We start from the raw sequence: 111,605 nt of genomic DNA, 5'->3' as shown, positions 1-111,605 counted from the left end.
GGGGCAGGGCGCTGTGCTTCATTGGAATTTCAGGTTGACGATGGTGGCATTCTGGATCAGGACGTTTGCGCCGCTGTTCTGGATCACCACCGGTATGCCCGACATGTTGGCGAACGCCCCGGCATCGATCGTGTTCGACCCCGTGACGACGTTCACCGCGCTGTTGCCGGAGACGACCCCGCCGAGATTCGCGGTGTTGTTGGTGTTGAACGTGTCCGTCCCACCGCGCGAATGCTCCAGCTTGCCCAGGTCGGCCGCGGGGCCGAATCCGAGCGGGTCCGGCGCCTGCGCCGTCTTCCCGGCATCCGCGACCGGCCTGGCAGCCGGTGCGCTGTCGCGGGCAGGAACCGCGAGTTCCGGTCCTGCCCAGGCCGCGGATGCGCAGACCGCGAGCACAGCGAAGCTGCACACGCGGTTGCTGACGCTACTCTTGAGTGATGACTGCATTCTCTACCCCCGGTTGCATCGAAAAACCGCCGTACCCAAAGGCACGGCGGTCCTTGGCATTACTTGCCGACAGCCAGGTTGCTCTGGACGTTGACACTCTGCTGGATCAGCGAGGAGAAGCCGTTGTTCTGGCTGACCACCATCACGCCCGCAGCCGACTGGCCGACACCGCTCATGGTGTTGGACATGTCGAAGGTACCGGCATTGACGGTGTTCGATCCGCCGTTGCCGCCGGTGCCCGCACCGCCCAGGCCGCCCGTGCCCACGCCGGCCGTGATGTTGGCCAGTGCGCCGCCCGCGCCGCCGGTGTTGGTGCCGCCGTTGCCGCCATTGCCGCCGTTGCCCGCGGTCGAATCACCCACGGTGGCCGAGCCGGTCGTGGCTGCGCCGCTGGAGGCTGCGCCGCCCGTTGCCGCACCGCTCGTTGCCGCACCGCCGGCCGCACCTGCGCCGCCCGTGTTCGACGCCATGCCGCTGGCGGCACCCGCGCCGCCCGCTGCGCCGGCACCTGCCGCGCCCGAGCTTGCCGTGCCCGCCGCACCGGCACCGCCCGCGCCCGAGGTTGCCGTACCGGCCGCACCCGCGCCGCCGGCACCGCCTGCGCCGCCCGTATTCGCCGCGCCGTTGCCGGCCGTCGAGGTCAGGCCACCACCCGCGCCGCCTGCTGCGCCGGTCGCTGCGCCACCTGCTGCACCCGCACCGCCGGTATTCGATGCCATGGCGCCCGCTGCGCCCGCACCGCCAGCCGCACCGGCCGCACCGTTGCCGCCTGCACCGCCGGCCGCACCGGCCGCGCCTGCACCGCCCGCACCGCCAGCCGCGCCGGCCGCACCCGCGCCGCCTGCACCGCCGGTCCCGAGGCCCGCGGTCGAGGTCGAGCCGCCGCCCGTGGTCGTGCCGCTGGTGGCGGTCGACGTTCCGGTGGCGGCGCTGCCGCTGCCGTCGAGGCCGCCGGCCCCGGACGTGGCCGTATGGGCGCCATTGCGGGCAGCGCCACCGGTGGCCGCGTTGGATGCCGTCGAGCCTCCGCCGGTGCCTGCGCCGGCGAGGCCGCCCGCACCGCCAAAGCCGCCGGAACCGCCTGCTGCGCCGGCACCGCCCGCGCCGCCTGCTGCGCCCGCCGCACCGGCACCGCCTGCGCCGCCGGCAGCGCCCGAGCCACCCGCGCCGCCTGTGGCCGAGCCCGTGCCGCCGCCCATGCCGCCCATGCCTGCCGTGGTCGGGCCGCTGGCGCCGCCGTTACCGCCGGTGGTCGCGCCACCCGCGCCGCCGTTGCCGCCGGAAGCGAGGCCGCCCGCACCGCCGGCTGCGCCTGCGCCGCCCGCTGCCGATGCGCCGCCGCTCATGCCGCCTGCACCGCCGCCCGCACTTGCCGCGCCGGTGGAGCCGCCGAAGCCGCCGGCTGCACCCGAGCCGCCGGCGCCGGTCGTCGCACCTGAGGCAATGCCGCCGCTGCCGCCCGCGCCGGCGGTCGCGGCGCCGCTGCTAGCCGCGCCCGCGCCGGCGCTGCCGGTGGTGGCCGCACCAGCGCTGGCGCCGCCGTTGCTGGCCGTACCGCCCGCCGCGCCCGCTGCACCGTTCGCGTTGCCGGTGCCGCCGCCCGCGCCGGTGCTGGCCGTGATGCCGCCGCCGGTACCGGCCGCGCCGTTGCCTGCCGTCCCGGCGGCGCCGTTGGCGTTACCGGAGTTGGTGGCGACGTTGCCGATGTTCGAGATGTTGTTGCCCGAGACGCTGCCGCTCAGGTTCGCGGTGGCGTTGGCCGACGAGGTGTTGAAGCTGTTGGAGAAGTTCGACGTCGCGGTACCGCCGTTGTTCACGGCGACGGAGCCGGTTGCGGTTGCACGCGAGTCGCCCGAGCTGTTGTTGCTGTTGTCGGTGCTCGTCGTCGTGTTGGTGCTCTTGTTGTTGTTCTGATCAGAGTTAGTCGTAGTTGCCGTGTTGGTGCTGCGGTTGCTGCTGTCGGTGTTCGTGTTGATGCTCTTGTTGTTGTTCTGATCGGCGTTAGTCGTCGTTGCCGTGTTGGTGCTCTTGTTGTTGTTCTGATCAGAGTTCGCCGTTGTCGTGTTGGTGCTGTTATTGCTGCTGTCGGAGGTATTGGTGCTGTTGTTGCTGCTATCCGACGTATTGGTGCTGTTGTTGCTGCTGTCCGAGGTATTGGTGCTGTTGTTGGTGTTGTCCGTGCGGGTCGTGGTCTGCGTGGCCGTGCTGCCGCCGCGTGCGACGATCGAGTCCTGGGCTTGTGCGCTCAGCGAAAAAGCCAGCGTGATAGCAGTCACGAGCAAAGTCTTGTTCATTCGAGTTCCCCTCTGGGTTTGATGGTTGGTGATGGGTCGGCTGTAGCGCCGACCTCCATCCCTTTGCAGTTTCAGTGCCAGCCTTACTGTAGAGCTGGCTAACCCATTGTTTTTGTTGACTTTGTACGGATCTTCCTACACGGCTGTTAGGACAAATCCGGCACGATTTACCGAAAATATCGAAAAACTGTTTCACTTTCGGTACAACTCTGTCCATCTTCACGCTGCAACACACAAAAAAAAGTGGACACCTTGTCCACTTGTGCCACATTCGGAACATGGGTCACTCACGCATGCCGTGCTTGCTCAGCAAACGGTACATCGTCGTGCGCGATACACCCAGGTCGCGTGCCGCCCGGCTCACGTTGTGCCCGCTGCGGTCCAGGCATTCGCGCAGCGCGCGCCGCTCCGAGCGCATGCGCGTGTCGTCCAGCGCGGCGGGCGTCGGTGCCATGATCCCGCGCGTCAGTCCCAGGTCTTCCGGCATGATCAGGCGTCCATCCGACATGACCAGCGCCCGCCGTACCCGGTTGATCAGTTCGCGCACATTGCCCGGCCAGTCGTGGTCGAGGATCGCCTCGATCGCCCGGTTGGAGAAGCCCTTCAGGCGCGGCGATTTTTCGCTCGCATACATGTGGAAGAAGTGCTCGGCGAGCGTGATCAGGTCGTCGCGCCGTTCGCGCAGCGGAGGTACCGTCACGGGCAGCACGGCGAGGCGGTAGTACAGGTCCTCGCGGAACGCGCCGCTGGCGACGGCCTGCTGCAGGTGGACGTGCGACGCGGCGATGACGCGTACGTCCACCCGGATGTTGCGCGTGCTGCCCAGGCGGCAGATCGTCTTCTCCTGCAGGAAGCGCAGCAGGTTGGCCTGCAGGTCCTTCGGCAGGTCGCCGATCTCGTCGAGGAACAGCGTGCCCCCATCCGCCGATTCGATCAGGCCCGCCTTGCCTCGCGTGGCGCCCGTGAACGCCCCGCGTTCATAGCCGAACAGCTCCGAGTGGATCAGGCTGGGCGCGATGGCGCCGCAGTTGATGGGAACGAACGGCCCCGCGGACCGGTCCGATTGGGCGTGGATCGCCTGGGCCGTCAGCTCCTTGCCGCTCCCGCTCTCGCCCCAGATCAGCACGGGCGCCGCGACCTTGGCAACGCGCGACACCTGCGCGCGCAGGCGCGCGATCGCATCGCAGCCGCCGATCAGCGGCGACGCGGGATCGCTGGGCGCGTCGTCGTTGGCACTGGGCCGCCTTCGCAGCATCGCCCAGCCGTGCGCATGGCCGAGTGTATGGGCCAGGCGGACCGGATCGACGGGGCCGTGTGGTAATCGCACAGGTGCTCCACGACGAGGTCGCGGCAGGGCGCGGATTCGAGATCGCGCGGGCTGAACACGCCCACCCACTGCATATGACTGTGGCGGCGCAGGAAGGTGTCCACTTCGGCTGGACGGTGCTGCTCGCGGTCGTGCACGAGCAGGCCGACCAGGTAACGGTCGTTACGCAGTTCGCGCCCGGCATCGCCGAGATTGCTGACACTGCGGATCTCCCAGTCATGCATTGCTCCGTCGAGCAGGACGCGTGCACCCTTGTCGTCGGGGCAATGCACAGCAGGCGCTTTCGGGTCATCCATCCTCCATCGGGTAATCGGCCGGTCCTCGCAACGGCGGCAGACGAATGGGGCACCGGCATCGTTTCTTGACAAGTGTAACTGGATGTAACTCGGGCTGCTGTTCTGTAGCCCATTAGCAATTTCTTATTATCAGTTGATCTTTGTTTAACATTATGCCGCCTGTGAAAGATTCGTGGCGGACGATAGAATATCGACTGGCGGTTACAATTAGTCACAATCGTGTAACCGATCCTCGTAATGGTCAAGGAAATAACTGCCGTCGTGTGGCTTTTTGCCGATTGCGGAAGGGGAACCCCCCATCGCTGGGGGGAGTCGCGCACAGAGACGGCTCAGAAGCCGAACGGCATGCGGACGGTGAGGGTGACGTCGGGCGTGTCGCGCGTGAGGCCGGCGCCCACGGACACGTTGACGGTGCGGTGCGGGTCGAGCCGGTACGATGCGCCGACCAGCAGCGTGCCCAACTGGACGCGCACGGAGCCCGGGATCACCTGGCCGTTCTGGCGCGTGCGGTCCACGGTACTGTGGTCGTAACCGAAACTCAGCGACGCCTTGTCGTTGAGTGCAAGCCCCATGCCGAGATTGAATCCGAGCACGTCGCCCGCCTTGACGTCGCCCAGCGGTTCGCGCTGGCCTGCGAGGACCGTGCGGTAGACGGCACGGCGCTGGAAATTCCGGGTATAGCTGATGCTGCCGAAGAATACGGCCGGATCGGACGGCAGCAGCCACGTCAGGCTGGGCTGCAGCGACCGGAATCCGGAGCCGGTGGGCAGCGTCAACGGCAGCCCCGTCCCGGTGACGTTCTGGCCAACGCAGCGTGTCTGGCAATCCGTCACGACCTCGAACGGATCGCGGCCCGTGCGCGATTTGTAGCGCAGTCCCCCGATGACATAGGCGCGGTCGGGACCGCCCGCATTAAGCTGGACGCGTGCGGCCGCCTCGACGTCGCCGATGGCCTTGCCGCTCGTGTCGAACGCGCGCTCCGCCGCGGTACCCGTGAAGATTTCCCGGCTGACGGTCGAATCCGTGCGATAGACGTACGGGACCTTCGCCTCCACTTCGAAGCGGTTGCCGACGCCGTAGCGGAGGGTCACCGCCGCCGTCGTCGTGTTGCGCTTCACTTCGCGCACGTCCAGCAGCCCGATCAGCAGGGCCGGAATCACCGTGTAGCCCACCAGCGCCACCCGGTTGCTGGACGAGTACCCGTACTGGATCGACGGCTCGAACACGACGCGGCCGCGCGGCGTCAGGACGCCGGGGCTTTCGAAGATGGGCGCGACCTCGGGCGCCCGTGCGGCCGACTGCGGTGCGGGCCCCACCGCGCCCGGGGGCGGCGCCGCATCGGCTGAAGTGCCCTTGGCGCGCAGGTCGTCCAGCTGCGGGGATGGCGCCGCGCCGAGTTGCCGTTCGAGCGCGTCGATGCGGGCCCGCTGCTGGTCGAGTTGTTGCCGCATGGCCTTCAATTGTTCGATGAGCTGTGCCTGCTGGGCCGCCGCCGGCCCGCAAGCCATGATGAGGCCGAGGCCGATCGCGCCGGGTAGCGCGGGAAACATTCGCATGGTGATGGGCTCCACACTGATGCCGCTACCTGCCGGCAGCGGCCGCGTTGATGGCATTCGCCAGCGTCGACTGGAAGTGCATGGTCTGCAGGAGGCCCTGCGCGGCGACGCTGGCATGGATGATGGTGGCCGTGCCGATCGCACGATCGTTCAGGCTGTTCTGGACCACGGTGGTCAGGCTGTCTGCAACCGGCGCCGCCGGCACCGCCTGCCCGGAGACAAGCCGGCCGAGGTCGCCGAGGCGCATTTCGCTGCGCGCGACGACCTGGCCGTCGACCGTCACGATGCGTTCGATGCCGAGCGACACGGCGACGCCGGACGAGGTCGTGAAGCCGCCGCGGGCGCTGTCGAGCTCGGCCGGACCGACGGCCGTGGCCTCAGAGAACGGGTTCTGGAGCGGCGCGGCCCGTACGGGCGCGACGGTGAGCATCAGCACGAGGATGATGGGCATGCGCATGGGGTCTCCTTCAGAAATCGCCGGGTCCGAACTTGGGCAGGTCGACACCGCCCTGGCTTGTCCGCGCCACCGCGTCGGCCAGCGGCGCACGCGGCGCCGCGCGCCAGTCGTCGGCCGTGTTGAAGCGCGGTTCGCCGGGCGCCGTGTGGATCACGAACAGCAGCCGCGTCGGCCAGATCGCTTCGAAGCGGGCGCGCGACATCGACCGGGTGCCGCTGGATGGGTCGCCCAGCAGCACGCGTCCCGCGCCGAAGCCCTTGATGACGACGAAGTGGTTGTAGCCCTGTTCCGTGACGAGGACGATGGCCGGCAGCCCGGCCTCGATGAGCTTGTCGAGCGGCAGCCGGAAGCCATCCGCCTGGAAGCCGTTTGCCGCGAGATAGCGCTGCATGTCGAGCAGCGAAAACCCTTCGCGCCGGATCTTGTCCTGGTCGCCCTGGGCCCACATCGCCGCGAACACGGTGCGCTCGCTGACGGGGAAGCCGTAATGATGGGTCAGCAGCGTGGCGAGCGCGGCCGAGCCGCAGCTGAAGTCGTACTGCTGGTGCAGGGTCGTGGCGAAGCGCAGTGCTTGCATGCTGCGCACGGGCACGTGGAAGGCGCCGCCCGCGACGGGCAGCTCGGCCGCGTGCACGGTGCCCGCGGCCAGCAGGGGAACGAGCAGCCGTCTCATTTGAATTGCAGGTTGATGATGGTGGCGTTCTGGATCAGCACGTTCGCACCGCTGTTCTGGATGACCACGGGGATCCCGGCCATGTTCGCGAACGACCCGGCATCGATGCTGTTGGCGCCGGTGACGACGTTGACGGCCGTGTTTGCGGCGACCGCGCCGTCGATGCGCGCGTCGTTGCGGGTGTCGGTGCCGCCGCGCTGCCGCGCCAGGTTCGCGTCCTGCCTGTCTGCCTGCGCGGAGATTGCGTTCCCGGGCCGGAACAGCGCCCGGGCGGCGGCCCGGGTATCGACGTCCGCGCCGGGACCGGCCCAGGCCGCCGAGGTCAGTGACGCAAGGGGCGCGAGCACGGCGATGCCGCACGCGCGCGCGATGAAAATCTGGATAATCCGATGCATGCTCGACTCCGGTCATGAAAAAAACTGCCGTGCCGGCGGGCACGGCAGTTTGTACGGTGCGTCAGTGGCCCAGCGCCAGGTTGGCCTGGACGTTCACGCTCTGCTGGACGAGCGACGAGAGGCCGGAGTTCTGGCTGATCACGAGCACGCCCGCGGCCGACTGGCCAGTGCCGGACATCCTGTTCGACATGTCGAACGTGCCCGCATTCACGCCGTTCGTTCCGCCCGCACCGCCGGTGCCGCTGCCGCCCGCGCCGCCGACGCCGTAGCCGGCCGTGATCGACGCCAGCGAACCGCCGGCGCCGCCGGTGTTCGTGCCGCCGGCACCGCCGTTGCCGCCGTTGCCGCCGTAGGTGTCGCCCACGGTGGCCGGGCCGTTCGATGCCGCGCCGCCGGTGGCGTCGCCGCCATACGCGCCGGCACCGCCCGTGGTGGTGGCGTAGCCGCTGGCGCCGCCTGCGCCGCCCGCACCGCCATGACCGCCGGCACCCGCGGTGGCGCTGCCGCCGCCGGCCCCGCCGCCTGCACCGCCCGTGCCGCCCGTATTGGAGGCGCCATTGCCGGCAGTGCTGGTTAGCGCACCGCCATCGCCGCCGCGGCCGCTGGTGGCGGCGCCCCCGGCTGCTCCAGAGGCGGCGCCGGTGCCCGCGGCGCCGCCGTAGCCGCCGGCGCCGCCGTCGCCGATCAGGGCGCCGCTACCGCCGGCACCGCCGTTACCACCGATCGCCGCGCCGCTGGCAACCGGGCCGGATGCGCCGCCGGCCGCGCCGGCGCTGGGGCCGCCGTTCGCGCCCACCGGCAGGCTGGCGCCGCCGTTGCCACCCGCAGCTGCGCCGCCCGCGCCGCCCGTGCCGCCGACGCCGCCCCCAGCCAGGCTGCCGCTCGCGCCTCCCGCACCGCCGGCCGCACCCGCGCCACCCGCACCGCTCGCGGCGGCACCGGCCGCGCCACCGGCGCCGCCAGGGCCGGCCAAGGCCGTACCGCCGGTCGCGGGACCGTTGACGGCGGGGCCGTTGGCCGCCGCGCCGCCCGCCGCGCCGGCGGCCCCGTTGGCGCCCGTCGCGGTGCCGCCGAAGCCGCCCGTGGCGGCCACCGAGCCGCCCGTGCCGGCGGCACCGGCGCCGCCCGTACCGGCGGCGCCGTTGGCGCCACCGTTGTTGACGGCGGTATTGCCGATACCGCCGATGGTGTTGCCGCTCACGGTACCCGTCAACGTGCTGATCGCGTTGGCTGTCGAGGTGTTGGTGGTGGTGTTCGTGGTGGTGTTGGTGGTGGTGTTGGTGGTCGTATACGTGTTAACGCTGTTGTCGGTCTGGGTGACGTTCGTCGTCGAGTAATCGGACGTCGTGCTGGTATTCGTCGTGGTACCGGCATGGGCGCTCAGCGAATACGCCAGCGTCAGCGCGGTGACAAGCAAAGTCTTCTTCATTCGGTTTTCCTCTCTGATGTGAGTCCGTGACATGCCGGCGATCGCACCGGCTCTCATGCATTCGCAGGATCGGTGCCACGTCACGGCTGCGCGCGCCAACTCATTGATTTCCATCGGCCCGGTCGGACTCTTCTGAAAGGCTCGTGGGAATATCTGCAAGCTCCGCTGGCGTCGCTTGCCGACAGGCTGTCAACGCGGCGGTACAGGTGCGTCGCTCAGCCGTGGCCAACGCTCGCGTTCGTCTGGACAGTGCCGGACGCCACGACGGGCGCCGGCCGTCACGGCTGCATGCCGTGCTTGCTCAGGAGCCGGTACATCGTCGTGCGCGACACGCCCAGGTCGCGCGCGGCGCGGCTGACGTTCTGGCCGCTGCGCTGGAGGCATTCGCGCAGGGCGAGCCGCTCGGTACGCGCACGGATGTCGTCCAGCGCGGCCGTCAGCACGAGCGGTACATCCAGCCCGAGGTCCTGCGGCGTGACGAGGCGTCCGTCCGCCATCACGAGCGCACGGCGTACACGGTTGATGAGCTCGCGGACGTTGCCCGGCCAGTCGTGGTCCAGCAGCGCGGCGACGGCGCGGTTGGAAAAGCCCGTCAGCCGGGGCGCCCGCTCCTCGCCGTACAGGTCGAAAAAATGTTCGGCCAGCGTGACGACGTCGTCGCGCCGTTCGCGCAGGGCCGGCACCGCGACGGGCAGTACCGCGAGCCGGTAGTACAGGTCCTCGCGGAAGTCACCCGCGACGACGGCGCGCTGCAGCTGCACGTGCGACGCGGCGATCACGCGCACGTCCACGCGGAGCGCGCGCGTGCTGCCCAGGCGACAGATGGTCTTCTCCTGCAGGAAGCGCAGCAGGTTCGCCTGCAAGTCCTTCGGCAGGTCGCCGATCTCGTCGAGGAACAGGGTGCCGCCGTGGGCCGACTCGATCAATCCCGCCTTGGCGCGCGCGGCGCCGGTGAATGCCCCCGTTCGTAGCCGAACAGCTCGGACTGGATCAGGTTCGGCGGGATGGCGCCACAGTTGATCGGCACGAATGGCCCGCCCGCGCGCGCCGACTGCGCGTGGATGGATTGCGCCGTCAGCTCCTTGCCGCTGCCGCTCTCTCCCCAGATCAGCACGGGGGCGTCAACCCGGGCCACGCGCGCGACCTGCGCGCGCAGGCGGACCATCGCGTCGGCCCGGCCGACGAGCAGGCCGGCACCGCTTTCGAGCGTCTGCGGCGAGGGCGGGGGGCGCAGCACGGCCCACCCATGGGCATGGCCGAGGGTCCAGGCCAGCCGGACCGGATCGACGGGCTCCGTGTGGTAGTCGTGCAGGTGTTCCACGACGAGGTCGCGGCAGGCGCCGTGGTCCATGTCGCGCGGGCGGAACACGCCGACCCACTGCGTGTCGGGATGGCGGCGCAGGAAGGCGTCGAGGTCGAAGGACCGCAGCAAGGAGCGCGCCCGCAGCAGCAGCCCGACGGGATAGCCGTCCGCGCGCAGCACGCGGTCCGCATCGCCCAGGTTGTCCACGCAGCAGGTGTCCCAGTCATGGATGGGGCCGGTCATGAGCGCGGCGGTGTGGGCGTCGTCGGGAGCAATGCAGAGCAGGCGCTTGCGCATGGTCCATCTCCAGGAGCGTGAGCGGTCCCGCGCCATGGCTTACCACGGCTGGACGGCAGCGAGGTTGCGTGCGCACGGACGCCGTGCGACCTGTGTCTCCCGATTCGGCTTGTCGAAGCGCCGTTACCGCCATCTTAACGGGACAGCCCGGCGCACCGTAGACGGGCGCAGCCTGGAAGCGACAGGCTCGTGCGAAGGCACGAGCGCTCTGGACAAATGGCGATAGTGTCAGCGCACGCGCCGGACCTTGGGTGAGGCGTTGGTGCCGTCTATCTCGAGGAACATGGTGCCGAACATATTGCGCACGATCTTGACCGGGGGATTGGTCACGGGCGCGAGGTCGGCGGAACTGCCGTCGACCACTTTCCAAACCTGGCCGTTGGCGAGGGTGAACAGCGTGGCCGGCCCCAGCCGGAGAACTTGCCGGCGATGGTGCTCTCGATCGAGCGTGCGGGTTCCTCGGGCTGTTTCTGCTCGAGGCCGAATGATTGCACGGACGGCACGGACGCAGCCGCCGGACGCGCTCCGGCGGGAATCGCGTCATAGCAGGCCAGGCGCGCGGCGCCGTCGGTCAGGTTGCGGCATGCCAGGATGGCGGCATCGTCGGCGAGCACGGCGCCCGCCGTGCCCACCAGGGCCAGCAGTAGAGAAGTGCGCAGGATCATCAAGGGCCTCATGCGCGCGGACGCTGGCGGTGGAAGACGAGCGGGCTGTACGGAATGGCGGACGGCGGCGGGGAATTCAAAATGCCCGGCTTCATCGCGCCCATCACGTGCATCTCGCACGGCTTGCAATCGAATTTCAGCGTGTACGTTTCGTCGCCGGACACGAGGGTCATCGGCTCCGCGCGCACCTGGCCCTGCACGCCCTGCACACCCTTGGCCTGCTTGGGGCACAGGTTGAACGAGAAGCGCAGGCAGTGCTTGGTGATCATCAGCGACACCTCGCCCGGTTCCTCGTGCGATTCGTACGCGGCCGCGATCAGCTGCACGCCGTGCTTGTGGTAGAAGGCGCGCGCCTTCTCGTTGTAGACGTTGGCCAGGTAGCTCAGCTGCGTCTCCGGATAGGCGGCCGGCGGTTCGGCCGGCTGCGCGCGCTCCGGACGCTGCCAGGCCGCGAGGCGCGCCGCTTCCTGGGCGGCGATGGCGTCGCGGCGCAGGCCGTTGATGGCGCTCGCGGGCACGAACCACGGCTGCGACAGCGCGACGTCGATGGTGCCCGCTTCGAACATCGTGTTGCCCAGCTTGGACAGGCTGGCGCGCAGGCCCGCGAGTGCCTGCTCGGCCTGCTGGGCCGGCTGCAGCGCCAGCGCGGCGTCGGTCGTCGTCGTGATGCCGTCCTCGTCGGTGACGGTCAGGCGGAGCCCGCCGTCAACGTCTTCCAGGCGCAGATCGGCACGCACCTTGCGTTCCGACGATTTCTTGGTGAGGACCGCTTCCCACTGGTGGTCGCGGTTGCGGTGGATGACGGTGCCGACCTTCAGGCCCGGCAGCGTCGCCAGGCCTTCGTTCGGGAACACGCGCCAGCGCTGGCCTTCGTCGTCCTCGGACAGCTTTTGCACGGTGTTCGCCTGGATGCCGACCGTGTCGCGCTTGTGCATGTAGTTCAGGCCGTCGCCATTGGACATCGGCGCATTCGTGACGAGATCGAAATTGTCGCCGCCGATGCGCGCGACCGTGCCCAGTTCCACGCCCACGTACTTGGGCGAATCGAAGGCGCCGATGGTCTGCTGGCGGCCCTGGGCAAAATAATCCGTGTGGCCGCGGTGGAAGTTCTTGTCGACGTCCGGCGTGAACATGATCTGCGTATGGCCGCTCGACGCGCGCGCCAGCTCGGGGCGGCGCTCGAGGATCTCGTCCAGCAGCAGGCGATAGTGGGCCGTGATGTTCTTCACATAGCCCATGTCCTTGTAGCGGCCTTCGATCTTGAAGGAGCGGATGCCGGCGTCGACGAGCGCTTCCAGATTGCGGCTCTGGTCATTGTCCTTCATCGACAGCAGGTGTTTTTCGTAGGCGACGACGCGGCCCTGGCCATCGGACAGCGTGTACGGCAGGCGGCACGCCTGCGAGCAGTCGCCGCGGTTGGCGCTGCGGCCCGTGTCCGCGTGCGAGATGTAGCACTGGCCGGAGAACGCTACGCACAGCGCGCCGTGGATGAAGTACTCCAGCGGCGTGTCGACCTGGGCGCGGATTGCCTTGATCTGTTCGATGGTGAGCTCACGCGCCAGCACCAGCTGCGAAAAGCCGACCTGCGACAGGAACTTCGCCTTTTCGACGGTGCGGATGTCGCACTGCGTGCTGGCGTGCAGCTGGATGGGCGGCAGGTCCAGTTCGAACATCGCCATGTCCTGCACGATCAGCGCGTCGACGCCGGCGTCGTACAACTGGCGGATCTGCCGTTCGGCCGTTTCGAGTTCAGCGTCGTGCAGGATCGTGTTCATCGTCACGAAAATGCGCGCGCGGTAGCGGTGCGCGAATTCGACGAGGGCCGCGATGTCTTCCAGCGTATTGCTGGCGTTGTGGCGCGCGCCGAATGCCGGCCCGCCGATGTAGACCGCGTCCGCGCCGTGCAGGATGGCTTCGCGGCCGATCTCGGCGGTTTTGGCGGGGGACAGCAGTTCGAGCTGGTGGGCGAGCAGTGACATGGCGGGTGATCCTGGCTGACGAAGGCGGAAATTATAGCCAGATCAAGGGCTTATGTCACCGTTCGGCGTGAAGCTCCATATGCAGGACGTCTTCGATGGCCGCGCGCAACGCCTCGGGGGCCACGGGCTTCGACAGAACGGGGACGTCGGCCGGCAGGCCCATCGCCCGGATTGTCGCGGGTTCCAGTCCGCTGATGACGACGATGGCCATGTCGCGGTAAGCCTCGCTGGCACGCAGTGTGCGGATCATGCGCAGGCCGTCCACGCCCGGCATGCTGAGGTCGCCGATGAGCAGGTGCGGCCGCGCCTCGCCGATGCGGATCAACGCCTCGAAGCCGTTGCCGGCCAGGACAGCGTCCAGTGGCAGGTCGCCGCCGGCCGTCGCCGCCTGGTAGAGCGCCAGCGTCGAACCATCGTCGTCGACGAGCAGCACCTTGTAGCGGGCAGGCGCCGTCCGGTCCATCATCGCCTGGCGCCGGCGCTCGACGTGGCGTTCGATCGACGCGAGCGCGATGCGGCGGTGGCCCCCGGCCGTCTTCCACGCTTCCAGGGTGCCGCTTTCCACCCACAACTGGACCGTGCGGTGCGACACGCCCAGCATGGCGGCCGCCTGCCGGGTATTGCAATAGGCGGCCGGGTTGAAATCGGCTTCCGGCGAATGTGGGCGATGGGGCGATGTCATGGCTGCCAGATAGTGTTGTTGAATAGATTCCTTCTGATGCAATCAGGAATCTATCAAATAATCACAATCTATGACAGCAATATTTACGAATTGACAGCAAAAGGGCAACGGTCAATGCAGGGGCCGGCCCGTCCCATCCGTGCGGTCGACCCGGATCGCGATGGATTTCGCGGCCGGCACCTTGCTCTCTTTTGCGTAGTGCCAGAGGGGAATCAACGGATTGCACTCGGGGAAATAGCCTGCGACGCATCCGGCAGGGATGCTGTATTCCACGACGCGCAAGTCCTCGACCTTGCGCACGACGCCGTCGTCGACGGCCGTGGTGGCCGTGACAATGTCACCGTCGGCCAGGCCCAGCCGGGCCATGTCGGCGCCGGCCATGAACAGGACTTTGCGGTCCTGCACGCCCCGGAAGCGGTCTTCGAGGCTGTAGATCGTGGTGTTGAACTGGCCGTCGCTGCGCACCGTGAACAGGCGCAGGGCGTCCTCGGGCACGGGCATGTCGGGGTCGGCGGACAAGGTATCCGGCACGGTGAAATTCGCTTTGCCGGTCGGCGTGTTCCATTTGCGCTGGGCGGCCGCCACCGGTTTACGGAACCCGCCCGGCTGCCACATGCGCTCGTCGAAATCGTGGAAGATCTCCGGGTACGTGGCCGCGATGGCGTCGCGCACCTTCGCATAATCAGCCACCCACGCATCCCAGTCGACCTTCGGATTCGGATCCAGCGTCGCCTTCGCGAGGCCGGCCACGATGGCGGGTTCGGACAGCAGCGTGTCCGCCGCCGGCTCGGCGCGGCCGCGCGAACCGTGCATGCAGCCCGTGGAATCCTCCATCGACACGGATTGTTCGCCGCCGGCCTGGCGGTCGATCTCGATGCGGCCCAGGCACGGCAGTAGGTACGCCGTCCTGCCGTGCACGAGGTGGCTGCGGTTCAGTTTGGTCGCGATCTGCACCGTGAGCGGGATGGCGCGCCAGGCGGCGTCCATCTGGTCGTGGTCGGGCACGGCCCGTACGAGGTTGCCGCCGAGGCTGACCAGGCCCTGCAGCTTGCCGGCCTTGATCGACTCGCACATCTCGACCGTGTTCATGCCCTTGTCGCGCGGCGGTTCGAAACCGTACAGTTCCTTGAGCTTGTCCAGCGGCGCCAGTTCCGGCTTTTCCGTGATGCCGACCGTGCGCTGGCCCTGCACGTTGGAGTGGCCGCGCACCGGACAGATCCCGGCTCCCGGCTTGCCGATGTTCCCGCGCAGCAGGAGGAAATTGACGAGCATCTGCACGTTCAGCACGCCGTTGCGGTGCTGGGTGAGGCCCATGCCGTAGATGCCCATCACCTGCTTCGCCCGCAGGTAGGTGCCGGCCGCCTGCTCGATCTGGCCTTGCGTCAGACCCGATTCCTTTTCGATCTCGTCCCACGTGCGCGCGCGCATGGCGGCCGCGAACGCGTCGAAGCCGTGGCAATGTTCGTCGATGAAGGCGATGTCCAGGGCGCGCGGGCCGCCGGTCGCCCGGGCGCGCTCGTCCGCTTCCAGCACGGCTTTGCAGAGGCCCGTCAGCGCCGCCACGTCGCCGCCGGCCTTGACCTGGTGGTACTGGGTGCTGATCACGGTCTCGTGGCCGCTCAGCATTTCGACCGGCGATTGCGGGTTCACGAAGCTGACCAGGCCGCGCTCGCGCAGCGGGTTGAACGTGACGATGGGCACGCCGCGCTTTCTCGCTTCCTGCAGCTGGTGCAGCATGCGCGGGCTGTTCACGCCCACGTTCTGGCCGAAGAAGAAGATGCAGTCGGTCTGCTCGAAGTCGTCCAGCACGACGGTCCCGATCGGCACGCCGATCGTCTTCGGCAGCGCGACGGACGTGCTTTCGTGGCACATGTTGGAACTGTCGGGCAGATTGTTGTTGCCGTACATGCGCGCCAGCAGCTGGAACATGTACGACGTTTCGAGCGAGGCGCGGCCGGAGCTGTAGAACGCGACCTGCTTCGGATCCATTTTGCGGAGCTCGGCGCCGATTTCGGCAAATGCGCGGTCCCAGCTAATCTCCACGTAGCGGTCCAGCGCGCCGTCGTAGCGCATGGGCACCGTCAGGCGGCCGGCTTCTTCCAGTTCGTGGTCGTTCCAGCCCTCCAGCTCGCGCAGCGTGTGGCGCTTGAAGAACGTCGGATCGAGGCGCTTGCTCGTGATTTCCCACGCCGTCGCCTTGGCCCCGCTCTCGCAGAATTCGGCGGGATGGGGATGGGCCGGCTTCGCCCAGGAACAGCTCACGCACATGAAGCCGTCCGGCTTGTTCTGCTGCACAAGCAATTGCGTGCCTTCCAGCGGGACGTGTTCCTTCAGCAAGATCGTCGTGACTTCCTTCACCGAGCCCCAGCCGCCGGCCGGGATCTGCGGTTGGTTGGGCTCATTCGTTTTGCCGCCGTGCTTGCTCATGATCGACTCCCAGTGCGCGATACCGTGGAGCTTGATCCGATGGCGGATTCATGTCTGTTCGACACCGCACACGCAAATCCGGCAAATCCAGGCCCACTCCGTACGGCGCAGCACAGACCGCCGGGCGGCGGACCCCGATGATCTGCCTATCATCATCTCAAGCACTGGACCCCATCATGACCGCCCCGATCCCGTTCGAACCGCGTTTCGAGACCCCGGAAGACGACGAAGCGCAGACGAGCTTCGACCTGCAGACGACGATGCGCACCATCTCCACGAAGACGTACGAAGATTCCGGCCGTGCGCTGCGCAGCGTGCACGCCAAGACGCACGGGCTGCTGGTGGGCGAGCTGACCGTCGAGGCGGACCTGGCGGAACCGTATGCGCAGGGCCTGTTCGCGCAGCCGGGCACGTATCCCGTCGTGATGCGGCTGTCGACGACGCCCGGCGACCTGCTCGCGGACGACGTCTCCACGCCGCGCGGCATGGCCATCAAGGTCGTCGGGGTCGAAGGCCCGCGCGTGGGCGGGGGCGGGCACGATGTGACGCAGGACTTCGTGCTCGTCAACGGGCCCGTGTTCAGTGCGCCGAACGCGCAGAAATTCCTCGGCAGCGCCAAACTGCTGGCCGCGACGACGGACAAGGCGCCGAACCTCAAGCGCCTGTTCTCCGCGGTGGCGCGCGGCGCCGAGAAGGCGGTCGAAGCCGTCGGCGGCGAAAGCGTGACGTTGAAGGCGCTGGGCGGCCATCCGGAAACGCACCCGCTCGGCGAAACGTATTACAGCCAGGTGCCGATCCTGTACGGCCGCTACATGGCGAAGGTGCAGGTCGTACCCGTGTCGCCCGCATTGACGGCGCTCGCGGGCAGCGACGTGGACCTGAAGGGCCGGCCGGACGGCCTGCGCGACGCGGTCGTCGGCCATTTCGCCGGCGAAGGCGGCGAGTGGGAACTACGGGTGCAGCTGTGCACGGACATCGAGCGCATGCCGATCGAGGACGCGTCCGTCGAATGGCCGGAAGACCTGAGCCCGTACGTGACGGTGGCGCGCCTGCGCGCCGCGCCGCAGAAGGCGTATGGCGACGAACTGGCACGCCGCATCGACGACGGCATGCAGTTCAACCCGTGGCATGCACTGGCCGCGCATCGCCCGCTCGGGTCGATCATGCGGGTGCGCAAGGCGGTATATGCGATGTCGAAGCGCTTCCGCGCGGAGCGCAACGGCAGCGAGATCGCCGAGCCGCGCGACGTCGAGGACCTGAGGAACGCGGCGCTGCGCTGAGTGGTATCATCGGGGCCGATGATACCCCCTGACGATCCCGAGACCGGCGCCTTGCCGCCCACCGCGCAGCCGCGGCGCGTGCTGCGCATGCGCGCGGGCGAGCTCACCGAGGTGGACGACCTGGTCGTCGACGAAGTCCCTGTCGCACTCGTCTACAACGGCATTTCGCACGCCGTCATGATGGCCACGCCGGCCGACCTGGAAGACTTTGCTCTCGGCTTTTCGCTCAGCGAGGAGATCATCGTGGGGCCGGGCCAGTGCTACGGGATCGACGTCGAGCCGGTCGCGGGCGGCGTCGCCGTCCAGATCGAGATCGCCGGCAGCGCGTTCATGGCGCTGAAGGAGCGCCGCCGCAGCCTGACAGGGCGCACGGGCTGCGGCCTGTGCGGCGTCGACAGCCTGGACCAGGTCTGCCGCGCGTTGCCGTCGCTCGCGCCTGCGCGCGGGTTCCACGTCGGCGGCGTGCGGCGTGCGTTAAGCGCGATCGGCGCGGAGCAGAAGCTGACGAAGCTGACGGGAGCCGCCCACGCGGCCGCGTGGTGCGGCATGGACGGCACGCTGCACATCGTGCGCGAGGACGTCGGCCGCCATAACGCGCTGGACAAGGTGATCGGCGCGATGGCGCGCGAACGCGTGGTGCCGGGCACCGGCTTCCTGTTGATCACCAGCCGCGTCAGTTTCGAGATGGCGCAGAAGGCCGCGGTGGCCGGTGTGTCGGCCCTCGTCGGCATGTCGGCGCCGACCTTGGCCGCCGTCGACCTGGCCGACAGGGCCGGCCTGACCCTGCTCGCGTTCGCGCGCGGGAACGACTTCGTCTGCTATACCCACGCCGAGCGGCTCGGCCTGGATGGCGCCTGACGATCAGCCGGAGACGAGCGCCAGCAACGCGTCCCGGTCGGCTGCCTGCTGGCGCTGGGCCGTCACGCGGTCCCACAGCAGGAACATGCCGTATGCCCATTGCGCCACCAATTCCGCTTCCCCGGCAGGCCGCGACGACGCGCTGCCCAGCAGGCGTTCGATCTCCGTGCGCGTCTGTGTCGTGACCTGGTCGTAATTCCACGCGCCTTTCGGCCGCATCTTCTGGCGGGCGCGGTAGCGGCGGGCCCGCTCGGCATCGCTGAGCTTGTCCTCCTTCGGCGGACGGCCGCGCTTTTTCGCCAGCGCCGCGTCGAGCGGCAATTCGATCGTGCTCAGGTCTTCCGGTTGCTTCATGGTGCGGTCGAGAATGATTGTCTCTCTATTATTCGTGACGCATTTCAATAAAGCAATAGGGAACCGCGCGCGCCGCGTCCTGCCTAACGATGCGGGAGGCTGACGACAACCCTTGTGCCGGGAGGTCTTATGGCAACCAATCACATCGCAATCGCCTGCCAGGGCGGCGGCAGCCACGCCGCGTACACGGGCGGCGTCCTTCCCATCCTGCTGGAAGCGTTCGACAACCGCGCCGACGAGGACAAGGTCGACGAGAATGCAGGCGACCGCATGGCGCTCGTCGCGATCAGCGGCACGTCCGGCGGCGCCATCAGCGCGCTGCTCGGCTGGTACGGTTTCATCACCGGCGGCGCGCCCGAGGCGGGGCGGCGGCTGGATGCGTTCTGGCAGGGCAATTCCGCGCTCGGCATCGCTGAAGCCACGGTCAACCACGTCTGCCGCGGCCTGGCCGATATGGCCGGGCTGGCCGGGTGGGACGTCAAGTCCAGTCCATACGTGTTGCCGCTTGCCGGCATGACGTGGTGGAACGCGACCGTGTGGCCCGCGCTCGCGCGCATGCTCGGGCCGGACAACCCGTGGATGCGTCCCGGCTTCTTTTCGCTGCCCGACCTGCTGGGCCCAGGCGTGGACTGGCCCCTCGTCGCGTTGCTGGGGGAGTTCGCCAGCATTCCGACCGAGGTGGAGCGCTGGTTGCGCAGCGACCTCGAGGCGACCATGTTCCCGCCCACGGCCCCTTGCCAGGAGCGCTACCGGGCCGACCGGGGCGCGGTCGAGCGCAGGATCGCCGACAAGCTCGGCGCCTTTGATCGCCTGCGCGCGCGCATGGCGCAGATCGGCGTGCCGCCCGGCAGCCTGCTGCACGCCGCGCTGGAACGATGGCACCCGCCCGCCGTCCGCTTCGATGCCGAGGCGCTGGGCGAACTCGCGGATGCCGTGCGGCGCGCCCTGCGCCCGATCCCGCGCCTGCTGCTGGGCGCCGTGGAGCTGCACGAGGGTGAGTTCGTCGCGTTCAGTTCCGAGCGGGCGCCGGGCGATGGCGGCATCTCGATCGATGCCGTGCTGGCCTCCGCCGCCGTCCCCTGGCTGTTCCAGGCGCACGAGGTGCCGGGCCTCGACGAGACGACACTCGCCGCACGTACGCTGACCCTGTGGGACGGCCTGTTCTCCCAGAACCCGCCGATCCGCAACTTCCTGTCCGGCGTCGCGGACGACGCGAGAAAACCCGACGCCATCTGGGTGGTGCAGATCAACCCGACCCAGGCCAGGCTCGATACAGGCGGGGCGCACATCGCCTTCAACGGCGGCGAGATCTGGGACCTGCGCAATGCGCTGGCCGGCAACCTCGCGCTGAACCAGGAACTGGGCTTCGTCGATGCGATCAACCGCCGCATGGAAAGCGGCCGCGGTGACGATGCCGCCCCCGCAAGCGCGGCGGCGCAGCGGCGCGACAAGCTGGTGCAGGTCGACCGCATCGTCATGGACGGCATGGCCGTCGAGGCGGCGGCCGGCATGCCGCTGGGCGCGAACTCCAAGCTGGACCGCGACCCGGCCCTGCGCGCCGCGCTGTGGGAGCATGGCGCGACGCAGGCACGGCGCTACCTGGCGCTGCGCCAGCACGTGCCGACGCTGTTCGCGAACCTGGACGGCACCCTGGCCGGCGCGTGTGCCTGCGCGGCGGGCCAGCGTCCGGACGGGGCCGACGGCGCGCTCCGCCCGGACGGCGCGGCGCACTTCGGGGAGCTCGTCATCGCTGGGGCAACCGTGCACGGCATCGCGCCGGACGTGCCCGGTACGCCGCAGGCAGTCGTCGCCTGGCGCTCGGCGCATACGCTGATCAACGGGCGGCCCGTGCGCATCGAAGGGCAGTCGGAGCTCTCGTTGGCGGACGCGGGGTGGCGGCTGAAGGACGTGCGGATCACGGCCGTCGTCCCGAAGGCGCGGCCCGAGCGGACACCCGCGCCGGCCCAGCCGCCGACGGGCCGGCAATCCGGGAGGGGGCGGCCGCCATCGGAGACTCGGCACTGAATATATAATGTGCAGAAAGCAACGATCCCGGTAGAATGACAGGGTTGTACGTTCGTAAATACTGTCAAGGAGTCCGGGATCGTGGGTTCACCATTCAAAGGGTCGGCGGCGGCCGTCGCTGCCGTCTGTGCGCTCGTGGGCGGCGGCTGTTTCGCAGAGGACGCGGGACCGCAAAGCATCGTCGTCACGGGGCAGCGGAGCACGTCGCCATGGGTGCGGGCGGAGAGCGCCCACGTGATCGTCCTGTCCGATGCGCCGCGCGAGGACGTGGCCCGGCTCGTGGAGCACCTGGAGCGCCTCGACAGCCTCCTGCGTGTGTACACGGACGACTACCGTCCGAAGTCGGCGGGCGCCGAGGCGAAGCTGAACCTCGTCTACCTGAACGACCCGCGCGACCTGGACCGCGTGGCCGCGGACCGCCCGGCCAACGGCATCGCGCTGTTCCGCGATTGCACGGACGGCACCCAGGGCTTCCTCGTGCGCACGGCGCCGCTGACCGCCATCGACGACGACAAACTCGCCAAGACCCCGCTGGATGAAGGCCTCGCCTACGTGTCGGAAGCGTATGCGCGCCACTTCCTGTACCGGCACACGGACGTGCGCAGCCCGTCGGCCTGGGTCGAAGGTTTCGCGAATTATTTCGCGGGCGTGCGTTTCGGTACGACGCAGATGGTGATCGGCCGCACGCCGCCGGGCGTGGGCCGTTACTTCTATTTCCTCGACCAGGGCCACCGCTACAATCTCGATTACGCGGACATGCTCGGACCGCGTCCGTTCGCGAACCTGTCCGACACGCGGCGCAGGGCTGCGGGCGTGGAGTTCGAGGCGCGGTCCTGGATTCTCGCGCACTACATCCTCGGTTCGGGCGAACGGCGCAAGAAGCTGGGGACGTTCCTGAATGCCGTCCACCACGGCACCGACCCGGCGGCCGCCCTGCGCGACGCGTTCGGGCTGGACGCGGGCGATGCGTCGACGGCGCTGTGGCGCTACCGGCTGCGCGCGGCCGAGGTGATGCGCGTCGAGCAGCCGCCGGGCCCACGCCCCGAGGTCGCCATCACGACGATGTCCGCGACGTCCGGCGGCTTCATGCTGGCCGATGCGGCGCTCAAGGCCTGTCCCGCCCGCGCGCAAGGGGAAACGCTGCTGCGCACGCTGACGGCCGACGCTGGCGCCGTGCCGAACGTGGAGGCGGGCCAGCTGGCGCTGAGCCGTGCCCGCGTCGACTGGGGCGACCCGGCCGCCGCGCTGCCGTGGCTGGAGCGGGCGGCGCGCCGTGCGGATGCCGGCGCCGACGCGCCGCTGCTGCTGGCACGGGCCCACCTGAAGCTGGCCGCGCGTCTTGACGCCGGCGCACGTGCTGCCCACCTCGATGCCGCCCGCGCCAGCCTCGCGCAGGCGCGCGAGCGCGATCCGGGTTCGGGCGCCGTCGCGCTGGCGACACTGGACCTGGCGCTGCTGGCCGACGGCAAGCCCAGCCGCGAAGCGCTGGACGGCGTGCTGGCCGCCTGGCGCACCGCGCGCGATTCGCGCCCGCTGGCCCGTGCGGCGGTGCTCGCGTATTGCTACCAGGTCGACGCGCCCCGGGCCGAGCACATCCTCCGCACGCTGCAGAACGACATCCGCGATCCGGCCACGGCCGCGTGGGCGACGGCATTCCAGCGCCGCCTCGATGCCGGTCTGACCCTGGCCGACATCACGGCGGAAATGCGCCTCGTGCCGGATGCGGGCGGCTTCAGCGAATGGACGATCGACCAGGTCAGCGTGATGCGCGACGTCGAATACAATGCGGGGCTGGAGGACGCCCGGGGCTATCTCGATACCTTGATCCAGAACCCGGATCCGTCCAAGGCATTGCTGAACGCGCCGGTCAGCCGCTAAAAAAAGTTGGAACTTTTGCGGGCGGTCGAAGGAACACAAGTTCATGCACCGGCGTTTCCACTCACCTGAACCTGTTCGATGATTCCGACCAAGCACACGCTGAAAGTCCTTCCCGCCTTTTTCGTTACCTGTTTCGCGATACCGGCGTCGTTCGCACAAACGGCGCCGCCCGCCGTCAAGACCGCGCCGGACACGAAGTCCGACGACGGCGTCGCGACCGTGGAGGTGGTCGCGACGCGTCCGACCAACAAGGTCGACCGCGATGTTTACGACCTCAAGAACGACATCAGCGTCAGCAACGCGTCCGCCGCCGACATCCTCAACAACGTGCCGTCCGTCACGGTCGACCAGGACGGCAACGTGGCGCTGCGCGGCAACCAGAACGTGCAGATCATGGTCAACGGCAAGCGCGACGCCCAGTTCCAGGGCCAGAACCGGGGCGACGCGCTGAACGCGTTCCCGGCCGAGGCCATCGAATCCATCGAGGTGGTCAACGTGCCCGGCGCCGAGTTCGGCAACGAGGGCGGCAGCGGGCCGATCATCAACCTCGTCCTCAAGCGCAACCGCAAGGCCGGCTCGCGCGCCAACATGAGCGTCAACAAAGGGACGGAAGGCCGCGGCAACGCCTTCCTGAACGGCGAGCACGCGGAAGGCCCGTACTCGATCTCCGGCAACATCGGCGTGCGCGAAACGGTGCGCAACAGCCACCGCGAATCGCAGCGGCAAGACCTCGACCCGGGCACCGGCGCCGTGAGGGATGCGCAGGACTCGGTGGGCAACAGCCAGGGGCGGTCGAAGTCGCTGAATCTCGCATCCACGCTCACGTACAACGTCGGCGAGCGCGACCAGGCCGGTGCGACGGTCAGCTATTCGAAGATCCGCAACGAGAACGACAGCACGACGTCGACCCGGCGCTTCGCGGCGGACCAGTCCCCGCTGGCCGACTACACGAGCCGGTCGCAAAGCCGCTCGCCGGCCGAGAACTTCGGCATCGGCGCATCGTACGACCACAAGAGCGGCGTGCCGGGCGAAGACCTGAAGTTCGACCTGCGCTACACGGGCCAGGACAACCATTCCGATTCGGACGTCTTCTACGACTACCGCCTGCGCCCGACGCCGTTCATCGCGAACAGCCTGCGCTCGACCGACCGGCGCAACCGCATCCTCGACATCTCCGTCGACTACGAGCGCAACGTGTGGGATACGTGGCACCTGAAAGCCGGGGCGAAGGTCGCGGACAGCAAGACCAGCAATCCGACCAACTATCTTGGCCAGGACCCGGTCACGGGCGACTACGTGCCGGTGGCGAGCCGCATCAGCGATTTCGAATCGAACGACCGCAATGCGGCCATCTACGGCATCCTGTCCACGAAGCTGGCCGCGAACCTCAGCATCCAGGGCGGCCTGCGCGGCGAGTATACGGAGCTCGACGTCCACCAGCCCCTGCTGAACGAACAGGACAAGTACTACTACATGAACTGGCTGCCGAGCTTTTACGTGACGCGCGACATCGGCACCGACGGCATGCTGCAGTTCCGCGCCTCGCGCCGCATCGCGCGGCCGAACGAGCGCGACCTGAACCCGAACCTCGTCTACCTCAGCGACTTCAGCGCACGCCAGGGCAACCCGCACCTGCAGCCGGTGAACAACGATAACGTCGAGCTGGCCTACCGCGACCGCCTGTTCGGCGTGGACAGCAGCTTCGTCCTGTTCAAGCGGCGCGAGTCGCCGGTGATCGGCAACCGCAGCTATGCGCTTGCAAGCGATCCGAACGTGATCGTGACGTCACCCATCAACTTCGGGACCAACGATTCCGTCGGCGTCGACCTGAATTTCAACGTGCGCCAGCTGTTCGTGCAGGGGCTGTCGGCCAACCTGGGCGCCACGCTGGCCAACGAAAAGCGCCAGCGCATCTCCAACTTCGCAACCAGCATGACGGGCGTGGAGCAGACGAACCACCGGGAGAACATCAAGCTGCGGCTCGCGTACCAGGTGGGCATGGAATCGCTGCAGCTGAGCGTCAACCGCAACGGTGCCACCCTGAACGGCCAGGGCATCAACAGCGCCGTCACGATGACGAATTTCACGTGGATGCACCGCATCACGCCGCGCCTGTCGCTGAACCTGAACGTGAACAACGTGTTCCACACCGGGAACATGGAAAGCGACATCGAGAACGAGGTGCTCCGGCTGCATACGCTCAATGTGAGCCAGCCGCGCATCGTCCAGATCGGGCTGCGCTACCAGTGGGGCGGCGTGACGGGCGACGACCGCCTGCGCAACGGCAACCGCGGCATGTTCCGCGGCGGCCGCGGAGACGGCGGTGCTGGCGGCGCCCCTGGCGGCTACGGCAATGGCGGTGGCGGATTCGGCCCCGGCGGAGGTGGAGGTGGAGGCGGCGGCGGGGGTTTCTGAGCGCCTGCGCCTACGGAAACGGCCGCAGCGCGATGCCGTGTTCGTACAGCCTGGGCAGCCACGCGTGCTCGAAGATGCGCCGGAAGCCCAGGTTCGTCGGGTGCATTTCGTTCGACCAGTAATCGCGGTAAGTGTGGTCGCGCGGGAGAATGCCGCGGCTGTCGATGTACACGACGCCCGGCGTCACGGCCGCCAGCGGTACGAGCAGGTCCTCGTTCAGGCGGTCGATCAGGAGGCGCGCGATCTCGCTGCGCAGCGCCATGTCCGGCGGGACGCCGCGCCGGTCCAGCGCCGGCGCGAGCCAGGGCCCGGCGTGGATCAGCCCGAACTCGAATCCCCGGCCGTCCGGCACGGGATAATCGTAGCCGTGCACGAAGATGGGCGCGAGGCTGGCGCTGGCGTGCTTCGCGACGCGGATCTGGGCGATCAGCCGCGTGAGCGCCTGGCGCAGCCGGAACAGCATGTCGTCCATGCCGTGCGCGTCGATCCAGCCGTGCGCATCGGTCCCGGGCGGGCGATGGTCGAACAGCGCGAGGTCGATGTCGACCGCATCGTTGCCGGCCCCGCTGATGTAGAACGCCGCGAACCCTTCCACGAAGCCCGGACGGAGGAAATGCTCGAGCGTGTCGGCATACTTGCCGTCGCCGACATAATCCCGCAGGCGCGCACCGTTGTAGCCCACGAGCTGGAGGTTGCGGTAGTCGTCGGACAGGGCGGGATGATGGATCATCGTGCCGAGAATATTGTTGTTGACGTACCAGAACCAGGAATCGCCGATGGCGAGCGCGGACGGGTAGCCGATGTCGGCGTTGTCCCAGCGCTCCTCGGGTTTGTAGATGTGCGGCATGGTGGCCTCCGTTTATGGATATTGTGCACTGACCGGTATCATGCCGCAGCATTGATTCAACTCAAACTTTTTTCATTTGATTTGTCACGTAAAAGGGATCGGCCTGGCCTCCTGGCTGCGCGCGCATCGGTTAAGATGAACGGTCATGGAATTCCGCCAGATTAACTACTTCATCGCCCTCATCGAGGAGGGCACGGTCACGCGCGCCGCCCACCGGATGAACATCGTGCAGCCGGCGCTGAGCATGCAGATCGCGCGGCTGGAGGAGCAGGTCGGCCAGCGGCTGTTCGAGCGCACCAAGCAGGGTATGGTGCCGACCGCGGCCGGGCGCCAGATGTACAAGCTGTTTCTGCCGATCATGCGCGACTTTTCGAGTGCCTACGCACAGATGCAGAGCAGCGACGGGATCCACGGCCACATCAGCATCGGCCTGGTCGCCTCGGTCACCGAAGGCGTGCTGGTCGATACATTGTCCGAGTTTTCCAGCCGCTACCCGGAGGTGAGCGTGTCGGTGGCGGACGGTTACACGGGTGCGCTGATCGATCGGGTGACGGCGGGGCGGCTGGATGCGGCCATCATCAACAAGCCGCGGCGCCCGCTGGCGCTGGACGTCGAGTACATCGTCGACGAAGAGATGATCCTGATTACCGGCGCCGCACTCGGTACGGGTGCGAACGCGGGGGTGCCCGACAGCCTGAGCCTGCGCGAGCTGATCGCACTCGATCTCCCGCTGGTGCTGCCGACCCGCGGTCACGGCCTGCGGGCCACGATCGACAGTTTCGCGGAAAGCGAGGGCATCGAACTCCAGCCCAGGTTCGAGCTCGACCTGCTGGTCGCCACGATCATGCTGGTCGAGCGGAGCCGGGTGGCGACCATCGTCCCGCGCGTCGCGGTGCACCGCGAGCTGGACGAAGGCACCTTGCGCGCGCACACGATCACGTCGCCGCGCCTGGTGCGGCGCATGGTCGGGGTGTCGCACCCGCGCCGGCCCCTGAGTCCGGCGGCGCAGCTGTTCATGGCGATGCTGGCGGCGAACCTCAAGCTGCGTTCGCCGGGCGGGGGCGACGCGCCGGCGCCGGAACCCGAGCCGGCGACCTGAAGCTCAGCTGCCCCTGAACTGCGGCTTGCGCTTGCCGTGGAAGGCTTCGACGCCTTCGCGGAAATCGTCGGACGAGCGCAGGCGGCTGTAGCAGTGGCCCTCGAGCTCGATCGCGATCGACAGCGGCGAGTCCTCGGTATCGTTCAGCAGCTTCTTCGCGGTGCGCTGGGCGATCGGGGAGAACGCCCGCAGCTCGTCGACCAGGCGGTCGGTCGCGGCTTCGAGCTCGGCATCCGGCACGCATTCGGTGGCCACGCCCCAGTCGTAGGCTTGCTGGCCGGGGATGCGCCGCGAGCGCATGACGATGTCCTTGGTGCGGGTGATGCCGACCATTTTCTGCAGGCGCGCCGAGCCGCCCGAACCGGGGATCTGACCGAGCTTCTGTTCCGGCAGCGCGTAGTACGTGGTGTCCGTGACGATGCGGAAGTCGCAGGCCAGCGAAATCTCGAAACCGACGCCGAAGCAGAAGCCGCGGTTGGCGGCGATCACCGGCTTGCTGCAGCGTGCCGGCGCGGCGATGTTCCAGGCCAGCTTCGAAACGTGCTCGGGCGAGGCCTCGAGGAAGCCCTTGATGTCGCCGCCGCTGGAAAAGTGCTCGCCTTCGGCGCGCAGTACGATCACGCGGACGCGCTCGTCCTCGTCCAGCGCTTCGAACACCAGGCGCAGCTGCTCGCGCTGGTGCATCGAGATGATGTTGAACTGGCCGTTCGAGAGCACGATGTCGGCGCGCTCGCGCCCGGCGTCGATGTCGACGCGGAAGCCGTCGAGCCGTTCGAGCAATTCATGGGCGGGGTGGTTCAGTCGGGTCATGCGGTTCTCCTTGGTTGTCAGTTGATTGCTTCATTCTTGCCCATGCCTTCCCAGCGCTTGACCAGGCCTTCGTGCGGCAGGTCGAACAGGTCGAGCAGGCGGCCGACGGTATGGTCGACCATCTCGTCGAGCGACGCCGGGCGGGCATAGAAGGCCGGCACCGGCGGGAACACGATGCCGCCCATCTCGGTCACGGCGGTCATGTTGCGCAGGTGGGCCAGGTTCAATGGCGTCTCGCGCGCCACCAGTACCAGGCGGCGCCGCTCCTTCAGGATCACGTCTGCGGCGCGGGACACCAGGTTGTCGGCCAGTCCGTGCGCGATGCTCGCCAGCGTCTTCATCGAGCAGGGTGCGATCACCATCCCGCTGGATTTGAACGAGCCGCTGGCGATGGTCGCGCCGATGTCCTTGACGTTGTGGACCACGTCGGCCAGGCCCTCGATGTCGGCGCGCGCCATGTCCAGCTCCTGCCGGGCCGTCATCACGCCGGACGACGACATCACCAGGTGGCTCTCGCAGGCGCCGGATGCGCGCAGCGCCTGCAGCAGGCGCACGCCGTACACCGCGCCGCTGGCGCCGGTGATCGCGACGATCAGGCGGGGCCTGCTCATGATTTCACCGTACCGGCCTGCCAGTCGACGCGCGCCCCGCGGTCGATTTCCTCGTCGAGGTCGATCTCGTCCTCGCCCGGGATGCGCACCTTGGTGAACACGTGGCCGCGATAGGCCACCGGCCTGGTCGCGTCCAGTCCCATCTTGGCGCCGATGCCCTGCAGGTGGGGCGGGGCCGGTTCGTCGCTGTCCGCCCAGCCGCCCGTCACCGTGGTGGACGGGTCGAGCACCGAACCCTGCGCCCCGGCGATCACGATCAGGTCGCGGTCGGCCTGGAAGCGGGTCGCGACCGCCCACTCGACCTGCTGCGGGTCGTGCACGTCGACGTCGTCGTCGACCACGACCACCTGCTTGATGTCGTAGTGGGCACCGAACGCGCCGAGGATCACGTTCTTCGGCTCGCCCTCGCGCTGCTTGCGGAACTTGACGAACAGGTGGTACCGGCCGACGCCGCCCACCGACAGGTGCACGTCGAGCACGCCGGGGAAGCTGCGCTGCAGGTGGGCCAGCATGGTCGCCTCGCGCGGGATGGCGCCCAACAGCAGGTGCTCCATCTCGGCCGGCACGATGGTGTGATAGATCGGGTCGCGCCGGGTGGTGACCGCGTCGACGACGATCACTTCGCGGTTCTCCTGCGCGCTGTAGTACTTCGGGAATTCGCCGAACGGGCCCTCGGGCTCGCGCACCTCGGGCAGGATCCGGCCCTCGATGACGATCTCGGCGCCGGCCGGCACGCGCACGTCGTTGGTGACGCACTTCGTCACCGGCAGCGGGGCCCCGTGCAGGGCGCCGGCGATCTCCAGCTCGTCGTGGTCGATCGGCGTGATCGCCTGCGAGGCCAGCAGGGTCAGCGGATCGGCGCCGATCACCACCGCCACGTCGAGCGCCTGGCCCTGGCTTTCCGCGGCCTTGTAGAAGGCCAGCAGGTGCCGCGGCAGCATCAGGATCGCCATGCGGTCCGGGCCATGCACCTGGATGCGGTTGATCGACACGTTCTGCACGCCGGTCAGCGGATTGCGCGCAATGACCAGGCCGGCCGTGATGTAGGGGCCGTTATCGTGTTCGCTGTGGGTCGGTATCGGCAGCAGCGCGCGCAGGTCGCTGCCCGCATCCATGCGGTGCACCACCTGCTGGCACGCCGCCGTGCCGGGATCCACTTCGCGCCACGGCAGCGGGCGATCGGCGGCCTGGCGGAAGGCGGCCAGCAGGCCGGACTCCGCCACGCCCATCGCCTCGGCGATCCAGGCGCGGCGCGAGACGAAGCCGGAGACCACCGGAACGGCGTGGCCGTCCGGCTTCGGGAAATACGCGGCCTGCGTGCCGTCGAGGCGCTTGGCGATCGCGGCCAGCCGGTGCTTCAGCGGCACGCCTTCGCGCATCACCGCCAGGCGGCCGGTGGCCTCCAGGTGGGCAAGCCACTGGCGCAGGTCGCTGGCCTTGGGGGTCTGGGTATCGTTTTTCATTGCGTGTGTCCTTGTTGTTCCAGGGCTTCGTATTCGCCGGCGACCAGCTTGCGGCGCAGGATCTTGCCGACCGGCGACTTCGGAATCTCGCGCACGAACACGTACTCGCGCGGGCGCTTGAAGTTGAGCAGGTCGGAATGTTTGACGTACTCGTTGAGTTCTTCGGCGTCGATGCCGACGCGGGTCTTCACGAAGGCCACCACGCGCTGGCCCCAGCGCTCGTCCGCCAGGCCCGCCACCGCGACCTCGTCGACGGCCGGGTGCAGCGACAGGACCGACTCGATGTCGACCGGCGAGATGTTCTCGCCGCCGCTGATGATCATGTCGTCCACGCGGCCGGAAACGAACAGGTCGCCGTCCCGGTCGACGTAGCCGGTGTCGCCCGTGAAGTACCAGCCCTGGCGGATCGACTTCGCGTCGGCGTCGGGCCGGTTCCAGTACGCCTCGAAGGCTTCGTCGCCCGCCAGTTCGCAGATGATCTGGCCTTCTTCGCCCGGGGCCACGAGCTGGTCGGGACGTTCCGCATCGAGCGCGACGACGCGGATGCGGGTATTGATGCCGGCCCGGCCGGCGCTGCCCGCCTTGCGGGTGGCGTCCTGGTCGTAGGCGAAGGTGAATACCTCCGAGGAACCGTAGTGGTTCACGAACAGTTCCGGCCTGAACGTTTCGTCGAGGCGCTTGAGCAGGCCGTCCTGCATCGGCGCGCCGGCGAAGCCCAGCTTGCGCACGCTGGCAATGTCGGCCCCGTTCTTTTCGCGCCAGGCCAGCATGTCGTGGTACAAGGTCGGCACCAGGTACAGGCAGGTGACGCGCTCCGCTTCGATGGAGCGGAACGCCGCCGCGCAGTCGAACTTCGGCACGCAGACGAAAGCGCCGTCGACCAGCGCCATCGCCAGCAGCGAGCGCACGCCCATGGTGTGGTAGAGCGGCATCACGCCCAGCGTGCGTTCGCCCCGGCGGTACAGGTTCTGGGCCACGTGGCCGAGCGCCGCCGCGCGTTCGGCGCGATGGCGGCGCGGCACGCCCTTGGGCTTGCCGGTGGTGCCGGAGGTGTACAGCATCAGCGAGACGTCTTCGCCGCAGGCCGCCAGGATGGGCGCGGCGGGCGCGTGCTCGAGTAGCTGCTCGTATTGCACCGTGCCCTCTAGACCGCCGACCGCGATGCGGGTCAGGCGCGCCGCCACCGTGCTGCCGGCGACCGCTTGCGCGCTCACCGGCTCGACCACGACGGCCTTCGCCTGCGAGTCCGTCGCGCAGTAGTCGACTTCGTCCGGCTTGGCGCGCCAGTTCAGCGGGGTGGCGATCACGCCGAGGAACTGGCAGGCCCAGTGCAGCGTCGCCATCTCGATCCGGTTCTGCAGCACGATCATCAGGTGATCGCCGCGGCCGAGGCCCAGCGTGGCCAGACCCTCGGCGACGCGCTGGATGCGGTCGTACCACTGGGCATACGTCAGGCGCTGTTCGCCGTCGACGACGGCGAGGGCGCCGGGATTGCGCTCCACGCTTTGCAGGAATGTGCGTCCAAGGTCCAGCAAGATGTTCTCCTCTTTCTCGAAAAATCTTTACGCGCTGGGAAGCAGCGCCTGTTCTGCCGGGCCGACTCCGGCATGACCCGGTTCGTCCGGCGCGAGGGCCGCGCCGTTGGGCCGGCCGAGCCGCTCGGCCGCCGTCTCCAGCACCGCCTTGACGATGTTGGTGTAGCCGGTGCAGCGGCACAGGTGGCCGGACAGCATCTCGCGCACCTCGTGCTCGGTCGGGTCCGGCCGGCGCGCGAGGTAGTCCGCGCAGGACATCAGGATGCCGGCAGTGCAGAAGCCGCATTGCAGCGCGTGGTTGCGGCGGAAGGCTTCCTGCAGGTCGGACAGGCCGTCGTGGCCGGGTTTGGCGGCGCCGTTGTTCAGGCCCTCGACCGTGTCGATGGCGCGGCCCTCGGCCTGGACCGCCAGGCTCAGGCAGGAGCGCGAGGCCACGCCGTCGATCCGCACCGTGCAGGCGCCGCACACGCCGTGTTCGCAGCCGACGTGGGTGCCGGTCGCGCCCAGTTCGTGGCGCAGGAAGTCCGAGAGCAGGGTGCGCGGTTCGCAGGTGCCGCTGCGCTTGACGCCGTTGAGCACCAGCTCGATGCGCGCCAGCTCGTTCTTGCGATGGGTCTTCATGTCGATGCCTTGTCGATGGCGGTGCGGCCGAGGTGGCGCACCAGTTGTCTCCGGAACTTCGCGCTGGCGTGGTGGTCGTCCTTGGCGCCCAGCTCCCAGGCAAAGTCGTTGATGGCAGCGTCCAGTTCGCTGCCCGCCAGGTTGCCGAGGTCGATGGCGCGTGGCCGGTCCGACACGCCGCCCACTGCCAGGCGGATGCCGCCCGACCCCACCACCGCGGCCGCCGCGCAGAGCGCGAAGTCGCCGTGGCGGCCCGAGAATTCCTCGAAGCCGTAGCGCACGCCGGGCTTGGCGAGCGGATAGCGCACTTCCTCGACCAGTTCGTCGGCGGCGCGTGCGGTCATCAGCATGCCCTGGAAGAAGTCGGCGGCGGCCACCGTGCGCCGGCCGCGGCGGCTGCGCAGCACCACCTCGCCGCCCAGGGCAAGCAGGCACAATGGCAGCTCGGCACTCGGGTCGGCGTGGGCGATCGAACCGCACACGGTGCCGCGGTTGCGGATCTGGAAATGCGAGATGTGCGGGAAGGCCCGGGCCAGCAGCGGCACTTCCCGTGCCAGGCCCGCGCGCCACTCGACGCTGCCTTGGGTCGCGGCGGCGCCGATCGCCAGCATGTCGCCATCCTTGCGGATCGTGTTCAGGTCCGCCACGCGCGAGATGTCGATCAGCACGCTCGGCTGGGCCAGGCGCAGGTTGAGCACCGCCATCAGGGACTGGCCGCCGGCCAGGATGCGGGCGTCCTCGCCGGCATCGGCCAGCATGGCGACCGTTTCCTCGGCGCTGTCGGGCCGGGCGTAATCGAAGGCTTGCGGTTTCATCGTTTGACTCCAAAAAGGGCGAGCAGGCGCTGCCACAGTCCGCGCCGCGGCGCGGGTGCCGCGGCCGCGGTCGTGGGCAAGCCGGCTGCCCGGTTCGCCGCCGTCTTGCCGAGCTGTTCGAACAACTGGTTCAGCACGATCTTCGCCGCGCCTTCCAGCATCCGGCTGCCGACCGCCGCGACCTTGCCCGACACCTCCGCCGCATAGTCGTAGCGCAGCAGGGTCCCGCCATCGGCCGGTTCGAGCGTGACGATGCCGCTGCCGCGCGCGCTGCCGACCGCGGACAGGCCGGAGCCGGCCAGGCGCAGGCTGCGCGGCGGGTCGAGTTCGGACAGCGCGACCTCGGCCTGGTAACGGGCCTTGATCATGCCGACGCCGACCGTGACGTCGGCACGGTAACGGTTGCCGCCGGCGGGTTCCAGCGCATTGCAGCCGGGGATCACCTGCGCCAGCGCCTGCGGGTCCAGCAGCACCGCGAACACGGTCTCGGGCGGCGCGCCCAGCATGACTTCGCCGCGCGCGGCGAGCGCCTTGCCGCCCTTGGCCGGCGCCGCGGCGCTTGCGGCTTGGACGGCGGCGGCAGCGTGCGGCTTCGACGGCGGCGGCTCGTCCGCGCCGATCAGGTCCATGACCTTCGACGGCGTGAGCGGCAGCGTGACATCCTTCACCCCGAGCGCGTCCGCGACGGCGTTGGCGATGCACGGCGGCGTGCTCATGTTGTTGCCTTCGCCGAGGCCCTTGGCGCCCAGCGGCGTGAAAGGCGAGGGCGTTTCCATGTGAATGATCTGCGGTTCCGGCACTTCGCAGGTGGTCGGCACCAGGTAGTCGGCGAAGGTGCCGGACTGGAAGCTGCCGTCCTCGCCATACCGGAATTCTTCCATCAGCGCCGCACCGAGGCCCTGGGCAAAGGCGCCGCGGATCTGTCCATCGGCCAGCGCCGGATTCAGGATCTTGCCGGCGTCGTGGGTGGTGACGTACCTGTCGATGGCGATGCGGCCGGTATGGCGGTCGACTTCCACCGCGCAGACGTCGAAGGCGAAGCCGTAGGCCGCGGAGGTGTTGACGCGGTCCTGTTCGTCCGGTGCCTGCAGCGATTCGGCGGTCCAGAACGCGGTCTCGCGCATGCCCGGCGCCACCCCTTCCGGCAGGAGCCCCGGCGCCCAGTGCGGGCTGGCGGCCATGCGCAGGAACGCGAGGCTGCTGCCCGGGTTGCCGGCGGCGTAGACCTGGCCGCCTGCGAACACGATGTCCTGCGCATCGGCCCCCAGCTGGGCGGCGGCGATGTGGGCCAGCTTGTCGCGCAGCTTGACGGCGGCCAGGTGCACGGTGCCGGCCACGGCAGCGGCGAAGCGGCTCGAGTAATTGCCGGCCGCGACAGACCAGGCATCCTTCTGCGTGTCGAATTCGACGTTGACGGCGACCTGGTCGGGTTCGACGCCGAACACGTCGGCCACCACCTGCGAGCAGACGGTGCGGTGGCCCTGGCCGGCGGGCGCCGAGGCGATCACGACGTTGATGCCGCCGAGCGGGTCGATGCCGACCGTGGCCGACGCGATCGCGCCGTTCTTCGGCCCGGCCTTGGCCCTGGCCTCCTTCGGCAGCACGGTCGTGATGTAGCCCATGTTCGAGATCGAGGGCTCGACGATGGCCGCGAAGCCGATGCCGTACAGGCGGCCTTCGGCGCGCGCGCGGTCGCGCTTCGCGTACAGCTCGGCCAGGCGGCCTTCGCTGTGCATCAGCTCCAGTGCGCGCTGGTAGTTGCCGGAATCGATCAGTGCGCCGGCGGCGGCCCGGTACGGGAAGGCGTCGGCCGGGATGAAATTGCGGCGGTAGACGTCGAGCGGATCGAGCTCCAGTTCAACCGCGATGCGCTGCACCAGGCGCTCCAGCGCGATATAGACCTGCGGTCCGCCGAAGCCGCGCACCAGCCCGGCCGGTGTCTTGTTGGTCAGGACCACGCGGTTGCGCACGGCCAGGTTCGGGATCGCGTACGCCCCGGTCAGCACACCGTGCATGCGGTAGAAGGTGGCAGGCTCGGGGGCGCGCAGGTAGCCGCCGCAGTCGTCGAACTGGTCGTAGGAGAGGGCCGTGATGCGGCCGTCGTGCCGCACCGCCGCGCGGATCGTCGACAGGCGGTTGGTGGCCGAGGTGAGCCCGACGAGGTGCTCGAGGCGGTCCTCGGTCCACTTGACCGGTGCGCCGGCCTTGCGCGAGGCCAGGCACATCAGCACGGCGTACTGGAACACGGCGTGCTTGACGCCGAAGCTGCCGCCGGAATCCGGGAACGTGCGGTGGCGCAGCTTGTGGCCGGGCACGCGCAGGGCCAGCGCCATCACGGTGTGCAGCGAGAACGGGCCCATGAAATTCGAGGCGACGTCGTAGCCTTCCTCTTCCGACAGCCAGTCGGCGACCACGACCGCGCACTCCATCGGCGTGCACGAATTGCGCGGGTAGCGCACCGTGAGCTCCACCGTGCGGTCGGCGGCGGCGAAGGCGGCTTCCGGATCCCCGTAACGGAACGACCGGTCGCTGACGACATTGCTGCCGACCGCCTCGTGCAGCACCGGGGCATCCGCCAGGATCGCTTCATTGATGCCGGTGACGGGCGCGAGCTGTTCGTAGTCGGCGTGCAGGAGGTCGGCGGCGTCCTCGGCCAGGTAGCGGCTCTCGGCGACCACCACGGCCACGGGCTCGCCGACGTAGCGGACCTTGTCGACCGCCAGCGCCCACATCTCCATCTGCGCCTTGACGCCGACGACGAACGGCTTCGACCAGGCGGCCAGGTCGGCGCCGGTGAGCACCGCCCGCACGCCCGGCGCGGCCAGGGCGCGGGCGCTGTCGATGCCCTTGAGGACGGCGTGCGCATGCGGCGAGCGCACGATGGCGGCATACAGGGTGCCGGGCTTGACGCCGACGTCGTCGCCGAACTGGCCGCGCCCGGTGAGGAGCGCGACGTCCTCGATGCGGCGCATCGGGCGGCCCAGGTGGGGTCGGGCGCCAGCGGACTGCCCGGCGGGGTAAGGTACTTTCATCTCCATCATGCGGCCTTTTGTGCGTCCGGGTTGTCGAGCTTGCCGAGGGTCTCGGGCACGACCAGGGCGCCGATCAGGAACACCACGCTGATCGCGGCCAGGAAGATCGCCAGCATCAGCGGCATGTCGGTCGGCTGCGGCGAGGCCAGCGAGACGAAGGTCGGCATCAGGCCGCCTATGGCAAAGCCGATGTTCCAGGACAGGCCCGTGCCGGTGGCGCGGATCGCGGTCGGGAAGCGCTCGTTCAGGAAGATCAGCAGCGGCGCGTAGCCCGCGCTGCCCAGCATGCCGTACAGGACCACGAACAGGGCCAGCTGCGTGGTACTGGTGACGCTCGCCATGTTGTACGCCAGCGTGGGCAGGAGCAGCAGGCGCAGCACGCCCATCAGCAGGAAGGTCTTCCTGCGCCCGATGAAGGTGCTGAGGTGGCCGCTGGCGACCGAGGCGACGAACACGCCGATGCTCGACAGCATCAGGATGAAGCCGGCCGTTTCGGCGGGGGTGTGGTTGACCACCTTCAGGTAGGTCGGCATCACGCCCGAGGTCAGGTAGTAGCCGCTCCCGCCGCCGACCGACAGCAGCAGGTTGACCAGCAGGACCTTGCGCCATGGCCTGGAAAATAGGGTGCGTACCGGATGGGCATCCTTGACGCCCGACGCCCTGGCGCGCACCTTGGCTTCCTGCAGCTTCTTGAACATCGGCGATTCTTCGAGGTTGCTGAAGATCGTGATGCCCAGCACGGCGCTGATGATCCCGGTGAAGAACATGCAGCGCCAGCCCCACTCGTCGAAGGCCGCGCCCGGGAACAGCGTCGACATCGCGTAGTAGGCCAGCGAAGCGAACAGGGCACCCAGGCCCGCGCCGCCGCCGCCGATCATGCCGGACACCGCGCCGCGCAGGCGCGGCGCCACCGATTCGGTGCCGATGGTATGCGTGGCAGCGACCACGCCGCCGACGAACACGCCCTGCACCAGCTTGAGGACGATGAACACGATCGGGGCGGCGATGCCGATCGTGTGCACGGTCGGCAGGATGCCGAAGGCGGCCGTGGACAGGCCGACGCCGACCATGGCCATGATCATGGCGCGCTTGCGGCCGTGGGTGTCGGCGTAGGCACCGAACATGGCCGAGCCCAGCGGACGCATGAGAAGAGTGACGCCGAACGACGCATACACCGCCGCCAGCGACAGCATCGCATGCTCGGCCGGGAAGAACAGCTTGCCGATCACCGGCGCGACGAACAACAGGATGAACAGGTCGTACAGGTCGAGCGACCAGCCGAGACAGGAAGCGATCACGGCCTTGAGCACGTGGCGGTTGTGTTCGCGCTCGGCGAGTATGGTTTGGTTGCTGATGACAGCCATCGACGTCTCCATTGGATAAATATCTCTGTGGGGAGGCGGCTGCCGATCAGGTTTCCTCGTTGCGCCGCTCTTTTGACACAAGCGTAACGTGGAACATCCATCTATTCTAATAATGTATGTTTATCTTGGTAATCAGATTAAATGATGATCGAGTGTTCAATAATGAAGCGTCCGGCTTCGCCGATCACGGATCCGGCCGCATCGCGGTGCGGCGTGTGGCCGCAGCCGGGAAGCACCAGCAGCCGTGTCTGCGGCGCGAGGCGGGCGATGCCTTCGACCTGTTCCATGGTCCCGTATTCGTCGTCCTCGCCCTGGATCGCCATCAGCGGAATACGGATCCTTGCGACCTCGGCGCGGATGTCCCAGCTTCGGAACGCCGGATCGAGCCAGCTGTCGTTCCAGGCCCAGAAGGCCGAGTCGACGTCCGCGTGGTAGTGCGCCAGCCGTTCGCGCAGCGGGCCGGCCAGGTAGGCTTCGCGGGCCGCGCGGATGGCGCGGATGGAGACGTCTTCGACCATGATGTGCGGCGCGGCCACGACGATGCCGCCGAGCCGGTCACCCAGGCGCGCGGCGGCCAACAGCGCGATCGAGGCGCCGTCGCTGTGGCCGAACAGCCATGGCTTGCGCAGGCCCAGCGCGTCGATGAGGGCCGGCAGCACTTCCCAAGCCTGCCGGTGCAGGTAGTCCGGACCCCAGCGTTCCGCGTGCGGGCGCGGCGTCGATCGTCCGTAGCCGTAGCGGGAGTAGGCCATGCCGGTGAAGCCGTGGGTGCGGCAGAAGCGTTCGGGGAAGTCCTTCCACTGCGCGACCGAACCGAGGCCTTCGTGCAGGAAGATCACCGGCGGGTAGGGCGACCCGGGTGCGCCGACCCGGGCGAGTTCGAGCTGCAGGGTCCTGCCGTCCCATGCGATGTCGATGCATTCCGGGTGTCCGGCCGGAGAAGCCTTGTGCATGGCGGTTCCAGTTGTCGGGGCGATGTCCGCCCGGCCGCGATCGTAGCACAATGCCTTACAATCGCCGCGTCGGCAGGCAGCTGCGGGCGTTCATCGACCGGGTGGTCGAATTCATTGATGGGGGAAGAACGATGACGATCAAGCGCATGGACAACGTCCTTATCGTCGTAGACGATCTCGAGGCCGTGAAAAGGTTTTTCATCGCACTGGGGCTCACGCTCGAGGGTGAAACGACGGTCGAGGGCCCGGAGGTCGGTCACCTGATCGGTCTGGAGAACGTCAGGGCGACGCTGGCGATGTTGCGCACGCCCGATGGGCAAGGCATCGAGCTGGACAAGTTCCATGCGCCGCACGCGATCCGGTTCGGACCCGTGGATGCGCCGGTCAACACGCTGGGCTACCGGCGGGTCATGTTCGCCGTCGACGATGTCGACGCGACGGTGGCGCGCATGCGCGAGCACGGCGCCGGGATCATCGGCGAGATGCGGTACGAGGCGTCGTATCGGCTGGCTTACATTCGCGGGCCGGAGGGGATCATTGTCGGGCTTGCCGAAGCCCAGGGGAGTTGACAGGCCGTCCGCTCGCGTGAGGCCGTCCGTGCGCACGGCCACGCCTTTCTACTTGCCGGCGCGCGCATGGGCGTGAGGTGCGCGGGAAATGCTCAGGTATTTAAGGCTGAGGAAGGCATAACAGATCACCGAGCAGGTCAGACCGAGCAGGATGTAGCCGGTGTCGGGCAACAGCAGGGCCAACCCGCCCAACACGAAGACGACCAGCGTGTTGATGACCAGTTGGGACCGCAGCTCGGGACGCTCCATGAAATACGCGTACTGCTTGCCAATGAAAAAGCAGACGGCGCCGATGATCGACAGTACCCGGAAATCGGATAGCGCCATGTCGTCGAGGATCGCGTGCCGGATCAGGCTGGCCAGGATTGACAGGCCGATGAAGACGAAGAAGTGCGAGTACAGGACCGAATGGCCGGTTGTGAGCTTCTGCCTGGTCAGCAGGTGAAAACTGTCGAAATAGACCCACCAGATGCTCGATATCATCACGAAGCCGGTGGCGGCGCTCAATAGCCTCTCTGCACTCCAGCTGATGTTGGCGAGCCCGATGGACAGGCTGCTCACGGACTCGCCCAGTATGATGATCGTGAGCAGACCCACCCGCTCGATCAGGTGTTCGGTATGCACCGGGATGATCTCGAGGCGGCGCCGCAAAAAAACGATGAACGCGAGCAGGTCGAACAGTATGCCAAGATAAAACACGACATATCGTTGCGGCGCCCCGAACAGGACGGAAGCCAGGCTGATGGTGGCGCCGGCGACGATCACCCGGCCGACTCCCTTGGTGAGCTCCACGCCTTCCTTGTGCCGGTGTTGCGACACGAAATACATCGCCGCAATGATGTATTTCGAGCCGGCGTAGCCGACGACGATCGCGTCGAAGCTTGCCTGGAATCGTTGGCCGATCAAACCCGAGATGATAATCAGCAGGAACATGAGGAGCAGGGTCGCCAGCCGATGCTTGCGGTCATCCGCGTCGAACCGGTTGGCATAGATCGTGTGGCTGGCCCAGACCCACCACAGGGGGATGAAAATCAGGACGAATTTCCAGAACTGGAGCGGGTCGAGGTGACCCTCGTGCGTGTGGCTCAGGATATGCGTTACGTCGTCGATCACCACCACAAAAATCAGGTCGAAGAAACACTCGAGCCAGGTGGCGTGGCGATTGGGCTCGAAGTATTTTGTGTTGTGCATATCGCCCCGCTGTCGAATTTGCGCCCGGCGGGCCGCTCGGGTTTTGCGTCCATCAAATCAGTTTGTCCACCGTAACCGGCAATGACCGCACCCGCCTGCCGGTGGCGTGGTAAATCGCGTTGACGACGGCCGCGGCCGTGCCGACCACCCCGATCTCGCCGACGCCCTTCACGCCCAGCGGCGACACGTCCGCATCCGGCTCGTTCACGAAGATCACGTCGATCTCCGGGATGTCCGCATTCACCGGGATGTGGTAATCGGCGAAGTTGTGGGTCATGAAGCGGCCGAATCGGTGGTCCATCACCGTTTCTTCGTGCAATGCCATGCCGATCGCCATGACCGCCCCACCGATGACCTGGCTGCGCGCCGTCTTGGGGTTGATGATGCGACCGGCGGCCACCGCGATCACGACGCGCGTCACGCGCACGATCGGCAGTTCTTCGTCGATCCTGACCTCGACGAAGACTGCGCTGTGCGTATTCTTCGCTTTCGATCCCTTGTCCGCCGACTCGCCCGGGTCCGGCCTGGCGACCTGTTCGGCTTCGATCCATTCCCTGCCGCTGGCGCGCACCAGGTCCACCAGCGAAACGCGCCGCGCGGGGCCGGTTCCGACCATCATGTGACCGGCACCAAACACGACGTCATCGAACGCGGCATCGCCGATCGGGCTCGGCGCCATCCCCGCGGCGACCTGGTGCAGCTGCGCGCCGACCGTGAGGCAGGCCAGGTGCACCGCCGCGCCGGCCGAAGCCGCGCCGCACGAGCCGCCCTCGACCGGCGCCTCGGGCAGGTCGCTGTCGCCGAGCCGCACGCGGATGCGGTCGAGCGGCACGCCCAGGGTATCGCCCGCCACCTGTGCCATCACGGTGGCGGTCCCGGTGCCGATGTCGGTCATCGCGCACGCCACTTCCAGGGTGCCGTCCGCCGCCAGCCGCGCACGCGCGGCGGTCTGTTCGAACGGCGCTTCCCACACGCCGGTCGCCATCCCCCAGCCCACCAGCTCCGTGCCTTCGCGCATCGAGCGCGGCGGCGCCGAGCGCGCCGCCCATCCGAACCGTTCCGCTCCCGCCTGCAGCGCCTCGCGCAGCGCCTTGGACGTGAAGGGGCGCCCGTGCATCGCATCCTTGTCCGTATGATTCACGCGTCGCAGATGCACAGGGTCGACCTTCGCCGCGTACGCCAGCTCATCCATCGCGATTTCAAACAGGTTCACGCCTGTCGCCGCGCCCGGCGCGCGCATGTCCCCGGGCGTGCAGGTATCGACCGACGCCAGCCTGTACGTGCCGCGGGCGTTCGGGCACTTGTAATGCATCAGGGCCCAGTCGACGATGGTCTGGGTGTAACGTTCGAAGCGCGACGTGGTGTGCGTGGCATCGTTGATGATCGCGTTCAGGCTGCCGTCGGCGCCGGCGCCCAGCGCCACCGACTGGACCGCCGGCGGCCGGTACACGTGCGTGAACATCTGCTGGCGTGTCATCCCCACCCGCACCGACCGCTGCAGCATGATGGCGGCGAGCGCGGCCAGGAACACGTGGTATTGCGGCCGCAGCCCCGAGCCGAAGGCGCCGCCGACGAATTCGCTGCGTACCCTGACGTCGTCCTCGTCCAGGCCGAATATCCTGGCCAGGTAGGACTGCACGTTCTGCGTGCCCTGCGTCTTGTCGTAAACGGTCAGGCGGTCGCCCGGCTCCCAGACCACCGTTGCCGCGTGCATTTCCATCGGGTTGTGGTGCTGTGCCGGATGGCGGTAGGTGGCGGCGTGGCGCACCGGCGAGTGCGCGAGGGCCTGGTCGGGATTGCCACGGTGCCTCGGTCCCGGCTCGACCTCGCGCGGCGACTTCGGCGGGAATGGTTCCGCCATCGCGCGTTCGAAGTCGGTGTCGTGGCTCGCGCTCTCGTAGCCGACCTGGAGCAGGCTGGCGGCATCGCGCGCGGCTTCGAGCGTCTGCGCGACCACCAGCGCCACCGGCTGGCCGCTGAACAGGACCTCGTCATCGTACAGGGGACGGAACGGCGAGCCGGACGCAGCCGCCTCATCCTCGTAGCTGCGGTCGCACCGTGGCAGCTGGCGCCGGTTGCGGTGGCTGATCACCTCGACCACGCCGGGCACGGCGCGGGCCGCCGCCTCGTCGATGCCGGTGACACGGCCGCGTGCGAGCGGACTGCCGACGATCCAGCCGTACAGCAGACCTGGCGGGAAATGGTCGGCGGCGTAGCGGGCGCTCCCGGTCACCTTGGCCTCGCCGTCGACGCGGTTCACCGGGTCGCCGATGCGGGGACTAGCGCTCATCTTTCGCTCCTGTTCATGTCGGCTCCGTCAGGCGATCCGTTTGTCGGTGTGCGATTGCGGCCGCCCGCTCGCCGCCTGTTCCAGGGCCCGCACGACGGCCCGGCGCGCCAGTTCGATCTTGAAATCGTTGTCGCCCAGCCCGACCGCGCCTTCGAGCATGCGCGCGGCGACCTGCCCGAACCGCGCGCGGTCCGGCGCGCCGCCGCGCAGCAGCGCTTCAGCCTCGGGCACGCGCCACGGCTTGGGCGCCACCCCCCGAGGGCGACCCGCACGTCCGTGCAGCGCCCGGCATCGTCGCGCGCCAGCACCACCGCCACCGACACCAGCGCAAACGCATACGACAGGCGGTCGCGCAGCTTCAGGTAGGTGTAGTAGGTGCCGAAGTCGCCGGGCGGCAGGTCGACTGCCGTGACCAGCTCGGCGGGGGCGAGATTGTTGTCGCGCCAGGGCTCGTCGCCCGGCAGCCGGTGGTAGTCGGCCAACGGGATCAATCGTTCGCCCTGCGGCCCGGACACGCGCACCCGGGCATCGAGCACGGCGAGCGCCACAGCCATGTCGGACGGGTTGGTCGCGACGCACTGCTCGCTGGCGCCAAGGATCGCGTGCATGCGCGCGAAGCCGCCGCGCGCGCCGCAACCGGTGCCCGGCGCGCGCTTGTTGCACGGGGTCGCCGTGTCGTAGAAGTAGCAGCACCGGGTGCGCTGGTTGAGGTTGCCGCCATCGGTGGCCGCGTTGCGCAGCTGGCGCGTGGCGCCCGACAGGATGGCGGAAGCCAGCACCGGATAGCGGGCGCGCACGATCGGGTGATCGGCCGTTTCCGCATTGGTCGCCAGCGCTCCGAGCCGCAGACCGCCGTCGGGCAGTTCCTCGATCGCGCGCAGCGGCAGGCGGTTTACGTCGATCAGCGTACGCGGCCATTCCACGTCTTCCTTCATCAGGTCGACGAGGTTGGTGCCGCCGGCCAGGAAACGCACCTGACCGGTGCTTGCGGCCTGGTCGGCCAGGCCGATGGCCTGCGTCACATCGGTGGCGCGTTGATAGTCGAAACGGTTCATGTGCCCGGCCCCGGTTGCCGGCGCAGCACGTCCATCACCGCGTCCGTAATGTTGGGATAGGCCCCGCAGCGGCACAGGTTGCCGCTCATGTATTCGCGCACCTCGTCGCGCCTCAACGTCGCCCCTTTCGCCACGCACTCGGCGACCAGGGCCGAGGCCGAGCAGATCTGCCCCGGTGTGCAATACCCGCACTGGAACGCGTCGTGCTCGATGAAGGCGCGCTGCAGCGCGTCCAGCCGGCCGTCGGCGGCGAGCCCTTCGATGGTGGTGACCCGGGCGCCGTCCGCGGTCACGGCCAGCTTGAGGCAGCTGTTGACCGGCTTGCCGTCGACGAGTACGGTGCAGGCCCCGCACTGGCCATGGTCGCAACCCTTCTTGGTGCCGGTCAGCTGCAGTCGTTCGCGCAGCAGGTCGAGCAGGGTGACATACGGCGCGACCGGCAGGGACACAGGGGCGCCGTTGACCTCGAGCGTGACGGGGATGACGCACGGATCGGTACCGCGGGATGAAACGGCAGGGGTATCCATCCTTGCTCCTTCGCGTGACGTGCAAGCGACCGATACTAGCAAATGTCCGACGGCCGAGCGGTGCACGATTGGCAGGCCGCGCGGCGCAACGATCGTCCGCATTGTCGGTCCAATCTTTCATTCGGCGGAGAGAAGGACTACATTGAATTTTAGTGAATTCGTGACCGGCAAGACGTGGAGGTAGACCCGATGGCTACAATCAAACTGGACAAAGCGGCGTGGCAGACCTACTTTGACCGCATTTCGAAGCTGGTGGTGGGTAAGCAGACCGAGATCGAGGTCGCGTCGCTGAGTCTCGGCGATCAGATCGAAGCCGAGTGGGTGCCGCTGCTGGGCATCACTTACGATCCCAAAAACGATCTGCTGGAGGTGCTGCTGGAGGGGCTCGACCACCTTATCCGACACCCGCGCGACATCTACGTGGACCAGGGGCCCGCCGGATTGACGAGCATGGAGGTGATCGACGCCGACGATGTGCAGCAGATTATCCGACTGCGCGATCCGGTCATGCTGCCTTACTCGCCGCCCCCTTGACGGGCCGTCGCTTTCACCCGGAGGCAAACAATGAACCCGAATAGTGTGGGGCTGGCCACCCAGGTATCGCAACCGGGCGCACACGGCGCGGTGGTCGGCGCTGCCCATGACCAGGAAGTACCCGAAGTTGATCTGCTCAGCCCGCTAACGCTGCGCAGCCTCACCCTGCGCAACCGCATCGCCATGGCGCCGATGTGCCAGTATTCGGCCGAGGAAGGCCTGGCCAACGACTGGCACCTGGTGCACTTGGGCAGCCGAGCGGTGGGCGGCACCGGGCTCGTGATCGTCGAGGCCACCGGCGTCACCCGGGACGGCCGCATTACCCCTGGCGACCTGGGCATCTGGAGCGACGATCACATCGAGCCCCTGGCGCGCATTGCCCGCTTCGTCAACGGCCAGGGCGCCGTCGCGGGCATTCAGCTTGCTCACGCGGGGCGCAAGGCGAGCACCGCCGCCCCCTGGACTGGCGGCGCGACACTGAAGACGGCCGGGGAGGGTGGTTGGCCAGTGGTCGCGCCCAGTTCGATTCCGTTCCATCCGGACGACCCGGCGCCCGTCGCGCTCGACGAAGCCGGCATCGACGGCATCGTCGACGCCTTCGAGGCGGCCGCGTGGCGGGCCCTGGCAGCCGGCTTTAAGGTCTTGGAGATCCACGCCGCGCATGGCTACCTGCTGCACCAGTTCCTGTCGCCGCACAGTAACCAGCGGGATGACCAGTACGGCGGCAGCCTGGAGAACCGGATGCGCGTCGTGCTGCGTGTGACCGAACGCGTGCGCGCCACCGTTCCAGCCGGGCTGCCGCTGTTCGTGCGTATTTCCGCCACCGACTGGGTCGCCGGCGGCTGGGACATCGAGCAGTCGGTCGAACTGTCGCGGCGTCTCAAGGACCTGGGCGTCGATCTCATCGACGTGTCAACCGGCGGCAATCTGCCGACCGCGCGCATTCCGGTCGCCAAGCGCTACCAGGTGCCATGCAGCCGCCGCATCCGCGACGACGCCGGCATCCCGACCGGCACGGTCGGGCTGATCACGGATGCGAAGGACGCCGACGACATCATCACCGGCGGCGACGCCGACCTGGTACTGGTGGGGCGCGAACTGCTGCGCGAACCGTACTGGGCACTGAAAGCCCAGCATGCGTTCGAGGAGGAGCCGGATTGGCCGGTGCAATATGGATATGCCGTGAAGCGGCGGGCGAAATGATGGTGGTACGGCTTTCCGCTGACAATTTATCCGCTCCTTCCGTGGCTAGAAACAATACCAGGGGAGCCCGAGCGCCTTACATCTGTTCGCCCGGGGGTGACGTGGACGTGGGCCAGGCCGCAAGCACCACAACCGCCAGCAATACCAGCGCCTCGATCCACAATATGTGCTTGAACCGTGGAGGGAGGGCCGCGGGTGCGGCGTCGCCTCCGGATTCGCGCTCGAGCCAAGGCGGCATGACGAAAAAACGGTTGAATCCACCCAACAGTGCCGCCACACCCACGAGCAGCAGCTTTGCCGCGAGCAAGTTGCCGTAGGGGTGCCGACCGGGGCGTCGAACCCGCCGAGACTGCGCCAGGCCGCGTAGAGGCCTGTCACGACAATGCCGGCCAGCGGACAGGTCGCCGCTTGTCCGCAGCTGGTCATGCCCATGCATCTGCATCGCGCGGATGGTTCGACTTTGCCGGCCCCGCTAAACATTGCTCGTGTATCGTTGAAGCTGGAAGCAGGCTGACGAACTAAATGCATGCGGTTGCCCGCTTTCGGCTCGAAGTTACTCCCAGTCCACGACTATGAACATATCCGTCGTTACTCGTCCCCATCGGAAGCCGAACCGGCGTTAGTCTTGTACGGCGGATCGTTCAGCTATGCCGAATAGATTTGGCGAAAAGCCGACCGACGTCGGATTTAACCTCTTCGTAGAATTCCGGAAGCACATCCTTCCCATGATTCCCTCCGCCCGCTCCACATCCCGCCTCCCGCTTTTCCTGTCAGTCGATCGTGCTGCGGCCTATCAGGCCAAATATGCTCTCAGGGCATCAAGCGGCACGTGCAAGGCCTCGTCACGCACGAAGGCGTCAAGCAGAAATTCGATCGTCGCGCGCACGCGGGGCGCGAGCAACGCACGATGCGGATATTGCAGCGCCATCTCGTAGGTGCCTGGATGGTGGCAATCGCCAAGGACGACTTTCAAAGCGCCGACCTGAAGGTGCGGCCACGCGTGGTGGACGCCGACCTGTGCAATCCCGAGTCCGGATAACGCAGCCTGGACCGAGGCCTCGGGGGCGGAGACGGTAACAACAGCTGCCTCGGGCTCGAAGGACTCGATACTCCCTTCGGGCCCTCTGAATGCCCAAGCTGAAATACGCCCCCGAGAAAGCGCCTGGCGATCAACCGATGTTGCATGAGGTCCGCCACGCTGCGCGGCACGCCGTGACGCTCGAGGTATGCCGGCGCGGCGACCAAGGCCATGTTCAAGCGGCAGACTGGGCGTGACACCAAGGCCGAGTCGAGAATTTGCCCGCCACGCAAGGCCATGTCGTATCCTTCCTGGACCAAGTCGATGCGCCGGTCATCAAAATCCACTTCGAATGAAAGCGCGGGATGACGCGCCAGCAGTCCCGGCAACGCCGGCATTAGCTGGTCACGCCCAAACGCCGCGCTGGTCGAGATGCGCACCCGTCCGCTTGGCTCGACCCGCCGCGCAGCAACAGAATCTACGGCCGCATCCAGCGCAGAAAGGGCGATCCGGGCTTGCTTAAGGAACGCTGTGCCTTCCGAGGTCAAGGTCAACGTACGGGTGGTGCGGTTCATCAGGCGTACGCCGAGGGCACGCTCGAGACTGGCCACGTTCTTGCTCACCGCTGCGGATGAAATATCCAGCGAACGCGCGGCGGCGGCGAAGCTGCCGGTGTCGGCCGCGCGAACAAATGACAGGATGGCGCGGATGCGCTGTGTCGAGTCCATGGCTTATCTGAATCCGTTCCCTGGGTGATTATCAACCTCAGGTTATCAGATTAATTACCGTGCCACTAGTTCCGGTTGCGAATGCGTCCGCCCATAATGAAATGGATCCGTAACCCGACTCAAGAGGAAAAGCAAGATGTTGATTTCGATCGTCTATGACAGTGGCTATGGTCACACCGCGAAACAAGCACAGGCGGTAGCCGAAGGCGTCAACGCCGTGCCCGGCGCGGAAGCGAACCTGATTGCCGTTGCCGATGGCGCAATCCCATGGCAAACACTGGAGGCCAGCGACGCAATCATTTTCGGTTCGCCGACTTACAACGGCACGCTGAGCGCCAAGCTCAAGCAGTTCTTCGAGGACGCGAACAAGCCGGCGTGGAATGAACTGAAATGGCGCAACAAGATCGCCGCCGGCTTCACCAACTCCGGCGCGCAAAGTGGCGACAAACTCAATACGCTAGTGTCGATGGCACTGTTCGCCGCACAGCACGCGATGATCTGGGTCGGCCTCGACCTCAAGCCGGGCAACGCCACCAGCACCAGCAGCGTCAACGAACTCAATCGCCACGGCAGTTGGTTGGGCGCGATGGCCCAATCCAATATGGATCAGAGCCCGGAGGAAACACCGATCGAGAGCGACCTGAAGACGGCCGCCCATCTGGGCAAGCGGGTCGCCGGGATCGCGCGCCGCTTCAAGAACTGAGCAAGCTTTAGAAAGAAGGCTAAGCCATGTCGAACCAAAATACTCCGCGTTCCGCCGCGATCACGCTGGCGGCAGTCCGCGCCGTAGCGCCCGCACTTGCCAACTATACCGAGGCGAAGATCGTCGGTGATCTCTGGCAGCGTCCCGAGCTGTCGGCGCGCGACCGCGGCATCGTTACCCTGGCCGCACTGATCGCACGAAATCAGACGATCGGTATCCCGCATTACACCAATTTGGCGCTCGACCATGGCGTCCAGCCAAGCGAAATCTCCGAACTCGTCACACACCTGGCGTTCTACACCGGCTGGTCCAACGCGTTCTCGGCAATCATGGCGATGGAGCAGGTGTTCGCGCAACGCGCTATCGATGTCGCCGAGTTGCGAGCTGTGTCGCCTGCGCTTTTGCCTCTCGACGAGACGGCCGAGGCGCAGCGCGCAGCGCGTGTCGACGCACAGTTTGGCCAGGCATTTCCGGGCATGGTGCAGTACACCGCCGATCTCCTGTTCCGCGACCTTTGGCTCCGCCCGGGACTGGCGCCGCGCGACCGGAGCCTGGCGACCGTCAGTGCCCTGATCGCCGCGGGCCAGGTCGCGCAGGTTCCCTACCATCTGAACAGGGCGATGGACAATGGGCTGACGCAAGCACAAGCGGCGGAAGTCGTCACGCATCTGGCGTTCTATGCGGGCTGGCCTTGCGCCTTTTCGGCAATGCCGGTCGTGAAAGACGTTTTCGAACAGCGTGCTGCCGCCTGAGCGGCACGCAGGAACCGGGAGAGTGAAATGAAAGCCAAGCAGGTCTTGATGTTGTGTGCATCGTTTATGGCCTTATGTTTTTCCACATCGGCGGGCGCGCAAGAGGCAAAGCGTCCCTACGTTCGTTTGGCTGAACTGGAAATCGATCCAGCCCAGATGGAGCAATTCGACGCGGCGATTCGGGAAGGAGTAACGACGGCTGTGCGGGTTGAGCCAGGGGTTCTGGCGCTGTATGCAGTCAGCGAAAAGGACTATCCGAACCGCGTACGCGTCTTCGAGATGTATACCGACGAGGGGGCGTATCGGAAGCATCTGCAAACACCGCATTTCAGGAAGTTCCGAGACACGACGGACAAGATGGTGAAGTCGCGCAAGCTACTCGACGGCGTGCCGATTGTTCTTGAGGCGAAACCGGTCGCTGTACCGGCAACAAAATAGGAGCAGCCATGAAGATCAAGTCCACATTGCTTGCCGCGTCCGCCTGCATGGCGGTCGCCGCGGCCGCGATCGGCGCGGCGCACGCACAGGCATCGAAGGCGAGCCAGCCTCATGCCTACTACATCGCCGAATTCAAGATCACCAGTCCCGAAGGAATGAAGCCCTACAGCGCGCGCGTGGCGTCTACCTTCGAACCATATGGAGGCCGCTACATCGTCCGCGGCGGCAAGATCGCGCCTCTTGAAGGCGAGGGGCCGAATAATCGCATGGTCATCATCGAGTTCGACAGCATGGAAAAGGCCCAGGCGTGGTATGACTCGCCCGAGTATGCTCAGCTGAAACCGATCCGGCACAAAAATGCGATATCGCGCGTGTACATTGTCGAAGGTACGAGCCAGTAATCAATCCTGAAAATCGTAAAGCGAACCAGATCGTTGTCGATCTGCTTCAACGGATCGCGAAAGGCAAGATTCCAAGGATTGCACGATGACAACTCGGTTAACCGATGAACTGCGCAGGATGGCCGAGAGCGACGACCTGCACATTGCTCCTCTGCGCGAAGACGGCGTTACACATGGCACGCCCAGAATGTTCAACGACCGTATTGACGAGGCTTACCGGGCAAAGTACCAGGGTAATTCCTGCCTCGGTTCGATGATCGGGCCTCGTGCGCGTTCGGCGACCATCAAGGTCATACCGTCCGGCCGGGCAGGAAATGACTGAAATGACTGATTCGAACATCAGTTTTCATCAGAGTCGTCGTGCCTCGACGCTGCGGCAGCCGGGTCTGGCGCAGTACCAGGCAGCCGTGCTCGAGTTCGATCGCCTTTGGGAGAGCGGGGGATCGAGACGGCAGCCGGAAAGGATGAAGCGGCTCTTGGCGCTGATCGAGCAATTCGAGGAGGCGGAAACCCTCGATCGCGCGGGCGCTGGTCTGCCATAGGGTAAGCCTTAAGCCCACTCATGAAGCGTTTTCATGAGGTTCAGTAATCGAGCCCCGACGCGCGCGATTGTTATGGCGTTAGAGTCTTCGCATGAGTAAGAACTTACAGGTGAAAGTGTCATGAAATTCGAGACCGCAGCGGGCCAGAACCCGATCGATCAACTGAACGTAGTGGGGAAACCCATCGACCGTGTCGAAGGTCCGCTCAAAGTGACCGGGACCGCAACGTATGCGTATGAGCAGCATACCGCCGTGCCCAACGCCGCGTACGGCTATGTGGTCGGTGCGGGGATTGCCAAAGGGCGCATTGCTTCGATCGACGTGACCCCGGCGCGTTCCGCATCGGGTGTACTGGCCGTGGTGACGGCTGCGAATGCCGGCAAGGTGGACAAAGGTGAATTCTATGCCGCGAGGGCACTAGCCGGACCGGACGTCGACCACTATCACCAGGCAGTCGCGCTCGTCGTTGCGGAAACCTTCGAGCAGGCGCGCGCCGCTGCCCAGATGGTCAAGGTGCGCTATCAGCGCGTCGCCGGCGCGTTCGATCTGGATGCGGCCCGCAGTACAGCCCGCGCCCCGAAGCAGGCTCCCTATTCTCCGCCGCCGGAGACGTCCATTGGCCAGTTCGCCGATGCGTATGCTGCCGCACCGGTGAAACTCGACGCGACGTTTTCGACCCCCGACCAGGCGCACGCGATGATGGAGCCGCATGCCACCATCGCTGCTTGGGACGGCGACAGGCTGACCTTGTGGACGGCTATCCAGCAGGTCAACTGGGGCGTGCGCGACATCGCGAAAACCCTCGGCATCCCTAAAGAAAACGTGCGGATCGTGTCCCCGTATATCGGCGGCGGCTTTGGCGGCAAAGGCACCATCCTGTCCGACGCCGTTCTGGCGGCCGTAGGGGCACGTCAGGCGGGGCGCCCGGTGAAGGTGACGCTGCAGCGTGCGCTTATGTTCAACAACGTGACCCATCGGCCCGCGACCATCCAGCGCATCCGGATCGGCGCGTCGCCGGACGGCAAGATCACCGCAATTGGACACGAGAGCTGGTCCGGGAACATCGCGGGCGGACGGCCGGAAGCGGCAACGACCCCGACTCGACTGCTGTATGCCGGGCCGCACCGGATGACGCGCCTGCGTCTGGCGCATCTCGATCTTCCCGAAGGGAGCGCCATGCGGGCGCCGGGCGAGGCGCCCGGTATGATGGCCCTCGAGATTGCCATCGACGAGATGGCGGAAAAGCTGGGCCTTGATCCCGTCGCGTTCCGCATCATGAACGATACCCAGGTCGATCCCGAGAACTCGCGCCGTCCGTTCTCGCAGCGCCAGTTCGTCGAATGCTTGCGTGTCGGCGCAGAGCGCTTTGGCTGGAGTGGGCGTCCCGTCCGTCCCGCCAGCCGGCGAGAAGGACGCTGGCTCATCGGCATGGGCGTAGCAGCCGCGATTCGCGGCGCTCCGGTAACGAAGTCCGCAGCCCGGGTCAGGCTCGATCGTGACGGCCTGCTGATCGTAGAGACGGACATGACGGACATCGGCACCGGAAGCTACACCATCGTCGCGCAGACGGCGGCGGAAATGATGGGCCTGCGTGTCGATCAGGTGAAGGTCCGGCTTGGCGATTCGCAGTTTCCCGAATCGAGCGGCTCCGGTGGACAGTGGGGCGCGGCGTCGGCCACTGCGGGTGTGTACGCGGCCTGCGTGAAGCTGCGCGAGACCGCGGCCCGGAAGCTCGGCTTCGATCCCGTCAGTGCGGAATTCGCCAATGGCCAAGTGCGGCAGGGCGGGCGCAGCGCACCGCTGGTGCACGCGGCGCGCGATGCCGATCTGGTGGCGGAAGACACGATGGAATACGGCGAGCTCGCCAAACAATATGCGCAACAGACCTTTGGCGCGCAGTTCGTCGAAGTGGCGGTCGATGCCGCGACGGCGGAGATCCGCATCCGACGCATGCTCGCAGTCTGCGCGGCCGGCCGCATCCTTAATCCGAAAACGGCGCGCAGCCAGGTGATCGGCGGTATGACGATGGGCGCGGGGGCCGCCTTGATGGAGGCGCTCGTGGTCGACAAGCGGCATGGATTCTTCGTGAATCACGATCTGGCGGGCTACGAGGTTCCCGTGCATGCGGACATTCCACACCTGGACGTGGTTTTCCTCGACGAGACGGATCCGACCATTGCGCCACTGAAGGCTAAGGGCGTGGGAGAACTTGGCATCAGCGGCGTGGCGGCCGCTGTTGCCAACGCGGTCTACAACGCGACCGGTGTGCGCCTGCGGGAGTATCCGATCACGCTGGACAAATTGATCGATCGGCTGCCTGCTTGATGGCATTGCCGCGCTACGGCCGGAATGTCCCGGCGAGGTTGTTCAGGACGGCGGTTCCAGGACTGATACGGTCCGGTTCGCGCCGGAGCGCATTGATCACTAACGCTACCGCCCGCGGGCTATTGCGGCGGTTTGGGTAGTAGGCATATAAGCCAGGGAATGGAGGACACCACTCAGGCATCACACTCAGCAACCGGCCCTCGCGAACGTGTATTCCGGCCAGACTCTCGGGCAAGAAGGCCAGACCAGCGCCGCTCAGTGCAGCATTCAGAATCGAATACGAACTCGTGAACACAGCTTGCCCGCGCACTTTGGCTTCGATGGGACGCCCTTCATGTTGCAGTTCCCAGGCGTATAACCCGCCGCTGCTGGCCAGGCGCAGGGTAATGCAGTTTTGCTTCATGAGGTCCTGCAACGAGTCCGGCTTGCGGTGCCATTCGAAGTAGGCGGGCGAGCCGACGATCATCATCGGTTCGTCAGCAGTCAGTCGAACGGCGATCATGTCCTTTTCTAACAGATCGCCATAGCGGATTCCGATGTCGTAGCGTTCTGCGGCGATGTCGACCATGCGGTAGTCCGAACTGATTTCGACATGCAGGTCAGGGTACTGGCGCAGGAGAGGCGCAATGCGTGGCCATACGATGTCGTCGACAACATGTTCGATCGCCGTGATGCGCACGGTACCGGCAGGCTTGTCGCCCATGTCGGTGATCGCGACGAGTTCGGTCTCGATTTCTTGCAGGAGTGGCGCAACGTGCTGCAGCAGCCTCTCACCGGCTTCGGTCGGGGAGACACTTCGTGTAGTGCGGGTCAGCAGGCGCACCCTCAGCCTGCTTTCGAGCGTACGGATGACATGGCTGAGCGCTGACTGCGTCATGCCGAGCTTGGCAGCGGCTCGGGTGAAACTGCGTTCTCGTGCTACCGCGAGGAATAGTTGAATGTCCTTGATGTCGTTTGCGCCCATTGTTGGATCCTGAGGAAAGGGCCGGCATGGCGTACGCTCGGCCGCGGGTAACCGCGCAATGATAGCTCGTCCATGTCGCACGTGTTTTTCGTGACAAGAGCGCCAGCCGTGAAGGTGGCGGTGTCGCTTCATAAGTAACTTGAGCGGGTTGGAGGCCCTTATTCATGAGAGCGTTTCATAACGCCATTGAACGAAACGCTCTATTGGGTCCGGGTCGCCAAAGTTATATTGGCATGAACAATCCGGCGGCCTGTGCGGCGCCGAGAATTCAGCGATGGATTGGAAAAGAGGAATTTATGAAATCAGTCGTCGCGATACTCCTGTCGCTTGCGCTTGGCGCTACAGCATTCGCCCAGACCGGCAGTGCTGCCCAGGAGATGGTGATCACGCGTGCAGGGACTCAGGCCTCCGTCAAGGGACCCGAACAGAACTTTACCGGGAGCGTACGCGTCGATCCGTTGTTTGCCGCGCATTCGCCTTCGACCACATCCGGCGGCGCCGTGACGTTCGAGCCGGGCGCCCGATCAGCTTGGCATACTCATCCTGCCGGGCAGGTATTGATCGTTACCTCCGGTGTGGGACGCGTGCAGCAGTGGGGCGGGCGCATTCAGGAAATCCGCGCGGGCGACGTTGTCTGGACACCGCCTGGCGTCAAGCATTGGCACGGCGCCGCACCGACCACCGCCGTCACTCACATCGCCGTTCAGGATGACGCAGGCGGCAAGAACGTCGAGTGGCTCGAAAAGGTCAGCGATGAACAATACGCCAAATAAGTTCGCGACATCGGGGAACTCTTTCGCCGTCGCCGCTCTGTTGTGCGTCGTATTCATGTTCGGCCTGGCGAACGACGCGCTTGCCCAGGCGCGCAAGTCGGTCCCCGACACATCTCGATCTGTAAAGGAGAGTCAAATGGTTGCACCCGCATTGGAGCATTACACCCAGAACCTGTTGCTCGGAGACGTCTGGAAGCGTCCTGGCCTGTCGCCGCGCGACCGCGGCATCGTCACGGTCGCGGTTCTGATCGCAAGGAACCAGCCGCTGGATCTGCCGTTCTACCTGAACCGTGCGCTTGACGCCGGCGTCAAGCCAGGCGAAATCGCCGAGATCATCACGCACCTCGCGTTCTACTCTGGTTGGCCGAACGCCACGGCGGCCGTGGACGCCGCAAAGCCCGTGTTCGCCGCGCGGCACATCAAGGCCGATCAGCTACCTCAGGCCAAGGTCGAGCAGCTTCCGCTCGATAAGGATGCCGAAAACAGGCGCGCCGCGACAGTCGAAGAAAACTTCGGCAAGGTCGCACCGGGCGTCGTCCAGTACACGACCGACGCGTTGTTCCGCGATCTCTGGCTGCGTCCCGCCCTGGCCCCGCGCGACCGTAGCATGGTCACCGTGAGCGCGCTGGTTGCGTCGGGCCAGACGGCCCAGATCACTTACCACCTCAACCGCGCGATGGATAACGGCTTGACCCAGGAGGAGGCAGGCGAGCTGCTGACCCAGCTGGCGTTCTATGCCGGGTGGCCGAATGTGTTCTCCGCCATGCCAGTCTTCAAGGACGTCTTTGCCAAGCGATCAGGCGCCGCCGAAAAGTAAGCAGACATGAGGCCGTGGCGCCTCGAACCTGTAAAGGAAACGACATGGAACTGAAACGCGTGGGCTCACAGCCCTCGACGCGAGGCCCTGAGCAATATTTCACCGGCACTGTCCGTATCGACCCGTTGAACGCGCCGCCTCCGCCGGCGCGGGTCTCGGTGGCGAGCGTGACGTTCGAGCCGGGCGCACGTTCTGCTTGGCATACCCATCCGCTGGGTCAAACATTGATCGTGACCGCCGGGTGCGGCTGGACCCAGTGCGAGGGCGAACCGAAAGTTGAGATTCGCGCCGGCGATGTGATCTGGTGCCCGCCCGGACACAAACACTGGCATGGTGCAACCGCAACGACGTCGATGACCCACATCGTGATCCAGGAGGCACTGGACGGTGTTAACGTCGTGTGGATGGAAAAGGTTACGGACGACGACTATCTCGGCGCAGTGGTGGACTCGTCCGCACACGACCACACAGGAATATGACCAAATGAAAGACATCAACGAAACACGGCGCGGCCTCCTGATCGGTGGCGCACTGTCCGCCACCGCGGCGGCGCTGCCATCCTTGGCTGCCGATCAGCCGCGAGCGCAAAGCGCCGCAGCACCTCAAACCACGCCGGCGCCGGTCACGTCCAAGGTCGCGCTGCGCGTCAACGGGCAGGGACATGAACTTGACCTCGACACCCGCACAACGGTGCTCGACATGTTGCGCGAGCACCTGCATCTGACCGGCACCAAGAAAGGCTGCGACCAGGGGCAATGCGGGGCCTGCACTGTCATCATCAACGGCCGTCGGATCAATTCCTGCCTTAGCCTTGCCATCATGCACGAGGGCGACGATATCACCACGATCGAGGGGTTAGGTACACCAGACAAGCTGCACCCGATGCAGGCTGCCTTCGTCAAGCACGACGGGTACCAGTGTGGTTACTGTACGCCGGGCCAGATATGTTCCTCGGTCGCAGTGCTGGATGAGATCCGACGTGGCGTTCCAAGTCATGTAACCGCCGACCTGACCGCGAAGCCGATGCTGTCTGCCGACGAACTGCGCGAACGCATGAGCGGAAATATCTGCCGCTGCGGTGCCTATTCGAACATCATCGACGCGATCACCGAAGTCGCCGGAGGCAAGGCATGAGGGCATTTACTTATCAACGCGCGGGTTCTCCAGCCGAAGCAGCCGCTGCCTTAGCCAAAGTACCGGGCGCCCGCTTCATCGCTGGAGGTACGAACTTGCTCGACCTGATGAAACTCGAGATCGAGACACCACCGCACCTGGTCGACGTGAATGGCCTAGGCCTGGACAAGATCGAAGCAACACCCGACGGCAGCCTGCGCATCGGCGCGCTCGTGCGTAATACCGATCTGGCGGCGGATGCGCGTGTACGTCGCGACTATGCAGTGCTGTCGCGCGCGCTTCTGGCCGGTGCCTCCGGCCAGTTGCGCAACAAGGCAACGACAGCCGGCAATCTGCTGCAGCGTACACGCTGTCCCTATTTCTACGACACCAACCAGGCTTGCAACAAGCGCGAACCGGGCACGGGTTGCTCGGCCATCGGCGGCTATACCCGTGGTCACGCGATCGTCGGTCAGAGCGACGCCTGTATCGCCACCCATCCGAGTGACATGGCGGTGGCGATGCAACTGCTGGATGGGAAAGTCGAGACGGTGCGTCCGAATGGTAGCACCCGCGTGATCCCGATCGCCGACTTCTATCGCCTGCCAGGAAACACGCCGCATATCGAAACCACGCTTGCGGCAGGTGAGCTCATCACCGCGGTCACGCTTCCGCGGCCGCTCGGCGGCAAGCACTTTTATCATAAGGTTCGTGACCGCGCCTCGTATGCGTTTGCCCTGGTGTCGGTCGCTGCGGTGGTGCAGCGGGATGGTACGGGCCGCGTCGCGCTGGGGGGTGTCGCGCATCGGCCATGGCGTGTCCTGGCGGCGGAGCAGGTCATGCAACGGGGCGGCAAGGCAGTCACGGATCAGTTGCTTGCAAATGCGCGGACGACCAGCGACAACGCATTCAAGGTCCCGCTTGTCGAGCGTACGCTCAGTGCAATACTGGTGTCCGCACGTACGAGCTGACGTAACGTGCCAAACGCACGGATGGATTATTGCAGCTGACGGGAGATCCGCCTGTCAGCGGCGGAAATTCCCTCACCGGGAGGTTTAACGGTCCCTCCGGACGATGAGCCGGTGCCCCCCCCTGCGGTATCCCGGCAACTCATGTGTCTCTTCCTGATACATTCGCCGTTCATATTGCGCACATGTCCGCGGCACGGACCTTTGCGCACTCCCTGGAGACAGACGAACCCGCAGCCTGGTAGAAGCTACTCGCCCGGCGCGCTGGCAAAAACAAGCCTTGGCACGACACTTGCTGATGAAGCCAGATAAAACGCAAGAGGTTCGGAGTTTATCAATCCAGGAGGAGTCATGAGAATAGGGATACCGGCCGAAACAAGGTTGGGGGAGACCCGCGTCGCAGCAACGCCAGAGACTGTCAAAAAGCTGGCGACGAAACATCAGATTGTTGTGGAACACAACGCTGGTCTGCATGCATCGGTCGTCGACGAGGCGTACGTGGCCGCCGGCGCCATCATCGGTACCGCTGCCGATGCCTTCGGTGCCGACCTGGTGCTCAAGGTGCGGGCACCCGACGCGGCCGAGCGGTCGCTGATGAAGCCGAACACCGTGCTTGTCGGCATGCTCAATCCGTTCGATACCGACAACCTCGCCGCGCTGGCGCAGCAGCAGATCACCGCGTTCGCGCTCGAGGCCGCGCCCCGCATCACGCGCGCGCAATCGATGGACGTGCTGTCGTCGCAGGCCAACATCGCCGGCTACAAGGCCGTGATCATGGCGGCGAATGCTTACCAGCGCTTCATGCCGATGCTGATGACGGCCGCCGGTACCGTGAAAGCGGCGCGCGTGCTGATCATGGGTGTGGGCGTCGCCGGCCTGCAGGCCATCGCGACCGCCAAGCGCCTGGGCGCCGTCATCGAGGCGTCCGACGTGCGGCCTCCCGTGAAGGAACAGGTGGAATCGCTGGGCGCGAAGTTCATCGACGTGCCGTTCCTCACGGACGAGGAACGCGAGATCGCCAAAGGCGTGGGCGGCTACGCCCGCCCGATGCCCGCGGACTGGATGCGGCGCCAGGCGGAACTCGTGCACGAGCGCGCGAAGCTCGCGGACATCGTCATCACGACCGCGCTGATCCCCGGCCGCAAGGCGCCCGTTCTGATCTCGGAAGAGACGGTGCGCGCCATGAAACCGGGCTCCGTGATCGTCGACATGGCCATCGAGCAGGGCGGCAACTGCCCGCTGACGGAGCTGGGCAAGACGGTGATCAAGCATGGCGTGACGATCATCGGCGAACCGAACCTGCCGGCGCTCGTGGCGGCCGACGCGTCGGCCCTGTACGCCCGCAACGTGCTGGACTTTTTGAAACTCGTGATCGACAACGACGGGAAGCTCGTCATCGACCGCGAGGACGAGATCGTGCGCGCGACCCTCGTCGCCATCGACGGCGACGCACTGCGCAAAGCGGCTTAGACCAAAGGAGACAAACATGGAAATCAGCCATACCATCATCAACCTGATCATTTTCGTGCTGGCGATCTACGTCGGCTACCACGTCGTGTGGACCGTCACGCCCGCGCTGCACACGCCGCTGATGGCGGTGACGAACGCCGTCTCCGCCATCATCATCGTCGGCGCCATGCTGGCGGCCGGCCTGACGGAAGGCCTGACGGGACAAATCGCCGGCACCATCGCCGTCGCGCTTGCGGCCGTCAACGTGTTCGGCGGCTTCCTCGTCACCCAGCGGATGCTGGAGATGTTCAAGAAGAAGGAACCGAAAGCGAAGCCGGCGCCGGCCGCCGGGGATGCCGTCGGCGTCGCGAAGGAGGCCGCATGAACATGATCAGCATGAACGTCGTGACGCTGCTGTACCTCGTGGCGTCCGTGTGCTTCATCCAGGCCTTGAAGGGCCTGTCCTCGCCGTCGACCGCGCGCATGGGCAACGCGTTCGGCATGACGGGCATGGGCATCGCCGTCATCACGACCATTGCCCTGATGTTCAAGTTGAAGGAGCAGATGCAGACGGGCGGCATGGGCTTTGGCCTCGTGCTGCTCGGCGTGGTCGTCGGCGGCGCCATCGGTGCCATTGCGGCGAAGCGCGTCGAGATGACCAAGATGCCGGAACTGGTCGCCGCCATGCACTCGCTGATCGGCCTCGCGGCCGTGTGCATCGCCATCGCGGCCGTGTCCGAGCCGTGGGCTTTCAATATCGCCGCGCGCGAGGAAGGGCTCCCGTTCGGCAACCGCCTTGAACTGTTCATCGGCACGTTCGTCGGCGCCGTCACGTTCTCCGGTTCCGTGATCGCATTCGGCAAGCTGGCCGGCAAATATAAATTCCGGCTGTTCCAGGGCGCGCCCGTGCGCTACCCGGGCCAGCACATGATCAACCTGATAGTCGCCCTCGCCATCGTCGGCCTGGGCCTCGTGTTCTGTTTCGCCGACGGCACCGCGCCGGCATGGACTCCGTACATCATCATGGCCGTGCTGTCGTTCGTGCTGGGCGTGTTGATCATCATCCCGATCGGCGGCGCGGACATGCCCGTCGTCATGCCGTAGTCGTTGCGGCGGGTGTCCCGCAGGTTCTCTTCGGCTAACGTCTTGAAGTCGTCCATGCGGCTGGGCACAACCTCAAGCTCGGACCATCGCACGTACGTGGAGGAGGGCGTACTTGTGGACGACATGGCGTCGTATGTGTTCAGCGGTTCCATTGTATTCCCTATGACGCATTGTCCTCTGCCTGTATGAGACTCATGCTACCTCATCGAGTTTCCGCGTTTCTTGGCTGCGCAGCTCCTTCAGCATCGCCATATAGGCGGCATTTTTGTTGGGTGGAATATCTGGGTCATGAAGTTCAGCCAGTGAGCGCATGGATTGCCGGTCGGCGTCAACAAAGGCTTTTATCAGCTGCTCGGCATCGTCCGACGGGGTGCCAAGGGCTTCCAGGGAGTAGCGGCCAGCGCGGACTGCGCTGTCGAAGGTTTCTCGTACGACGATCGAAAGTATGCATTCGCGATCGTCGAGGGCAACCACAAGCAAATGTGTACTCGCCAGTCCGGCAGCGTCCAGTAAATCCGGCCGCGCGCCGTCTCCATAAAACGCTTTCACGCCCAGCGCCGTCATGGTGTCGATCATCTCCACGTTCACATCGAATACGACGGTTAAGTAACCTCTGGCGCGCAAAATCCGAGTGACGATTTGCCCGAACCGACCGATCCCGACAATGATCGCCGTACCTTGGGCTAGCAAAAGTTTTCCCGTCGTGTTCAAGCTTCCATACTGCACCGGATGCATGTGCCGGCCCAAGGACATCGCGTAGAGTCATCCGTGGGCCATACACTGAACACCGGACGTGCGGATCTATCGCCATAGTTCTCGGGGTGGCCGGATGCGAAGTAAATGTTTGACCTGTGTGCGAGGAGACCAATGTCAGACATTTACTTCTCGAATGTCCAAGATTTACTTCGGAGAGCTAGTCTGCAGCAGACGGACGGCCATTTTCGTGACGCGTTACAGCGTCGCTGTATTTTCGCATAATCTATATTATGTCAAATAGCGTTTCTGCGGGCGGCCCCCGGGGCTCCCCGCCGTCGCGGGCAGTACAAACGCCGAGTGGAATCTACCTCCTCGACATCCGCCCCTTGGCGGCATCAGGACGCTATGGCTTCCAGCGTCCGCCACCGGCTTCCATCGTGCTTCAGCACGATCTGCACCCTGGACCGCAACGCCCGGACTTTCGGCGTGATTGAAGATTTTGCCGCGCTTCTCTGCGGACTTTTGGATGCGGATTAGCGGCATTCAAAGAGCTGACCGGTTGCTGTCGACGTGGTGCGCATTCGCCCCTGACGATCGCCGATGACGCCGCGTTCGCCCGCCGCAAGGATGAGCAGCGCCCAGGTGCGTCGATCTGGAACTGGACGAAGCGCTGCTCGAAACCTCGCCGGGCGCGCCGCCGGGATCATGCCCCGCGCGCAAGGCCGCAGGCAGGATGGCACGTGCCTTCGACCTGCCTGGAGACTTTGCGGAGCATGCCAAGGAAGGCGCGGCCGCTCCCGGCGGTGTGGTGCCGATCCAGCGGAAAATTTTTCCGAAGTCCGCGCAAAGATGCGCGCAATCTGGCTGGCAGGACTACGGGGCCGAGCGCAACGCCCGACGGCGCTCCGGGCACCGTGCATTGCCACGGTCAGGTGGAACTGGCAAGCGCCCGTTGCGAAGATGAGCGCGATTCGACGGCTTGCAGGGCATCCAGTCTCGCCGCCTGTCGCTACGCTGACGGGCGTGTAGACATGCCGTCGAAACCCGAACTCGACATTATTTTTCCTAATGTCGATTTGGCGATTCGGCGCAATCAATCGCCCGCACGACGACATATCGCATGAACGCCTCATTCGAGACCTAATAGGCTCCCATCATATCGTCATTCATCGCGCTTAAGGAGCCCCCATGTTCGCTCGCCGCCCCCATCAGGCAGTCCTGTCCCTCATCCTCCTGCTCGCTCCCCTGGCGGCACATGCCGACATCCGATACGTTGTGACCCCTATCGGCCCGGCCGGAAGCATGGCGGCCGGCATCAACAGCAGCGGTCAGGTCGTCGGATCCTTCACCGCTGGGGATACGACGCACGCTTTTCTTTACTCGGGCGCCCGCTTCGTCGACCTGGGCACGCTTGGTGGCACATATAGCCGCGCGCGCGGCATCAACGATGCGGGCGCCGTCGTCGGGGCGTCCGCCGACGCGGCCGATAATACCCGTGCGTTCGTCTACGCCAACGGCGCGATGACCGACATCGGCACGCTGGGTGGCAACAACAGCAGCGCTGCCGCCATCAACAACAAAGGCCAGGTGGCCGGCGTTGCCGACGGCCCTGACGGCAGCTACGCTTTCCTGTATTCGCCGGGCACAGGCATGCTCAGCCTCGGCACCCTCCCCGACGGCGTGTTCAGCCGTGCCGAAGGCATCAACAATGCCGGCGTCGCGGTTGGCGGATCGCTGGCAGGCGCCACTCCCCTGCCCCAGTTCCACGCCTTCGCATATGCCTCCGGCGTGATGACGGATCTGGGCTCGCTCACCGGCGCATTCAGCGTCGCGCAGGCCATCAACGACAGCGGCATCGTTGTCGGCTGGTCGAACGCGGGAGTCAATATCGATCACGCCTTCGTGTACGCCGCCGGCGTGATGACCGACCTCGGCTCCCTCACCGGCCAGGGATCGAGCGGCGCCTACGACATCAACAGCACCGGCCAGGTCGTCGGCTGGTCGGAAGTCGCCAACAAGGAAACCCGGGCGATTCTGTACGAGGATGGCGCGATGGTCGACCTGGACAGCCTGGTCGACCCGGCTTCGGGCTGGACGATCGAGTCCGCCTTTGCCATCAATGACCTGCAGCAGATTGCCGCTTATGGCTGCAACCGGGGTTCGTGCCAGGCGTTGTTGCTTGACGCCGTGTCGAACGTGCCTGAGCCGCGAACCGATGCGATGCTGCTGACTGGACTCGTGCTACTTGGCTTGAGCCTGCGTGGCAGGGGCCGGCCCTGCCCGCCGGCATCGCAGCGGCTCAATGAGATGGGTATTGGTGAAGCGAGCTCTGGGAGTCCTGGTTCCTGAAGAGCGTGACAAAACCGGCTTTTGCGAGGCAAAGCCGGTGCTTGTCATTGGCGTAGGCGATGATCGACCGGCTGCGCCTGAACTTGTCCATATTATTCTTCAGGAATTCGAGGAGAATCGCCTCGCCGAAGGGGTTGAACAGGTAGACAAGGTTGTCTCCGGCAGGCAGGGAGAAACCTGCTGCGTCGGCGTTGACGAAGCAAATATTATCAACGCCGAACTTCATGATGTTACGTTCTGCAGCTCGCACCAGCGGTGCCGAAAACTCGACGCCGATGAGCCGTCGAAACCGGTATTTGGCGGCAGCATAAAAGCACGCCTTTCCCTTGCCCGAGCCGAGATCGATGAAATGGTCGAATACGATACCGGTCTTCCTGGCCTCGTCGAGCAGCTCCCGGATCGCCACGCAGGTAACGGCCTGATAGGCCCGTGAGTGCGCGAGCGCCGAGGAATAGCTCGTTTCGAGTTCGTGCCTGTCGATAAAGCCGCTACAGTCGAGCCCGTGCCATTTTTCGAATAGCTGGTCCTCCATCCAGCTCATGGCACCCCCAGCCTTATTCGAAAGCGAGCGTAGTTTATGGGTGAGCGGCCTTCTCAGCCAAGTGCCAATTCTGGCTTGCAATAGGACACGGGACGATTCAGTGTGGTGAGCCATTTCAATTCCGGCGAATGAGCGGAAGTTGGGAACCTGTCTATTTTCCCGATCTTCGGGAGCGCTACCTTTATCGAGGGTCAAGCCGCACTATGCTCGCCGGTTCAAAACGGCGCTGCTACTGTCGAAACATGGGTCGGTGATGTTGGCGTAGCGACTTGCAGAGGGCATTGTCGGTTTCGTTACGATCGATGGACGGCTGGGAGGCTCATGCTACCGCGCGGAATTATATGAACACGACGACCTATAGTCTGCGTGAAACTTCCGTAGAAAAATATTACACAGAGAAAATTTATTTCGCAAAACGTTGAACTTTGGAAGTTTCCTTCCGTCAAAGTTGCTCCTTCGTTTCTTGATGAGTGGCTTTCCCTTGAAGAACTTTTCGTTTGCAACCAACGCGTTGACCACCCCCCTGCTGGCCGGTTTTGCAGTAGCAATGATGACTTGTACCGTCGCCTCGGCCGCCGACCTTTATGTGTCGACCGCAGGCAAGGATACCAACGCAGGCACGTCGAGCGCCGCCCCGCTCCGTACCATCCAGCGCGCCGCCAACCTGGCACGACCCGGCTATACGGTCCACGTGGCGCCCGGCACCTACGCCGAGACCGTTACCTCGACCGTGAACGGCACCTCGACCGCGCGAATCCGCTTTGTCTCGGACACGAAGTACGGCGCGATCCTGCGTCCGGTCGGCAGCGCCTACACGATGTGGACCGCCAGGGGCGGCTATACCGACATCGACGGCTTCCAATTCAATGGCTACGGCAGCAGCACCACGCGCGTCGGCATCTATCTCAATGGCGGCAATTCATCGGTCAAGAACAGCTGGATCCACGACGTTGCGATGGCCTCCGGCTGCGACAACCGTGGCGGCGGCGGCATCGTCGCCGATCAGGGCCGCGGTTCGGCCTACAGCAACTATGACATCATCGGCAACAGGGTGAACAATGTCGGCGGTGGCTGCGGCTGGATTCAGGGCATCTACCACTCGTCGTCGGGCAAGATCATGAACAACGTGGTGAACGGCACCAGCCAGGGCATCAACATGGGCCATGACGACCACAACATTCTGGTCATGAACAACACCCTGTTCGCCAACGCCGGCTACGGCGTGTATTTCGGCGGCTGCAAGGAAGCCTATAACAATGGCTGCCCGACCCGCGGCATCCAGATCCACAACAACATCATTTATGCGAACGGCGGCGGCATCCAGGGCCCGATTGCGTCCGAAGACGTCGGCAACAGCGTCGCCAACAACCTGGTCTATGCGAACCGCACCAACTTCGACCTGGCCAGCCCGAGCAGCGCCACCAAAACCGGCATCATCAGCGCGGACCCGCAGTTCGTCAGCTATATCTCCAACGGTGGCGGCAACTACCGCCTGAAGACCACGTCCCCGGCCATCAGCAAGGGCCAGACCACCTACGCGCCCCAGACCGACTTCGACGGCAAGGCCCGCGGCGCCCGCATCGACATGGGCGCCTACGAGACCAACCTCTACTAAAACTGTCGAGAGCGCCGGCCGCCGCGCCGGCGCGGTCCCGACGCGACAATACCGTTGTCCCTCTACACCCTACGAAGCCCAGGCTCGTAGGGTGTTTTCATATCGGCTTCTGAATTGCGCAAAAACGTCAATGGCATTGAAATTCGAAGCGTTTAAATACGGATTTCGCCAAGCCACGTCCCGCTTCTGAAGCACATGAAGTTAATCAAAAATCCCGTTATTGGCGAGAATAGCGTAGGCAAATGCATTTCAGAAGAGATGACGTCCAATTGCCGGCAATTTATCGCCGGCATATTTTCAAAGGGTGTAGCTGTTCGAGACATGTAGGCATTTCAAGGAGCGCATGATGAGGCATGATCTGGTGGGCAGAAGACAATTTATGCAGCGGTCCGCGATGTTGCTCGGAACATCGACAATTTTTCCTAAAGTATTTGGTCAGACGACATTAATGGTTCGCCCGGAGTGGCAGGCGTTCAAGACGACGCCGCGCTATGATTCATTCCTGAGAGCGGTAAAGCTCATGAAAGCCAATACGCAGGCTACCGATCCAAACAGCTGGGCCTACTGGACAAATATTCACCTGAACCGATGCCCGCATTCCATTCCGTATTTTTTTGCATGGCACCGCGGCTACATCTATTATTTCGAGCGCCGGCTGCGTGCGGTTTGCGGCGATCCGCAACTCGTCCTGCCGTATTGGGATTATTATACGAACCCGACATTGCCGGCCGAGTTCACGAATCTATACGGCGGCAATCCACTTTACGAATCCCGGGTCAACAATAACGTCCGGCAAGCGCTGAGCATGGCGCCATTTTCTTCGAGCCTCACCAATTTCCCGACGAATAGTCCCAATGCATTCGAGCCCAGCTTCGAATCGGCACCCCATAATCTGGTCCACAACATCATCGGCGGTGTGATGTCGGATATGCTGTCGCCGACGGACCCGATTTTCTGGCTGCACCATGCCAATGTCGACAGATTCTGGGTGGCCTGGGTCCTCGCCGGCAACGGACGAAAGATGCCCGCCCTGAGCAGCGGTTACTGGTCCGGGTCGCATATCTACACGAGTACGCTGACGATGCCTCGGTCGTACACCTACAGCACGCGGACGACACTGGGATACCGCTACCAGAACGAGAGCTTCCCGACCGGGCTGCCGTTGGCCCGATCCGCGCTATCCACCCCGGATCTTGTACAGGCCGCGCCGAACGAACCCGCGAGAATGCAGCCGCCGCTCGGTTCGTTCAAGATATCGCCGACACGGGAGACGAGCGAGCAGACGTTCTCGATCAGCGGCGCGCTCGATGTCCACCTGGACGAGAGGTCAATCGGTGTGCAGTTGCCGGTGGGTTCGGAAAGCATGCTGGCCCTGGCGCAGATCGGGACCGGGGCCGCCGCCATCCTGCGCGCCAGTCCGAAACGCTATCGTTCCGTCCAGGTCGTCCTTGATAACGTGATGATCACCGAGGCCGCAAAGCGCGGAGGATACTACTACCGGGTCGACCTGAACCTCCCGCCGGACGCATTCGGCAGGTCGCAGGCCATTCCCATCGGTACCGTCGGCGCCTTCGAAATCAGCGGCGCAGCGCACCACGGGACACCTGTCCGGTTGCGTTACCGGATAAGGCGTGCCATATTTGCCGGGGTGGCGTCCAGGATTGGCCTGCTGTCCGTCTCGTTTGTACGGGTCGATGGTGACCAGAGTCCGACGGGCCAGGTCATCGGCCTCGGCGAAGTCCGGCTGGAACTCTCGACCGAGGACAACGACGCTTAGTCGCGCACGCCCGTTGCGAGCGTTGCGGCAGGCGCCGTCCGTGTTTATCTCCGGTTTTATCGCGGATACAGATGGCGCTTGCGCAGCGCGTTGACCGTATTGCGCAGGAACTGAACGAATCCGTACAGGTTGCGGTAGTCCCTGAACGACTTGACCGGCGCACTCATGATTTCCGCAAACTGCTCCGTCGACAGGCGCAGCTTCTTCGATACATAGGCCAGGTCTTGCTGCTGCAGCTCTTCCGCGTATGGCGGTCGCTGCATCTCCGCAAGCGCCTGCGCCCGGCTGATCTGTCCAGCGTTGATCAGGTCCGACAGGTGGCCATACCGTTTATCGACGCCGAATTTGCGCGGCAGGACATAGCCCTGGTAGAAACGCGTGTAGATCGATTCGTGGTGCTTGCCTCCGTAGTCCTTCCAGCCAAGCTGGTTGCGCAGCAGTGTCATGGCCTCTTCCTTGTCGTAATCGACGTAATTCAGGATGGACACGATGCGCGTGCCGCGCAGGATGTTTGCGTAAAAGAGGAAGAACAGACTGAAGTGCGGGTAGGTCTTCAACTTCACGCTGCCGAAGCGGCGATGGATGTCCTTGATGAAGCGCCAGTCGGAATGCCCGTATGACCATTCCGGCACGCTGATCGATTCGGTGGCGAAATTCATCCCCGATATGATGTATTTGATGCCCCGCGATGCCGCCTGTTTCCACAGCAAGGCGCCGATCGCATGGTCGGTCGGGATCTCCCCATCCGGGGTCGAGGCCTTGAGGAAGGCGAGCTGCAGGTCGCGGAACTCTTCCCAGTCGACGACATGGGTATGCAGGTCAATGCCGAGATTGCGCAGCACAAGCTCGATGTTCCTGGTCGCCAGTTCGGAGTTCCAGCCATTGTCGAAGTGTACCGCCAGCGGGCGCAGGCCGTGCTGCTTGACGAGCCAGGCCACGTAGGTACTGTCCACGCCGCCGCTGACGCCGACGATACAGTCGTACTCGTGCCCGCGGCCAGCTGCCTTGATGCGGTCGACCAGCGCCTGCAGCGCTTCGCGTCCCTGCTCGCCCTGCAGCCGGCGAGCGCTCACCAGCCTGTCGTAGCGCTGGCAGTGACAGCACAGGCCCATGTCGTCGAAGCTGATGCCGCGGTCGGCCATCGTGTTCATGATGCAGCGGGTGCAGGCCTGGTGGGTCTGGTCCGGCACGGCCGAATAGTTGCAGTTTTCCGTAATCGACGTCATTTGAATATCCTGTCCAGTTCTTCGTACTCGGGATACGTGATCAACACGGCGTCGTGCTTGCCGTGAAAAACGAACATGCTGCCGGCGGCCAGTGCGGACGCACCGGCTTCGGTGGCTTCGCGGAAGTGCCGCAAGTCTCCCGCGCCACCGGCGACCACCACCGGAATCGACACCGCCTCGCTGACCCGCCGTACCAGCTCGAGGTCGTAGCCTTCCCTCGTGCCGTCACGGTCGATCGCGTTGAGGAGGATTTCGCCGGCGCCGAGTTCCTCCATGTCGCGCGCATACGCGGCCGGCTCGCGCTTCAGGTCACGCGTGCCCCCGGCCACGCAAACCGTATAGCTGCCCAGCCAGCTGCGGCGTACGTCCATCGACACCACGACCCCGGAGCTGCCCGCCAGCGCGGCCGCTTCCGACACCAGGTTCGGCTGGTCGGCCGCCGCGGTGTTGATCACGACTTTCTCGACCCCGAGCGCATAGAGGCGTTTCACATGCCCGATGCTGGTGATGCCGCCGCCGTACGAAAACGGCATGAAGGCCTCGCTGGCGATGTCGGCCAACAGGTCGAAGTCGGGCACGGCGCGCGTGCCGGCGCTGCCGATGTCGAGGAACACCAGTTCGTCGACCTCCTTCTCGTTGAAGATCCGCACAGCATTGATCGGGTCGCCGACGTAGCGGGCATTCTTGAATTTGACCGTCTTCACGAGGCCGCCGCTGCGCATCAGCAGGCAGGGAATCACGCGTGGGTGCAACATCACAGCTCCGCGAAGTTGTGCAGCAGGGCCATGCCGAAGCGATGGCTCTTCTCAGGATGAAACTGCACTCCGTACACATTGTCGTGCTGGAGCACCGCCACGAACTCGCCGCCGTAGTCGGCGGTGGCCACGACGTCGCGGGATCGGCGCAGACCAGGTGGTACGCGTGGCAGAAGTAAAAACGGGAGCGGCCAGCCAGCTCGCGCAGCAGCGGGCCGTCGCGGCGCTGCGCCAACAGGTTCCAGCCCATGTGCGGGACCTTCTTCCTGCTGTCCGGCGCAAACCGGAAGCGGCGCACTTCGGCATCGATCAGGCCGAGGCCCGCCGTGCCGCCCTCTTCGCTCCGGCGGCCCAGCATTTGCATGCCGAGGCACACGCCCAGCAACGGGACGTTGTCCTGGAGCACCCGCTTGCGCAGTGCTTCGGCCAGCCCGCGCTCCTTCAGGGCGCCCATGCCGTTGTCGAAGGCCCCCACGCCGGGCAGAACGAGCTTGTCGGCCCGCTCGAGCTCCGCGGCGGTGGATACCAGTTGCGCCTCGGCGCCGACCTTGCGCAGCATGTTGAGCATCGACCCGAGATTGCAGACGCCGTAGTCAATGACAGAGATCATGCTGCGCCTCCCCTTCATGACCGTGGTTGTACGTGCGCGAACGCATGCCGAGCGCATTCAGATAGACGGTCTCGAGTTTGGCCTCCTGCCCTTCCCAGCAATATTCGTCGGCGGTCCGCAACAGCGCATCCTGCAGGGCGCCCTGGTCGCGCGCCAGCAAGCGCAGCACGCCTTCGCGGATTGCTGCCGGCGAGGCATCGCGCGTGACTTCGCCGATCTCGTGCCTGCGCACGAACTCGCTCTGTTCGCGCGTCGGCGACACCAGTACCGGCTTGCGCGCCATCACGTACTCGAACAGCTTGTTGGGCATGCAGTACTCGTAACTGAGCGAAGTGGCCTCGATGACCGACAGCCCGAAATCGGCCGCCGCGGTGTAATCGAGCAGGCGTTCCGGCGCGACCGCCGGGTGGTAATGGATGCCCGGGTGCTGCGCAGCTTCTGCCGCAACCCAGTCCGCCAGCGGGCCGTAACCCATCACGACCAACGCCGCGCGCCCGCCCAGGCCGGCAAACGCTTCGACCAGGTTGCGTATCCCGCGGCCCTCGCCGATAAAGCCCTGGTAGAGGAAGATGGGCGTGCCAGCATCGATCGAATACGCCTTGCGGAAATAATCGGCCGGGTTCACGCTGCGGCGCGGCGGGCAGTTGTAGAGCACCGTCACGTTACGCAATGCGTACTTGCGCACATACCATTGCTCGATCGCTTGCCCGACGAAGATGCAATGGTCGGCGTGCCGGATCAGGGCGCGTTCGGCCAACCGGGTGAGGAACTTGCGCAGGCCGCCGAGGCCATTGGTCTCTGTCTCCAGTTCGTGGGCGTCATACACCAGCCTGGCGCCGGTGGCGCACTTCAGCAGGACACCGAGCGGGAGGGTGGCGATACTGTGGCAGTTGACGCACCCGACTTTTTCGTCGCGGTAGCGCTGGTAGACGGCCCGGCTCCAGCTGCCGGTGCGTCTCAGCTTGCCGACCAGGCCGCTGCCGCTGCGCTGTCCGATGCGTACGATCCGGATATTGCCCTGCAGATCCTCGATCGCCGGCACGGCGTCGTGCCCCACGCCGACCAGGTCGATGCGGTCGAACAGCGCCAACCGGGACAGCGAACAGGCCTCGCGCAGGATCCGGCTCTCGTTCAGGAATGGCGACGGATACAGGTGAATATTGATCAAGGTAACTCTCCTTCTACGTTATCGGCGGCTTCCGGCACTTGTTTCCTGCTTCGATAGTTCGCGTAGGCGCCCATGGCGGCGCCGAAAAACATGTCGTCGAATGTCTTGGCGGTCACCAGCAGGAGCAGTGAGATGCAGATCAGTGACCATGCCAGCAGGAAATGGCCCGACCTGGGCCGTACCAGCCAACCGTGGGTACACAGTCCGACCGCGGCGCGTGCCAGCATGAACAGCATGTAGACAAAGCCGAACAAACCAAGGTCGACCCAGGCCGACAGGATGTTGTGGGAGTACCCGCCCGGCGGATAACTTGCGTATGCGCCCAGTACCGGGTTCTCCGCAATCGTGTGCAGCGCATGGTCGGTGAGTTCGTGCCTGGCGCTCGCGGACGAAGAGTGGGAGAGGTCGAACAATTCCCACACCCGGCTCTCAGGAAAACGATTCGCCAGAAAGTTCGAATCGATACTGGCCAGGCCGAACACAAGGAGCACCAGGTACAGGAAAGGAAGCCAGTGCTTCGCGCGATACAGTTCGATCATCGGGAACAGGAACAGCGCCGCCACCAGTTCGCTGCGCGCACCGTTCAGGAACAGGGCCGCGGCAGCCATGGCATACAGGACCAGCCGGACGGCCAGCACGCGGGTAAACGAGATGACCGTCACGAAGGTCAGGACGTAGGAACGGGCGAGCTCCTGGTAGGTCGCCACGCTATCCGGGCTCGCAGGATCGCCGAATTGCCCGGGCTGGAAACTGCCGTCCTGCGAAAAGAAGAAAATGGTCGCCGACATCAGCAGCAGAGCGGCCAGCGTCGTCGCGATCGTCTTGCGCTCGGAAAAGTCGCAGTGTTTGAAGATCAGGTAGATATTGATGAAATAGAGGATCGACAACAGGTGCGTCTTCACGATCGTGGAATTGGCGCCAAAGGCTGCGTTGGTCGCTACAATCACGAAAAAATAGAGCAGGAAAAAGCCGAAGAGCCGGTCAGTCGACGTTACACGGTGGACGGACGCCTTGATTCCCAGGTAATACATGGTGGCGAGCGGCGGAAACAGCCCGATGGACACGACCGAAAAATACCCGCCCAGGAAGGCCCCCATCGCACCCATGCCGATCAGTGTCTGGTAGAAAAAGAAGCCCGGGAACAGCAACACGAACGCGAGCCGCGCCGGACCTGCCTTGCCGGGCGTGCCGGCGATGCTGGCTGAGGGGGCAAAGGTGGCGCGCATTGGTCGGCCCGCCTATTGGATGAGGTCGCAATACATTGCCCGGTCAACTTCGCCCGTGAACGACGAGTTATGCCAGAGCAGCGTGAAGTTGCCATCGAAACGGGCACAGATCTGCTTGTAGTGCCGCATCGCGGCAAGCGCTCGTTCGCCGTGGCCCAGTCCCATGTTGGGTTCGTCGATCACCGCGTTTTCCATGACGATCAGCGGCCGTTGCTTCAGAGCGAGCGGCCGGCGCCCGACCAGGTCGTACATCGTGTATTCGTGACAGGTGCCCGTGCGAAATCCGGCGATCGTCGGGTAAGACAGGGTGCTGTCGTAAGCCAGCCCGTTCGCTGCCCACAACTGCGGCGTGGTCCGCACGTCCCACCGGAGGTAGTGCTGGCGCCCGCCCAGCTCGTCCTGGCGGATGCCTTCCTGGTCCATGGCGCGCTGAAGGGCCGCGGTCGAGCGCGTAAACGCGTCCGGATGCCGGTAGGTGTTATAGCCGGGGTGAATGCCGACCAGGTGGCCGCGCGCATGCACGGTGCGCAGCAGCTCGCGCATGCGCCGATGGTCGATGCCCGGCGCATTGTCCATCGCGCCGTCGGTCCTTTCGGGAATGAAGTTGAACGTGACCTGGTTGCCCGCCCTCTCGTTCACATCCATCATCCACGACAACGCATGCCAGTAAGGATCGCGTGCCTGGTTCCCGCGCTTGACGGCCCAGTAGTTGCCGGCGGTCGCGAGCAGCGCACTCAGCGAGCGCTCCCGTACCGCGCGGCCCACCAGCCGCTTGCCGAGACGCGACATCGATGCGCAGGCCGGATCGAACGGCAGGTCGACGTCGCAGCTGATCAGCTTGCGTGCGGCACGTCGCTTCCTGGCGAGCGTGGGCCATAGCCTGTGGATGGCCGCCCACAGGATCTCGGCATACTCGTCCACGATCGGGCGATCTAGAAAACCCTGGCGTACGGCAAGCGACAGGTTGGCGGGGAACCGTTGATGTCCGTCGCGCGCGGGACTGACCGATTCCTCGTAGCGTGCGAGCATGAAGAATGCCGATCCGAAGACATCGAGCGACAGCGCGGCGTTGCCGCTCGCGTCTATCGTGAAGCCGGGCGCGCCGAACAGCACCGGGACGCTGGCCTCGCACAGACGGGCATCGAGACCGCTGTGGGCGACGATCCAGCGTTGCGGCCTCGCGTCGGTGCCCGCGGCCCCGGCAAAGAAGGTGTCCGGCAAACGCAGTGTCCTGCCGGCCGCGCTGATGCGCACCGCGTCCACGCGGTCGAACGCGAGCTCGACATCGAGCCCCAGGAATTCTCCGAGCAGAACCTTGCAGATCCACGTGCGCTCGGGGCGGTGACTTTCCGGAAGTGAGACCCGCAGCATCAGTTCTTCCCGGTGAGTGACAGCAGGCCTTGGCGCATGGTCAGCAGCCGCGACGGGGTTTTGCTGACGTGAAAATACGGTACATGGTTGCCGCCGAAGCCGCGCAGATAGCCCTCGAACGGCTCGATCATCGAACCGGAGAAATTGTATTGGCGGGTCACGCGGGCGGCGTGGAGGAGCGACTCCCATACGCAAAGACTGTTGGCCTCGCTCCCGCGATAGGCAGGGTCCGTGCCCGAGATCAACCCGTAGGCGCTGTGCTCGTCCCAGACGATGTAGCAGGCCGCATGCGCGGCGCCGTCGGGATCGATCGCGCAGAACACCCTGCTGCAGCCGCGCTCCCGGCATGCGGCGTCGAGGCGCCGGACGAAGTCGTCGGGATACGGTGGGGGCAAGCCCTGGCGTGCAAAGGTCTTGCGGTTCAGGTCGAGAAGCAGGTCGAGCGGGACGTCGCTGCGGACTTGCAGTTGGTGTTGCTTCTGCGCCTTGGTGATGGCGCGGCGCGTCTTCCCTTCGAACCCGGCCCACAATTTGTCGATGTCGGTCAATTCAGGGAGAACGAAGGTGTAATACGTGGTTTGGCGGAAGCCATTCCAGAAGAAAGGCTGCCAGTTCGTGACGCTGGGATGCCAGGTCTGCGCGAAGTGAGCGAAACGGGGCAGCTGATCGATCAACGCTTGCATCACGTCCTTGTCGTTGCTCAGCCGCGCCGCCTGCCTGCCTCCGGTCGGCCGCAGCCAGGGGCCGAGAATGGGCGTGAGCGCGGGCTGCGTGACGATCTTCATGCCGTAGCGACTGCGGACCACATAAGGCATGGCGGCGAGCATTTCGCTGCCTTTTTTGACGAGCGCGACGTCCCACCCGTCCCGGCCCGCTGCCGCGTCCAGCCACCAGTCGCGCGAAAACAGGGGCAGCGACCGTTCCTGGGCGCAGAACTGCCGATACGTTTCCTTAGGCGACGCATTGTCGCTCGTGGCCTGTGCATGGTCGTTGGCGTGCGGCTGCGTCGCCGCGGACGGCGGCGCCTTGGGCGGGATAGTCGTCATCGGGCTGGCTTTCGGTAAAAGAGGCGTTCCTAGTGTCCGCTGGCGAGCGCCGAGATCAGGCCGCGGCGCAGGCGCAGCAGCCGCGAGGGGGTTTTGGTGATGGTGAATACCGGCGTCTGCTCCGTGCCAAAGCTGCGTACATAGGGTTCGATCGAGGGATTCATGTTTCCGAGAAAATCGTATTTCGGGGCAACCGTGGCACTGAACTTGATGGCTTCCCATTGGCAGACACTGGGCGCCTGGGTATGGCGCATGTCGGGGTCGGAACCCTTCAGCAATGCGTACGCACAATTGTTGTCCCACACCGTATAGGTGGCGGAGCAATGCCGGCCCGCCTCGTCGACAACGATGTGGAGCTTGCGTTGCTTGTGCTCGACACAGGCGGCGTCCAGGCGGCGCAGGCAATCGTCGGTGAACCCCTGTGCGACGCCGCGATTTTCGATCGTCATCCTGTGGAGGGCCAGGAAAGCGTCGAGCGGCAGGTCCTCGCGCACCCGCAGATTGTGCCGCGCAACAGCGGTTCTGCAATGTTTGCGACGCGTGGGATCGAACCTGCTCCAGACGCTGTCCAGGTCATCCAGTCCGGGAACGACGTAGGTGTATTCGGTCGACTGGCTGAAACCGTTCCAGTAAAAAGGCAGCCAGTTCGACAAATCCTTGTTCCAGGTCTGGCTGAAATGGTCGAACCGGGGTAGCAGCTCGATCAGCGACTGCATGATCTTTTGCTCGTTGCTCAGTCTGGTGGCGGGGCTGCCGCCGTCGTCCCGTATCCACGGCCCGAGTACGGGGGTCAAAGGCGGCTGCTGGATTACCTTCATGCCGTACCGCATGGCCACGCAGAACGGCATGGCGCCGACGATTCGTCCATTGACCCTTGCCAGCGCGACGTCCCAACCGTCCGGCCCCGCTACCGCATCAAGCCACCAGGCGTTCGAAAAAATCGGGATCGACGGCTCGGCTGCACACAGGTTTCGATACTCCGCTTGGTTCAGCAGCGTATCGGACGGGTGCCGCGCATTTTCGCTTGCTTTTCCGTTCAACCCTTGAATAACTGCATCCATTGCCTTGTCCCCATCATGAAACAACGATTCAAACTGCGGAGCCGATCAAGGCGCTCGGCTAACAGGCTTCCGCAAGTCGCCATCGCAGGCGAATTTATATGAAGCGAAAAGATTTGCGAGATCAAATACGCTGTAGATAATCACGAAGCCTGCGATGTACATTTTCACGTCCAGGCGAATGAGGTAATGTGTTGCCGCCACGATCATCAGGAATAGCAACATACCCACCTGCCACCAAAACTCGAATCGATTCTTCTGGGCGATTATCGCAACCAGGCTCAAAGGGTTACTGATGAAGCGCAGGTAAAACATCGGGCACATCAATCGGGCATATTCGCCCGCAACACGCCACTTTTCACCGAATACCAGTGAAAATAGCGATGGTGCAAAAAATAGCAGGACCACGAATGGGGGTGTGGCGACCGCCACAAGCTTTTTGAGTGTCGAAATAAATATTTCCCTGCAACGGTTCCCCGCCAGAAAAGCGTCGTTGATTTCCTGCCTGAACACATCGCCAATCGAGCCTGAAATCAGCGACAGCGGCATGCCGATCACCCTCTCGGCCAGCATGAAAAATCCCGACGCCGCCAGGCCGAACGCCGCATTGATGAATATCGTGGGCAGTTGGACCGACACTGCACCCAATGTATGGGCCGGCACCAGATATTGCGGACAGCTTCGGTAACGCTTCGCCAGGGCCAGCATCTTGCGCCTGTCGATGCCGCGCCAGAAGTGCGGGCAATGGCGGCGCACCATGCCCGCCATCATTCCTGTCGCCAGCGCCTGGCCGGCGACGCTTCCTGTCACCAATCCTCCGGCGCCGACGCGGAGCAGCCCGAGGCCGAGCTGCACCGCCGAGGTCCCTCCACTCTGAAGTACTTGCCGATGCGCCATCAAGAAGTACAGTTTGTGGCGATTGCTCCAGTATTTTAGATTCGCGTAAATACCATTCAGAAAAACTGCCAGCGGAACGACATACAGCCAGATCGACATCGACTCGTTTCCCAATGCGTTCGATATGGACTTGCCGAATATGCAGGCGACTGCGAACAGGGCGACGCTGACGATCAGATTGATCGTGATCGACATTGCCGCGATATTGGTGGCATCGACATCCTTACGCGGCAGCATGATCGCGAATTCGTAACGGCCGGTGGCCAGGGCGGACAAGCTCGATACCACCGAGACAAAGAGCGCGAGTACGCCGAATTGCTCCGGCGGGTAAAGGCGGGACAGGATCGGCGTTACCGCGAGGGGAATAAGCTGCGCGAGCCCGGTCCCTGTCATCAGGGTGACAACATTACGGTTGAATTCGCCCTGGAAGAACACTCTGACGCTATTTAACATGGACGTGTACGCTTTTGTGCCAAACGGCACTGAAACAGGTGTTGCATTACGCCGTGACTATCAAGTGTAGGACGGCCAAAACCGATACGAAGTGAGATACTGCTATAAGGGCTGATTTAGCCGTTTGATACGACTCAAGTCTAAAAGTGTGTATTAAAACGAACACCTAAAGATGCGCTGCCAATTTCCGAAGTGGATGCACGCAATTCCTCGCCGAGCCTCAGTTAATTCTCCCGGTATTAGGAAATTCCTTCTCACACGCGGAGCCCTTTCCCCCTGACCGCCATCAACGACGTCCAGCCCGTTTGTCACGATAGTGAACGGCGCAGGAATGGCGCCTGCCCGTCTGCTGGTTCCAGCGCTGCAAGCAATTTCAATGGAAAGGAGTAATGCCGTGAAACATTCTGCTATCGAAATCGGAACCCGGCTGGAGGCACCGGCGCCGCAGCTGCGGACCGTGGAGGCCATGCTGCACGATATGGAAAGCAATTTGGCACCGAATGCCCGTGCGGTCGCGCAAGGAAAGTCGAAGCCTTTCCTGCCGACGATGCCTGCCGCCGAGTACGAGGAGCTCAAGACGAAGCTGCGTGCGCAGGACCGGACGGCCGAAAAGCCGGTCGAGGCGGAGCTCGAAGCCGAAGCCGAAGCCCTCCCCCGTGCGCCGATCGGCCTCGTCGGCCCGAATTTCGCGGGCGCGACGGACGTGGACGGCCTGATTCCCCCGGATACGCATGGCGCGGTTGGCCTCGACCATTTCGTCGAGGTGACGAACTCGCACATCGACATCTTCCTGCGGGCGAATCCGAGCCAGCGCACGAGCATTTCGCTGGCGGCCTTCTTCGGCTACACCACCCGCGTGCTGTTCGATCCGCGCGCCGTGTATGACAGCGTGTGGAACCGCTGGGTCGTGACGGCCGACGCGTTCCAGGAATCGGGCACGCGCCAGCTCTTTTTCGTGGCGATTTCCACGACGTCGAATCCGCTCGGCTCGTACTTCATCTACGCGCTGAACGTGACCTTCAACGCGGGCGATTTCTGGGATTACCCGCAGCTCGGCTACGACCAGGACTCGGTCATCATCACGGCCAACGTGTTCACGGCGTCCGGCGGCTTCCGGGGCGCCGACATGTTCGCCGTGGCGAAAGCGCGCCTGTACAACGGTCTCGGCTTCTCCGTCCCCGTCTTCACGGGCCTGCGCGCTACCCTGGCGCCGCCGATCGTGCTCGACCAGAATGCACGCACGTACCTGATCGCCGCGTCGGGCGGCAGCTCGCTGAGCCTCTACACGCTGACGAACTCGAGCCGGCCGAACGCCATCCAGCTGACGGGACCGGTGAACGTGGCGGTGCCCGCCTACACCGCGCCGCCCGACGCGCCGCAGCCGGGGACGACGTCCACGCTGGATACGCTCGACGGCCGCTTCGTCAACGCCAGCACGCAGACGGGCGACTTCCTGTGGCAGGTCCATACCGTGAACCTGGTGGGTTATGCGGCGCCCAAGTTCTACCAGATCAACACGGCCACCAGTTCGCTCGTGCAAAGCGCATTCTTCTTCGGGACATCGACGTCGTTCGACTTCAACGCCTCGATCGCGGCCAACGGCGCAAACGACATCTACGTGACCTGGACGATGACCGACCCGCCGCGGGGTACGAATGCCCAGGTGCGATTCTCGGGCTTCGACCACAACAACGGCACGACGTACTCGCTGAGTCCCGGTATCGCGGCCTTCACGAGTCCGACGTACTTCACCGGTGGCCGCTGGGGCGACTATTCGGCGGTCACGGTGGATCCGCGCAACACACGGCGCGCATGGCTGGTCAACGAGGACGTCCTGACCAACCACGACTGGGGCAGCCGTATCGTCGGCATCGGCTTCACGGCGTGATCAGCGGATGCCGCTGTCGTAAATAATGCGTACCGGCGTGAACTGGTCCTTGGTCACCGTGACCGTTTGCGCCGGCGCCTGTGGGTAGATGGCGTCGGATTCAGGGCGCAGCAGGTAGGTGCCGGGTTCGAGAACGATGCGGAAACGGCCGTCCGGATCGCTGCGGACTTCCTCAATGTGGCGCCCCGCCCCATCCGCCACGCCGATCAGCGCCTCGTAAGGACGCTGGTTGACCATGCCCGGCCATTCGACCGGGCTCACCGGGCGCAGGATCACCTGGCCGTCGATACCGCTGGTAGCGTGGGCTGGCGTCATCATGCCTCCAGTATAGCGCGCAGTACAGCGACCCGGCGCGCCTACAGGATGCCGCGGCCGTTTACCGACGCGATGATTTCGTCGTAGCGTTCGTTGTCGGTCTTGTGCAGATAGGCCGCCGTCGTCGCGATGTTCGCGTGGCCGGCCGTGTCCTGCAGGGTCTTGAGCTGCACGCCATTGTTCGCGTGATTCGTCAGCATGCTGTGGCGCAGCCAGTGCGCGGATGCCTGGCGCAATGTGGCGGCCGTGTCGAAGTCGCCGCGCCCGTCCGCGACGCCTGCCGCGTCGGCGAAAATCGCCTTGATGGCTTCCGCGGCGGCTTCGTCCGTGATGCGCGCGAGCTCGCGGCTGCGGCTCGACAGGACGAGCGGCATCCCGTCGGTACGGCCGGTCTGCGGCAACAGGCCGAACGCCTGACGATAAGAACAGAAGGCGTCCAGCATTTCCGGCGGCACCGGCAGGCGACGCGGCTTGTTGCCCTTGCCGACGACATCGATCCACCACCGGCCGTTGCCTTCCGTGTAGATCGAACCCATCGATGCGCCCACGATCTCGTTCAGGCGCGCACCCGTGTGCGCGAACGCGACGAGCAGGAAGCGGTCGCGGGCGCGGCGCTTGAGGGCGGCCGGCGTGTCGGCCGGACGGTGCGCGACGGTTTCCAGCGCCAGCGCGATCGCGCCCTGCGTCAGGTAGCGCGTGATGCGGCTCGCCGACGGCGCCCGGACGTTGCGGACGAGCGCGCCCGGATTTCGGCGCAGATAGCCCGTCTGCTCGGCAAAGCCCAGCAGGCCCTTCACGGCGATCATCGCCTGGCGCCGGCTCGCGTCGGACAGCGGCCCCGTAAAGGGCCGGTAGCGCGGATCGGTGCGTGGCCATTTCGTCGTGCACACCCACTCGGGCGGGGGATCCTTGAGGAATTCCTTGTACGCGTTCAGGTCGGCAACGTTCAGCTGGGCCAGCGTCTTTTTGGCTTCCTCGCGGCACCAGGTCAGGAAGCGGAACAATTCCTTCTGCGTGTTCTGGATGGATTTCGCGCTCAGCTCGCCGTGGGCGATGAATTCGCGGGCCAGTTCGATGTCGGTGGTCGCTTCCGTGATCGCGTCCTCGGCCTGGCGGTACATCTTGACGTGGAGGCGGCCGCTCGTGCCGGTCGTGATCGCTTCCGGAATCGTTGGACCAAGGTCGATGGGCGTGAAGTTCGGCATGACGGCGCTGTAATAACTGTGTTTTTATACAGTATAACAGCTCGGGCGCCCGCGGCCCAGCGCAACGGTTGATCTAGCGCTTAAACGATTGAGCTTCCCCGTTCACGCGTGTACACGCCAACCGCTTTGCCGTATATCTCGGTGTCCGCTTCATGAGTCAGGCCAAGTCGCCCGGCAACGCGCAGCGACGACTCATTGGCGGAAGCGATGAGCGCCCGAACTTTGGGTTCGCGTCGGATCTCGAGCGCATGGTCCAGGGCCGCCGCCGCCGCTTCGCTCGCGAATCCGCGGCCCCAAAAGGCACGATAGGTATTCCAGCCAAGCTCCATCACGGTGGATTCCTCGCGAAAGAACGCGCCAACGTTCCCGACGAGTCGACCCGTCTCCTTTTCCTCGACAGCCCACCAACCCGCGCCATGGATGAGCCAGAGTCCTGCTTGTGAACAGAAGATGCGCCATGCAGCAGGGCGGTCAGCCGGGACCAGATGGGCCGCGCTGACCGGGTCGGCGCAATGCGCTGCGAATCCGTCGAAGTCCTCCCGGCGATATTCGCGCAGCAAGAGCCGTTCCGTGTGAAGGTATGGAACAGAAGTGATGAACTCGCTATTCATGAGCTGGATTCCATGGATTGGTCACGGCTCAGTGTACCGGGCTGTTGCTGTCAGAGCAACTAGACGCGCTTAGTCCAGAAGTCCCTGCCGCGTCGCCGCCAGGATCTCGTCGCCCAGCGCCGGGTCCTCGACGGCCCGTGCGAGCGTCACGGCGCCGACCATCGCGGCCAGCGCCAGGATCGCTTCGGCCCGCGCGCCCGATTCGGCGCGGCGCTTGCCGGGCAGTGCGCGCATCAACCGGTCAATCGCGCCCTTCACGTGGGCCGTGAACGGGCCGCGCGTGGCCGGTTCCTTCGCGGCGTCCGCGGCGAGCGCGGTCATCAGGCAGCCGGCGCCGGCACCGTCGACGTGGCGGCGGCTCAGGTACAGGTCGAGGTAGGCCGCGATCCCCTGCTCCGCCACGATGCGGTCGAAATCGGCCTGCGTCCGGGACGACAGGTCGGCCAGCGCCTCGGCCATCAGCGCTTCCTTCGAGGCGAAATGGTTGTAGAACGGCCCGTGCGTGAGGCCGGTCGCCTTCATGATCTCGCCGACACTGACGCCCGCGAAGCCGCGTTCGCGGAACAGCCGGCCCGCTTCTTCGAGGATGCGGCGGTGTTTTGCAGCGGTTTCTTCTGGTGGATAGCGCATGTCTATCGCCTCCATATAAATTGTGAGGTTGACGTCAAACATTATATCCATCATGCTTCGTCCATCCAAACATGACAGTCATCATGTTTGCTTTCAACCCCACCATCGAGGAGCACATCATGAGCAAAGCACAGCAAGGCACGGCCATCGTCACCGGCGCATCCGCAGGCCTGGGCAAGATCTATGCGGACCGCCTGGCACGGCGCGGCTACGACCTCGTCCTCGTCGCCCGCCGCGGCGACAAGCTCGCTGAACTGGCCGACACGCTGACCAGGCAGTATGGCGTGCAGGTCCGTCCCTTCGTTGCCGACCTGAGCCGCAGCGACGACGTCGAGCGCCTGGCCGACCTGATCCGTGATGACGCAGGCATCACCATGCTCGTAAATAACGCGGGCGTCTCGGTGCCGGGTTCCACGACGACCCTGGATCCGGCCGATGTCGCCTGGCAGCAGGCGATCAACGTGGACGCCGTGAATCGCCTGAGCCTTGCCGCGCTGCCGGCGTTCCTCGAGCGCGACCGCGGTACGCTCGTGAACATCGCCTCGATCCTCGGGTTCGGCTTCCTGCCGTCGAGCACCTTTTATAGCGCCGGCAAGGGCCATGTGGCGAACCTGACCCGCGCGCTGCAGAACGAGGTGCAAGGTACGAACGTCCGCGTGCAGCTGGTGGCGCCGTCGGTCACGGCGACGGAAATCTGGGAAGAGGACCGGCTGAATGCGATGGACCCGCGCATCGTGATGACGGCCGAGGATTGCGTCGATGCCGCCCTGGCCGGCCTCGACCTGGGCGAACAGGTGACCTTCCCGTCCGTCGAGGATGCGCAGCTGTGGAAGAATTTCGAGGAAGCCGCGGCGAAACTGATGCAGGGCGCGATGAGCGGCAGGCCGGCCTCGCGCTACCAGGCCGCCGCGCACGCTTGAACCGCGTTTGCAGCCCGCGCGCGCCTACGGGACAATGACCGTGACGACCAGCACACCGAAAGGAGCATGCATGAGCATCACGGTAAAGAACACGACGCCCGACACGACCCGCGTCACCCTGTTCGGCGAATTGCGCGACGGCAGCTTCGACGCGAAGATCATGGCCGAGACCGACGTACCCTATACGCGCTGCTGGGACGATGAAGTCGAGCAGCGCATCGTCTATATCCAGCCCGATCCCGACCAACTGAAGGCGATCCTCACTGCCCTCAACGAGCGGCGCCTGTCGATCGAGCAATTGCAGGAATTCGGCAGCGTGGGCGGCGGCACGTCCGAGATTCCGGTCTGATCCTACACGCGCACGCCGTGCCTGCCGACAGACATACGGCGGGCACGCGGCGACAATCGCTCATCAATTCACAGACCAGGAGGCGAGATGAATGCGAAATCGACAACGATCGGCGTCGGCAACCCGACCAGCGGCGAAGAAGGCAGCACCCTTACCCACGAGACGATGGCCGAGACGGGTGGCAGCGGTACCCAGCCGCGCCCGGAAGAGCGCAGCAGCCAGTCCGGCGACGCTGGCAACCGCCAGGGCCGCTCAAATGAGCCGGACGCGCCGGCCGAAGGCGAAGGCACGGCCGCGACGGCCATCAACCGCGGTTACCAGGACACGCGCAGCCGCCAGGCGAGCCCCGGGTCCACCGGCCTCGGCTCGCCCGAAACGGGCGGCAACCAGAGCGAAGACGACCTGCCACCGCCCCGCCGCGACTGACAGGTCAGCCGGCACCGGCCATGCGCCGGCACGCGTCCGCGCAGGCGCGGCACGCTTGCGCGCATGCCTGGCAATGGTCCATCGGATGTTTGCCGCACTCGTCGCCGCAGGCCGTGCACACGTCCGCGCACAGGCGGCACAGGTCGCGGGCAACATCGCTGCCGCGCGCCATGAAGGCGGCGGCCGTGCGGCAGATCTGGGCGCAATCCATGTCCAGGGCGATGCAGCGCGCCATCATCTTGACGTCGTCTTCCTGCAGGCACGCTGTCGAACAGTGGTCGCAGGCGGCGGCGCACGCGTAGCAGGCTTCGATACAGGCTTTGAACTCGGCTTCAGACATCATTCCCCCCGTGGGTATGAATGGATGCTGCCTATTTTGGCGCAGCGCTCCGGATGACGGCGCCACCCTTCATGACGAAGTTCACGCGCGTCAGCTCGGCCGGGTCCGCCAGCGGATCGCCGCTGACGGCCACGACGTCCGCATACTTGCCCGGCGTGAGCGAACCCACGCGATCCTTCCAGCCCAGCAAGTCGGCGCCGTTGATCGTGGCGGCCTGGATCGCCTGCATGGGCGTCATGCCGTACTTGACCATGTAAAAGAACTGGCGCGCATTGTCGCCGTGCGGATAGACGCCGGCGTCGGTGCCGAACGCCATCTTGTCGCCGCCCTTGAACGCCTTGCGGAAGTTATCGCGCTGCAGTTGGCCGACCAGGCGCTCCTTTTCCAGCGATTCCGGCAGCATGCCGGCCTTCGCGCCTTCCTGCAGGATGAAGTCGTCGTTATAAATGTCCATGACGAGGTACGTGCCCTTGTCGCGGGCGAGGCGGATGCCCTCGTCGTCGATCAGGCTCGCATGCTCGACCGAATCGACGCCGGCCAGGATCGCGTCGCGGATGCTGCTGGCGCCATGCGCATGCGCGGCCACGCGACGGCCCAGTTTATGGGCTTCCTCGACGATCGCCTTCATCTCTTCCAGCGTCAGTTGCTGGGCGCCCGCTTCGTCGCCCTTCGACAGCACGCCGCCGGACGCGCAGATCTTGATGGTGTCCGCGCCGAACTTCGCCATCTCGCGGACCTTGGCGCGCGCGGCCCACGGGCCGTCGGCCACACCGTTCTCCGTGAAATGGAAATCATGCGGCAACAGGTTGTTGTCGCAGTGGCCGCCCTGGATGCCGATGGCGTAGCCCGCCACCCGCATGCGCGGACCGGGCAGTTCGCCGTCGTTGATGGCGTCGCGCAGCGCCACGTCGCCGAAGCCGCTCGCCCCCACGTTGCGCACCGACGTGAAGCCCGCGTCCAGCGTACGCTTTGCCGCATAGGCACCGTACATGGCGGCGCGGATGTCGGACACGCCCAGCGACCGGTAGCCATGCAGGTTCGGGTCGCCGGTCAGGTGCACGTGGGCGTCGATCAGGCCCGGCAGCACGGTCTCGCGCGACAGGTCGATCATCCGGGCGCCGGCCGGCACGGTCGTATTCGCCGTGGGACCGACCGCCGTGATGCGCTCGCCGCTGACGAGAATGGTCTGGTCCTGCAGCACCTTGCCGGCGACGACGTCGACGAGTCTGCCGGCGCGGATGGCGACGACCTGATCGGCGGCCGCGGCCGATAGGGTCAAGGTGAGCATGGCCAGTGCGGCCGCGAGCGGTGTCTTGTTCATGTGGTAGTGCTCTCGGATAAAAGAGGTTGCGTAGCCAGTCGGTACCAGCTGCGCCAGGAAACGATGGCATTGATCCAGAAGCCGGCGTACAGCACGGCCGTCAGGACGAGGTCGCGGCTCAGGTAGAGTGGCGCGGCAATGGAGTTCACCAGCAGCCAGAACGCCCAGTTCTCCACCCGGCGCTGCATCATGAGCACCTGGCCGATGATGGAAAAGACGAGGACGGCGGAATCGAGGAAAGGCGCGTAGGCGTTGGTCGTAAAATGGAGCAGCGCACCGTAGGCCGCCGTGGCGACGACGCCGAGCGGCACCGTCCACATGAGATTCGCCGCGCTGGCGTGGGTGATGGGCAGCGGGTCGCCGTGGTCGCCGCGCAGCCACTTCCACCAGCCGACGGCACTGGTGGCGACGAAGAACACCTGCAGGGCGACGTCGGCGTACAGGCGGTTCTGGGCGAACAGCACGCCGAACAGCGTGCAGCCGACGATCCCCGTCCACCATGTATGGACGTTGTTGCGGCCTGCCAGCAGGATGGACGCCGCGACAAATCCGTTCGCCGCCAGTTCGAGCGGCGCGATCATCGCGCCCGGCCCTGCCCGTCCTTGCTCATGTACGTTCCCTTGCCCGCGCCTTGAAAGAAGCGTGTACTGTACGCCACCCGCTCCGTTTCTTGCAAGGGAGGAATGTTACAGCTTCATCGTGCGGTGTTCCGCGTCCACGTCCGGCCGGGTGCCCGTCATGGCCGCCTTCGCGTAGGCGAACAGGCGCACCATCTTGCTGTCGTGCGAATCCCAGTATTCCGCGGAATGCGGCTCGACGCGGATCAGCACGGCGTGCTCGTCGTCCGGACCGGCCGGGAACCACGCTTGCACGCCCGCGTTCCACATCGCGCGGATGCGTTCGCGGTCGACGACGCGCTCGGCCAGCCCGCTGACCGACACGAACAGGCTGTCTTCCGGCTTCGCGAACGACAGGTTCACTTGCGGCCGGTGCGCGATGCAATCCCACAGCGCCGTCGGCGTGGACGTGAAAAACCAGACGCCTCCCGCGTCGTCGACCTCTTCCTGCGTCATCGGCTGGCTCAGCAGGTGGCCGTGTTCGTCCTGCCACGTGAACATGGGAAAGCGGACTTCCTTGATCCGCGATTTCAGGTCGGCGATGTCTTTGCTGTCGTGTGTGCTCATGGTGATTCCTCGTGCGTTTGGAAGCGCCATCGTAGTCCGGGCCCGCCTGCCGCTCCGTGCGGCGGCGTACGGATGGCTTGCACACCCGGTTTTTGAGGCCGGTCAACAGTGCCGGAGAGCAGAAAAAATGCCGCGTTGCAGCGCAATATAATTGACCATCGCGCTTCATTGACGGGTGACGCATGGGTTCCTTGTTCGAGCCGGACGAGCGGCCGCGGCTCGTCGTCCACATCGTCGACGCGCTCGACGCGGCGTTGACCGAGACCAGCCTGCTGAACCTGATCCGGCACCTGCCGCCGGAGCGCTACCGCCACACCATCGTCTGCATGCACGACCGCGGCGGCCGACAGGGCGACGTCCGTGAACACGGTGTCGAAGTCGTCAACCTGCACAAACGGTCCGGGCGCGATCCCTTGCACTACCTGCGCATGTTCGGCGTGCTGCGCGCGCTGCGGCCCGACCTCATCCACACACGCGACGGCGCCGGCCTCCCGGCCCAGGTGATCGCGGCGCTGGCCGGGGTCAAGCTGCGTGTGCACGCGGAGCACCGGCGCGGCGCGGCGCATGCCGGCGGCGGCGTCGGTACGCGCCTGCTGCGCCGGCTGCTGTGTCCGCTGGTCGACCATTACATCGCCGCCAGCAGCGATCTGGAAGAATGGCTCGTCGAATCCGTGGGCGCGGCGCCGGCGCGCGTGTCGCAGATCGCGAACGGCGTCGACAGCGTGCAATTCCACCCGCGCCTCGGGCCCGCCGCCGCCGTCGGGCCGCCCGGGTTCATGCACGACGGCGTATTCGTCGTCGGAAGCGTCGGCCGCATGGACGCTGCCGGCAACCACACGAGTCTCGTCGAAGCGTTCCTGCGCCTGATCGCGTCGCCGCATCCGGCGCACCAGCGGCTGCGGCTGCTGCTGGTCGGCGACGGGCCGGCGCGCACCGAATGCCAGGCGCTGCTGCACCGGGCCGGCGCGGCCTCGCGCGCGTGGCTGGCGGGCGCGCGCGCCGACGTGCCCCAGCTGCTGCGGGCGATGGACCTGTTCGTGCTGCCGGCGGCGGCGGAAGACCGGTCGAACGCCATCCTGCAGGCGATGGCGACGGGACTGCCGGTCGTCGCATCGGCCGTGGGAAGCAATACGGAGCTCGTCCATCCCGGCTTCACGGGCATCCTCGTGCCCCCCATGTCGACGGAACTGCTGGCGGCGGCGATCGCCGATTACTGCAGGATACCGGACATGGCGGCGCGCCACGGCGCGCGGGCGCGCAGCCAGGTCATCGCCCGCCACAGCATGCCGGCGATGGCGCGCGACTACCTTGCCGTCTACGATGCCCTCACGGGGGGCGAGGCGCCGGGGAGCGGCCGCCGGGGATGCTGAACAGCGCCATCTTCCACATACGCGCGCCAAATCGTCTATAGTGATGCCTCTTTACAAAAGCAAAACCAAGAGAGTGCGATGAAATTTGACGTAGCCATCGTCGGCAGCGGCCTGGCCGGCCTGTCGGTTGCCCTTCATCTGGCGCAAACCCGCAAGGTCGCCATCATCTCCAAGCGCGAGCTCCTCGACGGTGCCAGCAACTGGGCCCAGGGCGGCATCGCCGCCGTGCTGGATTCGGGCGACAGCCACGACCAGCATATCGCCGACACCCTCGTCGCCGGCGCGGGCCTGTGCGACGAAGCGGCCACCCGCTACATCGTCGAGCATGGGCGCGAGGCGATCGAATGGCTGATCGAGCAAGGCGTGCCGTTCACCCGCGACGAGACCGCGGAACTCGGCTTCCACCTGACCCGCGAAGGCGGCCACAGCCAGCGCCGTATCATCCATGCGGCCGACGCCACCGGCCACGCCGTGCAGGTGACGCTGGAACAGAAGGTGCGCGCCCACCCGAACATCACCCTCTTCGAGCACCACTGCGCGATCGACGTGATCACGTCCGATAAGCTACAGCCGGATGGCGTGCACGCCGGTCCGGCCCTCGTCGGCCAGCCGCGCTGCTACGGCCTGTACGTGCAGGACGAAAAGAGCGGCAAAGTGCAGACGTTCGAGGCGGAACACACGGTGCTCGCCACGGGCGGCGCCGGCAAGGTCTACCTGTACACGACGAATCCCGACACCGCGACGGGCGACGGCATCGCGATGGCCTGGCGCGCCGGCTGCCGCGTGTCGAACATGGAATTCATCCAGTTCCACCCGACCTGCCTGTACCACCCGTTCGCGAAATCGTTCCTGATCACGGAAGCCGTGCGCGGCGAAGGCGGCCTCTTGAAACTGCCGCCCGAGGCGGGCACCGCGGCCGGCACGCGCTTCATGCCCGCGCACGACGACCGGGGGGAACTGGCCCCGCGCGACGTCGTGGCGCGTGCCATCGACTTCGAAATGAAGAAGCGCGGCGTCGACTACGTCCACCTCGACATCACCCACAAGAGCCCCGAATTCATCAAGGAACACTTCCCGACGATCTACGCGCGCTGCCTGGAGCTGGGCATCGACATCACGAAGGAAGCGATCCCGGTCGTGCCGGCCGTGCACTTCACGTGCGGCGGCGTCGTGACGGACCTCGCGGGCCGCACCGACATCCCGGGCCTGTACGCCGTCGGCGAGACCGCTTATACGGGCTTGCATGGCGCCAACCGCCTGGCCAGCAACTCGCTGCTGGAATGCCTGGTCGTGGGCCGCGCGTGCGCCCACCAGATCGCCGCAGCACCGTCGGTCGACCTGCCCGCGCTGCCTGCGTGGGACGAGAGCCGCGTCACCAATGCGGACGAGGAAGTCGTCATCGCCCACAACTGGGACGAGCTGCGCCGCTTCATGTGGAACTACGTCGGCATCGTGCGCACGACGAAGCGCCTGGAACGCGCGCAACACCGCATCAAGCTGCTGAAGGAAGAGATCGACGAGTATTACCGTAACTTCCGCGTCACCAACGACCTGCTGGAGCTGCGCAACCTCGTCGAGGTGGCGCACCTGATCGTCCGCAGCGCGCTGTCGCGCCACGAAAGCCGCGGCCTGCATTTCTCGCGCGACTATCCGGATACGCTGCCGAAGGCGTTGCCGAGCGTCCTGACGCCGCGCCGGCGCTGATCGCGGGGCGATGAACCAGAAGCTCACTCCGTCGACTGTCCTGCTGCTGACCGTCCCGCCCCTGCTGTGGGCGGGCAACGCCATCGTGGGACGCCTGGTGCGCGCGGCCGTGCCGCCAATGACGTTGAACCTGCTGCGCTGGACGATCGCGCTGGCCGTGCTGCTGCCCCTTGGCTGGGCAACCTTGCGCCAGGCCGGCGTGCTCGATGCGATCCGGATCCGCTGGCGCCGTTATGCGCTGCTGGGGCTGCTGGGCATCGGCATGTACAACTCGCTGCAATACCTGGCGCTGCAGAGCTCCACGCCCATCAATGTCACCCTCGTCGCGTCCGGCATGCCCGTGTGGATGATGCTCGTCGGCCGCCTGTTCTACGGCGTCGCCGTGCGCACCCGCCAGGTGATCGGCGCATTGCTGTCGATCGTCGGGGTGCTCGTCGTGCTGTGCCGCGGCGACGTCGACCAGTTGCTCGCGCTGCGCCTCGTCGCGGGCGACCTCTACATGATCCTCGCGACGATCGCGTGGTCGTTCTACAGCTGGATGCTGCTGCAGCCTCGGGACGAGCCGGCCTTGCGCGCCGACTGGGCCGCATTCCTCGGCGCGCAGGTGGCGTTCGGGCTGCTGTGGTCGGCCGGTTTTGCCGGCGTCGAGTGGTCCCTGGGCGCACCGGCCATCGCGTGGAGCTGGCCGGTCGTGGCCGCGCTCCTGTTCGTTGCGGTGTGCCCGGCGGTGCTCGCGTTCGCCATGTGGGGCGCCGGCATCCGCCGTGCGGGACCCGGCATCGGCGCATTCTTCGTCAACCTGACGCCCCTGTTCACTGCGCTGCTGTCGTCCGCCTTCCTGGGCGAGCTGCCCCATGCCTACCACGTACTCGCGTTCCTGCTGATCGTGGGCGGGATCGTCGTTTCCGCCAAACGTTGAAGCACCCGTAACGTGTTTCTGTGCGGGCATCGAAGATGTTACGATCCCAGCGGAAGGAGCACAACGATGGCAGAAGCATTCACCGTCCACGACCACGCGGCGCGGATCGCCGCATTCCTCGACCGCCACCCGCGCGCGCTTGTGCTGACGGGCGCGGGGCTGTCGACAGCATCCGGCATTCCCGATTACCGCGACCGCGACGGCACCCGGCGCGGCAAACCCCCGATCCACGGCCCGGATTTCCGCAAGTCCGAGGCCGTGCAGCGGCGCTATTGGGCGCGCAGCATGATCGGTTGGCCCGTGCTTGCGCAGGCCCGGCCGAATCGGGGCCATGTCGCGATCGCGGGGCTGGAACGCATCGGGAAGATCGGCTCGGTGCTGACGCAGAACGTGGACGGCCTGCACGGCCAGGCCGGCACCCACGGCGTGCTGGAATTGCACGGCAATATCCATACGGTCGTGTGCCTCGAATGCTCGGCGATTTTCCCGCGCGCTTTCGTGCAGGGACAGCTGGAAGATTTCAATCCGCATATGGCGGGTGCGAACGCGACGCCCTTGCCTGACGGCGACGCGTCCGTCGAACCGACGGAACTGGCCAGCTTCCGGCTGCCGTATTGCACCTGCTGCGGCGGCACGCTGATGCCGAACGTGGTCTTCTTTGGCGATAACGTCCCGCCGGCACGCACGGCCATCGCGCTGGAACAGATGGAACGGGCGGATGCGCTGCTGGTCGTCGGATCGTCGCTGATGGTCTATTCCGGCTTCCGCTTCTGCCGCATGGCGCAGGCCGCCGGTAAGCCGATCGCCGCCATCAACCTCGGCCGCACGCGGGCCGACGACCTCCTCGACATCAAGATCGAAGAATCGGCCGAGCGGGTGCTCCCGCTCGCGCTGGACATGCTCATCAAAGGTTCGGAGCAGACGGAGCGAGACAACACGCCATCCATACCACTCGACGGGGGAATACTGTGACGAAAGATCTGCGAAATACTGGTGTCAAACCGTGGCAAGCCGGCGCGCTGCTGGCCGGCCTCGGCCTTGCCGCTTCCTATTTTTACGTGCGTTCCAAGACAAAGCAGGCCGAGGCGGACAATCCGCCGCAAGGCCGTTTCGTCAAGGTCGACGGCGTGCGCCTGCACTACGTCGAACGGGGCAGCGGTCCCGCGCTGGTCCTGTTGCACGGGAACGGCGTACTGGCCAGCGATTTCCAGACCAGCGGCCTGATGGACAAGGCGGCCGAGCATTATCGGGTGATCGCGTTCGACCGTCCCGGCTTCGGCTACAGCGAGCGGCCACGCAGCAAGGTGTGGACGCCGCAGGCCCAGGCCCGCCTGCTGCACCATGCGCTGCAGGAGATCGGCGTCGACTCGGCCATCGTGCTGGGCCACTCGTGGGGCACGCTCGTCGCGCTGTCGATGGCGCTGGAGGTGCCGGACTTCGTGCGCGGCCTCGTGCTGCTGTCGGGCTATTACTACCCGAGCCTGCGTGCCGACGTGCCGCTGCTGTCCGGGCCTGCCATCCCGCTCGTGGGCGACCTGATGCGCTATACGGTCTCGCCGCTCATCACGCGCATGCTGTGGCGTCCGCTGACGAAGCGGGTGTTCTCGCCGCAGCCGGTCGATGCCCGCTTCCGCGAATTGCCCGTGTGGATGCTGCTGCGTCCGAACCAGCTGCGCGCCAGCGCGGCCGAGACGGCGCTGATGGTGCCGTCGGCCGTGGCGCTGTCCAGGCATTATCCGGAGCTGAAGGTGCCGGTCGTGGTCATGGCCGGGACCAAGGACAAGATCGTCGACTTCGGCCACAACTCCGAACGGCTGGACGAGCGCCTGCCGGACAGCGAGCTGCAGTTGCAGCCCGGTGTCGGACACATGACGCATTATGCGCATCCGGACAAGGTGCTGGCCGCGGTCGACGAGATCGCGGGCCGCGTTGGCGAGTCGGTGTATCGGAGGAATCCGCAGGCCGAGGCATTGGCCCGGGCCAGCGAAAGCGGGACGTAAAGATGGTGGGCTCCGCGAGCCCACCGAACGGCATCAGCCGACGATACGCAGCGAGTAATCGGTAGCCTTCACATCCTTCGTGAGGCTGCCAATCGAAATCCGGTCGACGCCGGTCTCGGCGATCGCGCGCACGGTCTGCATGTTGATGCCGCCCGACGCTTCCAGCAACGCGCGTCCCTCGTTGATGCGCACCGCTTCGCGCATCATCTCCAGGTCGAAGTTGTCGAGCAGGACCGACGTGGCACCTGCACCGAGCGCTTCTTCCAGTTCGGCGATCGACTCCACCTCGACCTGGATAGACACGCCCGCGTTCAGCGCAGTCGCCGCCTGCAGCGCCGGCGTGATGCCGCCCGCGGCCGCGATGTGGTTTTCCTTGATCAGGATACCGTCGTACAGCGCCATGCGCTGGTTGGCGCCGCCGCCCACGCGCACCGCGTACTTCTGTGCCTGGCGCAGGCCCGGCAGCGTCTTGCGCGTGTCGAGGATCCGCGCCTTGGTTCCCGCGATGACGTCCACATAGGTGCGCGTGGCCGTCGCGACGCCGGACAGCAGTTGCAGGAAGTTCAGGGCCGAGCGCTCCGCCGTCAGCAGCGAACGCGGCGACCCTTCGATCGTGCAGACGACGCTGTCCGCCGCCATCACGTCGCCCTCGGCATATTTCCAGTCGATCTCGATATCCTGGTCCACGGCGAGCATGACGCCTTCGAACCATGGCGCGCCGCACAGGACGGCCTGCTCGCGCACGATCACGCGCGCCTTCGCGCGGGGCGCCTCCGGCACGAGCTTGCCCGTGAGGTCGCCGCTGCCGACGTCTTCCAGCAGCGCGGCCAGCAGGTTCTGTTCGAAAGCGGCCTGCAGTTTCTCGTCGAACTGGCCTTCATCAGCGAATGGGTTGCGGAGGTTGCTCATGCGGGACCGATTCCTTTGAAGAGGTTGGCTTCCTGCTCCAGCGAGCCGGTCGGCAGCGCCTTCGCCTTCTTGGCGGCGGCGAAGTCGAGCATGCGGTCGATGGCGCGCTTGGCCTGCCTGCCGATCTCCGGGTTGACGAAGATTTCGTTCTTGCTGTCGGTCGCTTCCAGCACGTCGGCCAGGTTCTGCAGGCCGTTCATCGCCATCCACGGGCAGTGCGCGCAGCTCTTGCAGGTGGCGCTGTTGCCGGCCGTCGGGGCCTCGATCAGGGTCTTGCCCGGCGCGGCCATGCGCATCTTGTGCAGGATGCCGTTGTCGGTGGCGACGATGAAGTGCGTCGCGTCCATCGTCTGCGCCGCGTTGATCAGCTGGGTCGTCGAGCCGACGACGTCCGCCTGGGCAACGACGTTGGCCGGCGATTCCGGGTGCACGAGCACCTTCGCATGCGGGTATTCCGCACGCAGCAGGTCCAGTTCGACACCCTTGAATTCGTCGTGTACGAGGCAGGAACCCTGCCACAGCAGCATGTCGGCGCCCGTCTGCTTCTGGATGTACGAGCCCAGGTGGCGGTCCGGCGCCCACAGGATCTTCTTGCCCTGGTCGTGCAGGTACTTGACGATGTCCAGGCCGATCGACGACGTCACCATCCAGTCCGCCCTCGCCTTCACGGCGGCGGACGTGTTGGCGTAGACGACGACCGTGCGGTCCGGATGCTGGTCGCAGAACGCGGCGAACTCGTCGGCCGGGCAACCCAGGTCCAGCGAGCAGGTTGCGTCCAGGTCCGGCATCAGGATCGTCTTTTCCGGGCTCAGGATCTTCGCCGTCTCGCCCATGAAGCGCACGCCGGCCACGACGAGCGTCTTGGCCGGATGATCGCGGCCGAAGCGCGCCATTTCCAGCGAGTCCGACACGCACCCGCCCGTTTCCTCAGCGAGGTCTTGCAGGTCGGCATCGACGTAGTAGTGCGCGACGAGGACGGCTTCGCGCTCCTTCAGCAGGCGGCGGATGCGGTCCTTCAGCGCGGTCTTCTCAGCGACTTCGAGCGGCGACGGCGTACGGGCCCAGGCCTCGGCGGTGGAACACACGCCGCCGACCGGCCGGTCGTATTCAAAGACTTTAACGGGGGCAATGGTATTCATGGGGCAAACTCCAATCAGTCGAGACCCTGGCTCTTCAGGTAATCCTCGTAATTGCCCTGGAAGTCGATGATGCGGTCTTCCTTGATCTCCAGGATGCGGGTCGCCAGCGACGACACGAACTCACGGTCGTGCGACACGAAGATGAGGGTGCCTGCGTATTTATCCAGCGCGATGTTCAGCGACTCGATCGATTCCATGTCCATGTGGTTGGTCGGTTCGTCGAGCAGCAGCACGTTGTGACGGCCCAGCATCAGCTTGCCGTACATCATGCGGCCCTTCTCGCCACCGGACAGCACGCGCACGGACTTCTTGACCTCGTCGCCGCCGAACAGCAGGCGGCCCAGGATCGAGCGCACGGCCTGGTCGTCGTCGCCTTCCTTCGTCCAGTTGCCCATCCAGTCGGTCAGGTTCAGGTCGGTGGCAAACTCTTCAGTCGGATCCTGCGGCATGTAGCCCGGATTCGCGTTCTCGGCCCACTTCACGCGGCCGGTGTCCGCATCCAGGCCCGTGATCGGGCCGCTGCCGATGCAACGCAGCAACGTCGTCTTGCCGGCGCCGTTGGCACCGATGATCGCGATGCGCTCGCCGGCCTCGACCATGATCGAGAAATTCTTGAACAGCTGGCGGTCGTACGATTTCGACAGGCCTTCCGTCTCGACGGCCAGGCGGTGCAGTTTCTTCTCGCCTTCGAAGCGGACGAACGGATAGGCGCGCGAGGACGGCTTGAATTCCTCGATCTTGATCTTGTCGATCATCTTGGCGCGCGACGTGGCCTGGCGGGCCTTCGACTTGTTCGCCGAGAAGCGGCGCACGAAGTCCTGCAGTTCGGCGACCTTTTCCTTCGCCTTCGCGTTGTTGGCCAGCTGCTGGTTGCGGGCCTGCGTCGACGCTTCCATGTAGTCGTCGTAGTTACCCGGGTAGACCTTCAGCGTGCCGTAGTCCATGTCGGCGACGTGCGTGCAGACCGAGTTCAGGAAGTGGCGGTCGTGCGAGATGATGATCATCGTCGAGTTCCGCTGGTTCAGCATGTCGGCCAGCCAGCTGATCGTGTGGATGTCCAGGTTGTTGGTCGGTTCGTCGAGCAGCAGGATGTCCGGATCCGAGAACAGGGCCTGCGCCAGCAGCACGCGCAGCTTCCAGCCCGGCGCCACGGCGCTCATCGGGCCCTGGTGCAGGTCGGTGGCGATGCCCAGGCCCAGCAGCAGTTCGCCGGCGCGCGCTTCGGCCGAGTAGCCGTCGTATTCGGCGACCTTGCCTTCGAGCTCGGCCGCTTTCATGTAATCCTCGTCCGTCGCTTCCGGATTGGCATAGATGGCGTCGCGTTCGCGGATCGCCTCCCACAGTTCCGTGTGGCCCATCATGACGACGTCGAGCACGCGCACGTCTTCGTACGCGAACTGGTCCTGGCGAAGCTTGCCGAGGCGCTCGTGCGGGTCGAGGCTGACGTTGCCGGCGGACGGCTCGAGGTCGCCGCCGAGGATCTTCATGAAGGTCGACTTGCCGCAGCCGTTCGCGCCGATCAGGCCGTAACGGTTGCCGTCGCCGAACTTGACGGAAATATTTTCGAACAGCGGCTTGGCGCCGAACTGCATCGTGATGTTGGCTGTACTGAGCACTGGGAAACCTTCGTTTTGGGTATTCGATTAACCGTACATTTTACCACTGTGGGAGAGGCGTTGCGTCAGGCAGTCTTGAGTGTCGGGTAACCGGACATGGTGAGCGACCATCGCCCGCCATCGCACTGCAAATGCCCCTGCGCACCGAACGGAATCGTGACGTGGCGTGCGATGTGGCCGAATTCCAGGCCCGTCAGCACCGGCACGGGCAAGGTCGCGCGGACATAGGCCAGCATTTCGTCGAAGTTGTAGCCGTTGTCGTTCGGTCCGAGACGGTAGCCGGAGAAGTCGCCCAGCACGATGGCGCGCTGCTTTTCCAGCACGCCCGCATGCATCAGTTGCAGCAGCATGCGCTCCACGCGGAACGGGTGCTCGGCGATGTCTTCCAGGAACAGGATGCCGCCGTCGATCTGCGGGAAGTACGGCGTGCCCAGCACCGACATCATCATCGCCAGGTTGCCGCCCCAGACGGTGCCCTCCACGTCGAGGCGCGGGTTGGCAGCGCCATGGCCGGAGATCGTGTGCGTCGGGCCGGCCAGGCAGCGCCAGAAGTCGTTCAGGGTGAACTCGTCGGGTTCGGCTGAGCCGAAGTCGGCGGTGAACATGGGGCCGGCGTAGCTGAGTGCGCCCGTCTTCGCGTACAGCCCCATGTGGAATGCCGTGACGTCGGAATAGCCGACGAAGATCTTGCCGCTCGCCGCCATGCGTTCGAAGTCGATGTCCGGCAGCAGCCGGGTCATGCCGTACGCGCCGCGGATGGCCATCACGATCTGTACGTCCGGATCGGCGATTGCCGCTTCCAGCTGCGCGAGGCGTTCCGCGTCCGTGGCGCCGAAGCGCTGGTGGCGTTCTTCGTGCTTGTAGTAATTGTGGACCAGGATGCCCTGGGCTTCGAGGCGCGCGATGCCGCGCGGGATCGCTTCCGGCTCGGGCGCATAGCCGGCCGGCGCGATGAGGGCGATGCCCAGTTTTTGGATGGTCACTGTTTGACGAAGAGCCTTGGTGTCGAGTCGGGCGCCATCTTACCGTGCGCATGGGCGTCGATCAAGGCGAGGAGCCGCTCGAGCAGCTGGGCCGGCAGGTCGTGGCCCATCCCCTCGATGACTTCGAGGCGGGCACCGGGAATCGCCTGCGCGGTGTCGACGCCGCACGCGAGCGGCACGAGCGGATCGGCCGCGCCGTGGATCACGAGCGTCGGCGCGACGATCGTCTGCAGTTGCGGGGTGCGATCGCCGCAGGCCGTCACGGCCAGCATCTGGCGCACGACCCCGCCCGGGCAGCAGTTGCGGCGCAGCGCGCGGGCGACGCGGCGGCGCAGGTGTTTTTCCGGTGTCGGATACGACGGGCTGCCGATGGCTTGCAGCAGCTGCACGTTGTAGTCGATGGCCGTGTCGATGTCGGCCGCGCCGCGCGGCCGGCGCAGCAGCGCGCGGCGGGCCGTTTGCGTCGGGCCCGGCAAGCCGCGGCGGCCGCTGCTGGACATGATCGACGTCAGGCTCAGTACGCGCGACGGAAACTTGGCCGCCATCAGTTGCCCTACCATGCCACCCATCGACATCCCGACGATGTGGGCGCGCGCGACGCCCAGCGCCGACAGCACGCCGATCGCATCGTCTGCCATGTCTTCCAGGCGATAAGGGGGTTTGAGCGGCAAGCGCAGCAGCGACTTCAGCCAGGCCAGCGTGAGGCTGGGCGTGCCGGCGTGTTCGAACTTGGTGGACAGGCCGCTGTCGCGATTATCGAAACGGATCACGTAAAAGCCCAGTTCGACGAGGCCTTCGACGAATTCGTCCGGCCAGGCCGTCAATTGCAGGCCGAGGCCCGAAATCAGCAGCAGTGGTACGGATTTCGGATCGCCCGCCGTGTCGAAGGCGATGCGGATCCCGTTGGCGTTCAGACTAGGCATGGCGGCGTCGCCGGCACCGGGTCGACCTGGTCAGGAAGCGGTGCCGAATTTGATCGATGGGTCCATAGAATTCCGCGCTACCGGAAAGCAGCGAAGGTGTGGAACCAGCATACCATTTTCGGCAAACGGGTGGCGTCAGCCTTGCGTGCGCCGCGCGGCGCGGCGTTCGGCGAAGAACCCCTTGAGCATGGCGCTCGCTTCGTCGGCCAGCACGCCGCCGACGACATCGGTGTGATGATTCAGCTGCTCCAGCGCGAACAGGTCGAGGATGGAGCCGCACACGCCCGTCTTCGGATCCGGCGCGGCATACACGACCCGCGCCAGGCGCGCATGCATCATCGCGCCCGAGCACATCGCGCACGGCTCCAGGGTCACGTACAGCTCGCAGCCCGGCAGCCGGTAGTTGCCGAGCTTGTCCGCGGCCGCGCGCAGGGCGACGATCTCCGCGTGCGCGGTCGGATCGTGGCGCCCGATCGGCTGGTTGAAGCCGGTGGCGACGACCTCGCCGTCGCGCACGACGACGGCGCCCACGGGCACCTCGCCCGCCGCCCAGGCCTTGCGGGCTTCCTGCAGGGCCAGGCCCATGTAGGTGGCGTCCGCGTCAGACATCCGTGATTTCGGCCCAGCAGTTCGGGGTCTCGTGCAGCACGAGCTTCTGCAGGCGCAGGCCGGTGCCGTAGCGGTCCTTGTAGGCTGCCTTGAGGATGTTCCACGCCACCTGGGCGAGGTTTTCCACGGTCGGGATGCGGTCGATCACGACGGTTTTATGGTTCGGCAGGCTGGCGAGGAAACCGCGCACGGCCTCGTCCTTCTCGTACACGAGGAAGGCGTGGTCCCAGACGTCGACGAGATGCTCCTTGGCGAGCGCCTTGATGTCCGAGAAATCCATGATCATGCCGTTGTCGGAATTGCCTTCGACGTCGATGACGGCGCCCGTCAGCGTGATTTCCAGCGTGTAGCGGTGGCCGTGCAGGTTGCGGCACTGGCTTTTATGGTCGGGAATGCGGTGGCCGGCATCGAATTCCAGCTTGCGGGTAATGGTCAGCATGTGTGCTCAGGGAATGTTCAGGAGTTTATGGGTCTGGAGGCTGAGCTTCCACTTCGGATTGCGGCGGCACGTGTCGATGGCCAGCTGCGTGTTGAACTGGGCCAGCGGACCGTCCATCGGTTGCACGAAGAAGTTGTCGAAATCCAGGTGTTCGTACGCGGCCAGGTCCTGGCCCGTCTGCGGGACGACGACCTTGATCTCGTTGCCCTTGCCGACCACGAGTGTCGAGCCCATCTTCGGGCTCACGCAGATCCAGTCCACGCCCGGCGGCACGGGCAAGGTGCCGTTCGTTTCGATGGCGATCGTGAAACCGACGGCATGCATCGCGTCGATCAGCGCCGCATCCAGTTGCAGCAGCGGCTCGCCGCCCGTGAAGACGACGTATTTGCTCGCCGGATAAGACTCCGGCCACAAACTGTTGATTTCCGAGGCCAGGCTGGCGGCATCCTTGAATTTGCCGCCCCGTTCGCCGTCGGTGCCGACGAAATCCGTATCGCAGAACTGGCAGACGGCCGTGGCGCGGTCGCTTTCGCGGCCCGTCCACAGGTTGCAGCCCGAAAAGCGGCAGAACACGGCCGGGCGGCCCGCATGGGCGCCCTCGCCCTGCAGGGTGTAGAAAATTTCTTTGATGCTGTAAGTCACTGTGAAAGTCCGAAAAGGCTCGCGTCAACCTTCCATTATACCGCGACCCGCGCAGGTGGCAGAAGAGGACTGATTAGTTGATGGCGAGCAAAAACGTGCCGTTCGGAAAGTCGTACCTTTGCTTACGGAAAGTTCCTAATCGAGTCGTCCTAGTCCTCGTCGGAGGGATCGTGATGAAAACCGTGCTGCTCCAGTCGCTGCGTGCCACGCTCGGGGCCCTGCTGTTGCTCGCCGTGTGGTTCGGGATCCCGGAACATGCCAGGATGCTCGTCGTGCCGGCGCGGCTGCACCTGGGCGTGCTGGTGCTCGCCATGATGACCGTGCTGTTCGCCACGTTGTTCCGGCGCGTGCGGAGCGAAGACCGGATCGCGCGGCTGGAAGCCGCATTGTGCCGCGAACAGAAGGCCCGCAGCCAGGCCGACCAGGCGCTGGCCGAGTCCGATATGCTGCTGGGCCGGCTGACGGGCAGTGTCGATGGCCGCCGCGCCAACGGCCGCCGCGGCAATCTCGACCCACTCGCGCAACTGGTCGCCATCCAGACCGAGCTGCTCCAGGTGCGCCGCCAGTACGCCCTGGAGGATCCGTTCCTCGCGTCGCGTATCGATGTATTGTGTACCCGCGTCGACCGGGTGGCCCAGGCAATCGTCGCCCACGCGGACGAGCCCGGGTGACGGCCTCTATCCACCCTTGCTAAAGATCAAGGGCGCACCATTGTCTGTGGCGCACAATCGGTTCTCGTCAGCAATTAATTGCTCATTAGAACCGAAGGACGCCTCATGACAAGCACAACAACAATACAGCGGCTCATGGATTCCTCGGGCGCGCCGGCCGATCGCGCTTTCGCCCACCAGTTGATGGAGACGCTGGCCATTCCCATTTTCGTGCTCGATACGACGTCCCGCGTGATCCTGTGGAACCGCGCATGCGAGCGCCTGACGGGTGTCCCGGCGCGCGACATCATCGGCACGCGCGAGCACTGGCGCAGTTTTTTCGAGGAGCGCCGCCCCACCCTCGCCGACCTCCTCCTCGAAGAACGCGCCGGCGATGCGCAACACCCCCGCATCGGCTTGCCCGACGATCCGCACCTGTCCGCCGAGAGCTGGTGCGACATGCCGCGCATGGGTCGCCGGCGTTACCTGGCGACGGACGCGAGCCCGATCTACGACGAGCGCGGCCGCCTCGCTGCCGTCGTCGAGACGCTGCGCGACATGACGGACGAAAAACTGGCCCAGATCGCCCTGGAACAATTGGCCACACGCGACGGCCTTACCGGCCTGGCCAATCGCCGCTGCTTCGACGAGACGCTCCATGCCGAATGGGCGCGCGCGCTGCGCCAGCGCCAGCCGCTGTCGCTGCTGATGGTCGATGTCGACAATTTCAAGGCGTATAACGATGCGAACGGCCACCTGGGCGGCGACGAATGCCTGAAACGCATCGCCACGGCGGTTGCCAGCGAAATGCGGGCCAACGACCTCGTGGCGCGCTATGGCGGTGAGGAATTCGCGGTGATCCTGCCGAACCAGTCACTGAAGGGTGCGGCGAGCGTGGCCGAACGCATCCGCACCCGCGTCGAACAACTGCAAGTCCCCAACCGCCTGGCGCCGGCGCAGCACGTGACCGTGTCGATCGGCGCGGCCACCGCGATCGCGTCGCCCGACAACGGCGCCAGCGAACTGGTCGCCATTGCCGATGCGGCGCTGTACCGGGCCAAGCATATGGGGCGGAACCGGATCAGCTTGCCGCTGTCCGAGCTGGCCTGATCAGCCGATCGTGGCGTGGTCCCACCCGTGCCGCACCGCGGCCTTCATCTTCTCCCAGGTCGACGCGCCGTCCTTGCCATAGCGCGTATCCCAGTCGGCACGCAGGTCCTTCTCGACGTCCGACCAGTCGCGGTTGCGATAGCGGACGTCGTTGCGCATCTGGGCGCCGTAGCGGTAGGCCGGTGCCAGGTCGTCGTAGCTCGTGCCGCTCGTCTGGTACGTGTTCGTCCAGTGCGTGCGGTAGTGGCTGTCGTCGTCCGCGGACGCCGTCTCGCCCGTCATCCGTTCCCAGCCGTGGCGGACGGCCGCCTTGATGCGCTCCCAGGCTGACGGTTCGTGGTCCGTGCCGTACTTGCTGTGCCAGTCCTTCTTGAGATCGTGCTCGACGTCGTCCCAGTCGCGGTCGCGATAGGTGTCGCTGCTGCGCATCTCGTTGCCGTAGCGGTAGGCCGGGGCCACGTCGTTGAAGTCGGTGCCGCTGGCAGCGTAGGTCGATTCGTAGTGCTTGTGGTAGTAGGTCGAGTCGTCGTCCATGTCCGGCGTGATCTTGTCCCAGCCATGGCGCACGGCGTCCTTGAATTTCTCCCACGTGGACGGGCCGGTCGTGTAGCGCGATTCCCAGTCGGTTTTCAGGTCGGATTCGACATCGTCCCAGTGGCGGCTGCGGTATTTCTGCAGGCGCCGGGCCTCGTTGCCGTAGCGGTAGGCCGGCAGGTAGTCGTCGTAGTTGTCGTCCGCGTTCGAGTACTTCGCGTTCCAGTGGCTACGGTAATAGCTGTCGTTATCGATGTCCGGGGTGATCTTGTCCCAGCCGCGGCGCACCGCGGCCTTGAATTTCTCCCACGTGGACTCGCCCGGATGGCGCGATTCCCAGTCGCTCTTCAGGTCGGACTCCACCTCGTCCCACGAGCGGTCGCGGTATCGGGTGCTCGAGCGCATTTCGGTGCCGTAGCGGTAGGCCGGCGCGTAGTCGTCGTAGCTGCCGCCCAGGCTCGAGTAATTGTCGTCCCAGTGGCTGCGATAGTGGTCGTCCGTGTCCGGCGTGATCTTGTCCCAGCCGCGGCGCACGGCCGCCTTGAACTTGTCCCACGTCGAAGGGCCCGGATTGCGCGTCTCCCAGTCGCTGCGCAGCGATTGCTCGATGTCGCTCCAGTCGCGGTCGCGGTATTTCTCGTTGCGGCGCATCTCGTTGCCGAAGCGGTAGGCCGGCGCGTAGTCGTCGTAGCTGCCGCCCAGGCTCGAGTAATTGTCGTTCCAGTCGTTGCGATAGTCGTCGTCGTAGGTGTCGCTCATGCCGCTCATGTCGCTGCCATGCGAGAACACGCGCACGTTGCCGCGCGAGACCGACCCGCCCGTATCGCGTTGCATGGAGCTGCCCACGCGGGCGGTGCCGCCCAGCGACGTGTCGTCCGAGCCGGGAATCGATGCCGTGCCCTGCAGGGTGGCGCCGCTCTGGTTCAGCGAGCCGCTCTGCGACGATTGCAGCGACGAGCCGGTAGCCGGGTTCTGCGCCGAGCTCTGGGTGCCGCTCAGGGTGTTGCCGCCGGAGGCGCTGTCCATCGACCCGCCCGACTGCTCCGAGGCGCCCATCGGTTCCTCGTACGTCTGGCCTTTGGGGACCGGATCGTTGATGTTCTGCGTGGCGAAGAAGTTGCGGTCGTCATGGCCCGTGAACTGCAGCGAACCCGGTTCCGTGCCCGGGGGCGTCCCCTGATACGAGCCGGACGAGCCGGAACTCGATCCGAGGTTGCCCGACTGTGCGGACATGCTGCTCGATTGCTGCATCCCGGACGATGCGCCAAGGACGCCCGTGCCGCCCGCATCGCGCGACCACTGGTCGTGGCGCTCGTCGATATCGACGGGGCCGAAGCGCTCGATGATGTCGGCGGCGCGTTCGACTTCCGGCTCGGAGTCCGTCGTCAGGGTCAGGACGTGGTGGCCGCGCGTGACGGCGTACGAGTACTTCATCGCGTGTTCGTTCGTGTCCGACCCGAACAGGCCCGTGAAGAAATGCTTGATCGAGGCGCCGAAGCCTTCCTCGCGTTCGCCCTCTAGCAACTCGTTGTCGCCGGTGACGCTGTTCGACTGGCCGGTGGGATCGGCGCTGGAGAGGCTCGCATCGGTGCGCGAGAAGCCCGACGCCAGCAATTCGTCGAGAGCGTTTTGCGCGTCGCTTCGGTTGTCGAAGACTGCTACCAGGGTGTGTCGCATGATGTTCCTCCGCTGTCATCGTGGTGAAATCACCGGCTTTCGCGAAGCGCGCCACGCCGACCTGCTCGCCACCGAGCACGACGTTTTCCGCGTGGAGTTCCTCACGCCGGTTCCTTGTCGAGACTACTCCAAAGCGGCCGCGTTGCGCGCACCATTGACCGGCTACAACTCATGCGTATCGCCCCAATGAAAAACGGGCCGTGCGGCCCGTTTTATCCATGAGTTCAGTGAGCACGCGCACCGACCGGTACGCAGCATGTGCGGCAGTCAGCCGAACGGATTGGCGACCGTCTTGACATCGGGCGGCGGCAGCCGGTCAGGCAAATCCTTCGCCTCCAGGCCCGCGACGATGCGGCCCAGCAGGTCGTGCAGCAGGCGCGCCTTGGCGAGACCATCCTTGTCGGCCGTGAGGTCGACGTCGCCGGAGATCGTGATCCGGTCCAGGCGGTTCTCCAGCATCAGGTTGCCGATTTCGACGACGTCGGCCTCGTTCTCGTAGGGTGCGAACTTGGTCATAGGGCTCCTATTTACGGTTGCGGGACGGCTTGACGCGGACTTCCGGCAGCACCAGCACGCGCTCCTTCTCCGCGTCCGACAGCGCGGGCAGCAGGTTGATGCCGATGATGCGTTCGAGCTCGGGGATCGGAATCACGTTCGCCTTCGCATCGGCCGCGTTCTCGACGAACCACGCGGCGCCGGCGCGCTGGCGCGGGCTGTACACAAGTTTATACAAATGGGTCGGCACGAGCACGTTGCCGATCTTCTTCACGTCGGCGCCGAGGAAGGCCGGACCCGTCACGACGTACAGGTCGCCCTCCTTCTTCGCCATCTTGCGCACGGCGCCCTCGATGCCCGCCCAGAGGTTGCGGTTGTTCTCGCCGTCCTGCGGGACGATGTTGGCGAGGCTGAAGCTGTCGCGCTGGCTGTCGCGGTCCGGCATGTCGCCGTTCGGGGCCATGTGACCGCGGTCGTAGCCGCTGCGGGCATAGTCGGACAACTCCGCGCGCTGGCCGGCCGGCAGGCGCGTTTCGGAATGGAACGAGTTTTCGCGCGACAATTCCTGCGCCGCCGCGATATTCCCTGCCTGCAGGTGTTCCGCCGACCACAGCGGCGTGCGCGTGATGCCGGAATGCAGCACGCTGAACACGTTGAAGCACAGCGTTTCCGCCGCCTTGTCGAGCTTGGGATTCGTGATGCGCGGCGCCTGCCCTTCCACGAAATGGTCGCTGCACGATTGCGGCTGCGGCGCACGCGCTTCCGTATGGACGCGCGCCGGAGCTTGATGCGGGTTCGGGGACTCGCGCTTGCAGGCGCCGAGCGATAACAGCGATGCCAGCACGAGCGCAGGCGCGACAAACTTCTTGAACATAGGAATTCGACAAATCAAGGATTGCGCCATTCTAGCCGACGCACGCTTGCGCTTCCTCATGGATTTCCTGTTTGGATAGGCGCGCACGGTTGAAATCCACCTGCATTTCCGAAAAGAATGCTATACAATCCCCGTTTCAAAAAGCTAAGTACATTTGTCCAAATTAAATGGCGATGGATAATTCCTCCATACCCGAGGACCTCCGGCGCTTCGTGCTGACCAGCATCCCCTCGGTCCCTTTCCTCGAAGCGCTGCTGCTGATGCGCGCCGATCCGGACCACGCCTGGCGCCGCGACACGCTGGCGCGGCGGCTGTACGTGCGCGAAAAGACGGCGGAAGACCTGCTCGCGGACCTGTGCACGGCCCGCATCGCCGTGCAGTGCCAGGACGCCGAGGCCTACCGCTATGCCCCCGCGGACTCCGGCATGCGTGAACGCATCGACCGACTGGCCGACTTGTACGCGACCCATCTCGTCGAAGTCACCCACCTGATCCACTCTTCACTCGACCGCAAGGCCCAGCAGTTTGCGGATGCTTTCAAATGGCGGAAGGATTCCTGATGGCCATTACCATCTATTCGTTGTGTACACTGACGTCGCTGGCATGCGCGTGGCTGCTGCTGGGCAGCTATCGCCGCACCGGACACCGGCTGTTGTTCTGGAGCGGCGCGTCGTTCGTGGCGCTGACCGTGAACAACGTGTTCCTCATGCTGGACAAGGTCGTGTTCCCCGATTACTACCTGCTGCCCGTGCGCCAGGTGTCGGCCCTCGTGGCCATGCTCCTGCTGCTGTACGGCCTCATCTACGAGAAGGAATGACATGAGCGACCTGATCGCCGGCGCCATCGCCATGGCTTCCTTCGTCATCGCGTTGTTCTTCCTGCGCTTCTGGCGCAGCTCGCGCGACCGCTTTTTCCTGTACTTCGCCCTGTCGTTCGGCATCGAGGGCGTGCACCGCATCGTGTCCGCGCTGACGTTCGACGAGTCCGAGGACACGCCCCTGCACTACCTCGTGCGCCTGCTGGCGTATGGCCTGATCCTGTGGGCGATCCTGGAAAAGAACCTGCCCGCGCGACGCTCCCGCTCGAAGTAGCGTGCGCCTCGCCCTCCCTCCCGTGCGCCATAATCGGCCACCACACCACTATCGGGAGGACACCATGGCAGGACAGGACAACAGCGGGGAAAAGCGCAAGGACAACGCCCAACGCGCCGATCCGGGCCAGCAGCAACGCGCCGAAAACCGGTCCGAATCGCTATTGCCGGGCGACGATGCGGAGGACGGCCGCTACGACGTGGCCGAGGAAGTGAACCTCGACCAGCAGTCGGACCAGTTGCGCCGCGTCGGCAAGGCGCCGAAGGACATCCCCAAGCCGTAATCCCTAAGCGGTAATCGCTAAGCGGTAATTCCCATCCGCAGGCCCTCGATCGTGTGGGCCTGCTCGATGTTTTCCAGCGCGGGCACGATCCTGCAACGCAGATGGTCGCGCACGGTGGCCGGCAACGCATCCCAGTAGGCCTGCGTCACTTGCAGATCGTGCTTGTCGGCGTTGCGGCCGTCCGGCGCGTCCACGCCCAGCACGAGCACGGGACGCGACAGCTGGCTGCGGTTCGCCGTGCCGCGGTGGATCGTCAGGGCCGAGCGGGCCGAGATGTCCCCGACTTTCGGCAGCTTGCGCTGGGCGCGCGCCTCGTAGCGCGGGTACAGCGACTTGTCCGGGAACATCAGGTCGCCGCCGGCGAGGTCGTCCCACTGCGTGCCCGGCGCGATCTCGAACGGTCCGATCTCCTCCGTCACGTCGACCGTCGTCAGGTTGAAGGCGAGCGAATTCAGGCGGCGTCCGACCAGCGTCTCGGGCGGCGATGGGAAGTCGCGGTGCCACGGCTGGTGCATGGCGCCCGGGAACGGGATGTCGAAGCCCACCTCGACGATCTTGTACTCCGGCCCGAGCACGGCCCGGCACACCGCGACGACCCAGGGGTGCGTCGCCAGTTCGACGAAGCCGCGCAGCCGTTCCGGGTGCACCTCGACGTAGTAGCGGCACGGGCCGCGCTCCAGGGCGCCCTTTGGACGCGCGCGCGCCTCGGCGAACAGGGTTTCGATGTCTTCCTTCAGTTGCGCCACCCATTCGGCGCTGAAGGCGCCCTTGCAGGCGATGATGCCGTCGCCGTACAGGCCGCCCATGATGGCGCCCACGTCGTAGCCGGCGCTCTCGTTCGATGCTTGCATGCTGTTCTCCTCGCTGAACCGCGGGCGGTCGTGCCGTTGTGCCCGCGCGGCCATCCTACCGGCGATCGGCGCGGCATGGCGCCCGGCTGTCCATCCTGTTGACAGCCGGCCGCTCAACTCCTACAGTCGCAACACGATGAATTCCAACACTAGCTTGAGCGGTGCGAGCGGCCGGACGGAGGGACGCGTGCTGTTCCTGTGCGACCGTCCCGTCTCCGACCCGGCCATCGGCACCGTCGCCGCCGAGATGGGTTACGACCTCGTGCGCGCCCGCACGCTGGACGAGGCGCTGGCACACGCCGGCCACGGCGACGACCTGCGGGGCTTTGCGCTCGTCCTGGCCGGCTATTCGGGCAACGTCGACGCCCTGTTCGACAGCGTGCGCCGCCTGCGCGCCGCCCTGCCGGAGGCGCCCGTCATCGCCCACGGCATCCCCGACTCACCGCCGTTCACACTCGAATCGCTGTACGACGCCGGCGCGCTCGCCGTGCTGCACGATCCGGTCTCCATCCCGATTCTGAAGGCCAAGGCCCGCTTCTTCCTGGAAGCGTACGCCACTGCGGCCGAACGGCGCCGGGCGGAAGCCGCGCTGCGGGACACCCGCGAACGCCTCGAATCCATCATCGCCGCCGCCGAAGTGGCCGTGTGGTCGCTGGACATCGCCACGGGCCGCGTCCGGGCCGATGCGCGCATGATCGAGATGTTCGGCCTGCGCCCGGAGGACGGCGAAGGCGCCGACGTGGCCTCGTATTTCGCCGCGATCCACCCGGACGACGTGCCGCCCACGCAGGTCCTGCTCGGCCGGGCCATGGAGACGGGGGCGCCGTACGACGCCACGTTCCGCGTCCGTACGCCGGACGGTGCGTGGCGCTGGGTGCTGGCGCGCGGCCACCTGGACCGCAGCGCGGGCACGCGCGGCATGATGCGCGGCGTCGTGATCGACGCGTCGCTGCAGAAGGAGGCCGAAGAGCGGCTGCAGGCGAGCGAGGAGCGCTACCGCACGCTGTTCGACGCGATCGACGAAGGGGTGTGCGTCATCGAGATGCTGTACGACGATGCGGGCATTCCGAACGACTACCGCTTCCTCGAGGTGAATCCGGCGTTCGTCAAGGCCACGGGCCTGGCCCATGCCGTCGGGCGCACGATGCGCTCGCTCGCGCCGCAGCACGAAGCCCACTGGTTCGAGACCTATGGCCGCGTCGCCGCGACGGGCGAGCCGGTGCATTTCGTCGACGAGGCGGCCCAGCTCGGGCGCTGGTACGACGTGTACGCGGCGCGTGTGGGTCCGGCCGGCAGCCGCAAGGTCGTCATCCTGTTCACCGACATCACGGAACGCCGCCGCAACGAAGTGGAGCTGCGCCGCCTCGCCGACGACCTGGCCGAGCAGGACCGCCGCAAGACCGAATTCCTCGCGACCCTCGCCCATGAACTGCGCAATCCGCTGGCACCGATCCGCAGCGGGATGCAGCTGATGCGGCGTGCCCGCTCCGACCCGGCCGCCATCGCGCGCGTGCAGGACATCATGGACCGCCAGCTCGACCACCTCGTGCACCTCGTCGACGACCTGCTGGACGTGGCCCGCATCACGCGCGGCCAGGTCGACCTGAAGCCGGCGCTCGTCCCGCTCGCGGACGTGCTGAACGCGGCCGTCGAGACGAGCCTGCCGCTGATCGAGACGTCGCGCCACAAACTCGACGTGCGGCTGCCCGCCGAGCCACTGATGCTGCACGCGGACGCGACCCGCATCACGCAGGTCGTCAGCAACCTCCTGAACAACGCGGCGAAATATACCCCGCGCGGCGGCCACATCGTGCTCGCGGCGGAGCGCGACGGGGAGCAGGCGCTGATCGCCGTGTCCGACAACGGCATCGGCATCCCGCCCGACTCGCTCGGCGAAGTCTTCCGCATGTTTACGCAAATCCCGAACGCAACCCGGCACATGCCGGGAGGGCTCGGGATCGGCCTGTCGCTCGTGAAAAGCCTCGTCGAACTGCACGGCGGGACGATCCAGGCGGCCAGCGCCGGCATCGGCACGGGCAGCGTCTTTACCGTGCGCCTGCCGCTTGCCGACCAGGGCGCGGACCAGGCGGCGCCCGGCGCGCCGGGCCAGGATGCGGCCGCGATTCCGGCGCTGCGCCTCCTCATCGTGGACGACAACCGCGACGCCGCCGACACGCTCGCCGCGCTGCTGTCCGTGATGGGCCACGACGTCGTGGTGGCGCACGACGGCCACCAGGCCCTGCGCATGCTGGACGGCCTGGCGCCGCACGCGGTGTTCCTCGACATCGGCATGCCCGGCCTGTCCGGCTACGACGTGGCCCAGGCCGTGCGCCGCGAGGCGCGCCACGACGGCGTCATGCTCGTCGCGCTCACCGGCTGGGGCGGCGCCGACGACCGCGCCCGCACGGCGCAGGCCGGGTTCGACGCGCATCTCACGAAACCGGCGACGGTGACCGCCATCGAGGCCGTGCTGCGCGACGTGGAGTCCCGCCGGACGCCTTCACCAGCCGATCGCTAGCAGCTTCGCGGCCATGCGCGGCCAGCACAGTGCCGCCACCTCGTCGCGCGTGGCCCAGCGGAAGGCATCCATCTCCGGCGTCGGCCTGCCCGTTACGTGATGCGGGAACATGCTGGTGCACGTCAGGTGCGCCAGGTCCGGCAGCGTCTCCCCCACGTCCACGCGGAACAGGTGCAGCACCTTGTCGCGCCGGTAGTCGAAGCGGCCCAGCTCGCGGAACGCGTCGGCCGGGAATGCGAGGCCCGTCTCTTCGAACAGCTCGCGCATGGCCGCGGCCAGCAGCGTTTCGCCCGGGTCCTGCAGGCCTTTCGGGATGTCCCAGCGCGGCGTGTGCGTGACGTGACCGATCAGCAGCCGGCCGCCGGCGTCCACGACGAGGGTGCCGCAGGAGACGTCGACGGGCTTCATGGCAGCGTGCGCGCGGCGGCGGCCAGCGCCTGTTCCAGCGCCTCCAGGCTCACGGGTTTCGTCAGGTGCTGGTCGAAGCCCGCCTCGTGCGACTGCTGCTGGTCGCTCTGCGCGCCCCAGCCCGTCAATGCGATGAGGACGATCTGGCGTACGCCCTGGTTGCGCCGGATCGCGCGCGCCACTTCGTAACCGCTCATGCCGGGCAGGCCGATGTCGAGCAGCACGAGGTCCGGCTGCACCTCGAGCGCCAGGTCGAGGCCTGCGGGGCCGTCGCGCGCGACCCAGGTCGTGTGGCCGAGCGCCTCGAGCAGTGCGACGAGGCTGTCGGCGGCATCCGCGTTGTCGTCCACCACCAGCACGCGCAATGGCGACGGCGGCCGGACGTGTGTGGCCTCGTCGGCGCCGGCGCTGCGCGCGTGCGGCGAACCGGGACGCAGCGGCAGGCGCACGGTGAACGTGCTGCCGTGGCCACGTCCGGCGGAAAACGCGTTCACGCGCCCGCCGTGCAGCTCGACGAGGCGGCGCACGAGCGACAGCCCGATCCCGAGGCCGCCCTGGGCCCGATCGAGGCTGCCGCGCACTTGGGTGAACATCTCGAACACGGAGCCTATCGCGTCCGGCGGGATGCCGATGCCGCTGTCCGACACGGCCACGACGGCGTGACCGTCCTCGCGCCAGGCCGACAGCGTGACGCGGCCGCCCGCCGGCGTGTACTTGGCGGCGTTGTTCAGCAGGTTCGCCAGCACCTGCACCATGCGCGTGACGTCCGCTTCGAGCGGCAGGGGTTCCTCCGGCAGGTCGACGTCCAGGCGGTGCCCGTGCGACTCGATCAGCGCGGCGCTCGTCTCCACGGCCGTCTGCGCGATCACCTTCAGGTCCACGGGTTCCCGTTTCAGCTCGATCTTGCCGCGCGTGATGCGGGCGATGTCCAGCAGGTCGTCGACGAGGTGGATCAGGTGGCCCAGCTGGCGGTCCATCATCGCGTGCACGCGCGCCTGGGCATCCGGGTCGCGCGGTGTCATGCGCAGCAGGTCGAGCCCGGTGCGGATCGGCGCGAGCGGGTTGCGCAGTTCGTGCGCGAGCGTGGCGAGGAATTCGCTCTTGCGGTGATCCGCCTCCGACAGGTCGGCGGCCACGCGGCGCAGGTCTTCCTCGGCGCGCTTTTGCGCCGTGATGTCGCGCGTGATGGTCGCGAGGCCGATGTTGTTGCCGTCCGCATCGCGCACGGCGAAGCCCTTGAAGTACACGGGCATGGGCGGTGCGCCGCCGGGCTGCGCGAGGCGCAGTTCTCCCTCCCACTCGGCCGCGCCGATCGTCAGCGCGGCCAAGACATGGTCGCGCAGGAACGGGCGGTCTTCGCGGGGAAGAAGTCGATCATGCGCCAGGCGGCGATGTTCGTGCGGTCGTCCAGGCCGGCCATGCGCCGGCCCGCCGGGTTCAGGTAGATGCCGCCGGCGTCCGGCGTGAAGATGCCGATGAAGTCGGACGACTGTTCGGCCACGGCGGCCAGGCGGCGGATGCCTTCCTCGGCGCGGCGGCGGTCGGTCTCGTCGCGGAAGTACAGCGCAAGTCCACCCGAGTCCTGGCCGGTCGCCCCCATCGGAAACGAATTGATTTCGAACCAGCGGCCCTGCGCGTCGTCGAACGCTTCGATGCGGGTGCGGGTGCGTTCCAGCGCAGTGCGCCGCAGCGCCCTCTCCTGCGGGCTGCCTTGCAGGTGCTCGAACAGGTCCCAGAACTGCGCGCCCACCAGTTCCTCGCGCGGCCGCCGCGTCACGGCTTCCGCCGCACCGTTCGCGTACGTGATGCGCCAGGCGGGGTCGAGCGCGATGAAACCTTCGCTCATGCTTTCGAGGATCGCGCGCGAGCGGTGTTCCGCGGCCTGCCGCTCGGCCGCCTCGTGGCGCTGGCCGATCACGAGCGACGCGGTATTCGCCAGCAGCGCGAGTGCCGCCTCTTCCTGCGGATTCGGCAGGCGCCGTTCGCGGTAGTACAGGGTGAATGTGCCGAGCACGGCGCCGGACGGGGCCAGGATCGGCAGCGCACGCGCCGCGCGCAGTCCGTGCGCCCGTGCGAGCAGCACGTGCTGCTGCCACAGCGGGTCGGCGGCGATATCGGCGCAGACGATCGGCTCGCCCTGCCACGCGGCGCTGCCGGCGGCGCCGGCCACGGGGCCCACGGGCACCGCGTCGATCGCGCGTTGGAATTCCATGGCGAGCGACGGCGCCGCCGC

General features: G+C 65.9%; 107 protein-coding genes and 6 pseudogenes (2 of these 113 running past the window's edge). 44 read left to right on the top strand and 69 right to left on the bottom strand.

Going from position 1 to position 111,605, the window contains the following annotated elements; all coding sequences use genetic code 11:
- The 16 genes and pseudogenes from P0M04_RS26705 to P0M04_RS26630 all read right to left on the bottom strand — a co-directional run.
- On the bottom strand, window positions 1-22 hold the start of the coding sequence (locus P0M04_RS26705) for a C39 family peptidase (protein ID WP_259451232.1). 668 nt of this gene lie to the left of the window's left edge; the window shows 22 of its 690 coding nt (coding positions 1-22); the start codon lies at window positions 20-22; its stop codon lies beyond the left edge, outside the window.
- On the bottom strand, window positions 19-447 hold the full coding sequence (locus tag P0M04_RS26700; protein WP_259451233.1) for a hypothetical protein: 429 nt from the start codon (window positions 445-447) through the stop codon (window positions 19-21). The genes P0M04_RS26705 and P0M04_RS26700 overlap by 4 nt, the downstream gene beginning before the upstream one ends.
- Window positions 448-506: 59 nt before the next feature.
- Entirely contained in the window at window positions 507-2,741 is a 2,235-nt protein-coding gene (locus P0M04_RS26695) for a hypothetical protein (RefSeq protein ID WP_259451234.1), read from the bottom strand.
- Window positions 2,742-3,024: 283 nt separating this feature from the next.
- Window positions 3,025-4,068, bottom strand: coding sequence for a sigma-54 interaction domain-containing protein (locus P0M04_RS26690; protein ID WP_281042110.1), 1,044 nt, complete (start codon window positions 4,066-4,068; stop codon window positions 3,025-3,027).
- A gap of 32 nt (window positions 4,069-4,100) precedes the next feature.
- Window positions 4,101-4,292, bottom strand: a pseudogene (locus P0M04_RS26685) (sigma-54-dependent Fis family transcriptional regulator); the annotation flags it as partial.
- A 401-nt stretch (window positions 4,293-4,693) separates the two neighbouring features.
- Window positions 4,694-5,872 carry a PspA/IM30 family protein gene (locus P0M04_RS26680; protein ID WP_371877366.1) on the bottom strand — a complete coding sequence of 393 codons (1,179 nt, stop codon included), beginning with the start codon at window positions 5,870-5,872 and terminating at the stop codon, window positions 4,694-4,696.
- Window positions 5,873-5,945: 73 nt separating this feature from the next.
- Complete coding sequence (locus tag P0M04_RS26675) at window positions 5,946-6,377, bottom strand: hypothetical protein (protein ID WP_259451236.1); 432 nt, start codon at window positions 6,375-6,377, stop codon at window positions 5,946-5,948.
- 10 nt (window positions 6,378-6,387) lie between these two features.
- Complete coding sequence (locus P0M04_RS26670) at window positions 6,388-7,050, bottom strand: C39 family peptidase (RefSeq protein WP_259451237.1); 663 nt, start codon at window positions 7,048-7,050, stop codon at window positions 6,388-6,390.
- Window positions 7,047-7,445, bottom strand: a complete 399-nt coding sequence (locus tag P0M04_RS26665) for a hypothetical protein (protein WP_259451238.1) — start codon at window positions 7,443-7,445, stop codon at window positions 7,047-7,049. Before P0M04_RS26665 ends, P0M04_RS26670 begins: the two co-directional genes overlap by 4 nt.
- Before the next feature lie 61 nt (window positions 7,446-7,506).
- Complete coding sequence (locus tag P0M04_RS26660; protein ID WP_259451239.1) at window positions 7,507-8,874, bottom strand: hypothetical protein; 1,368 nt, start codon at window positions 8,872-8,874, stop codon at window positions 7,507-7,509.
- Window positions 8,875-9,152: 278 nt separating this feature from the next.
- On the bottom strand, window positions 9,153-9,371 hold the full coding sequence (locus P0M04_RS26655; protein ID WP_281042462.1) for a helix-turn-helix domain-containing protein: 219 nt from the start codon (window positions 9,369-9,371) through the stop codon (window positions 9,153-9,155).
- Window positions 9,372-9,392: 21 nt separating this feature from the next.
- Window positions 9,393-10,420: pseudogene (locus P0M04_RS26650) on the bottom strand (sigma-54 dependent transcriptional regulator); the annotation flags it as partial.
- A gap of 380 nt (window positions 10,421-10,800) precedes the next feature.
- Window positions 10,801-11,151: a hypothetical protein gene (locus P0M04_RS26645; RefSeq protein ID WP_281042109.1), complete on the bottom strand. Its 351-nt coding sequence runs from the start codon at window positions 11,149-11,151 to the stop codon at window positions 10,801-10,803.
- On the bottom strand, window positions 11,148-13,118 hold the full coding sequence (locus P0M04_RS26640; protein ID WP_259451242.1) for a peptidase U32 family protein: 1,971 nt from the start codon (window positions 13,116-13,118) through the stop codon (window positions 11,148-11,150). Before P0M04_RS26640 ends, P0M04_RS26645 begins: the two co-directional genes overlap by 4 nt.
- Before the next feature lie 55 nt (window positions 13,119-13,173).
- Window positions 13,174-13,800, bottom strand: a complete 627-nt coding sequence (locus tag P0M04_RS26635; protein ID WP_259451243.1) for a response regulator — start codon at window positions 13,798-13,800, stop codon at window positions 13,174-13,176.
- A gap of 111 nt (window positions 13,801-13,911) precedes the next feature.
- Complete coding sequence (locus P0M04_RS26630; protein WP_259451244.1) at window positions 13,912-16,227, bottom strand: FdhF/YdeP family oxidoreductase; 2,316 nt, start codon at window positions 16,225-16,227, stop codon at window positions 13,912-13,914.
- Window positions 16,228-16,403: 176 nt separating this feature from the next.
- Between P0M04_RS26630 and P0M04_RS26625 the strand changes: the two genes are divergently transcribed.
- Together P0M04_RS26625 and fdhD are read left to right on the top strand one after the other, a co-directional pair.
- Window positions 16,404-17,507: a catalase family protein gene (locus tag P0M04_RS26625; protein WP_259451245.1), complete on the top strand. Its 1,104-nt coding sequence runs from the start codon at window positions 16,404-16,406 to the stop codon at window positions 17,505-17,507.
- An 18-nt stretch (window positions 17,508-17,525) separates the two neighbouring features.
- Window positions 17,526-18,365 (top strand): formate dehydrogenase accessory sulfurtransferase FdhD, encoded by an 840-nt coding sequence (gene fdhD / locus P0M04_RS26620; protein WP_259451246.1) that lies wholly within the window; start codon window positions 17,526-17,528, stop codon window positions 18,363-18,365.
- A 3-nt stretch (window positions 18,366-18,368) separates the two neighbouring features.
- Here the strand turns inward: fdhD and P0M04_RS26615 are convergent, their stop codons facing one another.
- The gene (locus P0M04_RS26615; RefSeq protein ID WP_259451247.1) at window positions 18,369-18,719 is read right to left on the bottom strand and encodes a hypothetical protein; all 351 of its coding nucleotides are present in this window, start codon (window positions 18,717-18,719) and stop codon (window positions 18,369-18,371) included.
- Between the two features lie 129 nt (window positions 18,720-18,848).
- Between P0M04_RS26615 and P0M04_RS26610 the strand changes: the two genes are divergently transcribed.
- From P0M04_RS26610 to P0M04_RS26600, 3 genes are all read left to right on the top strand, one after another.
- Window positions 18,849-20,744 carry a hypothetical protein gene (locus P0M04_RS26610; RefSeq protein WP_259451248.1) on the top strand — a complete coding sequence of 632 codons (1,896 nt, stop codon included), beginning with the start codon at window positions 18,849-18,851 and terminating at the stop codon, window positions 20,742-20,744.
- 81 nt (window positions 20,745-20,825) lie between these two features.
- Window positions 20,826-22,622 (top strand): hypothetical protein, encoded by a 1,797-nt coding sequence (locus P0M04_RS26605; RefSeq protein WP_259451249.1) that lies wholly within the window; start codon window positions 20,826-20,828, stop codon window positions 22,620-22,622.
- Between the two features lie 78 nt (window positions 22,623-22,700).
- Window positions 22,701-25,037 carry an outer membrane beta-barrel protein gene (locus tag P0M04_RS26600; protein WP_259451250.1) on the top strand — a complete coding sequence of 779 codons (2,337 nt, stop codon included), beginning with the start codon at window positions 22,701-22,703 and terminating at the stop codon, window positions 25,035-25,037.
- Window positions 25,038-25,047: 10 nt separating this feature from the next.
- Here P0M04_RS26600 and P0M04_RS26595 read toward each other — a convergent pair whose 3' ends face one another.
- Window positions 25,048-25,884: a hypothetical protein gene (locus tag P0M04_RS26595; protein WP_259451251.1), complete on the bottom strand. Its 837-nt coding sequence runs from the start codon at window positions 25,882-25,884 to the stop codon at window positions 25,048-25,050.
- Window positions 25,885-26,029: 145 nt separating this feature from the next.
- Between P0M04_RS26595 and P0M04_RS26590 the strand changes: the two genes are divergently transcribed.
- Complete coding sequence (locus tag P0M04_RS26590) at window positions 26,030-26,983, top strand: LysR family transcriptional regulator (protein ID WP_259451252.1); 954 nt, start codon at window positions 26,030-26,032, stop codon at window positions 26,981-26,983.
- Between the two features lie 3 nt (window positions 26,984-26,986).
- Here the strand turns inward: P0M04_RS26590 and P0M04_RS26585 are convergent, their stop codons facing one another.
- The 9 genes from P0M04_RS26585 to P0M04_RS26545 form a co-directional block, all read right to left on the bottom strand.
- Window positions 26,987-27,793, bottom strand: coding sequence for an enoyl-CoA hydratase/isomerase family protein (locus P0M04_RS26585; RefSeq protein WP_259451253.1), 807 nt, complete (start codon window positions 27,791-27,793; stop codon window positions 26,987-26,989).
- Between the two features lie 17 nt (window positions 27,794-27,810).
- Window positions 27,811-28,404: a UbiX family flavin prenyltransferase gene (locus P0M04_RS26580; RefSeq protein ID WP_259451254.1), complete on the bottom strand. Its 594-nt coding sequence runs from the start codon at window positions 28,402-28,404 to the stop codon at window positions 27,811-27,813.
- Window positions 28,401-29,867 (bottom strand): UbiD family decarboxylase, encoded by a 1,467-nt coding sequence (locus P0M04_RS26575; protein ID WP_259451255.1) that lies wholly within the window; start codon window positions 29,865-29,867, stop codon window positions 28,401-28,403. The genes P0M04_RS26580 and P0M04_RS26575 overlap by 4 nt, the downstream gene beginning before the upstream one ends.
- Window positions 29,864-31,402, bottom strand: a complete 1,539-nt coding sequence (locus P0M04_RS26570) for an AMP-binding protein (protein ID WP_259451256.1) — start codon at window positions 31,400-31,402, stop codon at window positions 29,864-29,866. The genes P0M04_RS26575 and P0M04_RS26570 overlap by 4 nt, the downstream gene beginning before the upstream one ends.
- A gap of 27 nt (window positions 31,403-31,429) precedes the next feature.
- Window positions 31,430-32,023, bottom strand: coding sequence for a (2Fe-2S)-binding protein (locus P0M04_RS26565; RefSeq protein ID WP_259451257.1), 594 nt, complete (start codon window positions 32,021-32,023; stop codon window positions 31,430-31,432).
- On the bottom strand, window positions 32,020-32,838 hold the full coding sequence (locus P0M04_RS26560) for an FAD binding domain-containing protein (protein ID WP_259451258.1): 819 nt from the start codon (window positions 32,836-32,838) through the stop codon (window positions 32,020-32,022). The genes P0M04_RS26565 and P0M04_RS26560 overlap by 4 nt, the downstream gene beginning before the upstream one ends.
- Entirely contained in the window at window positions 32,835-35,876 is a 3,042-nt protein-coding gene (locus P0M04_RS26555; RefSeq protein WP_371877367.1) for a xanthine dehydrogenase family protein molybdopterin-binding subunit, read from the bottom strand. Before P0M04_RS26555 ends, P0M04_RS26560 begins: the two co-directional genes overlap by 4 nt.
- Window positions 35,876-37,234, bottom strand: coding sequence for an MFS transporter (locus tag P0M04_RS26550; RefSeq protein ID WP_259451260.1), 1,359 nt, complete (start codon window positions 37,232-37,234; stop codon window positions 35,876-35,878). The genes P0M04_RS26555 and P0M04_RS26550 overlap by 1 nt, the downstream gene beginning before the upstream one ends.
- A 137-nt stretch (window positions 37,235-37,371) precedes the next feature.
- Window positions 37,372-38,187 (bottom strand): alpha/beta fold hydrolase, encoded by an 816-nt coding sequence (locus tag P0M04_RS26545; RefSeq protein WP_259451261.1) that lies wholly within the window; start codon window positions 38,185-38,187, stop codon window positions 37,372-37,374.
- 131 nt (window positions 38,188-38,318) lie between these two features.
- On the opposite strand from P0M04_RS26545, the gene P0M04_RS26540 reads away from it, so the two are divergent.
- The gene (locus P0M04_RS26540; protein ID WP_259451475.1) at window positions 38,319-38,756 is read left to right on the top strand and encodes a VOC family protein; all 438 of its coding nucleotides are present in this window, start codon (window positions 38,319-38,321) and stop codon (window positions 38,754-38,756) included.
- A 48-nt stretch (window positions 38,757-38,804) separates the two neighbouring features.
- Here the strand turns inward: P0M04_RS26540 and P0M04_RS26535 are convergent, their stop codons facing one another.
- The 4 genes and pseudogenes from P0M04_RS26535 to P0M04_RS26520 form a co-directional block, all read right to left on the bottom strand.
- Window positions 38,805-39,947, bottom strand: coding sequence for a low temperature requirement protein A (locus tag P0M04_RS26535; protein WP_259451262.1), 1,143 nt, complete (start codon window positions 39,945-39,947; stop codon window positions 38,805-38,807).
- Between the two features lie 52 nt (window positions 39,948-39,999).
- Entirely contained in the window at window positions 40,000-42,237 is a 2,238-nt protein-coding gene (locus P0M04_RS26530) for a xanthine dehydrogenase family protein molybdopterin-binding subunit (protein WP_259451263.1), read from the bottom strand.
- A gap of 27 nt (window positions 42,238-42,264) precedes the next feature.
- Window positions 42,265-43,292 (bottom strand): annotated as a pseudogene (locus P0M04_RS26525) (FAD binding domain-containing protein).
- On the bottom strand, window positions 43,289-43,819 hold the full coding sequence (locus tag P0M04_RS26520) for a (2Fe-2S)-binding protein (RefSeq protein WP_259451265.1): 531 nt from the start codon (window positions 43,817-43,819) through the stop codon (window positions 43,289-43,291). The pseudogene P0M04_RS26525 and the gene P0M04_RS26520 overlap by 4 nt, the downstream one beginning before the upstream one ends.
- 189 nt (window positions 43,820-44,008) lie before the next feature.
- Here P0M04_RS26520 and P0M04_RS26515 point away from each other — a divergent pair, with 189 nt between their 5' ends.
- Complete coding sequence (locus P0M04_RS26515) at window positions 44,009-44,353, top strand: DUF5335 domain-containing protein (protein ID WP_259451266.1); 345 nt, start codon at window positions 44,009-44,011, stop codon at window positions 44,351-44,353.
- Between the two features lie 30 nt (window positions 44,354-44,383).
- Window positions 44,384-45,556: an NADH:flavin oxidoreductase/NADH oxidase gene (locus P0M04_RS26510; protein ID WP_259451267.1), complete on the top strand. Its 1,173-nt coding sequence runs from the start codon at window positions 44,384-44,386 to the stop codon at window positions 45,554-45,556.
- A 76-nt stretch (window positions 45,557-45,632) separates the two neighbouring features.
- Here P0M04_RS26510 and P0M04_RS32970 read toward each other — a convergent pair whose 3' ends face one another.
- Complete coding sequence (locus P0M04_RS32970; RefSeq protein ID WP_371877887.1) at window positions 45,633-45,992, bottom strand: CopD family protein; 360 nt, start codon at window positions 45,990-45,992, stop codon at window positions 45,633-45,635.
- 357 nt (window positions 45,993-46,349) lie between these two features.
- Window positions 46,350-47,302 (bottom strand): annotated as a pseudogene (locus P0M04_RS26505) (LysR family transcriptional regulator).
- Between the two features lie 136 nt (window positions 47,303-47,438).
- On the opposite strand from P0M04_RS26505, the gene P0M04_RS26500 reads away from it, so the two are divergent.
- The 7 genes from P0M04_RS26500 (at window position 47,439) to paoC (ending at window position 52,463) form a co-directional block, all read left to right on the top strand.
- A complete protein-coding gene (locus P0M04_RS26500; protein WP_259451269.1) occupies window positions 47,439-48,005 on the top strand; it encodes a flavodoxin family protein in 567 nt (188 codons plus the stop codon).
- A gap of 26 nt (window positions 48,006-48,031) precedes the next feature.
- Complete coding sequence (locus P0M04_RS26495) at window positions 48,032-48,757, top strand: carboxymuconolactone decarboxylase family protein (protein ID WP_259451270.1); 726 nt, start codon at window positions 48,032-48,034, stop codon at window positions 48,755-48,757.
- A gap of 27 nt (window positions 48,758-48,784) precedes the next feature.
- The gene (locus P0M04_RS26490; protein ID WP_259451271.1) at window positions 48,785-49,195 is read left to right on the top strand and encodes a putative quinol monooxygenase; all 411 of its coding nucleotides are present in this window, start codon (window positions 48,785-48,787) and stop codon (window positions 49,193-49,195) included.
- Window positions 49,196-49,203: 8 nt separating this feature from the next.
- The gene (locus P0M04_RS26485; protein WP_259451272.1) at window positions 49,204-49,596 is read left to right on the top strand and encodes a DUF1330 domain-containing protein; all 393 of its coding nucleotides are present in this window, start codon (window positions 49,204-49,206) and stop codon (window positions 49,594-49,596) included.
- 85 nt (window positions 49,597-49,681) lie between these two features.
- On the top strand, window positions 49,682-49,918 hold the full coding sequence (locus P0M04_RS26480; RefSeq protein ID WP_259451273.1) for a DUF2255 family protein: 237 nt from the start codon (window positions 49,682-49,684) through the stop codon (window positions 49,916-49,918).
- A 1-nt stretch (window position 49,919) separates the two neighbouring features.
- Complete coding sequence (locus P0M04_RS26475) at window positions 49,920-50,138, top strand: hypothetical protein (RefSeq protein ID WP_259451274.1); 219 nt, start codon at window positions 49,920-49,922, stop codon at window positions 50,136-50,138.
- Between the two features lie 120 nt (window positions 50,139-50,258).
- A complete protein-coding gene (paoC, locus tag P0M04_RS26470) occupies window positions 50,259-52,463 on the top strand; it encodes an aldehyde oxidoreductase molybdenum-binding subunit PaoC (protein WP_259451275.1) in 2,205 nt (734 codons plus the stop codon).
- A 13-nt stretch (window positions 52,464-52,476) separates the two neighbouring features.
- On the opposite strand, the gene P0M04_RS26465 is transcribed toward paoC, so the two are convergent.
- Window positions 52,477-53,427, bottom strand: a complete 951-nt coding sequence (locus tag P0M04_RS26465; RefSeq protein ID WP_259451276.1) for a LysR family transcriptional regulator — start codon at window positions 53,425-53,427, stop codon at window positions 52,477-52,479.
- 296 nt (window positions 53,428-53,723) lie between these two features.
- Between P0M04_RS26465 and P0M04_RS26460 the strand changes: the two genes are divergently transcribed.
- The 8 genes and pseudogenes from P0M04_RS26460 to P0M04_RS26425 all read left to right on the top strand — a co-directional run.
- On the top strand, window positions 53,724-54,200 hold the full coding sequence (locus tag P0M04_RS26460) for a (R)-mandelonitrile lyase (protein WP_259451277.1): 477 nt from the start codon (window positions 53,724-53,726) through the stop codon (window positions 54,198-54,200).
- On the top strand, window positions 54,181-55,017 hold the full coding sequence (locus P0M04_RS26455; RefSeq protein ID WP_371877361.1) for a carboxymuconolactone decarboxylase family protein: 837 nt from the start codon (window positions 54,181-54,183) through the stop codon (window positions 55,015-55,017). Before P0M04_RS26460 ends, P0M04_RS26455 begins: the two co-directional genes overlap by 20 nt.
- A gap of 44 nt (window positions 55,018-55,061) precedes the next feature.
- Window positions 55,062-55,496, top strand: a complete 435-nt coding sequence (locus P0M04_RS26450) for a (R)-mandelonitrile lyase (protein ID WP_259451278.1) — start codon at window positions 55,062-55,064, stop codon at window positions 55,494-55,496.
- Window positions 55,497-55,500: 4 nt separating this feature from the next.
- Window positions 55,501-56,151, top strand: coding sequence for an aldehyde dehydrogenase iron-sulfur subunit PaoA (gene paoA, locus P0M04_RS26445; RefSeq protein WP_259451279.1), 651 nt, complete (start codon window positions 55,501-55,503; stop codon window positions 56,149-56,151).
- Window positions 56,148-57,101, top strand: coding sequence for an FAD binding domain-containing protein (locus P0M04_RS26440; RefSeq protein WP_259451280.1), 954 nt, complete (start codon window positions 56,148-56,150; stop codon window positions 57,099-57,101). The genes paoA and P0M04_RS26440 overlap by 4 nt, the downstream gene beginning before the upstream one ends.
- 348 nt (window positions 57,102-57,449) lie before the next feature.
- Entirely contained in the window at window positions 57,450-58,568 is a 1,119-nt protein-coding gene (locus P0M04_RS26435; protein ID WP_259451281.1) for a Re/Si-specific NAD(P)(+) transhydrogenase subunit alpha, read from the top strand.
- 16 nt (window positions 58,569-58,584) lie between these two features.
- Window positions 58,585-58,932 (top strand): NAD(P) transhydrogenase subunit alpha part 2, encoded by a 348-nt coding sequence (locus P0M04_RS26430; RefSeq protein ID WP_259451282.1) that lies wholly within the window; start codon window positions 58,585-58,587, stop codon window positions 58,930-58,932.
- Window positions 58,929-59,645, top strand: a pseudogene (locus P0M04_RS26425) (NAD(P)(+) transhydrogenase (Re/Si-specific) subunit beta); the annotation flags it as partial. The gene P0M04_RS26430 and the pseudogene P0M04_RS26425, both read left to right, overlap by 4 nt.
- Before the next feature lie 198 nt (window positions 59,646-59,843).
- Here P0M04_RS26425 and P0M04_RS26420 read toward each other — a convergent pair.
- Complete coding sequence (locus P0M04_RS26420; protein WP_259451283.1) at window positions 59,844-60,386, bottom strand: NAD-binding protein; 543 nt, start codon at window positions 60,384-60,386, stop codon at window positions 59,844-59,846.
- 1,149 nt (window positions 60,387-61,535) lie between these two features.
- Between P0M04_RS26420 and P0M04_RS26415 the strand changes: the two genes are divergently transcribed.
- Window positions 61,536-62,696 carry a DUF3466 family protein gene (locus P0M04_RS26415; protein ID WP_259451284.1) on the top strand — a complete coding sequence of 387 codons (1,161 nt, stop codon included), beginning with the start codon at window positions 61,536-61,538 and terminating at the stop codon, window positions 62,694-62,696.
- Here P0M04_RS26415 and P0M04_RS26410 read toward each other — a convergent pair.
- Complete coding sequence (locus P0M04_RS26410) at window positions 62,647-63,237, bottom strand: methyltransferase domain-containing protein (protein ID WP_259451285.1); 591 nt, start codon at window positions 63,235-63,237, stop codon at window positions 62,647-62,649. The two genes, P0M04_RS26415 and P0M04_RS26410, sit on opposite strands and share 50 nt — an antisense overlap.
- Window positions 63,238-63,784: 547 nt before the next feature.
- Between P0M04_RS26410 and P0M04_RS26405 the strand changes: the two genes are divergently transcribed.
- Together P0M04_RS26405 and P0M04_RS26400 are read left to right on the top strand one after the other, a co-directional pair.
- Window positions 63,785-64,852 (top strand): choice-of-anchor Q domain-containing protein, encoded by a 1,068-nt coding sequence (locus P0M04_RS26405; protein WP_259451286.1) that lies wholly within the window; start codon window positions 63,785-63,787, stop codon window positions 64,850-64,852.
- A 346-nt stretch (window positions 64,853-65,198) separates the two neighbouring features.
- The gene (locus tag P0M04_RS26400) at window positions 65,199-66,629 is read left to right on the top strand and encodes a tyrosinase family protein (protein ID WP_259451287.1); all 1,431 of its coding nucleotides are present in this window, start codon (window positions 65,199-65,201) and stop codon (window positions 66,627-66,629) included.
- A 56-nt stretch (window positions 66,630-66,685) separates the two neighbouring features.
- Here the strand turns inward: P0M04_RS26400 and P0M04_RS26395 are convergent, their stop codons facing one another.
- The 10 genes and pseudogenes from P0M04_RS26395 to P0M04_RS26355 form a co-directional block, all read right to left on the bottom strand.
- Window positions 66,686-67,855 (bottom strand): N-acetyl sugar amidotransferase, encoded by a 1,170-nt coding sequence (locus P0M04_RS26395; protein WP_259451288.1) that lies wholly within the window; start codon window positions 67,853-67,855, stop codon window positions 66,686-66,688.
- Window positions 67,852-68,610, bottom strand: coding sequence for an AglZ/HisF2 family acetamidino modification protein (locus tag P0M04_RS26390; protein WP_259451289.1), 759 nt, complete (start codon window positions 68,608-68,610; stop codon window positions 67,852-67,854). The genes P0M04_RS26395 and P0M04_RS26390 overlap by 4 nt, the downstream gene beginning before the upstream one ends.
- Window positions 68,610-68,741 (bottom strand): glutamine amidotransferase-related protein, encoded by a 132-nt coding sequence (locus tag P0M04_RS32965; protein WP_371877886.1) that lies wholly within the window; start codon window positions 68,739-68,741, stop codon window positions 68,610-68,612. The genes P0M04_RS26390 and P0M04_RS32965 overlap by 1 nt, the downstream gene beginning before the upstream one ends.
- 68 nt (window positions 68,742-68,809) lie before the next feature.
- Window positions 68,810-69,169: pseudogene (hisH, locus tag P0M04_RS32960) on the bottom strand (imidazole glycerol phosphate synthase subunit HisH); the annotation flags it as partial.
- 34 nt (window positions 69,170-69,203) lie between these two features.
- Window positions 69,204-70,388 carry a glycosyltransferase gene (locus tag P0M04_RS26380; RefSeq protein ID WP_259451291.1) on the bottom strand — a complete coding sequence of 395 codons (1,185 nt, stop codon included), beginning with the start codon at window positions 70,386-70,388 and terminating at the stop codon, window positions 69,204-69,206.
- The gene (locus tag P0M04_RS26375) at window positions 70,385-71,614 is read right to left on the bottom strand and encodes a hypothetical protein (RefSeq protein ID WP_259451292.1); all 1,230 of its coding nucleotides are present in this window, start codon (window positions 71,612-71,614) and stop codon (window positions 70,385-70,387) included. Before P0M04_RS26375 ends, P0M04_RS26380 begins: the two co-directional genes overlap by 4 nt.
- 12 nt (window positions 71,615-71,626) lie before the next feature.
- Entirely contained in the window at window positions 71,627-72,985 is a 1,359-nt protein-coding gene (locus P0M04_RS26370) for a polysaccharide deacetylase family protein (RefSeq protein ID WP_259451293.1), read from the bottom strand.
- Complete coding sequence (locus tag P0M04_RS26365) at window positions 72,985-74,031, bottom strand: GNAT family N-acetyltransferase (protein ID WP_259451294.1); 1,047 nt, start codon at window positions 74,029-74,031, stop codon at window positions 72,985-72,987. The genes P0M04_RS26370 and P0M04_RS26365 overlap by 1 nt, the downstream gene beginning before the upstream one ends.
- Window positions 74,032-74,060: 29 nt before the next feature.
- On the bottom strand, window positions 74,061-75,092 hold the full coding sequence (locus P0M04_RS26360; RefSeq protein ID WP_259451295.1) for a GNAT family N-acetyltransferase: 1,032 nt from the start codon (window positions 75,090-75,092) through the stop codon (window positions 74,061-74,063).
- A gap of 45 nt (window positions 75,093-75,137) precedes the next feature.
- Window positions 75,138-76,439 (bottom strand): lipopolysaccharide biosynthesis protein, encoded by a 1,302-nt coding sequence (locus P0M04_RS26355; protein ID WP_259451296.1) that lies wholly within the window; start codon window positions 76,437-76,439, stop codon window positions 75,138-75,140.
- Window positions 76,440-76,833: 394 nt separating this feature from the next.
- Here P0M04_RS26355 and P0M04_RS26350 point away from each other — a divergent pair, with 394 nt between their 5' ends.
- Window positions 76,834-78,327, top strand: a complete 1,494-nt coding sequence (locus P0M04_RS26350; protein ID WP_259451297.1) for a hypothetical protein — start codon at window positions 76,834-76,836, stop codon at window positions 78,325-78,327.
- Here the strand turns inward: P0M04_RS26350 and P0M04_RS26345 are convergent, their stop codons facing one another.
- From P0M04_RS26345 to P0M04_RS26330, 4 genes are all read right to left on the bottom strand, one after another.
- Complete coding sequence (locus P0M04_RS26345) at window positions 78,328-78,645, bottom strand: peptidase associated/transthyretin-like domain-containing protein (protein ID WP_259451298.1); 318 nt, start codon at window positions 78,643-78,645, stop codon at window positions 78,328-78,330.
- A gap of 38 nt (window positions 78,646-78,683) precedes the next feature.
- Window positions 78,684-79,847 carry a tyrosine-type recombinase/integrase gene (locus tag P0M04_RS26340; protein WP_259451299.1) on the bottom strand — a complete coding sequence of 388 codons (1,164 nt, stop codon included), beginning with the start codon at window positions 79,845-79,847 and terminating at the stop codon, window positions 78,684-78,686.
- Between the two features lie 80 nt (window positions 79,848-79,927).
- A complete protein-coding gene (locus tag P0M04_RS26335; RefSeq protein WP_259451300.1) occupies window positions 79,928-80,458 on the bottom strand; it encodes a GNAT family N-acetyltransferase in 531 nt (176 codons plus the stop codon).
- 69 nt (window positions 80,459-80,527) lie between these two features.
- A complete protein-coding gene (locus P0M04_RS26330) occupies window positions 80,528-81,088 on the bottom strand; it encodes a TetR/AcrR family transcriptional regulator (protein ID WP_259451301.1) in 561 nt (186 codons plus the stop codon).
- Window positions 81,089-81,207: 119 nt separating this feature from the next.
- On the opposite strand from P0M04_RS26330, the gene P0M04_RS26325 reads away from it, so the two are divergent.
- The 3 genes from P0M04_RS26325 to P0M04_RS26315 all read left to right on the top strand — a co-directional run bounded on the left by P0M04_RS26325 (window position 81,208) and on the right by P0M04_RS26315 (window position 82,783).
- Window positions 81,208-82,008 carry an SDR family NAD(P)-dependent oxidoreductase gene (locus tag P0M04_RS26325; RefSeq protein WP_259451302.1) on the top strand — a complete coding sequence of 267 codons (801 nt, stop codon included), beginning with the start codon at window positions 81,208-81,210 and terminating at the stop codon, window positions 82,006-82,008.
- Window positions 82,009-82,078: 70 nt separating this feature from the next.
- On the top strand, window positions 82,079-82,357 hold the full coding sequence (locus P0M04_RS26320) for a hypothetical protein (RefSeq protein ID WP_259451303.1): 279 nt from the start codon (window positions 82,079-82,081) through the stop codon (window positions 82,355-82,357).
- 87 nt (window positions 82,358-82,444) lie between these two features.
- Window positions 82,445-82,783, top strand: a complete 339-nt coding sequence (locus P0M04_RS26315) for a hypothetical protein (RefSeq protein ID WP_259451304.1) — start codon at window positions 82,445-82,447, stop codon at window positions 82,781-82,783.
- A 4-nt stretch (window positions 82,784-82,787) separates the two neighbouring features.
- On the opposite strand, the gene P0M04_RS26310 is transcribed toward P0M04_RS26315, so the two are convergent.
- The 4 genes from P0M04_RS26310 to P0M04_RS26295 form a co-directional block, all read right to left on the bottom strand.
- Window positions 82,788-83,123, bottom strand: a complete 336-nt coding sequence (locus P0M04_RS26310; RefSeq protein WP_259451477.1) for a four-helix bundle copper-binding protein — start codon at window positions 83,121-83,123, stop codon at window positions 82,788-82,790.
- 31 nt (window positions 83,124-83,154) lie between these two features.
- Window positions 83,155-84,444 carry a Xaa-Pro dipeptidase gene (locus P0M04_RS26305; protein WP_259451305.1) on the bottom strand — a complete coding sequence of 430 codons (1,290 nt, stop codon included), beginning with the start codon at window positions 84,442-84,444 and terminating at the stop codon, window positions 83,155-83,157.
- Window positions 84,441-85,025, bottom strand: a complete 585-nt coding sequence (gene pnuC, locus P0M04_RS26300) for a nicotinamide riboside transporter PnuC (protein WP_259451306.1) — start codon at window positions 85,023-85,025, stop codon at window positions 84,441-84,443. The genes P0M04_RS26305 and pnuC overlap by 4 nt, the downstream gene beginning before the upstream one ends.
- A gap of 105 nt (window positions 85,026-85,130) precedes the next feature.
- The gene (locus P0M04_RS26295) at window positions 85,131-85,628 is read right to left on the bottom strand and encodes a pyridoxamine 5'-phosphate oxidase family protein (protein WP_259451307.1); all 498 of its coding nucleotides are present in this window, start codon (window positions 85,626-85,628) and stop codon (window positions 85,131-85,133) included.
- Between the two features lie 182 nt (window positions 85,629-85,810).
- Between P0M04_RS26295 and P0M04_RS26290 the strand changes: the two genes are divergently transcribed.
- From P0M04_RS26290 to P0M04_RS26270, 5 genes are all read left to right on the top strand, one after another.
- Window positions 85,811-86,998, top strand: coding sequence for a glycosyltransferase (locus P0M04_RS26290; RefSeq protein WP_259451308.1), 1,188 nt, complete (start codon window positions 85,811-85,813; stop codon window positions 86,996-86,998).
- A 78-nt stretch (window positions 86,999-87,076) separates the two neighbouring features.
- On the top strand, window positions 87,077-88,702 hold the full coding sequence (gene nadB, locus P0M04_RS26285) for an L-aspartate oxidase (protein ID WP_281042108.1): 1,626 nt from the start codon (window positions 87,077-87,079) through the stop codon (window positions 88,700-88,702).
- A 10-nt stretch (window positions 88,703-88,712) separates the two neighbouring features.
- On the top strand, window positions 88,713-89,621 hold the full coding sequence (locus tag P0M04_RS26280) for a DMT family transporter (protein WP_259451309.1): 909 nt from the start codon (window positions 88,713-88,715) through the stop codon (window positions 89,619-89,621).
- A 66-nt stretch (window positions 89,622-89,687) separates the two neighbouring features.
- Window positions 89,688-90,593, top strand: coding sequence for an NAD-dependent protein deacetylase (locus P0M04_RS26275; RefSeq protein ID WP_259451310.1), 906 nt, complete (start codon window positions 89,688-89,690; stop codon window positions 90,591-90,593).
- Complete coding sequence (locus P0M04_RS26270; protein WP_259451311.1) at window positions 90,590-91,621, top strand: alpha/beta fold hydrolase; 1,032 nt, start codon at window positions 90,590-90,592, stop codon at window positions 91,619-91,621. Before P0M04_RS26275 ends, P0M04_RS26270 begins: the two co-directional genes overlap by 4 nt.
- A 33-nt stretch (window positions 91,622-91,654) precedes the next feature.
- On the opposite strand, the gene nadC is transcribed toward P0M04_RS26270, so the two are convergent.
- The 8 genes from nadC to queE form a co-directional block, all read right to left on the bottom strand.
- Window positions 91,655-92,530, bottom strand: a complete 876-nt coding sequence (gene nadC / locus P0M04_RS26265) for a carboxylating nicotinate-nucleotide diphosphorylase (protein ID WP_259451312.1) — start codon at window positions 92,528-92,530, stop codon at window positions 91,655-91,657.
- Window positions 92,527-93,669 carry a quinolinate synthase NadA gene (gene nadA, locus P0M04_RS26260; RefSeq protein WP_259451313.1) on the bottom strand — a complete coding sequence of 381 codons (1,143 nt, stop codon included), beginning with the start codon at window positions 93,667-93,669 and terminating at the stop codon, window positions 92,527-92,529. The genes nadC and nadA overlap by 4 nt, the downstream gene beginning before the upstream one ends.
- Window positions 93,670-93,683: 14 nt before the next feature.
- Window positions 93,684-95,285: an ABC-F family ATPase gene (locus P0M04_RS26255; RefSeq protein ID WP_259451314.1), complete on the bottom strand. Its 1,602-nt coding sequence runs from the start codon at window positions 95,283-95,285 to the stop codon at window positions 93,684-93,686.
- A gap of 65 nt (window positions 95,286-95,350) precedes the next feature.
- Window positions 95,351-96,268, bottom strand: a complete 918-nt coding sequence (gene ldcA, locus P0M04_RS26250; protein ID WP_259451315.1) for a muramoyltetrapeptide carboxypeptidase — start codon at window positions 96,266-96,268, stop codon at window positions 95,351-95,353.
- On the bottom strand, window positions 96,265-97,191 hold the full coding sequence (locus P0M04_RS26245; protein WP_259451316.1) for an alpha/beta fold hydrolase: 927 nt from the start codon (window positions 97,189-97,191) through the stop codon (window positions 96,265-96,267). Before P0M04_RS26245 ends, ldcA begins: the two co-directional genes overlap by 4 nt.
- Before the next feature lie 135 nt (window positions 97,192-97,326).
- Window positions 97,327-97,800 (bottom strand): tRNA adenosine(34) deaminase TadA, encoded by a 474-nt coding sequence (gene tadA, locus P0M04_RS26240; protein WP_259451317.1) that lies wholly within the window; start codon window positions 97,798-97,800, stop codon window positions 97,327-97,329.
- Window positions 97,793-98,239 (bottom strand): 6-carboxytetrahydropterin synthase QueD, encoded by a 447-nt coding sequence (gene queD, locus P0M04_RS26235; RefSeq protein WP_091662318.1) that lies wholly within the window; start codon window positions 98,237-98,239, stop codon window positions 97,793-97,795. The genes tadA and queD overlap by 8 nt, the downstream gene beginning before the upstream one ends.
- A 6-nt stretch (window positions 98,240-98,245) precedes the next feature.
- Window positions 98,246-98,881, bottom strand: a complete 636-nt coding sequence (gene queE, locus P0M04_RS26230; RefSeq protein WP_259451318.1) for a 7-carboxy-7-deazaguanine synthase — start codon at window positions 98,879-98,881, stop codon at window positions 98,246-98,248.
- Between the two features lie 170 nt (window positions 98,882-99,051).
- Here queE and P0M04_RS26225 point away from each other — a divergent pair, with 170 nt between their 5' ends.
- A complete protein-coding gene (locus tag P0M04_RS26225; protein WP_259451319.1) occupies window positions 99,052-99,552 on the top strand; it encodes a hypothetical protein in 501 nt (166 codons plus the stop codon).
- Window positions 99,553-99,687: 135 nt separating this feature from the next.
- Window positions 99,688-100,641, top strand: a complete 954-nt coding sequence (locus P0M04_RS26220) for a sensor domain-containing diguanylate cyclase (RefSeq protein ID WP_259451320.1) — start codon at window positions 99,688-99,690, stop codon at window positions 100,639-100,641.
- On the opposite strand, the gene P0M04_RS26215 is transcribed toward P0M04_RS26220, so the two are convergent.
- Window positions 100,642-102,852, bottom strand: a complete 2,211-nt coding sequence (locus P0M04_RS26215; protein WP_259451321.1) for a hypothetical protein — start codon at window positions 102,850-102,852, stop codon at window positions 100,642-100,644.
- Here P0M04_RS26215 and P0M04_RS26210 point away from each other — a divergent pair.
- Entirely contained in the window at window positions 102,851-103,042 is a 192-nt protein-coding gene (locus tag P0M04_RS26210) for a hypothetical protein (RefSeq protein ID WP_259451322.1), read from the top strand. The two genes, P0M04_RS26215 and P0M04_RS26210, sit on opposite strands and share 2 nt — an antisense overlap.
- Window positions 103,043-103,119: 77 nt before the next feature.
- Here P0M04_RS26210 and P0M04_RS26205 read toward each other — a convergent pair whose 3' ends face one another.
- Window positions 103,120-103,368: a hypothetical protein gene (locus P0M04_RS26205; protein WP_259451323.1), complete on the bottom strand. Its 249-nt coding sequence runs from the start codon at window positions 103,366-103,368 to the stop codon at window positions 103,120-103,122.
- A gap of 7 nt (window positions 103,369-103,375) precedes the next feature.
- Complete coding sequence (locus P0M04_RS26200; RefSeq protein WP_259451324.1) at window positions 103,376-104,221, bottom strand: DNA/RNA non-specific endonuclease; 846 nt, start codon at window positions 104,219-104,221, stop codon at window positions 103,376-103,378.
- 173 nt (window positions 104,222-104,394) lie between these two features.
- On the opposite strand from P0M04_RS26200, the gene P0M04_RS26195 reads away from it, so the two are divergent.
- The 4 genes from P0M04_RS26195 (at window position 104,395) to P0M04_RS26180 (ending at window position 105,595) form a co-directional block, all read left to right on the top strand.
- Window positions 104,395-104,781: a hypothetical protein gene (locus P0M04_RS26195; protein WP_259451325.1), complete on the top strand. Its 387-nt coding sequence runs from the start codon at window positions 104,395-104,397 to the stop codon at window positions 104,779-104,781.
- Window positions 104,781-105,038 (top strand): DUF5985 family protein, encoded by a 258-nt coding sequence (locus tag P0M04_RS26190; RefSeq protein WP_259451326.1) that lies wholly within the window; start codon window positions 104,781-104,783, stop codon window positions 105,036-105,038. The genes P0M04_RS26195 and P0M04_RS26190 overlap by 1 nt, the downstream gene beginning before the upstream one ends.
- A 1-nt stretch (window position 105,039) precedes the next feature.
- Window positions 105,040-105,312 carry a DUF5985 family protein gene (locus tag P0M04_RS26185; RefSeq protein WP_259451327.1) on the top strand — a complete coding sequence of 91 codons (273 nt, stop codon included), beginning with the start codon at window positions 105,040-105,042 and terminating at the stop codon, window positions 105,310-105,312.
- 64 nt (window positions 105,313-105,376) lie between these two features.
- Window positions 105,377-105,595 carry a hypothetical protein gene (locus P0M04_RS26180; protein WP_259451328.1) on the top strand — a complete coding sequence of 73 codons (219 nt, stop codon included), beginning with the start codon at window positions 105,377-105,379 and terminating at the stop codon, window positions 105,593-105,595.
- A gap of 17 nt (window positions 105,596-105,612) precedes the next feature.
- On the opposite strand, the gene P0M04_RS26175 is transcribed toward P0M04_RS26180, so the two are convergent.
- Entirely contained in the window at window positions 105,613-106,446 is an 834-nt protein-coding gene (locus tag P0M04_RS26175; protein ID WP_259451329.1) for a phytanoyl-CoA dioxygenase family protein, read from the bottom strand.
- 136 nt (window positions 106,447-106,582) lie between these two features.
- On the opposite strand from P0M04_RS26175, the gene P0M04_RS26170 reads away from it, so the two are divergent.
- Entirely contained in the window at window positions 106,583-108,964 is a 2,382-nt protein-coding gene (locus tag P0M04_RS26170) for a PAS domain-containing hybrid sensor histidine kinase/response regulator (protein ID WP_259451330.1), read from the top strand.
- Here P0M04_RS26170 and P0M04_RS26165 read toward each other — a convergent pair.
- The 3 genes in view from P0M04_RS26165 to P0M04_RS26155 are tightly spaced (each overlapping or abutting the next) and all read right to left on the bottom strand, a layout consistent with a single transcriptional unit that may run on beyond the window.
- Complete coding sequence (locus P0M04_RS26165; RefSeq protein WP_259451331.1) at window positions 108,947-109,372, bottom strand: NUDIX hydrolase; 426 nt, start codon at window positions 109,370-109,372, stop codon at window positions 108,947-108,949. The two genes, P0M04_RS26170 and P0M04_RS26165, sit on opposite strands and share 18 nt — an antisense overlap.
- Entirely contained in the window at window positions 109,369-110,700 is a 1,332-nt protein-coding gene (locus tag P0M04_RS26160; protein ID WP_281042106.1) for a hybrid sensor histidine kinase/response regulator, read from the bottom strand. Before P0M04_RS26160 ends, P0M04_RS26165 begins: the two co-directional genes overlap by 4 nt.
- Window positions 110,688-111,605, bottom strand: partial view of a PAS domain-containing protein gene (locus tag P0M04_RS26155; RefSeq protein WP_281042105.1) — the 3' end only. The gene runs 1,458 nt beyond the window's last position; only the last 918 of its 2,376 coding nucleotides appear in the window; the start codon falls outside the window, past its right edge; its stop codon occupies window positions 110,688-110,690. The genes P0M04_RS26160 and P0M04_RS26155 overlap by 13 nt, the downstream gene beginning before the upstream one ends.

Source organism: Telluria mixta (assembly GCF_029223865.1).
Lineage (GTDB): Bacteria > Pseudomonadota > Gammaproteobacteria > Burkholderiales > Burkholderiaceae_D > Telluria > Telluria mixta.
The sequence above is the reverse complement of the archived record's forward strand: the minus strand, read 5'-3'. Positions and strand labels throughout refer to the sequence as shown.

Excerpts from the sequence above, each read along its gene's own strand:
- nadC (WP_259451312.1), bottom strand. The coding sequence starts at position 92,530 with ATGAGCAACCTCCGCAACCCATTCGCTGATGAAGGCCAGTTCGACGAG.
- P0M04_RS26170 (WP_259451330.1), top strand. The coding sequence starts at position 106,583 with ATGAATTCCAACACTAGCTTGAGCGGTGCGAGCGGCCGGACGGAGGGA.
- P0M04_RS26345 (WP_259451298.1), bottom strand. The coding sequence starts at position 78,645 with ATGATGACGCCAGCCCACGCTACCAGCGGTATCGACGGCCAGGTGATC.
- pnuC (WP_259451306.1), bottom strand. The coding sequence starts at position 85,025 with ATGATCGCGCCGCTCGAACTGGCGGCGAACGGATTTGTCGCGGCGTCC.
- P0M04_RS26440 (WP_259451280.1), top strand. The coding sequence starts at position 56,148 with ATGAGGGCATTTACTTATCAACGCGCGGGTTCTCCAGCCGAAGCAGCC.
- P0M04_RS26595 (WP_259451251.1), bottom strand. The coding sequence starts at position 25,884 with ATGCCGCACATCTACAAACCCGAGGAGCGCTGGGACAACGCCGACATC.
- P0M04_RS32970 (WP_371877887.1), bottom strand. The coding sequence starts at position 45,992 with ATGCATGGGCATGACCAGCTGCGGACAAGCGGCGACCTGTCCGCTGGC.
- P0M04_RS26610 (WP_259451248.1), top strand. The coding sequence starts at position 18,849 with ATGGCAACCAATCACATCGCAATCGCCTGCCAGGGCGGCGGCAGCCAC.
- P0M04_RS26215 (WP_259451321.1), bottom strand. The coding sequence starts at position 102,852 with ATGCGACACACCCTGGTAGCAGTCTTCGACAACCGAAGCGACGCGCAA.
- P0M04_RS26295 (WP_259451307.1), bottom strand. The coding sequence starts at position 85,628 with ATGAGCACACACGACAGCAAAGACATCGCCGACCTGAAATCGCGGATC.
- P0M04_RS26660 (WP_259451239.1), bottom strand. The coding sequence starts at position 8,874 with ATGAAGAAGACTTTGCTTGTCACCGCGCTGACGCTGGCGTATTCGCTG.
- P0M04_RS26220 (WP_259451320.1), top strand. The coding sequence starts at position 99,688 with ATGGATTCCTCGGGCGCGCCGGCCGATCGCGCTTTCGCCCACCAGTTG.
- P0M04_RS26175 (WP_259451329.1), bottom strand. The coding sequence starts at position 106,446 with ATGCAAGCATCGAACGAGAGCGCCGGCTACGACGTGGGCGCCATCATG.
- P0M04_RS26590 (WP_259451252.1), top strand. The coding sequence starts at position 26,030 with ATGGAATTCCGCCAGATTAACTACTTCATCGCCCTCATCGAGGAGGGC.
- P0M04_RS26560 (WP_259451258.1), bottom strand. The coding sequence starts at position 32,838 with ATGAAACCGCAAGCCTTCGATTACGCCCGGCCCGACAGCGCCGAGGAA.
- tadA (WP_259451317.1), bottom strand. The coding sequence starts at position 97,800 with ATGTCTGACGCGGACGCCACCTACATGGGCCTGGCCCTGCAGGAAGCC.
- P0M04_RS26325 (WP_259451302.1), top strand. The coding sequence starts at position 81,208 with ATGAGCAAAGCACAGCAAGGCACGGCCATCGTCACCGGCGCATCCGCA.
- P0M04_RS26495 (WP_259451270.1), top strand. The coding sequence starts at position 48,032 with ATGTCGAACCAAAATACTCCGCGTTCCGCCGCGATCACGCTGGCGGCA.
- paoA (WP_259451279.1), top strand. The coding sequence starts at position 55,501 with ATGAAAGACATCAACGAAACACGGCGCGGCCTCCTGATCGGTGGCGCA.
- P0M04_RS26540 (WP_259451475.1), top strand. The coding sequence starts at position 38,319 with ATGACGATCAAGCGCATGGACAACGTCCTTATCGTCGTAGACGATCTC.
- P0M04_RS26665 (WP_259451238.1), bottom strand. The coding sequence starts at position 7,445 with ATGCATCGGATTATCCAGATTTTCATCGCGCGCGCGTGCGGCATCGCC.
- P0M04_RS26490 (WP_259451271.1), top strand. The coding sequence starts at position 48,785 with ATGAAAGCCAAGCAGGTCTTGATGTTGTGTGCATCGTTTATGGCCTTA.
- P0M04_RS26195 (WP_259451325.1), top strand. The coding sequence starts at position 104,395 with ATGGATAATTCCTCCATACCCGAGGACCTCCGGCGCTTCGTGCTGACC.
- P0M04_RS26700 (WP_259451233.1), bottom strand. The coding sequence starts at position 447 with ATGCAGTCATCACTCAAGAGTAGCGTCAGCAACCGCGTGTGCAGCTTC.
- P0M04_RS26500 (WP_259451269.1), top strand. The coding sequence starts at position 47,439 with ATGTTGATTTCGATCGTCTATGACAGTGGCTATGGTCACACCGCGAAA.
- P0M04_RS26515 (WP_259451266.1), top strand. The coding sequence starts at position 44,009 with ATGGCTACAATCAAACTGGACAAAGCGGCGTGGCAGACCTACTTTGAC.
- queD (WP_091662318.1), bottom strand. The coding sequence starts at position 98,239 with ATGCTGACCATTACCCGCAAGCTGGAATTCGATGCCGGCCACCGCATT.
- P0M04_RS26395 (WP_259451288.1), bottom strand. The coding sequence starts at position 67,855 with ATGACGTCGATTACGGAAAACTGCAACTATTCGGCCGTGCCGGACCAG.
- P0M04_RS26420 (WP_259451283.1), bottom strand. The coding sequence starts at position 60,386 with ATGCATCCGGTGCAGTATGGAAGCTTGAACACGACGGGAAAACTTTTG.
- P0M04_RS26600 (WP_259451250.1), top strand. The coding sequence starts at position 22,701 with ATGATTCCGACCAAGCACACGCTGAAAGTCCTTCCCGCCTTTTTCGTT.
- P0M04_RS26200 (WP_259451324.1), bottom strand. The coding sequence starts at position 104,221 with ATGTTCAAGAAGTTTGTCGCGCCTGCGCTCGTGCTGGCATCGCTGTTA.
- P0M04_RS26315 (WP_259451304.1), top strand. The coding sequence starts at position 82,445 with ATGAATGCGAAATCGACAACGATCGGCGTCGGCAACCCGACCAGCGGC.
- P0M04_RS26530 (WP_259451263.1), bottom strand. The coding sequence starts at position 42,237 with ATGAGCGCTAGTCCCCGCATCGGCGACCCGGTGAACCGCGTCGACGGC.
- P0M04_RS26575 (WP_259451255.1), bottom strand. The coding sequence starts at position 29,867 with ATGAAAAACGATACCCAGACCCCCAAGGCCAGCGACCTGCGCCAGTGG.
- P0M04_RS26565 (WP_259451257.1), bottom strand. The coding sequence starts at position 32,023 with ATGAAGACCCATCGCAAGAACGAGCTGGCGCGCATCGAGCTGGTGCTC.
- P0M04_RS26480 (WP_259451273.1), top strand. The coding sequence starts at position 49,682 with ATGACAACTCGGTTAACCGATGAACTGCGCAGGATGGCCGAGAGCGAC.
- P0M04_RS26545 (WP_259451261.1), bottom strand. The coding sequence starts at position 38,187 with ATGCACAAGGCTTCTCCGGCCGGACACCCGGAATGCATCGACATCGCA.
- P0M04_RS26245 (WP_259451316.1), bottom strand. The coding sequence starts at position 97,191 with ATGCCTAGTCTGAACGCCAACGGGATCCGCATCGCCTTCGACACGGCG.
- P0M04_RS26615 (WP_259451247.1), bottom strand. The coding sequence starts at position 18,719 with ATGAAGCAACCGGAAGACCTGAGCACGATCGAATTGCCGCTCGACGCG.
- P0M04_RS26510 (WP_259451267.1), top strand. The coding sequence starts at position 44,384 with ATGAACCCGAATAGTGTGGGGCTGGCCACCCAGGTATCGCAACCGGGC.
- P0M04_RS26680 (WP_371877366.1), bottom strand. The coding sequence starts at position 5,872 with ATGGCTTGCGGGCCGGCGGCGGCCCAGCAGGCACAGCTCATCGAACAA.
- paoC (WP_259451275.1), top strand. The coding sequence starts at position 50,259 with ATGAAATTCGAGACCGCAGCGGGCCAGAACCCGATCGATCAACTGAAC.
- P0M04_RS26635 (WP_259451243.1), bottom strand. The coding sequence starts at position 13,800 with ATGACATCGCCCCATCGCCCACATTCGCCGGAAGCCGATTTCAACCCG.
- P0M04_RS26465 (WP_259451276.1), bottom strand. The coding sequence starts at position 53,427 with ATGGGCGCAAACGACATCAAGGACATTCAACTATTCCTCGCGGTAGCA.
- P0M04_RS26455 (WP_371877361.1), top strand. The coding sequence starts at position 54,181 with ATGAACAATACGCCAAATAAGTTCGCGACATCGGGGAACTCTTTCGCC.
- P0M04_RS26645 (WP_281042109.1), bottom strand. The coding sequence starts at position 11,151 with ATGAGGCCCTTGATGATCCTGCGCACTTCTCTACTGCTGGCCCTGGTG.
- P0M04_RS26475 (WP_259451274.1), top strand. The coding sequence starts at position 49,920 with ATGACTGATTCGAACATCAGTTTTCATCAGAGTCGTCGTGCCTCGACG.
- P0M04_RS26370 (WP_259451293.1), bottom strand. The coding sequence starts at position 72,985 with ATGCTGCGGGTCTCACTTCCGGAAAGTCACCGCCCCGAGCGCACGTGG.
- P0M04_RS26535 (WP_259451262.1), bottom strand. The coding sequence starts at position 39,947 with ATGCACAACACAAAATACTTCGAGCCCAATCGCCACGCCACCTGGCTC.
- nadB (WP_281042108.1), top strand. The coding sequence starts at position 87,077 with ATGAAATTTGACGTAGCCATCGTCGGCAGCGGCCTGGCCGGCCTGTCG.
- P0M04_RS26290 (WP_259451308.1), top strand. The coding sequence starts at position 85,811 with ATGGGTTCCTTGTTCGAGCCGGACGAGCGGCCGCGGCTCGTCGTCCAC.
- P0M04_RS26520 (WP_259451265.1), bottom strand. The coding sequence starts at position 43,819 with ATGGATACCCCTGCCGTTTCATCCCGCGGTACCGATCCGTGCGTCATC.
- P0M04_RS26675 (WP_259451236.1), bottom strand. The coding sequence starts at position 6,377 with ATGCGCATGCCCATCATCCTCGTGCTGATGCTCACCGTCGCGCCCGTA.
- P0M04_RS26360 (WP_259451295.1), bottom strand. The coding sequence starts at position 75,092 with ATGGATGCAGTTATTCAAGGGTTGAACGGAAAAGCAAGCGAAAATGCG.
- P0M04_RS26365 (WP_259451294.1), bottom strand. The coding sequence starts at position 74,031 with ATGACGACTATCCCGCCCAAGGCGCCGCCGTCCGCGGCGACGCAGCCG.
- P0M04_RS26640 (WP_259451242.1), bottom strand. The coding sequence starts at position 13,118 with ATGTCACTGCTCGCCCACCAGCTCGAACTGCTGTCCCCCGCCAAAACC.
- P0M04_RS26375 (WP_259451292.1), bottom strand. The coding sequence starts at position 71,614 with ATGCGCGCCACCTTTGCCCCCTCAGCCAGCATCGCCGGCACGCCCGGC.
- P0M04_RS26435 (WP_259451281.1), top strand. The coding sequence starts at position 57,450 with ATGAGAATAGGGATACCGGCCGAAACAAGGTTGGGGGAGACCCGCGTC.
- P0M04_RS26670 (WP_259451237.1), bottom strand. The coding sequence starts at position 7,050 with ATGAGACGGCTGCTCGTTCCCCTGCTGGCCGCGGGCACCGTGCACGCG.
- fdhD (WP_259451246.1), top strand. The coding sequence starts at position 17,526 with ATGATACCCCCTGACGATCCCGAGACCGGCGCCTTGCCGCCCACCGCG.
- P0M04_RS26180 (WP_259451328.1), top strand. The coding sequence starts at position 105,377 with ATGGCAGGACAGGACAACAGCGGGGAAAAGCGCAAGGACAACGCCCAA.
- P0M04_RS26390 (WP_259451289.1), bottom strand. The coding sequence starts at position 68,610 with ATGTTGCACCCACGCGTGATTCCCTGCCTGCTGATGCGCAGCGGCGGC.
- P0M04_RS26485 (WP_259451272.1), top strand. The coding sequence starts at position 49,204 with ATGAAGATCAAGTCCACATTGCTTGCCGCGTCCGCCTGCATGGCGGTC.
- P0M04_RS26340 (WP_259451299.1), bottom strand. The coding sequence starts at position 79,847 with ATGCCGAACTTCACGCCCATCGACCTTGGTCCAACGATTCCGGAAGCG.
- P0M04_RS26695 (WP_259451234.1), bottom strand. The coding sequence starts at position 2,741 with ATGAACAAGACTTTGCTCGTGACTGCTATCACGCTGGCTTTTTCGCTG.
- nadA (WP_259451313.1), bottom strand. The coding sequence starts at position 93,669 with ATGAATACCATTGCCCCCGTTAAAGTCTTTGAATACGACCGGCCGGTC.
- P0M04_RS26405 (WP_259451286.1), top strand. The coding sequence starts at position 63,785 with ATGATGACTTGTACCGTCGCCTCGGCCGCCGACCTTTATGTGTCGACC.
- P0M04_RS26305 (WP_259451305.1), bottom strand. The coding sequence starts at position 84,444 with ATGAACAAGACACCGCTCGCGGCCGCACTGGCCATGCTCACCTTGACC.
- P0M04_RS26210 (WP_259451322.1), top strand. The coding sequence starts at position 102,851 with ATGATGTTCCTCCGCTGTCATCGTGGTGAAATCACCGGCTTTCGCGAA.
- P0M04_RS26355 (WP_259451296.1), bottom strand. The coding sequence starts at position 76,439 with ATGTTAAATAGCGTCAGAGTGTTCTTCCAGGGCGAATTCAACCGTAAT.
- P0M04_RS26460 (WP_259451277.1), top strand. The coding sequence starts at position 53,724 with ATGAAATCAGTCGTCGCGATACTCCTGTCGCTTGCGCTTGGCGCTACA.
- P0M04_RS26555 (WP_371877367.1), bottom strand. The coding sequence starts at position 35,876 with ATGGAGATGAAAGTACCTTACCCCGCCGGGCAGTCCGCTGGCGCCCGA.
- P0M04_RS26430 (WP_259451282.1), top strand. The coding sequence starts at position 58,585 with ATGGAAATCAGCCATACCATCATCAACCTGATCATTTTCGTGCTGGCG.
- P0M04_RS26585 (WP_259451253.1), bottom strand. The coding sequence starts at position 27,793 with ATGACCCGACTGAACCACCCCGCCCATGAATTGCTCGAACGGCTCGAC.
- P0M04_RS26165 (WP_259451331.1), bottom strand. The coding sequence starts at position 109,372 with ATGAAGCCCGTCGACGTCTCCTGCGGCACCCTCGTCGTGGACGCCGGC.
- P0M04_RS26550 (WP_259451260.1), bottom strand. The coding sequence starts at position 37,234 with ATGGCTGTCATCAGCAACCAAACCATACTCGCCGAGCGCGAACACAAC.
- P0M04_RS26450 (WP_259451278.1), top strand. The coding sequence starts at position 55,062 with ATGGAACTGAAACGCGTGGGCTCACAGCCCTCGACGCGAGGCCCTGAG.
- P0M04_RS26275 (WP_259451310.1), top strand. The coding sequence starts at position 89,688 with ATGGCAGAAGCATTCACCGTCCACGACCACGCGGCGCGGATCGCCGCA.
- P0M04_RS26655 (WP_281042462.1), bottom strand. The coding sequence starts at position 9,371 with ATGGCGGACGGACGCCTCGTCACGCCGCAGGACCTCGGGCTGGATGTA.
- P0M04_RS26400 (WP_259451287.1), top strand. The coding sequence starts at position 65,199 with ATGAGGCATGATCTGGTGGGCAGAAGACAATTTATGCAGCGGTCCGCG.
- P0M04_RS26580 (WP_259451254.1), bottom strand. The coding sequence starts at position 28,404 with ATGAGCAGGCCCCGCCTGATCGTCGCGATCACCGGCGCCAGCGGCGCG.
- P0M04_RS26280 (WP_259451309.1), top strand. The coding sequence starts at position 88,713 with ATGAACCAGAAGCTCACTCCGTCGACTGTCCTGCTGCTGACCGTCCCG.
- P0M04_RS26410 (WP_259451285.1), bottom strand. The coding sequence starts at position 63,237 with ATGAGCTGGATGGAGGACCAGCTATTCGAAAAATGGCACGGGCTCGAC.
- P0M04_RS26190 (WP_259451326.1), top strand. The coding sequence starts at position 104,781 with ATGGCCATTACCATCTATTCGTTGTGTACACTGACGTCGCTGGCATGC.
- P0M04_RS26625 (WP_259451245.1), top strand. The coding sequence starts at position 16,404 with ATGACCGCCCCGATCCCGTTCGAACCGCGTTTCGAGACCCCGGAAGAC.
- P0M04_RS26185 (WP_259451327.1), top strand. The coding sequence starts at position 105,040 with ATGAGCGACCTGATCGCCGGCGCCATCGCCATGGCTTCCTTCGTCATC.
- P0M04_RS26205 (WP_259451323.1), bottom strand. The coding sequence starts at position 103,368 with ATGACCAAGTTCGCACCCTACGAGAACGAGGCCGACGTCGTCGAAATC.
- P0M04_RS26630 (WP_259451244.1), bottom strand. The coding sequence starts at position 16,227 with ATGAGCAAGCACGGCGGCAAAACGAATGAGCCCAACCAACCGCAGATC.
- P0M04_RS26335 (WP_259451300.1), bottom strand. The coding sequence starts at position 80,458 with ATGAATAGCGAGTTCATCACTTCTGTTCCATACCTTCACACGGAACGG.
- P0M04_RS26415 (WP_259451284.1), top strand. The coding sequence starts at position 61,536 with ATGTTCGCTCGCCGCCCCCATCAGGCAGTCCTGTCCCTCATCCTCCTG.
- P0M04_RS26320 (WP_259451303.1), top strand. The coding sequence starts at position 82,079 with ATGAGCATCACGGTAAAGAACACGACGCCCGACACGACCCGCGTCACC.
- P0M04_RS26310 (WP_259451477.1), bottom strand. The coding sequence starts at position 83,123 with ATGTCTGAAGCCGAGTTCAAAGCCTGTATCGAAGCCTGCTACGCGTGC.
- P0M04_RS26330 (WP_259451301.1), bottom strand. The coding sequence starts at position 81,088 with ATGCGCTATCCACCAGAAGAAACCGCTGCAAAACACCGCCGCATCCTC.